Here is a 104335-nt window from a genome sequence, read left to right as displayed (position 1 = left end):
TCGTTTCGATCGATGCGCCCGTCATCCACGGCCTCCTTACCATGGAGACCCATTGATTCAGAGTTTCAATCAATATGCAACTGTAATGCTAGGGCCAGGCACTTGGGGAGACCGTTGAAAGCGGCACGATTCCGGCGATCCATGGGGTTGTGCGCTGGCGGCTGATCGATCTGGCGCGGTGGTTTCATGACGAGTTTGGCATGTCCCTGACGGAAACGACGGTGGGGCCGGGAGTTGAAGAGGCTGGGTTATGTTAAACTGACGGGGCGTCCACGTCATCATGCCCAGAACGAATATGCGATGGAGGACTTCAACAAGGGGACTTTGCAGCCGAGCTGGCGAAGGTCAAAGCGGCCCTCCCGCACGGCACGCCGATAGAGGTCTGGTTCCAGGACGAGGCCCGGATCGGCCAGATCGCGCGGAGCAGTCAATGATCCGGGGGATCATTGCCCCGCAAGACCAGATCACCCGGCGTTGGACCAGGCGCGGCACCTGACCGTCGGCACCCAAGGACCAAAGGACGAAATCGGCCTACATCTTCGGCACCATCCGCCCCGAACTCGGCAAGGGCGCTGGTCTGGTGCTCCCGTTCTGCAACACGCGGACCATGTCGCTGCACCTGGCGGAGATATCGCTCGCTATCGAACCAGATGTCCACGCTGTGCTGCTGATGGATCAAGCCGGGTGGCGCATGACCCGAAAGCTGGACGTGCCCGAGAACATCAGTATCGTTCCGCTGCCGCCCAAATGCCCAGAACTCAACCTGGTCGAAAATGTCTGGCAGTTCATGTGCGATAACTGGCTTTCCAACCGGATCTTCACGTCCCACGACAGCATCATCAACCTTTGCTGCGACGCCTGGAACAAGCTGGTCGATCAGCCCTGGCGCATCATGACGATCGGACGCAGCAAATGGGCGCGTGGGTCGTGATCAATGCAGGTTGGTATGACATGGCGCCGCTGCGAGGCACGGTGTCCGCAGGATGCGCGCAATATTAGAGGCAGGAACGGTGGCACGGCAAATTATTTGCCGCGCCACTATTGGTTCTGGTCAGCACAAAGGCTGCTAGCCCGGCGCAAATTTCATAAAAGGCGGCCGATGCTCTGCGCTAGGCAGCCATATGCTCGACGCCGGTCAGGACCTCAAGGATAGTCCCGTCAGGATCGTAGAAGGCGAACACGCCCGAGCGGGTGCCACCTGGGGGAGTCATGAACTCCAGAGGCCCAAGCATCTTCACGCCCATGTTCAGAAGTTCCTGATAGACCTCTTCGATATTTTCGACATGGAAGGCTAGGCGAACAAAGCCCGCGTGGTGAAGCGATTGAACCGGGGTGCCTTCAGTCGGCGGGTCGAGATGCTGGCACAGGTCGATGAGCATCGACTGAGGAGTATCGCCGAGCTTCAAGAATGCGGCCTTGATTGGATTGAAGGGCACGCCAAATGCGCTGGCGTTACGTTCGCCAAGTTCTCCCTCCATATCGAAAAGCGCTGTGACGTGGAAACCGAGCGATTCATAGAATGCGATCGATCGATCCAGATCCTTCACGTTGATGTTGATGTGGTACATTCGATTCAGGTTAACGGCCATCAATAGGTCCTTTCCTAGTTCCATATGCGGAGCTTCAGGAGCAAAGCCTTGGACTGTGACTGCGAAGGATCATGGTTTGCAGGGTGTGACGAAGCCATATCGAGGTAGCGGCTATTCACCGATCTGCCTCTGCGCCCTATAGATTCTGGCAGCCCACCTCGGATGATCACCTGCTCCCCTTGAAAGGGTTGCGACCTGGAGAAAAAATGAAGTGCCATCCCAGTTCGCGGTGTCAGCCAACGTGCTCGTTCCAGTGACATCACGATCAGCCATCCGTTTACCTCTCCTAACCGCGTCGCGCCGGGGATCCTCGCCGGGTCCAATGCTTGTCCGCACCCTGACGCTACACATACCGCACAATAACGCTCAGTCCTGCGTTTGTAGCAAAATGATCAGTCCGTTGCACAACTGCGCACGCAGGAGGGCGGGCGATCACAGTGCCGCATTTCTGAATATTTGTTCGATCTGGCCAACTCGATGCGCCTTTCATTTCGCCAGCGGGCCTGCCAGATTTACGCCAAAGTGAGAAATCGAACGGGCGAGAGCGGTGGATGCTGATGAATAAAGACGATGAGTTCGCCTTGCGGGAGCTCAAGGCACGAGCGGACATTCATCAGGTCCTTGCGCGGCTCGCCAGGGCGCTTGATCGCTGTGATCGTGCGCTCGCCCTTTCCGCCTATCACGAGGATGGGTGGGACGCGCACGGTAGCTTCAATGGTCCTGCGGCGGAGTTTGTCGACTGGGCGATCGATACTCAGAGCAGCCATTTTATCTGGACGTCCCATTATCTCACGAACATCTACATCGAGCTTGATGGAGACAAGGCGGCGGTTGAGACCTATGTCCAGGTCATCATGCGTTTCGAGCGGGATGGGCGTCTGTACGACCTGGCGGGATGTGGCCGCTATCTCGACCGCTTCGAATGCCGCGAAGGCCTATGGAAGATTGCGCATCGCCAGGTGATTGGCGATTGGAACCGCGTTGATCCTATTGTCGAGCAGATGGACGACGGGTTGATTAAGCAACTGGTTCAGGGAACGCGCACGCCCGCTGATCCATCCTACGCCTACTTCCCCGCGAAAAGTGATGTGCTGGCTCCCGCATCAGCATGATGTGAAGACATACAATGCGTAGCGGTGATCCGCTCTGGCATTTCGTCATCCGCGGACATCGGGCAGGCGCCCCGACGGCACTGAACAGGTTTGAGCAAATGTGCCGGACCGGCGAGCAGATGATCGTGCGGTCTGGCAGGAGCTGTGACTATGTGTCGGGCTTTCCGCGCATATGCCGGACAGACTGATGGAGGGCAGTTATATGACGCTGGTTGCCAATGGCGCGCGCTTCGCCATCGCCATTCCCAATTTCGCGCTGGTAGCGCCGACAGTAGCCAAATGAAGCGGACCCATTTGCCGCTCAACGCTCTGCGCGTGCTGGATGCGGCGGCGCGACACCTGTCCTTCACCCGCGCGGCGGACGAACTGGCGGTGACGCCGGCTGCCGTGGGGCAGCAGATCCGCGCGCTGGAGGATATGCTGGGTGTCATGCTGTTTCGCCGGACGCCCAAGCGGCTGGAACTGACGCCGGAGACGGAAGCCGGACTTGATGCGCTGCGGGCAGGCTTTCTGGCATTTGAGGAAGCGGTGCGGGCGATGCAGGCAAGTCTGACGATTGCCGCGACGCACTATATCATCGACAAATGGCTCCAGCCCCGTCTGGCAACGCGCACCGCCGGTGCCCTCGATTCGACTCTGGCGCTGGTAATGATGGGCGATGCACTCGACCTTACCAAGGCCAATCTGGATCCGGCCTTGCGCCTGAGCGCGAGCGCCATCGAGCATGAAGGCGACGCGCGCGGCGAGCTGTTGTTCGTGACGGTCGAGGCGCAGGCGGGCGGACCTGATGCGCGGATCGAATGGCCTGGCTGCCCGCACACGGATCAGCCGTCAGCGATCTGTGTGTCCGATGCCGGCCTGGCGATCGAGGCGGCGGCCAATGGCCTTGGTCGCGCGACCGTGCCGCATATGCTGGCGCATGCCAGCCTCGCGGCCGGGCGAGTGCGGCAGTTGGGCGAACCTGTCAGCGTCGGCGTCGCCTGCCGGCTGATCAAGCCTTTGCCGCAATGGCGGCAGACCAAACCCAACATACGTACAAATGAAGCAAAACTGGCTCGACATAGCCGTGCGGCCGGGGCACCGATAAGGAGCGTTCGCACTGATGCCTGATCGTGAGACTCGCCTTGTGAATCCGGCTGGCGTGGCAGCCGTCAGGGAGCGACGGGAAAGTCTCGCATTGCGCGCGATTATCTTCCTCTATGCCATTGTCCTCATGCTTGTGGGCGGCGCCTTGCTGCTCGGAGGGGCCAGGCTGATCTGGCTCGGTGGTTCCTTCTATTATGCGCTTGCGGGAGGTGCTACGCTGGCCGCAGGCGGCCTGATCGCCATGAGGCGAAAGGGGGGCGTCCGGCTATATGCCCTGATGTTGCTGGTAACTCTTGCCTGGGCGGTCGCTGAAGCAGGCAGCAACGGTTGGGCACTTGCGCCCCGTATCATCCCGCCTGTCGTGCTCGGTCTGCCTTTGATCTTTTGGGGGAAAGCGGGTCAGAATGTGGCGCGAGGGGCTGACGTGCGACATCGCACCAGGCGCGCACGCTTGACGGCAATTGCGGCCGCTGTGACCGCTGTCGCCTTCGGCGCTGTGGTACATGTTCTTTTCGTCCCGTCTCCCATCGACCCGGCCTTTCAGGCTGGCGTAGGAACGGCAGACGAGGCGCGTCCGGCCGGCGGTGGCATGGCCGATGCCGATTGGGCCTATTATGGCGGCGATGCCGGTGCTCATCGGTCGAGCGCGCTGAACCAGATCACGCCAGCCAATGTCGACAAGCTGAAGGTGGCGTGGACATATCGGGTCGGGCCGACCCCCGCTGGCCTCGGGAAGCCGTCCGCCCTTGAAATGACGCCGCTCAAGATCGGGAATATGCTGTACGCTTGCACGGGCTACAGCGACGTCATCGCGCTGGATGCCGAAAGCGGCAAGGAGCAATGGCGCTTCCGATCAGGTGCGGACATTCGGGAAGTCCCCGTCGCGGCCTGCCGCGGCCTGGCTTTTGCCAGGGTCAATGACCAGCACTGCCCGGAGCGCATTTTGACGAACACCGTCGATGCCAGGCTCATAGCTCTCGATGCCCGTACCGGTCGGAAATGCGCGAGCTTTGGTAAGGCCGGCGAGGTTTCCCTGCTTGAAGGCATGGGCGCGGTACGCCCCGGATATTATTATCAAACCTCGGCACCGACAGCCGTCGCCGGCAATGTCGTGCTTGGGGGATGGGTGTTCGACAACCAATTCTGGGGTGAACCATCCGGCGTCATTCGCGCCTATGACATCAAGACCGGAAAGCTATCCTGGGCATGGGACATGGGGCGCCCCGACCGTAAAGGGGCACCCGCAGGAGGCGAGTCCTACACGCCATCGACGCCCAACAGTTGGGCGCCCATGGCGGCGGATGAGGCGCTTGGGCTTGTCTACGTCCCGCTGGGTGGGGCGCCGCCAGATCATTTCGGGGGGCGACGACGCCCGTTTGACGAGAAGTACGGGAGCTCCATCGTCGCGTTGGATGCACGGACCGGCACTGTGCGCTGGTCGTTCCAGACGGTCCACCATGATCTATGGGACTATGATGTCCTCTCGCCCAGTCTCGTAGACATTCCAAGAGGCTCATCGAGCGTGCAAGCGCTCGTGCAGGCCACCAAGCGAGGTCAACTGTTTCTCCTCGATCGAAGAACCGGCAAGCCGCTTTCCACGGTGGTTGAACGCCAGGTTCCGCAGGGCGGGATTGTGGAGGGTGAGCGTCTGTCGCCCAGCCAGCCTTACTCCACGGACCTGCCTGTCTTCAGCGGGCCGCCACTCACCGAACGAGACATGTGGGGTGTCACCGCGCTCGATCAGCTCTGGTGCCGTATCCGCTTCAAGGAGGCCCGCTTCGAGGGCGAATTCACGCCGCCAGGCGTGTCCCCCTTCATCATCTACCCCGGCTATATGGGGGGAAGTAACTGGGGCGGAGTCTCGATCGACCCCAGGCGCAACGTTGCGATTGTCGGCTCGCTGCGCTTGGCAACTTATGCACGGCTGATACCCGATGCCGAGCGTCAACGTGCAGGAATACGGCCCACCATCTGGTCAAAGATCGGGACTTCGACTGGCGGGCATCCTTCGCTGGCGGCTCAACAGGGCACACCAGTCGGTGTCGAACTAAACCCCTTCCTGTCGCCGCTCGGTATTCCATGCCAACAGCCGCCTTATGGCGTATTGTCGGCCGTCAACCTGCGAACAGGCAAGCTGGTTTGGACCCAGCCCATCGGCAGCGCAGAGGAAAGCGGACCTATGGGCTTTCGGTCACATCTTTCTCTGCGTGTGGGCACGCCGCTTCAGGGCGGATCACTGACCACCGCAACGGGCCTTACCTTCATCGGGGCCAGCCAGGACGCCTATTTCCGCGCATTTGAAACTGCCAGTGGCAAGCTCCTTTGGGAGACGAAGCTGCCCGCCGGCGGTCACGCATCGCCCGCAACCTATCTGACGCGCTCGGGTCGCCAGATGGTCGTCATTGCAGCAGGAGGGTCTTTGCCCCTGCGGTCCAGAATGGGCGACTACATCGTCGCGTACAGTTTGGGTGATAAAGATCGCTAGAACCCGGAGAAGCATCGATGAAATTTACGACCTTTGTGGCCGCGCCCTCTGGAGAGGATGTACCTGCATTCCAGACTTGGTTCACCACTGATTATTTTCAGCGCTTTGTCGAGGCTGGCGTCGGCCTCGCCTCGGCCGTGGTTCGACTGTCGCAGCCAGCGCCGGGCCAGCTCCCGGAGCGGCGCGGCGATCCGAGCGACCCCGCACATGTTGCCTATCATGTGATGCTTGAAAGCTGGTTCGTGACAGCGGAGGATTTCCGGCGGACAGTTCGTCTGGTCGAACCGCTATTGCGCAGCAAGGACGCCACCTTCGTCAGCTATCGTGTGACACCGATGCTTGAGAAGGATCCAAGATTTGCGGAGGCGGGTAACGAAGGGGCGCGCCCTGCGCTCACCTATGTGACACCCGTCTCCTGGCGAGCCGGGCTGCCCGGAGCAGAAGCGCGTCGTCATTGGGATGAGCATGTCTCGACAGCGCTTCGCGTTCACGCGAGCCTCACCAAATATGAGCGCAATTGGGTCGATGAAGTCATGTCCTGGTCCGAGGGGGCAACCCCGGTTGATGGCTATGCCGACTTTTCGTTCCGGACGGTCGAGGACTGGGATCAATTTTTCCCGGATGAAGCGGCCAGGCTGGAGATCGCGCAGGATATTGCGAACTTCATCCAGTCAGGCTCCGGCGTTTTTCTGGGAGATGTCGTTGTAGCCCATGGCTAAATGGTGTGTGATCCTGACATCATCGACCTCTGCTGGAGACGATATGGGGCGCCTGCTACCAGCAAGCGCCCCATATCAAATCGCTTCGAGCCTCCGACAAGGTCAACCGGTGGGGAAATCGGTGCTCAGCGAAAGCGCGCGCCATGCATCCGCTTGTGCATGGAAAGTGTCGCCTCGACCATGCAGAGTAGCAAGAGCATCCGAGCCAACCGCAACGCGAACCGGCGTCTCCTTCGCATCGAGTATAGCCAGGATGATGTCCCCCATTTTGGATGGGTCTCCGATCTGCTGGTGATTGAAATCCGCCAACGCGGCCTTGTGTGCGTCATCGCTCGCCATGTAATCGTCGATTGACAGGCTCGCGAACCTGACCGAGCTTTGATCCAGGAAATCGGTCCGGAACTGTCCTGGTTCGAGCAGCGTCACCTTGATGCCGAACTCGGCCAGTTCCTGACCGATCGATTCCGACCACCCCTCCAAAGCGAATTTCGTTGCGCAGTAGAGAGAGGAATTTCCGAAGCCGACGAGGCCGACGAGGGACGATATCGTGAAGATATGTCCAGACCGCTGGGCGCGCATGACGGGGAGGGCGGCTCGGGTCACATGAAACGTGCCGAAGACGTTGGTATCGAACTGCCGTTGAACCTGCTCATGCGAATTCGCCTCGAACGGGCCAATCTGGGCGAAGCCGGCATTGTTGACGAGGACGTCGATACCACCAAATCTGGCTACAGCAGCTTTGACAGCCTCTTGCGCTTCATCCGCGTTCGTCACGTCCAGCGGCACGGCCAGGAGACGCTCGCCATGGTCGCCGAGGGCGGCCCTCACGTCGTCCGGCTTGCGTGACGCGGCGACGACTTGATCGCCGGCCGCAAGGGCCGTGCGCGCGATCTCCAGGCCCATGCCTCGATTGGCGCCCGTAATGAACCAGCTTCTCATGATCTTGCTCCTTGAATTGGCGGGGTCACCCGACGCACCCCGTTGATTGATCAGCGTGGGATTTCGAACACGCCGTCATGCCCCGCGTTGCGAAATTGCATCAGCGCTCAGCGCAGCAGCACGAGCTCCTCGGCCATTGATGGATGCAGCGCGACGGTCTGGTCGAAGTCCGCCTTGCGAAGGCCGGCCTTCACCGCAATGGCTGCCACCTGCAGCAATTCCGGCGCATCCGGACCTATCATATGAATGCCGAGGACATGGTCGGTTTCAGCATCCACGATCATCTTGTACAATGCCCGCTCGTCACGTCCGGCAAGCACATTCTTCATCGGTTTGAAGCTGGACCGATAGATTTTGATCGGCCGGCCGAGGGATTGGGCGCCCGCTTCGGTCAGGCCGACGCCAGCCATTGGCGGATGGCTGAACACCGCGCTGGGTATATGCTCATAATCGACTGCGGACGGCTGCCCGCCAAATTGGGCATCGGCAAAGCTTTGTCCCTCGCGGATCGCCACGGGAGTGAGTTGAACCCGATTGGTCACATCGCCAACCGCGAACACGCTGGGCAGGTTGGTTCGATATTGGGCGTCGATCCGGATAGCGCCGTGCCCATCCAAGGCGATGCCTGCTTCCTCCAGACCCAGATCGAAGCTTTTGGGCACGCGGCCTATGGCAAAAAGGATCGCGTCGGCCTCTATGGGGGCCTGCCCGACGATATGCGCGACCAATGAGCCGTCGGAACGCTTCTCTATCTCTTGGAAAGCTGCATGGAAGCGGAAGGATATTCCCTTTGCGATCGATATTTCCTGCAGGCGCTGGCACAGTTCCGCATCATAGCCGCGCAGGATCGCGTCACCGCGCGTCATCAACGTGACCTCAGAGCCGAACTCATGGAATATGCCTGCGAATTCATTGGCAATGTAGCCACCGCCGGCAATCAGAATCCGGCGAGGCAGAGCGTCAAGGTGGAAGACCTCATTTGAAGTGATCCCATATTCCGCGCCTGGACAATCGGGACGCGCTGGCCACGCACCTGTAGCTAGCAAGATGCGATCAGCCTCAAGCGATTGACCGTCATCGAGCACTACGCGATTGGCATCCGCCAGTCTTGCGCGGCCCTGGATCAGTTCGACGCCGGCAGACGTTAGCGACGATTTATAGAGGCCTTCCAGTCGGCTGACTTCCTGAAGGACCCGATCGCGCAGCACCGGCCAATCGAAACGGCATGGAGGCACATCCCAGCCGAACTGACGCGCATCACGGAGATCTTCCGCGAAATGCGCGCCATAGACGAGTAGCTTCTTGGGCACGCAGCCGCGTATCACGCACGTCCCCCCCACGCGATGTTCCTCGATGAGTGCAACGCGCGCGCCGTGGCTGGAAGCAACCCGCGCTGCCCGCACGCCGCCTGAGCCAGCGCCAACGACGATGAGATCATAGCGCGAGGTCGGTGTTTGTTGTGTATCAGGCATAAGGTCAGACTTCATTCCGGTTTATGAGGCTGGCGAGATGCTCCGCTTGGCGGAGCGCCAGCGCGACGATTGTAAGTGTCGGGTTTTCAGCGGCACTGGTCGTGAACTGGCTGCCGTCCGAGATGAACAGATTCCTCACTTCGTGAGACTGACCCCAGCGGTTGACGACGCCGTCTTCCGGACGAGCGCTCATCCGGTTGGTGCCAAGATTGTGGGTCGACGGATAAGGCGGCGTGATGATCGTGCGCGTTGCACCTGCGGCAGTATAGATGGCTTCCCCCTGTTTGTACGCGTGGGCGCGCATTGCCAGATCGTTGTCGTGATCGTCATAATTCACATTGGCCACAGGCATGCCGTGCTGATCCTTGACTTCGGTGTTGAGCGTTACCCGGTTGTTGGCCTGCGGCATGTCTTCGCCGACAATCCAGAGCCCAGCCATATGATCATAGTGATCGAGCGCCGAACTGACGTCGCGACCCCAAGCGCCAGGATTTATGAACGCGGCCATGAAGGGAAGGCCGAGGGAAATGGTTTCCATTTCGAAGCCGCCGACATAGCCCCGCGACGGATCGTGATGAGCCTCGTCTCGTACAACGCCAGCCATGGTGGTGCCGCGGTACATGTGGACGGGCTTGTCGAAAATGCCCCACACCGTGCCGGTCGTGTGGCGCATATAATGGCGCCCGACATGTCCGGCGCCATTACCAAGACCATGCGGGAACATAGAGCTTGCGGAATTGAGCAATAGTCTCGGGCTTTCGATCGAATTGCCAGCGATCGCTACCGCGCGGGCCTTCTGGCGCTGTATCTGGCCATCAGCGTCGACGTAGACAGCGGCTGCTGCCCGTCCGCGTGCATCATGTTCGATGCGCAGGACGTGCGCTTGCGAACGCACCTCAAGCTTGCCGGTCGCCTCGCCCTTGGGAATCTCGGTATAGAGCGTGGACCATTTCGCGCCGGACTTGCACCCCTGAAAGCAGAAGCCGATCTGCTGGCAGCTGCCACGGTCGTCTCGCGGCTGGCTGTTGATCGACATGTTGCCGGTGTGAACCTCCTTGTAGCCGATCTTGGTGGCGCCGGCGTGGAAGACCTTGAAATTGTTATTGCCAGGCAGTCGGGGTATCCCATGGGTGCCGGTTGTGCCCATTCTAAATTCTGCTGCCGCATACCAAGGTGCCATTTCGGCTGCATCCAGCGGCCAGTCGAGGAGGGCAGCGCCGGCGACGGCGCCATAGGTCGTGCGCGCCTTCCACTCATGATCCTGAAAGCGCAAGGATGCGCCAGCCCAGTGCGTGGTCGTGCCGCCAACGGCCTTGACGATCCATGCCGGAAGCTCGGGGAAATCGGTCGCGACCCGCCAGGATCCCGACGTCGTACGGCGGTCGGTCCAGGCAAGCTGCGCGAAACTTTCCCACTCATCATTGATGAAATCGGCGATCTCGTACCGCTGGCCCGCTTCAAGGCACACGACCTTGATGCCCTTCTGTGCCAATGCGTTGGCCAAGGTGCCGCCGCCCGCGCCCGAGCCGACGATGACGACCACATCGTCGTCATTCAGATCAAATTTCGCTGTCATGGAATATCCCTCTGCCCTGTTCAGGCCGGCAGCCAATCGATGTCATCGAAGCCTCGACGGATATAGCCGCCTTGCTCTGCGGACGATCCTTCGTAACCGAACCGGCTCCACAGCGGCTGCTGGTTGTACAATGCGGTCACGAGGCCGGATCGAAGGGTCTTGAAGAAATCGGTGCCTTCAATCGTCTTCAAGATGCCGACGCGATCCTGCTCTTGCCTGATGGCGAGATAGGGGCGGCCAAACGTCTTGCGTGACGCATCGTCGAGCAATGCGGTCCCCGATTGCAATAGGCCCTTCTTGTTCGCATCGGCCGCAACCTGTTCATCGATCGCTATGATAGCCGTTCGGTAATCATCATCGCCAAGACGGTCGTGCGGGAAGAGATCTCGAGCGATCAATATCAATGTCGGTGCGGATGCCACCGAAACGGTCTTCAGCGGTTCGGCAAGTGCCTTGACCGGGAGAAGGGCGGACGACGTCGCCAGGAGTGCGGCTAGCCCCGATCCTCCGATGAATGATCGCCGATCAACATTGTTGATCCTGTCAATTACGCGCATGGGCTGTCTCACAAATATAGGATTAAGTATTGCTTCTACAGGACACCCTATTGGTAACGGCCGCCTCTCTGCAGGACTTCGATCTTGTAACCGTCTGGATCGCTGATGAAGAAGAACCGCGCCGGCAGGCGCTCGTCCTTGAATTCCTTTATCGGCTGTGGTGACAGGCCGGCGCGCTCCATCCGTGCATGCTCGGCTTCCAGGTCGTCGCTCACGACGGCGATGTGGCCGTACCCTTCACCCAGGGCATAGGGTTCGGCGCGGCCATGATTGATGGTCAGTTCAAGCTCAAAATCATTATCCGGGCTGCGCAGATAGACGAGCGTGAAATCCTCGAACGGAAACCTGCCTGCAACGTCGAGATCCAGGGCTGCCTTGTAGAAATCAACGGACTCCCGTTCATTCGTCACGCGAACCATCGAGTGAATGATTTTAGCCATGTTTGCTTGTTCCCGAATATGAAGTCACTCGAACGGTCATTTGGCGCTCAGCTTTTTGAGATAGGCGATGATCGCCAGGCGCTTGGCCGGATCCGATTGGCGATAGTTCATGATGCTGCCTGGGATTTCAGCATTGCTGTCGGCGAGCCAGAGGTTGAGCGTTTTCTCGTTCCACCTGATCTGGGACGCACGGAGCGTCCGGGAGTAAGTGAACCCCGGCGACTTCCCTGCCGTTCGCCCCATAATACCGGCCAATGACGGACCTACACGCGCCTCTCCCGCTATAGTAGAATGGCAGGCGCCGCATTGCTGGCCGAACAGCTTCTCGCCGCTCGGCGGGACGCCTTTCGGGACAACCAATCCCTGGCCATGGGCGGCTGCACCATTCAGCCATGCGAGGCCGATCACCATGACTGGCGTCAGTGTCTTCAGAGCAATGTTGCAAAAACGAGAAAAGTTTGCGTCGTTGCCGCCTTCTAAAGTTTTCCCTGATCCGGATCGCACCTGTTTTTCTCCGCGATGGCGTCGCCAGACGCAGAATGCCATTCCAAGTAGCGCAATGGCGACCTTTCCGGATTGCTTATTGTGGCATTCCCTATGGCGGATTGATCATCGGGATATGCGAGGGCGCAAATCTACACCTTCTCTGGCACACCAAGTGCAGCCAGTCCTACAGGTCCCGCTACTTGATTGCAGGAGGTCTGCCATTGCGATCAGTGTGCCCTATACCCGGATTGAAAATGTTGAGGGGGTCGAGCGCTGCGTAATGTTGGGCGAGAGGCTTCTTGGCATGATAGACATGGCCAACATTATGTTCCGCTGGATATTCCGCGCCGCGCTGATCAAGTAGCGCCAACATCTTTTCTTCTATTTCGATCGGGTCGTCGCCTTTGGCTATGACATAATCATGATGAAATACGTGGCAGAAGAAGTGCCCGTAATAGAGGCGGTACAGGATGGATTGCGATATGGATTCGGGCAGTTGCTCGACCCAATCTAGGTCATTGCGGCGCAGTGCGAAATCGATCGCCACGATGTTTTCCACGCGATCGGAATGCATGGCGCGATACCGGACCGCCGCACCGGCCACCGCAAACCGATGACGAAAGGCGTCTGCAGCTTCCGATGGACTGCATTCGACGAAGTCGCCGGTGGCAGATGGAAAGAGGGATGCGAGATAAGCGCGCGCTTCCTCTATGCCGCCGTCCGCCATCTTCAGAATGAGGTGATGCTCATAATGATCGCGATAATGGAGCAGCCGTGAGGGAAGATGCTTGCCCCACAAATGGCTGCACCATTGAAGCAGGTGATCGCTGAAATTGCGCGGCAGCAGTGGAAGCCGATCAGCCCAATTGTCGAGCCGCGCTTTCATCGCAAACAAGGCCGGAAGCCTCTCCGTACCCAGATATTTTATCGCGAGAAACAGGTCCTTGCCATATTTCGCCGCGATGTCGAAGGCGTCCCGGTGCACATATTCCCCTGAGACCGGGAGATGGGAGAAGCCGCTCAAAATATGACGGCGCAGCTTGGTAAATATCGCAGGATCGTTCGTGCCGAGGTAGAAGGTCGCAGTTTGCTCGTCCGCTGGAAAGCTGTCTAGCCGAACGGCGAAGAGCACAAGCTTTCCAGCGCTACCGGCCGCCTCGAACAGGCGGAGGGGGGCCGCGTTGAAACGGGCGGGCGTCCCTTCGTTGATTTGCCGAACATGATCGGGATAGCCCCCGTCGGACGCCGAAAGTCCTTCGACCGTTGCAACGTCGGCGTCCGTGAAACTCCCCCGGTCCAAGCGGTCCAGAATCTCCTCCGGTCGTCGACCTAATTCTATGCCGAGATGATTGACCAAGCGCAAAGCGCCATCAGCACCAACTTGCGCATATAAGGCGAACTGCGTGTAGGCAGGGCCGCGGCGGACCAGCGCTCCGCCTGAATTGTTGCAGATGCCCCCAACGACCGTCGCGCCGAGGCAGGACGATCCGATCACGGAATGTGGCTCGCGCCCGAGAGGTTTGAGCCTCTGCTCCAGTTCGTGGAGCGTGGTGCCAGGAAGGCAAAGGACCTGATTGCCCCCGCGCAGAAGATGAACGCCGCGCAGGCGGCCGGTGTTAACGATGATGACGTCGCGATCATAGTTCCCGAAGGGTGTGGAGCCTCCGGTCAGGCCGGTATTTGCGGCCTGCGCTATAATGATGACGTTGGCCGCGACGCAAAGTTGAAGAATCCGCCACTGTTCGAGGAGGGTGCCCGGGCGTACCACGGCCAGCACAGGCCCTTCACCAAAGCGGTAGCCCTTGGAGAAGCGCTGCGTAGCCGCAGTTCCTGTCAGGACATGGCGCCGGCCGACGACGTCCCGCATCTCGGAAACGAGTGAGCGGTCAGCCGCGGGCGGCGCTACAGCCTGCTGACCCAGCAAACCGGGATCCTGCCAGAGCCATCTGCTTGGTATCACCATCACCGCGCTCAGTGATTTTGAGGAAACATCACCCGATGGGTTTCCGCGTCGAATCCGGTCTTCATCTGGAAACGATTCTGGATGAGGTTCGCGCGCTCAGCAGCCGGCCGCGCGCTGATCTCAGCGTGCAGCTTTGCTGCACGAGGATAAGCGGCAAGTCCTTCTTCGCCAAAAATGATGGGCGCCATATTGGCCCATCCCCAAAATGCCATATCGGCGATGCTGTACTCGCTGCCCGCCAGATATGGGTTCGTGGACAGATGATCCTCGATCACCTGATAGTGCCGCTGCGTCTCCTTCAGATAGCGGTTCTGCGCATAGGGCAGGGTCTCGGGTGCATGGCGCAGGAAATGGACGGCCTGGCCGGAAAAGGGCGACAGGCCGGTCGCCACGAAGAAGAGCCATGACAGCGCCGCGCCGCGCTCCTTTTCATCTGCCGGCAGAAAATGACCGTGTTTTTCCGCAAGATAAAGCAGGATCGCGTTGGAATCGAAAACCGTCACCGCGCCATCGACGATGACCGGAACCTTCCCGTTGGGATTCAAGGCGCGAAACGCGGGATCGTGCTGATCGCCTTTCAGAATATCGATAGCGATGGTCTCATATTCAAGGCCGAGCTCTTCAAGGAGTAGGCCTACCTTCATCGGGTTAGGCGTATGATGAAAGTAGAAGCGCAGCATATATCTATCTCCAGAAGCGTTCAAGGAAAGTGATGGTCCGACCGGATCTTGTGAGCCGGTCGGACCCTGTAAGACATTAGAACTTGATCTCTGCTGTCACGCCATAGGTGCGGGGCGCGCCCGGCAGATAGGGATATCCTGCCGGGCCAGCATAGCTGACGCCAAGCGAGACATATTTCTTGTCGAGCAGATTTTTCCCCCAGAAACGGATACTGGTGTTCTGCGTCGGCGAGTATTTCAACTGCGCGCTCAGCAGACCGTATCCATCCTGCTTCAGGAGATTGTCGGGTTCAAAATACAGCCGCGATGTACGGTAGTAGTCGACCGAGAATTGAGCATCGCCTCGCCCGGTATCCACGGTATAGCTCGCACCGACGTTGAAAACATATTTCGCCGAAAGCGGAAGCTGATTGCCGCTGGCATCGATCGAAATGGCGGGAATGGTGCCGCCAACATAGCCGAGCGCCGGATCGGTGTTGGGGTTTGGCGGCGCCGAGGGGGCGTTTTTGTATGATTTGTAGGTAGCATCAAGATAGGTGAAACCGCCATGCGCGCTGAAATGTGACGTCAGTGCAGCCTCGGCTTCCAGTTCAAAGCCCTTGATACGCGCGCTGTCGGCATTCGACAGAATGATGGAACCTGACCTGATCAACTGTACCTGTGGATCTGCAACCCTGTAGTAGAAGGCGGCCCCGTTCAGTCGCAGGTGGCGATCGAAAAGCGAGGTTTTGAAACCCGCTTCAAAGGCATCTACCGTCTCTGGCCGCTGTGCGGGCGCTGTAAAGGGGATAAGATTATATCCGCCTGACTTATAGCCGCGACTATAGGACGCATAGCCAAGAATGTCGGGTGTAAACTTGTAGTCTATTGCAGCGCGGTACGTCAGCTTGTTCAGCTTCGTCGTGTCCGGAGCGACCGGGAAGCTGGCGATCTCGGTTCCATCGTTGATCAGGGCCGTTCGTCCCTCGCCTGATGTGCTTTCATGGGTATAGCGCAGCCCACCCGTCAGGCTCAGTCCCGGCACGACCTCTAAAGTCGCTTGGCCGTAGCCAGCGTAAGATTTTGCTCGCTGTTTGGCAAAGATTTGCACCCCATTGTAACCGGGACCCGAAAAGAGCGGGCCACTGAAATCGGATGGATCATATTCGCTCAGAGCGTTATAATAGAACAGGCCGGCGACGTAGGTGATCGCCCCCTTCTTGCCAGCAAGCTGCAGTTCCTGCGTGAACTGTTTCACGCCGATGTAGAGTGTAAATCTGCCATCGCCTTGCGGCGTGAGATCCGAAACGCCAGGCTGCCTCTCGCGCTCGCTCGTGTAGGCCGTGGTGCTGGTGAGGGTTCCTATGCCAAGATCTTGCTCAATCCGCAAAGAGCCACCTTTGCCCTTGGTTATATTGCGACCATCGATACCGTCTCTCGTGTCATAGAAGCCGGGCAGGGGTGGGAGAACCACGTAGGGCGGCAGGCTCGTGCCGCCCGTATATCCCTTCATGATGTTGCCTTGCGTGCTGACCCTGGACAGCGAGTAATAGCCCGTAAGGACGATCTTGGTGCTGCTGCTCGGTTCCCACAGCAATTTGGAGCGCACGGTGAAATTGTTCTGGAAGCCGGTTTTGTTGCCGGTGGCGATGTTGGTGCCCCAGCCATCAGCCTGATTGGTGCCGCCGACCGTGAGGTCCATTGCGACGGTGTCCGACAGGCCGCCCGTCACGTAGAGATCGCCCTGGAAGGTCTGGTAGTTGCCATAGCCCAGGCTGGCATGGCCCGAAAAGTCGAACGAGGGGTCTGGTGTCACGATGTTGATGACGCCACCCGATGAGTTGCGTCCGAACAACGTGCCTTGCGGCCCTTTCAGAACTTCGACGCGCTCTATGTTGCTGAGCGAGAGAAAACCCAATGGCAGCCGCGTATAGTAAACGCCGTCGGCATAGACGGCGACACTGGACTCGTTGCCGGCAGCAGAGGCATTGCTGCCGATACCTCGCAAAAAGGGAAGGGCTACGCCTGTTCCCTGCGCCACTTGAAGGCCCGGCGTGACCCTGGTGAGTTCCCGAACATCCTTGATGCCGCGCTGCTCCAGCGCCGCATCGTTAAATGCGCTCACGGCGACTGGAACGTCCTGAAGATTTTGGGCACGCTTCTGCGCAGTGACGATAATGTCTTGCACACCGCCAGTCGCGGGTTCTGTTGCCTGATCCTCGGCTCTGGCTGACGTGGCCAGAAAAGCGATTGCGAATGTAGTGATTGTCAAAAACCCGGTCGTGCTAGTCAGGTGCTTTTCATGCCGCTTATACATCGAGTTCCCCTCCCAGGTGATATCATATTTTATTATGGACGGCGCTTCGACCTCGGTTGCGCGATGGGAATGCCACGCTTTCTCGATAACCTGACTTGTCATCTCATTCGCCCGCGTTGATGTTCTCGAAATAGGGTTTGCTTTAACAAATGGAGCATTGCGGAGAGGGCGCGCTCCGGCGGCGCTCATGGTAGGCGTGAAGGGATCGGCCCTGTCGGTTCTACGATCCAAAAAGCGATGAAATGCGCGTTTCTCAACACATCGTTGATCTGCGCTGGCTGGTCTGTGCCTGTTATCGTGACCTGTCAGGAGCACTCTTAGGCGGTGTAAGCCGCATGCGCACAGATGAAGGGAGAGGGCAGCTTGACCACGGCGATGACCAATTTGGTTGAAGCTGACTATCGCGAGATAGTGCAGCAAATCCCCATGCTTCAATTGTCAGGCGATGGGCTGCTTAGCGCGCGCAGCGCAATGGTCGACATGTTCCTCGATCTTCTCCCTCTTGCCGATGATCCTGCGATCCCGCCGCGCACCATCGATGAGGCGCCAGTGATCCTTTTCGAGCCGGCAGTCTCATCGGAAACCGCGCGCGCGGCCATTCTCTATATTCACAGTGGCGGTTTCGTCATGGGTAACGCCGCCATGATGAACGGCTATTGCGCGCGCCTCGCCAACGAGTTTGGTGTCGTCATTGCCAATGTCGACTACAGGCTGGCGCCCGAGGCGCCGTTCCCCGGGCCGCTGGAAGATTGCTATAGCGGTCTTTGCTGGCTGTTCGAGCAGGCTGCGATGCTGAATGTCGATCCTGGACGCATTGCCGTCATGGGAGATAGCGGTGGCGGCGGTTTGGCTGCGGCGCTGTGCCTGCTGGCACGTGATCGCGGTGGTCCCCAGCCCAGCGCTCAGCTTCTAATGTATCCCATGCTGGATTGCCGGACCGGAAGTCCGCAGGAGCCGTGTCCAAATCCCTTTACGGGCGCATTTTTGTGGACCCGCGCCATGAACCAGTTCGGCTGGGGCGCCATGCGTGGCCATCAAGAGGTGGAGGCGGAACAACTGGGTCATTTTTCGCCATCGCTTGCGCGTGATTTCTCTGCCCTGCCTCCTGCTTTCATCGGCGTCGGGACGCTGGATCTCTTCGTGGACGAATGCCTAGCCTATGCCCAGCATCTCCTCCGCGCTGGCGTTTCAGTCGAACTGCGGACGTATCCGGGATGTTTTCACGGTTTCGACAGACTGCCCGGGGACCCTTCCGTTCGTTTCGAGCGCGACCTTTTCGATGCCATCCGACGCATGCTCGCGCTGGACCCAAGCAGCGGGACGAGTCCGGGCCGGACGGCGTAGCTGCATCCTAATGACCAACCGGACGGAGAATAGCATTGGAGCTTGAAGGCAAGAGGGTCGTCATCACTGGCGCCGCCGGTGATATCGGCGGCGCCACCGCGCGTCGCTGCGTTGAAGAAGGGGCATCCGTCATGCTTCTCGACATCGACGAAAACGCGATTGCCGCTGCTGCTGCAGAGCACGCCAGCCTTTTGCACTACCGCCTGGACGTGACGTCGAGCGCCGATGTCGCGGCAGCCGCGGCGGCGGTGCAGGAACGGATGGGCATGATTGACCTGCTTTTCCTCAACGCGGGCATAGAGCAGCCCCATGCGCCCTTTATCGACCTTGACGAGGCACTTTTCGACCGGGTCATGGCCGTCAACGTCAAGGGCGTGTTCCTGATGGCGAAGCACTTTGTGCCGATCATGCGGGACGGCGGCAGTATCGTCATTACCGCGTCGATCGCTTCGCTGATGGGGCTTCCGGGCAATGCAGCCTATTCTGCCAGCAAGGCGGCCGTCGCGGGTATGATGCGCTCTATCGCCACCGACTGTGCGGTGCGTGGGATACGATGCAACACCGTCCACCCTGGCTCTGTGAACAGCCGCATGATGGCACGCTCTGCCGAAGCGGCGACCGGGGGTGGGGACACAACGCTGTTTTACGAGCAGGTATCGGCGATGGCTAAGCTTGGCCGGATGGTCGAGCCCGTGGAAATCGCTGAAATGGTGGTCTTCCTTGGCAGCGATCGGGCACGGATGGTGACCGGTCAGAGCCTTGTCGTGGATGGCGGGACGGTAGCGTGACGCCGATAGTGGGGAGCCGTAGTCAGAGCGGCCGGGAAAGCCGCCATTGCCCGCATAAGTCGCCCTGACCAAGCGACTGCAGCTCCACGAAGACAATCCTATCAAGCCAAAACGGATCGAAGCACATGATCGAACTCTATTACCATCCAACGCCCAACACCTGGAAAGTGGCGATCATGCTGGAGGAGTGCGGGCTCCCCTACGAACTCAAGCTCGTCAATATCCACCAGTCCGAACAGTTTTCGCCCGAATTCCAGAAAATCAATCCCAATGGCCGGGTTCCGGCTATTGTCGATGTCGAAGCGCCAGGAGGGCCTCTTCCGATCTTTGAATCGGGAGCGATCCTTCTCTACCTGGCCGAAAAGAGCGGGCGCTTTCTGGCATCAACTGGCTTCGATCGGGCGGTCGCGCTGGAATGGCTGTTCTGGCAGATGTCCGCCCTTGGCCCAATCGCCGGACAGGCTCATTATTTTCGCCGATATGCTCCGTCAGGCAACGAGCACGCCAGCGACCGATTCACAAAGGAGGCGGCTCGTCTCTATGGGGTCTTGGATCGCAGGCTTGGCGATGTCGAATGGCTCGCAGGGGAATACGGCATCGCGGACATGGCCTGCTGGGGATGGGTATTCTATCATCGCATGCATGGACAGTCGTTCGAGGACTTTCCGCATGTCGGCAATTGGTTCAGGAAGATGTCGGATCGTCCAGCGGTAGGGCGCGCAAAGCGGATCGGTCTCGACAACGTCTCATCCGACATGCTCGCAGTGTATGAGCAGCCCTATTACAATCTTGCCGATGATTACGGAGCTGCGGCCACTAAAGTCCGTTGACCGGTCGCAAGGCGCATCGCGACAGGCGCCAGGGGCGAGGTTGACGGTCGGTCGGCGCATGTCTTGCTCACTTTGATCAAACCTCAAAACTGCTCTGGCGCACTCATTCACGCTAAAAGCCATGCCCAGAATGCGATCTGTCGCAATGAGGGAGGGATCATGAGAGTTTTCATCATCGGCGCCACCGGATTCGTCGGGTCGGCCGTCGCACGTGTTTTCAAGGCAGCGGGCCACGATGTTTTCGGGCTCGCTCGCAATAGTTCCAATGAAACAGTACTACAAGCCGCTGGCGTTACGGCAGTACGGGGAGACGTTGCCGATCTCACCGGGCTTGCAGCACTCGTAAAGCCGTTTGACGTGATCGTCATGGCCGGCATGATCCCCTTTGATGATGAGGCGCCTCTCATGCAGGCACTGGTCGCGGCCTGTCGCGACGGTTCGGACAAGCATCTCATCTTCACGTCGGGCAGCGGGGTGCTTTCTATCGAATCGAAAGATGGTTCCTGGAACCAGGAAACCTTCGCCGAGGATGATGCTTTCCCATTCCCCGCACGTCCAAACCGTGCGGTTCGCATTCAGACCGAAGACCTGGTGCGTCAATCATCGGGGGAGGGACTGCGTACCTATGTCGTTCGGCCGCCGCTCATCTATGGGCATGGTGGAAGCATTCAGATTCCGCAGATTTTCGAGTCAGCGAGGAAGACGGGCAAGGCTTGCTATCTTGGATATGGATTGAACCTCTATTCGGCCGTGCATGTCGACGACCTGGCTGAATGCTATCGTCTTGCCGTCGAGCGAGGAACGCCTGGCGCGCTCTATCATACGGTCTCGGGAGAGGCGAATTTCCGCAGCATTGCCGAGGCGGTTGCGGATGTCGTTGGATGCGAGACGCAAAGCCTGGACTATGAAGCCGCATGCGAGCTCTGGGGCAGCTTCTGGGTAGATATCGCGCTCGCTGTCAACAGCCGGTCAATCGCGCGGCGAACAGTTGCGGAACTTGGCTGGAATCCTCGCCACCTCGACGTGATCGACGACATCCGCAACGGTTCCTATCGTGCCGCCTATCAAGCGGCACAGGCGCAGGGAGGGACGGCATATAGTTGGAAGAGTCACGGCTGACGCGGGATGATGCTCCCACCATAGCCGATGTCATTAAGAGCCCAGGACGGAAAGGTAGACATAGTGAGCAGCATGAACGCGCGATCTCATCTCATCGAGTTGATGAGTCAGGGCAGGCAGCCAGTCGGCATCTTCGTTTCGTCTCTTGATCCGGCTTCGACCGATATCATGGCGCTCGCGGGAGTCGATTTCGTTGTTATCGATGCAGAACATGGCCGTTTCGGGCGAGCCGATATTGAAAACCACGTTCGGGCGGCCAACCTCGGCGGCATACTCCCGTTCGTTCGCATTCTCGAAAATTCGCCGATCTTGATCCAGTCGACGCTCGATCTTGGCGCGCAAGGGGTGCTCGTCCCGCATGTCGACACCGCCGACGATGCCCGTTCTGCGGTCGCGGCTAGCCGATATGCGCCGCGAGGAAAGCGAGGCATGTGTCCGGCCTGTAATGCTGGCGGTTACGGTATGGGGGGATGGTCCGCGCATGTCGATGCGTCCGACGCGAATGTCCTGATCATTCCCATTCTGGAATCTCGCAAATCGATCGAAAATGTTGACGAAATCTTGGCCGTCGATGGCATTGACATCGTCATGTACGGGCCGGGCGACCTTTCGGCGGATATGGGTATCGACTTTGTCAAAGACGGTCATCTCCTGGTTGGGGCTTGGCAGACGATGCTTGCCGCGACGAAACAAGCCGGCAAAAGCGCGCTCGCGCCATGCGGTTTGGGGTTCGATGACGCAGACATGCTGATCATAGAGATGGAGCTCATGCTGCTGCGAAAAACGGTTGCTCGCATGGTAGATGAGACGCGGGCCCATCATGCCTCCCGTTCATGAGGATCAGTCGGCGCGAAATTCTGGTCACTGCGCTCGCGTCGGGTTGCTTCGTGGCTGAATATGGCGATCGAGCGATGGCCGCCGCGTTCGAAGATGCCTATGCAGGTGTCGACCCCGACCTGATTTCGCGGCTACGTCAGATCAGGGCGGGAGACGTCAGCGCGGAAACCTTGTCGCGCTGGCGAAACGCGCTTCCGACGGTCCCAGCCGAAACCCTTCCGCCGCCTGCGCCCCGGCTGGTGCCGAAAGTCATTCCGGGATCCCAGGGCAATCCGCCTGTCTCCATTTTCGTCGTCGACCCTTCGCCGGGGACACGTGGCCGCTCAGCCTATATTTATGTTCACGGTGGCGGATATGTCATGTTCAGTGCTGATCGAAACCCGAGACTCCTTCAGGAAATTGCGCTCGAAAATGACTGCTTGGTGGTGGCCGTTGATTACCGTCTGGCGCCGGAAGCACGCTTCCCGGCTGCGTTGGAGGATATATATGCGACGCTATGCTGGCTTCATGACAATGCGGATGCGCTGGGTATCGACGCCAGCCGCATAGCGGTCGGCGGAGAGAGCGCGGGGGCAGGGCATGTGGCATCGCTGACGATCGCTGCCCGCGACAGGGGTGGTCCCAGAACCGCCTTCCAGCTTCTTGTCTATCCTATGCTCGATGACAGAACCGGTAGTAGCAGGCCCGCCGCAGCCAATGCGGGACGGTTTATCTGGACGCCTGCTTCCAACCGCTTCGGGTGGTCATCACTGCTTGGGATGCCTGCCGGCAGCGATACCGTTCCAGCAGGTTGGGTCCCGGCGCGCGTGAGCGACCTGGTCGGTCTTCCGCCTACCTATATCGCAGCCGGCGCGATTGACCTTTTTGCGCGAGAGAATATCGAATTTGCCAGTCGGTTGATGGAAGCCGGAGTGCCAACTGAACTTCTTGTTGTGCCGGGGGCCTATCATGGGTTTGATCTCGCAGTACCGGACGCGCCGATCTCGCGGCGTTTCACTGCTTCCTGGAAGGCGGCGCTCAAGAAGGCGCTGAGCAAGTAAGGAGGCAGTTGGGTTGTCGAGCCTCAACGTTGGCCTGCTGCCGGTTTGGTGGACGCCGCGCTGGGCGCCATCAAACAACGCGAACTGCCCGCTGAAACGTTATGTTGGTGAGATAGGCTCGCTGGCGCGTAACTGCAGGTCGGGTATGGAAAAATACTATGGCCACTCTATCCCGGACGTTGCCGGGTCATGATCGATATTCTGATCTTTTGATCGACTTCGCTCCACTTTCTTTGCGATCCCGTCCGGCCGGAATGCTAGATAATGCGCTTACGGCTGCGAACGAAGAATGGCGGAAATTACGGCCCTTGTGAGGGAGAGATCATGCTCAAGGACATTGGCGCAAAGCTTGCCATTCAGGAATTGCACGGACTCTACACGGACGCCTTCTACCGTAAAAGCGAAGAAGATTACCGCGATTGCTGGGCATCGGATGGCGAGTGGATCGCATTTGGCCGCTCTACGAAAGGTCGTGAAACCATTGTGGAGTTCTGGCGCACTCTGATGAAAGATCGGCACAATATCCTCCACAGCCCCGTCGCATCGATCATAGAGGTCAGGGGGGAGAAAGCCTTGGGCCGTATCTATGTCACCGAGTCCGTGCGAGCGACTGACGGAAAGCCGCGGATCGTGATGGGTATCTACCATGACGAATATAAAGTGGAAGACGGCCGATGGCGGTTTGCTCGTCGATGGTGGAATCTGACCTATCTTGGACCGCCCGACTTTAGCGGACGGTATTGGGACGCGGTGCCTATGGGGCGGCCGCCTGTTTTTGAAGGGTGGGATACGCCGAACAAGCCGACACTCGAAGAAGTCGCGGCCTACGTACAGTCGTTTGGATGAACATTATTACCTCCCGGCAATGGCGGCGCGAGCTCCTTTCGCGAGAAGGGTGTTGGCAACTTGAGGCTCGACATTTTCGATATATTCCGGCGCTTCTCGATGCACTATCCGACTGGTGGCATTCAAAGATGGGGATGAATATTCAAATGGTTTGTGAGACTGAGTCGGGCGGCAGCCGGGCACCGACGTGGACGCCACATAGAAACGCTGAGAACTAGAAGATTTCAGCATAACCATCTCCAGCCGGTCGACTGCCTGCGCATAGCGCATCATACAGTCCCGGATTTTTCCCCGATCCAGCAATTCCGTCAGTGCATTGCGATCGTCCTCGGACATCATTTCACCATCTCCCGCTGCTTTGCCGGTGCTTTTGAGGAGGCGGCGCGAGAAAGCCTGAAAAGGCCGTCATCGCTCCTGCCAGCACCGGCCATGATTTCTCGGTGAAGTAGGTGAGGAACGACGGCCTGTCTTGATGCGGGATAGCGCAGACTGATCGTCTCGCGACATCGTTCGCCGAGCGAGGGGCGCCGGTCCTTCGAAAATGGAAGGTTGCGGCGTTCATCAGCCGGTGCGAAGGAGGGGGATGCAAAGGGGCGATGACATTAAAGGAAGCGAAGTCGGAGTAAAATCTCTGCGGATGCACGGCACGATCGCCCGTGATTTGGGGCGGGAAATCGTATCCGGGCGGATGCAGCCCGGAACTCTCCTCGACAGCGAGATCGTGGCAAGCAAGCTTAATGGCGTGTCGCGGGCGACCTATCGGGAGGCGGTCAGGATTTTGGCGGCCAAGGGGCTGGTCGAGGCAAAGCCCAAGGCGGGCACGCGCGTTTCGGAGCAGGTGGACTGGCAAGTCCTCGATCCGGATGTGCTGGCGTGGATTTTTTCATCCGAACCCCGACAGGATTTGATCGCACACCTGTTCGAACTACGCCGGGTCATCGAGCCCGCCGCAGCCAGCTTTGCCGCCGGCCGGCGCAGCTTCGCGCAACTCGGCCAGATGGAGGCGGCCTTGAAGGAGATGGAGCGCTTCACGCTTGCCGACGAAAGGGGGCGCGCGGCCGATAACCGGTTTCATTCCGTCCTGCTGGAGGCGTCTGCCAATCCGTTTCTGACGACGCTGAGCGACGGTATTTGTGCGGCGGTGAGCCTTGCCACCATGTTTCGCTTGAACAAGTCACCAGTGCAGCGCGACCCCGTGCCGGACCATTGGCAGGTGTTCGAAGCCATCGCCGCTGGTGACGCTGAACAGGCAGGCGCATGCATGACCGCCCTCATCGACAGAACCTATGTCGATACAAAGGGTGTGTAGCCTCTAGGCTGGATTGACCCGTATCCGCGTCACCCTTCGTTCAGGATCGAGATGAAAGACGAGGTCCGCGCGATTGGGCATTTCATCCAGGATATGGCGTGTCAGCCTTTCATAGTGGAGGATAAAGTGATCGATCTGATCCTGGCTCATCGTTCTGCGGGCAGCGGTCGGGTCTGACGCCAGATGCGCCTTGAGTTGCTCTTCCTGCTGGTTGCGCCAGCGGGCGACGACTTCAAAGTTCGGTGCGGCAAGCAGGATCAGCAAATCCAGACAGGAGAAAAGGCGCTGATACTCGTCGGCCAACCTGTCATTGACATATCGACGCCACAAGCCGTCGGCATCGCCGTAGCGTTCCAGGTCGTTCATGGGTGGGGCTAGCGCGGCCTCGCTCTGCGGGCGGGCACCTATGCACCAGCCTTCGAGCAGGATGATGTCGAGCGGCGGCTCGATGACCGGCCAGGCGGAGGCTGGCAGACGATCGTCCAGGGCCTTGTCGAACGCTGGAAAGACGACCTGGCCTTCAGTTTGGGCTGCCTGGATCAGCGACCGTCCCAGGTGCGCGTCATGTGTGCCCGGTACGCCACGAGTTGCCAGCAGGGGATGAACCTCGGCAGCCAATGCAAGCCGATCCCGCCTTGGCAGATAAAGATCGTCCAGCGCCAATATCTGCGTGCTGAAGCCCTTGGCCCGCAACTGCCCCGCCGCGGCCACCGCCACCGTCGATTTGCCAATGCCCTGCGCGCCGCACAGTCCCACGACGAAGGGGGCATGGCCGTCCGAACGGGGCAGGGGCTTTCTCGACGCGACGAAGGTCGCGATATGATCGGCCAGCGAAGGTTCTTTTCCATTGTCAGGCGACACGATCCGGCGGCTCCTTTCCAGCGACGAAGGCGTCGATATTGGCAAGCGTTTGGAACCCCATGGCGCAGCGTGTCTCGATCGTCGCGCTGCCCAGATGCGGCAGCAGGACGGCATTTTCCAGGCTGGCCAGGTCTGCCGACAGCAGGGGCTCCCGCTCATAGACGTCGAGGCCCGCTGCCGCTGGTCGTCCTGCCTGCAACGCCGCGACCAGCGCCACCTCGTCGATCACCGTGCCCCGCGCCGTGTTGATCAACAGCGCGCTAGGCTTCATGAGCGCCAACCTGTCGGCATCGAGCAGGTGATGGGTTTCCGGGCCACCGGGGCAATGTATCGAGACCACGTCGCAAGTGGCCAGAAGATCTGTCAGGTCCGGCACGAACAGCGCGGGAGGCGCATCTTCGGACATGACGGGGCGGCGGGCGTGATAGGCCACCTCCATGTCCCATAGGGACCGGGCCAGCCGCGCGGTCACCTGCGCGATGCGGCCGTAACCGATCAGGCCGAGCCGTTTGCCCTGCAGGCTTACCCCCATCAGATGGACGGGATGCCAGCCGGGCCAGTTCCCCGCGCGCAATTGCCGTTCGCCTTCGCCTGCGCGCCGTGCCGCCATCAGCATCAACATGATGGCAAGCTCAGCGGTCGAATGCGTCAGTACATCGGGCGTATTGGTAACCATGATCCCCGCCTGCCGCGCAGCGGCGAGGGCGATATGATCGCAGCCGGCACCGAAATTGGCGATGAGGCGTGCCGAAAGTCCACTCTGCCTGAGCATCTCCGCATCGATTCGATCGGTGATGGTGGGGCATAGAATGTCGAACCGCATGAGGGCCTCGGCCAAGTCGCTTCGGGTGAGCGGCTGATCGGTGGCATCGATCGTGACATCATACCGTTGCCGCATCGCATCCAACACAGGCTGTGGCCAGAGGCGCGTTACCAGGATTTTTTGAGGCTCCATCCCTGCTTATCCTCCAAGGCGAAACGCAACATGCGGCTCGCCCGGCCATTCTCTATTGCAAATATGTCTAGGTTATCAATATATAAGTCAGACCTAATGAAATTTATCTGCATGGGTGGCAGAGATGGTCGGGCGTCGGCCGACAGGGAAGCTGCTCGCCGCCGAATTGCATGGGGAGTTTGTCATGGCTTTGACCGATTATGTGACGCTCGGCCGATCGGGCCTGCGCGTCAGCCCGACCTGCCTGGGAACGATGACATTCGGGTCCGAAACCGGCTGGGGCATGGAAGAGGGTGAGGCCCGCGCGGTTTTCGACCTTTATTGCGACGAGGGCGGGAATTTCTTCGACTGCGCGAACAGCTATGCAGGCGGTACGAGTGAGCGCATGCTGGGCGCCTTCGTCAAGGCGCGTGGCGTGCGCGACCGGGCCGTGATCGCGACGAAGTTCACGCGCTGCGTCGAACCGGGCAACCCCAATGCGGTGGGCAATGGCCGCAAAGCGCTGATGCTTTCGCTCGACCAATCGCTTCAGCGGCTTCAGACAGACTATGTCGACCTCTACTGGATGCACAGCTGGGATGCGCTGACGCCCGCAGAGGAGGTGATGGACGCTCTGGATGGCCTCGTGAAGGCCGGGAAAATCCGCTATTATGGATTGTCCGACGTTCCGGCTTGGTATGCGGCGCGCTTATATACGCTGGCGGAGCAGGGCGGCCGCAACCGGCCCATCGCGCTTCAGATGGAATATTCGCTGATCGAGCGTGGCATCGAGCGGGAGCATCTGCCCGCGATGCAGGAGATGGGCATGGCCCTGTGCGCCTGGAGCCCGACGAGCAGTGGCTTTTTGGCCGGGAAATATCGCCGGGATGCTGGTGGCGTGCTGGGGGAGGGGCGCATGACGTCCAACCCGATGTTGCAGGATCGCCTGTCCGATCCGCGAAATTGGAAAATTCTGGACGTCGTGATGGCCGTTGCGCGGGAACTGGGGCAATCCCCGGTCAAGGTTGCGCTCAACTGGGCCAGCACGCAGCCGGGGAGCACGTCGCCGATCATTGGCGCGCGCTCGGTCGCGCAATTGGGCGAGAATTTGGATGCGGGCGGATTCGCGATTCCGCCCGAATTGCGCAGGCAACTGGACGATGTGAGCGCGCTGGCGCCGATCCATCCCTATCTCATGTTCCAGTCGCCGATCACCGAATTTCTCGCCGGTGGGAGCATGACCCGGCCCTGGATGCCCGAGCGTCTGGGCTGACGGGGCGGGCCGAATCCATTTTATCGAACAGAAGGGGCGTAATGGGAAAGTGGCCTATCTGCCAGTTTCGCTATTCCATCCAATTCTCGGCGCATTGGAAAGCTGATATTTCGACACCACTGATCCAGGCTCATAATTGGCCTGCAAGGAGCGATGTCTAGATCGCTCAGTTGCAGAGAACTGAAATGCATACAGTCAAGCCTTCAGCCACGAAGGCGTTCGTACTTCTTCATATCCCCATCCCGATAGCGAGCCGTACCATATTGCTCGAAACCCAGTTTCGAAGCGAGCCTGATTGATCCGCTATTCTCGACATCGATAATGCACACACATCTTTCATCCGGGCTTTCATTATCGAACCAATCGAGCAATGCGCGCATCGCTTCCAAAGCAAAGCCTTGCCCATGGGACGCGCCGCTAAAGATCCAGGCTGCTTCTGGCGTTCCGTCAAAATCGGCGCCCAATCCACGCTGGAAATTAGCCAGGCCTACTTCCCTGATAAAGGCTCCACTGGAGCGTTCGAACACGGCGAACATGCCGAACCCCAGCAGGCTCCAGTGTCCCGCATAGCGAAGGAGGCGATGCCACGCCTCCTCGCGCGACGTGGGTAGTCCACGAATGAACTGGAGCACTGCTGGATCGGTCGCGAGTTCGAACATGGCATCGAGATCTTCGATCCTGTGGGGACGCAAGGTCAGGCGGTCGGTGCTGATCATGGGACGGTGCATAGCCAAACTCGCGAGGTTTTCCAAAGGTCAGACAGCGACGCCAGAAACCTCGCGCGCCAGTGGTTCCAGGGCGCCAAGTGCCGCCGAATCCAATGCGATGGAGGCTGCAGCAACATTCTGTTCGAGGCGCGTACGGTTGCGGGTTCCCGGGATCGGCGCGATCGCCACGCCCAGGTCCTGCGCCTTGGCGTAGAGCCAGGCGATTGCGACTTGGGCCGGGGTCACGCCAAGACCGGCGGCGATGCCTTCGATGGTCGCGACGAGCCGCATGTTCGCATCCCTGTTCTCCGGCGAGAAGCGGGGGAAGTGGTTGCGCGCGTCGTTACTGCCGATGGCATTGGCGAACGCCTGCCCGGTGAGCATGCCCCGACCAAGCGGTGAATAGGGCACCACCGTCACGCCCAGTTCGACGGCCGTGGGTATGATCTCGGCCTCGATGGTCCGCGTGAAGATCGACCATTCAGACTGCAGCGCTGCGATCGGATGGATCGCATGTGCCTCTCGCAGTTCCTCCGCCGAAACGGCAGACAGCCCCAGCGCGCGCACTTTCCCGGCCTCCACCAGCTCAGCCATCGCGCCAATGGATTCGGCAAGCGGCACATCTGCGCTGCGCCGATGCATATAGTAGAGATCGATCACATCGACGCCGAGACGTTGGAGCGAGGCATCGGCTGCCTTGCGGATGAATTCAGGCCGATTGTCCAAACTCCAGTCGTCGGGCGTTTCGGGCGTGCGTGCATAGCCGAATTTCGTGGCGATTACCGCCCGATCACGGTTCGCCCTCACGAACGACGCTAGAAACCGCTCATTTTCTCCCATGCCGTACACATCGGCGGTGTCGAACATCGTCACGCCCAGTTCGAGCGCGCGGTCGAGGGTGGCATAGGCCTCAGTTTCGTTGGTTTCGCCGTAAAATTCGCTCATTCCCATGCAGCCAAGGCCCTGGATGCCGATCGCGGGGCCGCCGTCGCCAAGGACGATCTGGGGAAGCATATCTTTGCCTGTCATAAACTTACTCCAAAAGATGACCGGCATGGTCTATAAGTGTGGACTATGGTCCATGGTCAAGAGGCTTTCATGTTGATTTCCCAGTTCGCCCAAAGAACCGGCCTGTCGGTCGATACGGTGCGTTTCTACGTCAACAAGGGCCTGCTTAAGCCCGAACGAAGCGCAAAGGGCGGAGCCAACCCCTATCAATTGTTTACCCAGGACGATGTGACGGCGGCGCAGATGATAAGGCTGCAGCAATCGCTGGGCTACTCGCTCGCGGAAATTCGCGCCTTGGGCGAAGAATATCGACGTGGCGCAGGTTCGCCCGAACGCACGGCCGAGATCCTGCGCAGTCAGATCGCTCGCCTTCAGGAGCGGCGACGCGAACTCGATGCCGCGCTGACGTTCCTGGAGGCGAAGGTTGAATGGGTAGAGGCTGGTCGACCGGGTGCTTCACCACAGCCCGGCATCTATCACTGTTGATCTGCGGCTGCGCGGCGGGCCAGTTCGGCAAGGCCGTCCTCGACCGAGACTGTCGGCGCATAGCCCAGTTTGCGCCGGGCCTTCGAGATATCCAGCGTAACCTCGCCCGCCATCGTCGCCAGATCCTGCCGCGTAACCGGAGGCTTGATCCGCCCACCGGAGAGCCTGGCCACCCCTTCGGCGACACCGGCAACGGCGCGGACCAGCCATGACGGCACCTCCTTGGTTGGGGCGGCGATACCCTGAGTCTCAAGGATACGGGATACGAGATTTCGGAAGGTGAGGGGCTCACCGTCCGTGATAAAATATGTCTCGCCGCTGCTGCCTTTGCACAGGGCGAGATCGATCCCGTGGCACGCGTTCGCCACATGCGTCGCCGAAGTCAGATAATGTCCTCCGTCGATCCACGCCATCTGCCCGGAGCGCGCAGCCGCGACCAGGATCGGCAGCGCCGTCGTGTCGTCTCGGCCCCAAACGAATCGTGGTCGTACGACCATGACCTCAAGGCCGTCGCGTGCCGATGCAAGGGCAATGGTCTCGGCCTGGGCCTTGGTACGCGAATAGGCGCCGGGAAATCGCTTCGGAGACGGATGGCTTTCATCGACATTGACCAGTGCCCGCCCATTGAGAAGGACGGATTCGGTACTGACGTGAACCGCACGCTTCACGCCGGCCGTGAGGGCGGCGGCAAAGACAGCGCGCGTTCCCTCGACGTTGACCATCTTATGATCAGGCGTTTCCAGACCGTGGCTGGTATGGGCGGCAGCATGGATCAGGGCAGCGCACCCCTCCATAGCCTGAGCGAGGCGCGGATCGTCCAGGCCGCCTTCGACCGGCACTGCCCCCAGTTCGAGAACCATGTTGGCCGCCTCTTGCGAACGGACAAGCGCGGTCACCTCAACACCGGCCGAAACAAAATGACGGATGAGATTGCGGCCGAGATAGCCGCTGCCCCCGGTCAGGAAGACAGGCGCGTCCGGAAAGGGAGGAGAGACAACACGGCCTCCCTCCGCAATGCGGTCGGTCATGATATGATATCGCTTTCTTGTTTGGGGAAGTCAGGCGGCGTTTATCGAAGCCAGCCACCGAATGTCGCCGAGCAGAACGTCTCGCTCGGCTGAGGACCATTGATGATAATCGAGGGTTTCAAGGAGCTTGAGTCCTTCGAGCGCGAGATAGGCCAGCATCGGACCGCGCGCGCCATCCGCTTCCTCGCGAATGTGGTCGATGACGGCATTCTGGTTTTCCTGGATCGCCGAACGCAAATCCTGATCCTGCGCGAGGGCTGCGCAGATGTTCAGCGCGACCGCGCGGAATGCATCGGGGAACGGCTGTGCTGCCGCTGCGATACGTCCGTGGAGCGTGCGGTTCCGGGGGGCGTCGCAGGATGCGGCGGCAGCGTCGTTGAAGGCGTTGTCGCGCACCACCGCGCGCTGCACCATGGCTTCGAGCAACGCCTGCTTGGAGCCATAGTCGTACACGACGCTGCCTTTGCTGATGCCCGCTTCCCGGGCGACCCCTTCAAGCGTCAGCCGCGCAGCGCCGACTGTTGAGACGACCGCCTCGGCGGCATCAAGAATTCGGTCCTGATCGATTAATTTCTTGCGACCCATGCTGCCATCCATTTTTATCTGACCGGATGGATATAAATCATGCGAGATTTGATCGTCAAGCCAGATTAGGCATGCCCCATAGGGTTGGCGGACAATGAATGCGTCCATCACGATAAGAAACTGGATCAGGCATATCTGTGGCGATAAAGGCCGGGCCGTCCAGGTCCACAAAGTCGCAACGCTGCCCCAGCAGAAAGGCTGGCGCCGCGGCAAGACTCGACCCGGCCATGTTGCCGACCATAACGCCCAGCCCCACCTTGCGGGCCAACGCCTGCATGGCGAGCGCTTCGGTCAGGCCGCCACACTTGTCGAGCTTGATGTTGGCGACCTGAAACCGGCCGACCAGCCCTGCCATGTCCTCCAGCCCCAACAGGCTTTCGTCCGCCGCGATGGGAACAGGCGAGCGGATATATTCGAGCCCGGCTTCGCCGCCGCGCGGGACGGGTTGTTCGAGGAGCGAAACCTCGGCCTCGACCAAGGTAGGAAGAAGCGCATCGAGGCTCTCCACACGATAGCCCTGATTGGCGTCGACCATGAACCAGATGCCCGGACGATGCTGTCGCACCAATCTTATCCGCTCGCGATCGGCCTCGAAATCGCCGTCGAGTTTGAGCTTTATCGCCCGTGCGCCTGCATAGCTTTCCAACTGTCGCAACATCTGCGCCGGTGGGTCGGCGGATAGCGTGAACGTCGTGACCAGCGGGACGGGCGGCGAAAGGCCTGCCAGCTTCCAGACCGGTATGCCCTGTCCGAGCGATTCCCTTTCCCACAGCGCCGCGTCGATGGCATTGCGCGCGCCGCCGGCAGGCATGATATGGCGCAGAGACTCACGGTCGGGACCGTCTTCGATGAAGGCGCGATAGTCCTCGAGAACCGATAGCATGTGGTCGAGCGTATCGCCGGTATAGTAGACGCCGCTCGCCTCGCCGCGCCCGACGATGCCGCCGCCTTCCAGCCTGACCCGCACGGCCGGAATGCCGGTGAATATATGGCCAGCGATCCGAAGCGGCTGCTTGAAGGTCATTGGGTCGGTCTCGACGTGGAGCGTCAGTTTGCTCATGCGGCTGCTCCGTCGATCCCGCTACGGCGCGCACCGCGCATGGCCAGCAGGAAGAAGACTGCTGCCAGTAGCGAACTGGGAAAGCTGACCCCCGCGATCGCCTGCCCCAACATAGCCTCTCCGCCCAGCGCCTGGCTGAGCAGGGCGATGGCGGCAGGCGCGGTCGCAACGCCGAATATCGCGGACGTGAAGACGTTTGTGCCCAGCGCCAGACCGCGTATCTCGTTGGGGATGTTGAGCGTGATCGCGATGACCCCGATCGTCGCCGTCACCGCGCCCATCATCAGGTTGGCCGCCAGCATGCTGGCAAACAACGGAATGCCCGGCGCAAGCGCGAAGAAGGAGAGTGGCGCGGTCGCCAGTGCGGCGAGGAAAGCCGGGATCAAAACCCCGGACCTGCCGCCGCGACGCCGACCCAGTTCAGCCCCTTGTCCACCGGCGAGCGCGCCGAGGATGCCGCCCAGGAACGTGATGGCGCTCAGCCAGCCGGCGAACTGGCCGGGTGACAGATGATGGTCGCGGATCAGCACCGGCGTTGCCCATACCGCCGCGGCTTGCAAGGCGATCTGGCAGAACAGCATTGCAAGAAGGAGCGGGCCCAGAAAGGCGCGATAGGCCCATAGTTCGCGGAAGGCTGTCGATGTGGCGGTGGCCTTCTCCCTCTGCTCCTGCCTGGCAGGCTCGGCGATCAGTAGCAGGGGGACAAGCAGCACGACCGCAAGTGCCGCTGCCGCCAGATAGAGCGCACGCCAGGGCACGAGGCCGCCAAGCAGGTCGGGGTTGGAAGCTAGCATCCGTGTCAGCGCATCGAACATCAGGCCGCCTGCGAGAATGCCGAAGGCCTGCCCTGATGCCTGTCCCACCGCAAACAGGCTGGTTGCAACCGATCGGCGCTCGGGTGGAAAAAGGTCGGCGATGATCGACAAGCTCGCAGGTATGATGAGCGCGAAGACCATCCCAAGCGCGATCCGCCAGATCACCAGCAGCGTCACGCTTGAGGCAAAAGCCGTGCCGGCCATGGCTGCCATCCACACGGCCAAACCCAACACCAGCAACCTTATCCGGTTACGGTGGTCAATCATGCGGCCGAGCGGGATCGAGCTGAGGCCGAAGGCAAGACCGAAGGCCGTGCCTTGCAGTAGGCCGATCTCGATGTCGCTCAGCGCCATCTCCCGCTTCATCGGTTCGATGAGCAGGGTCGTAAGCGTGATGTCCATCGACAAAAAGAAGCCCATGAGCGCCAGGACCGCCATGGCAGTCCGCGCGCGGCGGGCGTCGGGATAAGCCGGGGCGGCGATGCTGTTCATGCCTGCACGCTCCGCTCGAACGCGAGCCGGACGGTACGGCCGCTGGTGAACAGGAAGCCGTTTTCGCTAAATTCAAGCGTTCCGCCGGGCGGCGACCAGGTAGGCGAGAGCGCGCGCCACAAATCTGGCCCTAGCGGCTGGAGCAGATAGTCGGTGCCGCCCAGCGGCCCGGACAGCATGATCCGCGCGGTTTCAGTTTCGTCGATCAGGATATCGGCGGCTAGTTTTGCCGCGCGGCTCTCGTAGCGGCCGACCAACGAAGCGGCAGTGGTTCCTGCGGGCACCGCCACCGGCGCGAGAAGGTCAGTCTCGCCAAACTCGGTGGTTTCGAGCGTCGTGACCCCGCCCGTTTCGATCGGCAGGATGCGCAGGTCGGTGGGCAGGATTGCTACGGTCATCCGCCCGTCCGCGTCTCTCGTCGTGGGCAGGGTCATGCCGCCCATGACGACGGCCTGCTGCCCGGCATGCCCGACGAGCGAAAGCACCTGCCCGGTACGTGCGGAATGGAATGTACCATCGACCAGCCGGCCCGCGACATCCTGCGGCGCTGGCGGCAGGCCCTCGATACAGCGGTCGATGATCGCATCGACGAGGCTGTAGAGGTCCAGCGCACTGCGGCCGTTGGTCATGAGGATGATGTCGAGTTCATGGCCCAGCACCTTGAGCATCTGGCTCGATCCGCCGACGACGCCGCCGGCGTGATGCACGGTGTCGAGCCCGCGATGCTTTGTCATGTTGAGCCCCAGGCCGTAGCCATGGGTCATGCGCGGGGTGCGCATCTGCGCCCAGGTTTCAGCGCTGCCAACGATGGGGTGGCTCATGTGCCGTAGCCACGCCAGCATGTCGTTGACGGTCGAGACGATGCCGCCTTCGCCGCCGATCCAGGCGCCGAAGATGCCCCGGCTCCAGCCACCGTCCGGGCGCGGCAGGTGCTGCGTGGCGCTGTTGGGCAGAAGGTCCGTATCAAGCGGACGCAAGAGCGTGTCCGCCATGCCGATGGGATCGAGGATGCGGGTACGGAGGAAGTCTGCGAACGGCATGCCGCTCACCCGCCCCACGATCTCCGTCAACAGGACGTAGCCGCCATTATTATAGTTCCACGTCGTCCCGGCGGGGGCATTCACGCTGTCCAGCCCGGTAAGCAGTTCCAATTGGAAGCCGGCATTGGCCGCCACGCCCGGTCCCGCAGACGAGAAGATCAGGTCGAGGCTGTCACGCATGCCGCTGGTATGCGCCATCAACTGCTCGATCGTGATCGGATCGGCCCAGGCGGGGAGCTCGGGAATATGGGCACGCGGCGATTCGGTGATCGCCAGCTTGCCTTCCTCGACCAGCAGCATGACCGCAAGGACGCAGAAATGCTTGGTGGTCGAACCGATCCGCATGCGGATCGAGGGGGATAGCGCCACCGGTAGCTCGACATTGGCCATGCCGAAGCCGCGGCGATAGCCGGGAACACCCTGGAGGGCGACGCCGACTGCAAAGCCGGGCGCATCGGTTCTGTCATAGGGCGCGAACAGCGCGTCGAGCGCCGCCACGTCGATCCTGGCTTGCTGGGAAATGGGAGGTCTCCTTGGGAGAGGATTTCGGGAGAGGGCGCGGGTGGCCAGGGATCAGAAGCGTGTGGTCGCGCTGATGCCCATGGTGCGCGGCTGCATCATGGAGACTTGAGCGGGACCGCCCAGGATAGACAGCACCGTAGAAGCGGAAAGCTGGCCGTGCGTATCGAACAGGTTGCGCACGAAGAGCTGCGCCTCGACCGGGCCGAACGTTGCCCCGGCTCGCAGATCGACCGCGACATAGTCTGGCAGTTCGTACTGCGGGAAACCTGTGCTGCCGTCGAACGAAGACGACCGATCGGATACGAAGCGCACCGTAGCGCCCGCACTCGGACGTAGCGTGGAGGTCGCAGGCGCCCGATAGTCGAGGTTCATTGTGACTGTGTATTTGGGCACATTGGGCAAGCGATCACCCTTGATGGCACCAAGGTCGATGCTGTCGTCCGCGATCCGCGCATGTTGCCAGGCGAAAGCGCCGGTAGCAGTGACGGTGGAACTTGGTCGCGCGGTCAGCGTCAGTTCCGCACCGGTGACATGTGCGCCCCCAGCGTTGGCGATCACCGAAACGCCGCCTGCGGCCGTGGCGATCTGGATATCCTTCCAGTCGATATAATAGCCTGCCAGATCGATGCCGAAGCTCCGGTCGGCTGTTTCCGCCTTGAAGCCTGCCTCGAAACTTTGCAGCGAATCCGACTTGAATGTAGCGGGAGCCAGCGGCTGGCCGGTCAGTGGGTCGTTGACGACATAATTCGGACCACCTGGCCGATAGCCAGTTGCATAGCGGACATAGAAGGTCGCCTTGTCGCTGAAGCGATAACGCGCGTTGGCGAGATAAGTGACCACATCATCGCTGGAGCGCGCCTGCGGCTGGGAGCCGATCAGAAGGCCCGATCCGATCTGCTCGAAGCGCTGGGTGTTGCGGGCATAGCGAAGTCCGCCCGAAACGTCGAAGCGATCGGTGATGTGCCAGGTCAGATTGCCGAAGGCGGCGAGTTCGCGATAGCGGCTGGGAATGGCGATCGTGGCAAGATTCACGGGCGGGATCGAACCGTCCGCTGCATAAGGCACAATAAGCTGGCCGTTCCTGCTATTCTCGTTGGTGTAGAAGCCTCCGATCAGCCAGTCGATTACGCCGGTATCGTTCGATGCGAGGCGCAGTTCCTGTGTGAATTTGCGCGTGCTGCGCATCTGATCCACCGCAACGGCGTTGAAGTTCAGCCCGAATTGGCCAAGCAGCGGCACGTAAACGGCTGACGCATCCTGGCGGAAGGCGATGCGGGTCGTCTGGTAGCTGCTTATGGAGGTAAGCGTGGCCGGGCCAAGATCATAGTCGATCGTACCGCTGGCCAATCGGAAGCGCTGCTCGAACCCCTCGGCTAACAGCCTGCGCTGGTCGAAGTGTCCGTCAACCGGGGCGCCTGCGAGCGTATAGTCGGCGGCCGCCGTGCCGTCGCGGTGGATATTCTGGATATACCCGCCGATGCGGATCGATAGCGCATCGGATGGCTTGAGCAGCAAGTCGGCACGCCCGCCGTAAACGCGCGAACGGTTCACATCCTTACGCCCCAGGGCAAGATTGTCGATGAAGCCGCCGTCGTGCGAATAGAAACCGTTGGCGCGCAGGGCGATCTTGTCCGTCACGATCGGCGCATTGACCGCGACGGCGCCATTATAGCTGATGCCGCCATGCCGCGTATCCGAGACGCCAGCCTGCGCCGAGCCACTCAGGACATCGAGTTCGGGAGCGGCGGTCACATATTTTATGAGGCCGCCCATGGTGCTGGCGCCGTACAGCGTGCCTTGAGGCCCGCGCAGCACCTCAATACGGTCCATGTCGAACAGTCCTGCGTCAAGCGACAATGACGAGGCATTGGTGAAAGCGGTGCTCGACCCATAAGGCACGTCGTTGACGTAGACTCCCACGGTCGGGCCGATGTCGTTGCCGGCGGTAACTCCGCGTAGCGTGAGCTGCGTTTGCCCCGGCCCGGCCGTGGTGAACGAGAGCGCCGGTACCGAATTGGCGAAGTCGCGGAATTGCACGGCATTGATGCGCGCCAGATCTTCGCCCGATATCGCCGTGACGGACTGTGGCGTTTCGAGCAGGCGCTCCGCCCTCTTCTGCGCCGTAACCACGATATCACTGCCGCCTTCAGCTAGGGCCGTTTGAGCGAACACGATTCCTGAAGACATTCCCGACGTCATGGCCAAGGCTGCCGCGCCCGTGGTCCACAATGCTTTGATCGATGCCATGCCATTCCCCCTTACCGAAATGCTCAACTCTAATACAAACCGAACGTTCATTCTTTTAAAGGGGCTGTCAAGAGGTTGTAACTTTCAGCAGGACAAAATAAAGAACGATTATACTTTTTGAGGATGCCATGCCCAAACGCGACCCCGAGCATATGAACGCCCAGCGTGAGCGGATACTGCGCGCTACGATTGAGTGCATTGCACGCAAAGGGGTGGAGGGCATGTCCATGGCCGACATCCGCCAACAGGCGGGCCTCAGCACTGGCGCGATTTACGTCCATTTCGCGAATAAGAACGACATCGTCGCCGAAGCCCTGCGCTACGGGATCGTCGATGCGCTCGATTTTCCCGAGGACTGGCCATCATTCAGGGCGTTGATCGCGAACCTCGACGATCAGTTCGGTTTCGACATCGAGACCATCGTGCGGACGAGGCTCCATCTGCGCGCGGAAGCGACCCGGCCGGGCAATCTTCACGACATATTCAAGCCGATACTGGAGGAGGCGCTAACGATAGTGAGCGGGCACCTTCAGGCCATGGCGGATCGCGGCGAAATCAGGCTGCGGATGAGCGCACGACAGACGGCGCAGGGTATGAGCGCTTTCGTGGACGGCTCGCTGTGGCTGGCGCTTGCGATCGATCGGCCACTGGAAGACCTCAAGTCTGAACTGGCGCTGGGCCTTGATCAATTCGTCGAGATGCCGAGCCACTGACTATGGCTCGGCCGGAGGAAGGCACGCATAATTTATCGCTCGGCGATTGCGCCTTTTTAAAACTTGGATAGCCCTCGTTGATCCAGATGAGTTGTCCTGGCTGCGCGGCCGCTTTCGAGAAGGCCGCCCTGATCGCTATACTTCTTGCGACCCATATAATCTGGCCAGTCGGCGATAAATAACGGGCGATGAGAGAGCGAGCATTTCTTGTCATATTCTAGCGTACTGTGGCAGTCGCCAGAAAAGCAGGGCGGCGATCGCTAGCAGCAATGTGCTGCCAGTAAGGCCCAAGGCATAGGATTGGGTCCGGTCATGGATCGTTCCAACGAGCATCGGGCTGATGCCGATCCCGATAATGAAGGCGGCGTAGGTCCAGCCGAACATGCGACCATAGATTTGTCGTGGATAATATCGAGACACGACATAACCCATGAGGTCAGCTTCTGCACCAAGCGAGAAGCCGACGGCCAGAGCCGCAAAGGTGGCGGCCGATGGTCCCATGATGGCCAGCGACAGGCAGCCAAGTGCAGCCGAGACAGCAACACCGGCGAGAATATAGGGTGCAAAGTACCGATCTGCGAGCACCCCGCCGACCAATCGTCCAGCAATACCGGCAACACCAAGGAGGGCGGCCATGCGGGCCGCGGTCGCCATCGAGATGCCGGCATCTGTCAGCATGGGCACGAAATGGACAATGAGCCCACCCACCCCGAGCGAAAAGACAGCAAAGGCGAGGATCAGTCGACCGAGAAGCAAAGCAGGAAGAGCGTGCGGGACCGGATTGGATTGAATATCCTGAGGGCGACTTTCTGCGGTAATCGTCTCTCGCAGAAGCAGGAGGCAGGGCAGCATTGCTGCTGTTAGTGCGGCTAGGAGCAGATAGCCTGCCTGCCAGCCGCCGGTTTCGATGACATTGGCTGCGACAGGCGGCGCGATGGCAGCAGCAATGCTCGGGCCAAGCAATGTCAGGCCCAGAGCCAATCCGCGCGCCGTGACAAAATGCGCGGCAATGATGCGCGTATAGGCGACTGGAGCGGCCGCTGCTCCAAACCCGGCGATGGCTACATGCGTGGCGTAATAGAACGGCAGGGTGGCAAGTGTCGTCGCCAGGATGAGATAGCATGCGGTAGCCGCGCAGATCGAAGCAAGAGCGGATTTGCGCACACCAACGCGGTCGACAATCCTTCCGACCAGTGGCGAGGCCACTGCCAGGGTCAATGTGAAGGCCAGGACCGATCCCGACATCGCGGTCCGGCTCCATCCAAATTGCCGCTCCAGTGCTGGCATGAAAATGCCAGCAGTATAGAGTGGCAGGGAGGAAACGCCCAGCCCACATCCCAGCATTGCGATCAGGATCAGGCCCCAACCGGAGCGAAATTCCTCGCCTGCCGTCTTGGCGGGCCGATCCCGGGCCGTCATGCTTCCCACTCGATATTGCCATCGACGCTCAGCAATTGCCCCGTCACGTGACGCGCTGCGTCAGAGGCGAGGAAGACCGCCATGTCGCCAATCTCCTCCGGCTCCACCTTGGTACGCATGGAGATGAAATCGAGAAAAGTCTTCTCCAGCGCTTCCAGCGTCGTGCCTTCCACCTCAGCCTTGGCCGTCAATATCCCCTTCATGCGCGCGCTGTTGACGAAGCCCGGCCGGATCGCGTTGACACGGATGCCCTCCGGGCCAAGCTCCTTGGCTGCTGCCCGCGTCAAACCTTCGATAGCCCATTTAGAGGCGACATAATCGGCACGACCGACCGGCAGGGTGAAAACCGAACCCGTCGAAATATTGATGATCGCACCGCCACCCTGCGCCTTCATCACCGGTACGAGTGCCCGCATGAAGTAGAAGGCGCCATGGACGTTCACGTCGAACGAGCGGACCCAATGTTCGGTCGGGATATCCTCGATATCGGCGCAGGCACCTGCGATGCCGGCATTGTTGACCAGCGTGTCGATGCCGCCAAAGGCGTCACGAACATTCCGGACGAAATGCTCGACTGCCTCTTCCGAGGAGATGTCGAACGCTTCGCCATAGAGTTCGGGATGCTGTTCCTGTGCCTGTCGAACAGCATCCGCATTGACGTCGCAGACTGCGACCTGCGCACCGCTGGCCAGAAAACGCCGGGCGGTGGCAAGGCCGATGCCGGATGCCCCGGCGGTGATGATGACGCGATGGCTCATGCGGCCCTCCGTGTACGCAGGGCGGCGGTTTCGGCTTCGATGACGGCGCCGTTGCTATCGAGAGCGACGCCATAGACCGTTCGGGCTCGGTCGATGCTGACCCAGCCTTCGCGAGCATCTTCGGCAACTGCCTGCGGATCACGTGCATAAGGATCGCCATAGCCGCCCCCGCCGGTCGAGGTCGCCAGGATGGCTTCACCCTGCGTCATGCGCACCTGTGCGCAGGCGGGCAGTCGCTCGACGCTGCCGTCCGCGCGGCGGATATGCTGGTCCGCCCGTCCGCCGCACCCGCCGCCGCGGACGCCCTTGGGCGGATTTACGTGACCATCGGCACCATAAGCGACGTCGATGCTGCCCGCGACCGCCCCGAATTCCACAATGGTGGAGGGTGCGCCGGTGTAACGCCCTGCGCCTTCCGTGTCCGTCAGGAAGCCGCGCCGTTCGACCAGAAGGGGCTGGTAGAGCTCGTCAAGCTCTACGCCGTCCAGGCCGCACATTCCGCCATTGCCGACGTCGATCATCGTCCACCAAGCATCCGAATGAGGGCTGGCTGCGCCGGCGGAGAATGCCAGGAAGATCTGATTGACGAAGGGCTTGCCGTTGCGGGCGTCGACCCCGGAGACGACACCAGCCGACGGGGCGATGACAGCGCCGACCTCTGCCATGCCGATGCCTTCGCCCAGATCCGCGAGCGCAAGCTGCACCGCATTGGCGACGCGATCGGAGATGTTGGTAGTCGCTGCCGAACAACTGTGGGGATGTTCGGTGATGCCAGCAATACAGTTGCGCCGCAGTGCAACGTCGATGCGCCGGAAGGCACCGGCATTTTTGGGCACATTATGGTCGATCGAGTTGAACACGCCGATCATCGCGGCCGTACGTGCGCAGGCCTCCGACAGGTTGAGACCCGATGGCAGGCAATCGACATTGTCCGTGAGATCTACTGCGACGCGGCCTTCTTCCGGTTTCACGGCGACATGGGCCGTAATCGTCACGCCGTCGTCCGGCAGGCCGGGGAAGGGGTCGTGGGTAGACTGGCCCGATGCGTTGCCGGCGGGAAGGGCGCGGATGGCATCGTCCATCAGCGCCTCGCTATAGTCGAACCATTGGGCGGCGAACTGGTCCAGTCGGTCCCAGCCCACATCGGCGCCGAGCGCCAGCAATTCGCGCTCGCCGATACGGACAGCACCGATTGTCGCCAGATAATCGCCGCGCCATTGCTCAGGCACGCGGATGCGCAACTCGCACATGCGGATGATATCGTCGATGTCGCGATAGTCGCGCTGCACCTGTACAGCCGGGAAGATCAGCGCCCCTTCATTATAGATGTCGCGCGCGGTCGCCATGTAGGTGGTGGGTTCGCTGTTGCCGATGTCGGCCTGATGTGCCTTGGCCAACACGGTGAAGCGGTGGCGTCCCTCGTGGTCGATGACCGGAACCAGGATGGTGAGGTCGGCCGCGTGGGAGCAGCCGTGATAGGGCGAATTGTGGAAATACGCATCGCCCCGTTTCAGCACGGGATGAAATTGGGCCATCGTGCGAGCCATGATGTCTGGTCCGGAAAGGACGTGGATTGGCAGGCTCTCAGCTGCCGCCAGCAATTCGCAGCCGGCGGTGACGATGCAGCAGGAAAAATCCTTCGCTCGGTTGAGAACGCCCGAGCGCCCTGTGCGCAGGAGGGTGTTCGCCATCTTGCGGACGATTCCCTCGAAACGACTGTTGAGAATGGCCAGTTCGGCCCCGTTCAGAAGATCAGTGGACATGGTGCCTCCGGCGATCAGGGATGAATGACGATGCTGCCCGCTGCCGAGCGGGTGAAGCGGGCGTCGGGATCGACCACGATGGTCGTGAAGGCGGATTCGATGATGGCCGGGCCTTGATGTTCGACGGCCGTGGCCATGGCCTCCAGACGCAGGATCGGGGTTTCCTGACGGCCATGGCCGTGGAAATAGACCGAACGGGGGCGTGGCGCTTCGCCTGCATCTGCCGGCGCATCCAGTCGGAAAGCGCGATCCTCACGAATGTCGCAGCGAATGGTCGCGCGCAGGCCAATGATCTCGACCTCCGACGCTTCATCGCGCACGGCGAAGATCTGTTCATGCAGGGCATCGAAATCGGCGCGGAACGCGGCCAGTCCTTCTGCTGACAGGATTGCGTGGCCATCGAAGGGCACGTCTATGTCCCAGACCTGCCCTTCATAGCGCGCCTCGGCGATGAAGCTGACTGTCGCGTCTGCGCCGCTGGCCGAAGGTTGCCGAGCGAAATCGTCGCATTTTTCGGTCAGCGCGGCGATCGCGGCGGCAACCCGGTCTGCGTCGAAAGCCGCTGTGGTGGTGAAGAGGCTCGCAGCATATTCGCTCACCAATTGCGACATCATTGCGCCAGCGGCCGAGAGCGCCGCGCCGGTTTCCGGGATCACCAATGCCTTGCAGCCCAGTCGACGGGCAATGAAGGTCGAATTGAGGCCGGCAGCCCCGCCGCCGCCGATCAGCGTGGCTCCGGCCGGATCAATCCCCTGCGCGACGGTGATGTCCGCAATCGCCTGCACCATATTCTCGGTCGCCAGTTCGATGATCCGCCAGCACGCTTCATCGAGTGGCATACCCAGTGGATCGGCGATCTGGGTCTGGATCGCCGTGATGGAAGCGGCGCGGTCCAGCTTGATCTTGCCGCCGAGGAAAAAGTCGGGATCGACATAGCCCAAAGCGACGGATGCGTCGGTCACGGTTGGCCGCGTACCACCCCGGCCGTAGCAGACCGGACCTGGCGTCGCGCCTGCGCTCTGCGGCCCGACGCGCAGCAGTCCGCCAGCGTCGACCTGGGCAATGGAGCCGCCGCCTGCGCCAACGCTTTTCACCTCGACCGACGGATAGCCGACCAGATGGCCGAGCAACGGCTGGCCGATCCACAATTCGCGGGTCATGGGCACGGTACCGCCCCGAACCAGGCTGATGTCGTAGGTGGTGCCGCCAGTGTCGGCGACGATGACATTGTCTGCTTCACCTTCCAGCGCGGCATAGTAGCGGCCGGAGATAGGTGCCATGGAGGGGCCGCTGTTGATGACCTTGATTGGTGCACGGGCGACATCGCCAGCCTCGACCATGCCGCCGCCGCTGGTCAGCACCATGATGTCACCGGCAAAACCGGCATCTCGCATCCGGTCCGTCAGTCCGCCAAGATATTTGCCCATGAGCGGCTTGAGTGAGGCGTCGATCGCAGCCGAGGAAGCCCGACGAAATTCGCGCAGTGTCGGATTGACCTCATGTGCGAGGGTGTAAGGAATGCCGGGCAGATGCTGAGCTATCAATTCGCCGACGCGCTTTTCGTGGGCCGGATTGATCGTCGCCCACAGCAGGCAGACGGCAATGGCCTCCACACCCTGCTTGCTCAGGCTCCGGAGCGTTTCGACCACTGCCTCTTCGTCCAGTGGGTCGCGGACCTCGCCATTATAGAGGATGCGCTCGGGCACCTCGAAGGTAAGCGCGCGCGGGATATAGGGCTTGGGGAAGGGGACGCTGTGATTGAACGGCTCCACCCGCCCGCCTTCGCGGAACACGAGCATGTCGCGATGGCCCTTGGTCACGAGCAGCGCCGTCCTGGCGACATTGCCCGTGATGATGGCGTTGATCGCGTGGGTCGTGCCGTGGATAAACATGTCGGCGCGACCGAGCATGGCCTCCAGCGACAGGTCGCGATCCGCAGCCGCAAGGGTCAGCGCGCCCAGCACGCCCTGAACGGGATCGCTGGGCACGGTAGGGGACTTGTACATGGTGATACGGCCATCATCATCCTCGACCACCAGATCGGTGAAGGTGCCGCCGGTGTCGCTGGCAAAGCGCATGATCTATCCTTCCGGTTTTCAGAAATCGACGCGGTCGCCGCCCTTGAGGGCAAGGCGCGCACGGGCTTCGTCGGGGGTGGCGATTTCCATGCCCAGTTCCTCGACGATGCGACGGATCTTGAGCACCTGCTGGGCATTGGACGTGGCGAGCTCGCCGCGGGCAATGTAGACGCTGTCTTCAAGACCTACGCGAACAGATCCACCCATGATCGCTGCGACAGTCAGAAAGTGCATCTGCTGCCGACCGACGGCAAAGGATGAGAAGACCAGGTCATCACCGAACAGGCGATCAGCGACGCCCTTGAAATGGACGAGATTTTCGATCGTGGCACCCATTCCACCCATGACACCGAAAATGCCCTGGATCAGGAAGGGCGGCTTGATCAGGCCCTTGTCGGCGAAGTAGCGGACGGCTTCGAGATGGCTGAGATCGAAGCATTCGAACTCGAACCGTGTGCCATAGGCCTGCCCGACCTCCACCATGATGCGTTCAAGCATTGCATAGGTGTTGGGGTAGATCAGGTCCTTCGTGCTTTCGAGATAGGGCTTTTCCCAGTCGAAGCGCCATTCCTTATACTTGTTGACCAGTTCGAAGGCGCAGAAGTTCATCGTGCCCATGTTGAGGCTGCAGACTTCCGGCTTGGCGCGATGCGCGGGTTTCAGCCTTTCGTCGAGCGCCATGCCAAGCCCGCCGCCAGTGGTGATGTTCACCACGGCGTCGGACGCCTGTTTGATACGGGGCAGGAACTGCATGAACAGGTCCGGGTCCTGAACAGGGCGGCCATTTTCCGGGTTGCGGGCGTGGAGATGGATGATGGCGGCGCCGGCTTCGGCGGCACCGATCGCGGCGTCTGCGATCTCGTCTGGCGTGATCGGCAGATAGGGCGTCATCGTGGGGGTGTGCAGCCCTCCGGTGACAGCGCAGGTTATGATGACCTTTTCTTGCATATTCTTACCCTGTCCATGCGTTCCGGGGCGGCCCTGACGGCCGCCCGTCGTTCTTAGAAATTTCGTGTAATGCTAAGGCGGAACCAGCGAGGCTGGCCGATGCCGACCTGCGAGCAGCCGCAGAAGGCGTTGAGGTCGAACCCAACGGTCTTGTATCGTTTGTCGGTGAGGTTGGAGACCTGCCCCAGGATCGACCAATCGCCCTTGTCCCAGCCCAGGCCGAGGCCCAGCAGGGCATATTTCTTGACCTCTGTCGCACTGTAGTTTGTCAGCGAGAACCAGAAGCGGCTGGTATAGTTGAGATCGCCCTGGAAGCTCAGACTACCACCGGCGAGGTCGGTTTCATATCGAGCAAGGGCGCCAGCCTTCCACTTGGAGGTGTTCGGCGCAACACGGGTGAGCAGTGTCGGCTGGCCGCTGATCGATACGTCGTAGACACGATCATGCGTGTAGCTTGCCCAGCCCCTCAGCGTCAGGCCGTCAATGGGCCGCAGCGTGGCATCAAGTTCGCCCCCGTAGATTTTGGAGCGATTGTTGGAAACCTGCGTCGAAAGGCCGATGACCTTGAATGCCTGATAGTCGTCATAGTCATAATAGAAGGTCGATGCGTTCAGCCGGAGAAGGCGATCGAACAGGTCCGACTTCACGCCGATTTCATAGGCGTTCAGCGTTTCCGGCGCATAGGGTATGTCGCTGTCGGGATAGGATGTTCCGCCCGCCAGAGGCGCGTTGAAGCTGCCTGCTTTCACGCCCCTGTTAAAGCCCGCATAGATGAGGACGTCCTGCGACGGCTTATATTCAATCTGCGCTTTTGCCGAATAGAGCGTATCCGACATGTTGCCGGAGTAGGGGGTGCGCGCTGGCCCGACCACGACCTCCGCAAGTGTCAGATTTGTCGATTGATAGTCGAATGCCTTGCGTTCCAATGTGACACGGCCACCGGCAATGAGGGTCAGCCTTGAAGAAAGGTCATACTCAACCTGCCCGAATGCTGAGTAAGAGTTGGTTCTAAGGTTATATTCGTCACGCGTGATGAGGTCGGCCGGCGCGACGATCAGGTCGGCGGGATTGGTGCCGCTCTTGATGTGCAGATAATAGGCACCGGTGAACCACCGCAATTGGGGCGCGGTGCCGCTGAGGCGAAGCTCTTGCGAGAGGCTTTTGGCAAAATCCTGCGAAATGCTGTTCAGAAAATAGGTGGGCGATACTTCGTCATCGATCGCCTGGCGGGATCGTGCCGTTTTGACATCGGTAATCGATGTAAGCGTAGGTCCGAAATCCCACGTGGTTTTGAGCGTCACGCCAGATGCGCTTTTCCGACCGCCTGAACTGCGCGCAGATTCGGAATCGATGGTCAGGTTCTTGATGTCGCTTGGCGGTCCGAAAAAGGTGTCGCCGCTGACGATCGTCGAGTCGACGACATCGCCAGCGTTGTTGAGGATAGGTGCGACAGCCTGGGAGAAATACGGCGCCCAGGAACTGGTCTGCCGCGCGATGAAGCCGGTGAGCAGCAGCGACAAATGGGCCGTCGGCTTATAAGCGAGGCGAAGTCGGAGAACGGCTTGCTCTTTGTTGCCTAGGTCATCGCCCTGAGCATTCTTGTTCTTCACCCATGCGCCGTTTCGATCGAACAGGCCCGCAACGCGAAAGCTGAGCGTGTCACTTATCGGGCCACCGGTCGCGGCTTCGAGTCGCATGCTGTCATGGGAACCATAGTCTGCTTTTACGAAGCCGTTGGCTGATGATGTGGGTTCTCGCGTAAAGATATTTACGACGCCGCCAGTTGCGTTGCGTCCGAAAAGCGTACCTTGCGGCCCTTTTAGGACTTCCACGCGCTCAACGTCGAAAAGGCCAATGCCGGCAACGCTTGCGCTCGCGACATAGCTGTCATCGACATAGGTGGCGACGGGCGACTCCGACTGGCCGCCGAAATCCTGCTGAACTACGCCGCGAATGCCGAATGCCAAAGTGTCGCCAGCGAACGCGCCCGATGTGCTCAGGCCCGGCGTGATGTTTACGAGCTGGGATGCGTTGCTGACCCCTCTTGAAGTCAGTTCTTCAGCGCCGAAGGCCTGCATCGAAATGCCGACCGACTGCGCAGTCTGCTGCCGTTTTTGTGCGGTGACGACAATATCGCCCTGATTGTTTTCCTGTGCGTTTGCAGCGCCGCAGACCGCTGTCGTCGCGAGCAGCGTCAGAAGGCGGTTTGCGATGCGATATCCCTTGTTGTGTCCCCTATGCATGACTAATTTCCCCTTTATCTGAGATCGCAGATAAAGGTTTGGATTGCCGGTCGTGTCAAGATGGTATGTGACATGCTGGTTACGTGTGATTTGCGATGACGAGCGCGAGAGAGGCTCTACGCGCATCCGGGCTGGCACTGGGACGTGGACTGTTGGAATGGAAACAGGATGACTGAAACAATCACCACACCGGGAGTACGCAATCGAAGCCGTGTTCCAGCGCCCGTTCTTTCTCCACTTGACGAGCATGACGGACCTCTTGACCGGCAGGTCTATCAATCGCTGCGAAAGGCGATCATGAGCGGCAGTCTGCTTTTGGGGGATCGTATTTCCAGTCGCTCGGTCGGTGAGGCGCTCGGGGTGAGCCAGATGCCTGTACGAGAAGCCCTCAAGCGACTTGAAGGGGATGGGGCCGTCCAAAGTGTCGCCAAAAGCGGATATGTCATTCCGCCAATGCAGCCTGACGACTATGAGGAATTGCTGCTTGTGCGTCTCGAACTGGAGGGGCTGGTCGTGCGGCACGCCGCTCGCCACATAAGAGCTGAGGAAATTCGGATTGCGCAGGAAGCGCATGATCGCCTGACGCGCGCCTGTTCCTGGCCTGAGACCCTGCGTCAGAATTTCAGCTTTCATTTCACCATATATCGGGCGGCTCGGATGCCGAGTGCGCTCGCGATGATCGAGAACCTCTGGCTGCGGGTAGGCCCTGCTCTGAATATGATCGAGAGTGTGCCGTCGAAGGCCGACACCTACATTCAGCATGTTCGCATACTTGAAGGACTTCGTCGGCAAGATCCGGTTTTGGTGGAGGCTGCTCTGCGCGAGGATATTGTTGAAAATGCAGAAATCGTTCTGAGGCAGCTTGCCTGCTCGGCTAGCTGAAGGGCCATGCGTGCCTTGAGGGTGAGAGAAAGCGCGCATGGCCATTGCCTCAGCCGATAGCGGCCGAGATGCCTTCGTCCGCCAGCAGGATGCTTCCGTGCATCGGGCGAGCTTCGGACGAGACGAGGAAGAGGGCTGCCGCGGCAATCTCCTCCGGCTTCGAGAAGGTATGGTTGCTGGGCGTCATCGCGTTCATGGCATCGAGGATTGCCGCTTGCGATGGGTCATTACGCATCGCCTCATTCATAGGCGTCTCTGTATTGCCTGGCGCGATGGCGTTGACGTTGATGTTGAAGGGCGCGAGTTCGGCCCCCAGTACCTTCGTCATCATCGCGATGGCAGCCTTGCTGGCGCTGTAGATCGCGAACCCCTTGAATGCGGTCAGGCCCGCAACGGAGGAGAAGTTCAGGATCTTGCCGCCTCCAGCCGCTTTCATGTGCGGCACGACGGCCTGAACGCCATTCCACGTTCCCTTAACGTTGGTGTCGATCATCTTGTCGAGGATGTCGCTCTCCGTGTCTCCCGCCGGGGAAGCAAGGAAGAGACCTGCTGCATTGACCCAGATATCGATGCGACCATGTTCGACGATGATGCCCGCGCACAGCGTCTTGAGCGCCTCGCTGTCCCGGACGTCCGCGACCACTCCTTCTGCTCGCCCGCCGCTCGCCACGATGGACGAGGCAACGGCTTGAGCCTTGGCCAGACTGCCGCTGGCCACCACATGGACGACCGCCCCTTCCTCGGCCAGCTTGCGAGCGATGGTTTCTCCGATGCCGGAGCTTCCGCCCGTGACAACGGCGATCTTGTCCTGGAAGCGGCTCATGCGACGTGCCCTCCCAGGATGCGGGCGGCCCAATCGTAGACATATTCGCCCTGCATCTTCATCACGTCGACGCCGCAATGCTCGGTCGAACCTTCCGCGACGGAGAAGACGCGCAACTGCGCATCGCTGCTGTTGACCGCGCCGGCCACAGTCTTGCGGGCGTGGGCAAGGGCAACCTGGCGATCATTCTCGCCATGGACGACGAGCAGCGGGCAGGTGACCTTATCTATCACCGGGGCCAGCGTGCGAGACTTCAGGACAGCCACGGCATCGTCGATCGTATCGGTCTTGGTCACATGCATGGCGTGAATGCCGCTTTCGGGGAGGCCGTCCGACAGCCCGGTCCCGGTATCGCCGCGCAGGATGGCTTCCCAATTGGCGTCGAGTTCATAGAAAGCGCCAAGGCTTGCGACACATTTGAACCGCTTGTCCATCGCGGCCGCCCGGGGCGCGCAATAGCCACCCATGCTGAGGCCGATCAGGCCGATCCGGTCGGCGTCGATGGCGGGGTGGGCGGCCAGTGCATCGTAAAATTTTCCGGCCGAAAGCTCGGTATTGTTCCGCTTGGCGATGTGGTGATAGCGAACGGCCTCGCCAGTGCCTTCCTGGTCGACGAAGAGGGTCGCGATGCCGCGCTTTGCCGACATGTCGGCATAGATGAGATAGTGCATCTCCTTGATGGAATCGAAGCCATTATAGAAGATCACAGCCGGCTGCTTGCCTTCGCTCTCGGCCAGGCGCAGCCAGCCTGAAAGGACACCGTCCTCATAAGGAATCTCGACGCGTTCCCACAGATCGCCCGAGCGCTCCAGGCCCTTGCGAAAGGCCGTCATGCCCAGATTGTAGGCATGCAGGCGGCGCGGGTCGGACCAGGATGCGATGCGTTCAGCAAAGAGATAATAGTTTGCTGCCCGCTTATATTTGGATGCGGCCGAAAAGAGATTGCCCGCCGCATCGTCGGCGTCTGCCAGCGCGGTCAGCTTGTGCCCGAGCTTCAGCCAGTTCTGGTACCAGCCTTCATGCGCTGCCGGTCCATCAAGCGATACGAGCGGCGAAAGCGCTTCCTCGAGCTCGGAAATCTCCGCGCCCATCGCGATGGAACAGGAGACAGCGAGACTCCATGAATAATTCTTGGGAAAATACTGAAACACTTGAGCTTCCTTGGTTTATGGGATGGTTTTCGACGATCTGCGCGATCAATATTTCCAGCGCAGCGTAACGCCGTATGTGGTCGGGCGATTGTAGGAGGTCGCAATGACGCGCTTGCCTGCGGCAAGATCATCGCCTGAAAGGAAGAAGACCGAATAGTCCTGCGCGGTCGAGGGGGTGCGGACGCCGGTGACATTCTTGCCGAACAGCGAGACTTCCCACTTGCCGCCACCGAACAGATAGGAAGCGCTCAGATTGACGACGCCATCATATTTTGCGGTCAGCAGATCATCGTTGGAAACGTCGAGATAGCTTTTGCTCTTGTAGAGAACATCACCGCGCAGTGTCAGCGAGCTATCCGCATCGAATTCCATGGTATAGCTGCCGCCAACCGTGAAGGAATTCTTCGGCGTCAGGATGAGGCGGTTGCCTGAATAGTCGGCATCTTCCAGGACCAGCGACTTATATTTTCCGTCGGTATAGGCGTAATTCCCGAAAATCTCGACGCCAGCGAAGGGGCGTGCCACGATTTCCAGTTCGACACCCTTGACCTGAGACTTGCCGGCGTTGCCGACAATGGTGAACGGACCATTGATTTGTCGGACCTGCAGGTCGGAATAGTCCACACGATATGCGGTGACGTTCGTCTGGAGGTGATTGTCGAACCAGCGCGCCTTGATGCCTGCTTCATAGCTCCAGGCAAATTCGGGGTCGAAGGACCCGCCCGCCCGTGCGCTTTCGGCATCTGGAAAGTCCGACGCGAAACCGCCGCCCTTGAACCCGCGCGCGACTGTGGCGTAGGCCATGATGCCATCGGCAACGTCGAAGTCGATAGTGGCCTTTGGCGTAAGGGCGCTCCAGTGATCGCTTACGTCGAGCAGATAGGCTGAGCAGAGGATGCCGTCCTGAAGGCAATAGGTTTGCCCGGACTTCTTCTCCCAGGAGTAGCGCGCGCCACCGGTCAGGCGGAGCCGATCGCTGACATGCCAGGTGAATTGACCAAAGCCGGCATAGCTTTCGGTATTGATATACTGACCTCGCCCCTCGGGGGCGACGGTGCCGCCCGGTGCGATTTCATCGAACAGCGATCCGGGATAGCCCTCGACCGTCAGAAATTCGTTCCGGCGCAGTTTCACGTTGAGGTAATAGACACCGAGCACATAGTCGAGATCGCCGGCCGTGCCGCCCAGGCGCAGTTCCTGGGAAAGCTGCTTCACCCGGTTCTGCTGGAGCTTGAACTCCGCGATTTCGAGAGGCGTGCCGTCGAGGTCGACGTTCGTCCGGTGAAGCCCATATCGATAGGCCGAGATCGAGGTAATGGTGCCAATTGGCAGTTTGTAGTCAAGGCGGAGGGTCGCGCCATATGCTTTGCGATCATATCCGCCGTCCATGTCCTGCTGGGTCACGTCGAGTTGATCGGGTGCATTGAGCGCGGCCGGCACGTCCCCGTAGAGCTTGCGCGCGATGCCCTTTGACTTGTCACGCATATAGTTGACGCTCAGATTTGCGTCGAAATCCTCGCTCGGATGAAAGCGCAGCTTGCCGCGGACGCTCTGGGTGTTGTCGCGTTCGAGGCGGTTGCCAGTCACTTCATTGCGGGCATAGCCATCGCTGTTCTTCGAACTGAAGGCGATCTGCCCCATTACCGTATCGCTGATCAGCGCGCCGCCGAGCATCCCGCGTACATCAATCTGGTTGAAGCGCCCGAAAGTCCCTTCCAGCGTCGCGGTCGTATCAGTTGTTGGTTTGCGGGTTATGATACTGACGGCGCCGCCCATGACGTTGCGCCCGAAGAGGGTGCCCTGTGGGCCACGGAGGACCTCGATACGTTCGACGTCGAAAAAGTCGAAGTCGAGGCCGGAATTTTCGCCGACATAGACCTCGTCGACGAAGAGCGCGACCGCCTGGTCGGAGCCGGGTGAGTCTTCAAGGGATCCTGCACCGCGCATGGCGATGGAGGTCTGGGTTCTGGAAACGCTGTCGGCGTAGAAGTTCGGGATGCGCAGAACAACGTCCCTGAAATTCTCGATCCGTGCCGCCCGGACGGCCGTTTCGTCAAAGGCCGAGATGGCGATCGGCACCTTCTGCAAGCTCTGCTCGCGCTTGTTTGCCGTGACGACAATGTCGCCAAATCCCTGGTTATTCTCTTGTGCGAATGCAGTGCCTCCGCTCGCTATGGCGAGCGCAACGGCGGATGCCATCAGAGGTGAAACTGCTAACCTGAACTCCTTGCCCATATCTGTTCTCCCCAGTCCGCCGATGATGTTTGTTCTTGCGGATATGCAAATTTAGATACCTTGCTTATACGCAAGTCAATAGGGCTTATAAGATTTCCTCATTGGGTGTGGCGGTGACGCCATATTGCCTTGAAACTGACGCAAATTGTCGATTGCGGCAATCCGAGCTGCCGGCTGATGTGTCGACTTGGTGGGGTGTTTGGGAAGCGAATCGCCTTTGCACGACCCATTCCTCAAGCGATAATCTTCTACCGTGGCGCGATCTTGTCGATCTGGGGATGTCGTGATTCGCTCGATTTATTGCATAGAGCAGCTATTTGTAACTTGCGTATCAGCAAATTTTGCGCATTCTTCACCCCGCATTGAGAGGCAAATATGTCCGATGCGGAATTTGAAAGGGGTGGGTATGACTTGCAATACGGCAAGGCGAAGCGTCTTGAAACGAATGATGCTGACCGGCTTTGTGCTGACGCCTGCATTGTCCACACTGGCAGGCTGCCTGACTCGGAAAACTTCCATATCGCCAGTCGATCGCGAGGCACATTTTGTCGCGATCAGCGATGTCGTCATTCCGCGGACGACTACGGCTGGCGCGGTTGAAGCGTCCGTGCCCGCCTATCTCTCGATGCTTTGGGATCAGGGCATTCTTTCGATCTATGTCGATGATCTGATTCATGCGCTGATGGAGCGTTCCGTGGGATGTTTTCCTGCTCTTGGCGTTCGGCAGCGTTCGGCCCTGATCGCAGACATTGATCGCCGATCTTATTCGACAGCGAACGGCATCGGTTCGTCGGTGGAAGTCGGATGGAGAGAGCTAAAGGGCGCTATTCTGGCGGGCTATTACACCTCCCAGGCCGGCGCGGAGAAGGAGCTTTTCTACGAGCTCATACCTGGTCGCTTCGATCCGGATATCACGATCGGACCGCTTGATCGGGCGTGGGCGAACGACTGGAGGGCGTTGCTCGTATCATGACGAACGGAAATTTTGATGCGATCGTGGTTGGCTCCGGCATCACGGGCGGCTGGGCAGCGAAGGAACTGACCGAACGAGGCTTGCGGGTTGTCATGATCGAGCGCGGCCCTATGGTAGAGCATGGGGTTGGCTATGAGACCGAGATGCTTGCGCCGTGGGACATGCCCTATCGAGGGTTCGGGAACCCGAAGGAATATGAGCAACTCTATAGGGTGCAAAGTCGGGGCGCAGCGTTCGATGAATGGTCCAAGCGGCACTTTGTCAATGATGCCCTCTATCCGTATGAGGCCGACGGTCCGAAGCCGTTCCAGTGGCGGCGAGGCTATCAACTGGGTGGGCGTTCGCTGACATGGGGGCGCCATTGCTATCGATGGAGCGATCTGGATTTTACGGCGAACGCGCTGGACGGGAATGGGAGCGACTGGCCGATCCGCTACGCCGATCTGGCGGACTGGTATGATCATGTCGAGACTTTTGTCGGTGTGTCTGGGTCGGAAGAAAATCTCGACCAATTGCCCGATGGCCGGTTCCAGCCACCGATGGCACTCAATGCGGTGGAGAAACATGCCAAGTCCGTCATCGAGGGGCGTTATCCCGACCGACGACTGATGGTTGGGCGGGTCGCCAATCTGACGGAGGAGAAGGAAGGGCGATCCAAGTGCCAATATCGGGGCATCTGCGCGCGAGGATGCTCCTACGGCGCCTATTTCAGCACGCAGAGCGCGACTCTGCCGGCCGGACAGGCGACAGGTAGGCTTACACTCATCACCGATGCTGCGGTGGAACGTGTGGAATATGATGCCCGGCTATCCCGGGCCACGGGTGTTACGATCATTCATGGCATGAGCCGAAAGCGGGAGACGATCAGCGCCAATATGGTCTTTGTCTGCGCCGGCGCGGTGAACAGCGTATCGCTACTGCTGCGATCGGTAAGCCAGCGCTTCCCGCGTGGCATCGGGAATGATCATGATGTGCTGGGGCGTTATTTCATGGATCATGCGACCGCAGTGTCCGCGGTAGCGATGGTGCCGGGTTTTACAAATCACAGCTATTTCGGGAACCGCCCCAACAACCTTATTATTCCCAGATTTCGCAATCTCGCAGGGAAAGGGAATGAATTCCTGCGAGGCTATTCCTTCCAGGGCGGCGCATCGCGCACGGCCTGGCGAAGGGGGGCGCGGGAAGCGGGCATTGGGGAGGAACTAAAACAGGATCTGCGTAAAGCAGGAGACTGGAAGATCATGCTTCGCGCCTATGCGGAATGCCTGCCAAGGCACGCTAATCGCATTTCGCTCAGCGATGCCACCGATCCTCAAGGCTTGGCGCGGACCCGGATCGAGTTCAGCCATGGAGCCAATGAACGAGCGCTGCTCGCCGACGCGGAGAGTGAGGCGCTCGAAATGCTGGCTCTGATCGACGCCGAAATCCTGTCGCACAGCGCTGAGCCGGATGCGGGCGGATCGGCCGTACATGAAATGGGCGGAGCAAGGATGGGGCGCGACCCGCGAACCTCGATCCTGAATGCCGCCAATCAGGTTCATGGCATCGCCAACCTGTTTGTGACCGACGGCGCGGCGATGGCGTCCAGCGCGTGCCAGAATCCGTCGCTCACCTACATGGCGCTGACGGCTCGTGCCGCTGCCTTCGCGGCCAAGATGATGAAAGAGGGAGGACTGTGATGTTCCGGGAAAATAACATGCTGGCCGCAGCGCCGGTCGGACGCCGACGCTTTCTGGCAGGTGCCGGCCTGACGCTTGCTGCTGGTCTGGGAGCAGGACCGCGCGCGATGGCGCAATTGGCGGCTTCCAGCATAGCGCCTTCGGTCGGGATCCAACTCTACACCGTCATGCCTTCGCTCTCCCGTGACTTTGAGGGCACGATCCGTGACATCGCGCAGATCGGCTACAAGGAAGTTGAAACCATAGGGAGTTTCGGCCGTGATCCGGTCGAGGTGAAAGCCCTGTTCGACAAATATGGTTTGGTGTCACCGTCGCAACACATCGTCTCGAACGAACTTTATCGTGTCTTTGATCTGTGGGTGAAAAGGCAGATCGCCATTGCCGACCGCGACAAGGCGTTCCTGCATGAATTTGATCTGTCGCGGATCGATGAAACCGTGCCCGCCGCCATTGCATCAGCCAAGGCGATGGGGCAGCGCTATGTCATCTGGCAGGCGATCTTCGCGTCACAAATTGCAACGCCGGAAGCGACCAGGAAGCTAATCGCTGCACTCAATCATGCCGGTGATCTTTGCGCCGACGCGGGTCTGACGTTCGGCTTCCACAATCACGACCGGGAACTGGAGAAGGTCAATGGCGTCTCCGCCTATGATCGGATCCTGGCAGAGACAAATCCGGCGCGCGTGAAGATGGAAATCGACTTCTATTGGATGAAGAAGGCCGGCGCCGATTATGGAGCGTATCTCAAACACAATCCGGGCCGGTTCAAGCTATGTCATCTCAAGGACATGGACCGGCGCGGCAATATCATTGCGCCTGGTTCCGGCGTGATGGTTTCGCGGGAACTGATCGATATGGCCCGGTCGGCCGGTATCGAACATTTCATTGTGGAGAATGATTCTTCTGCAATTCCCTTCAGCGCCGAACGCAATGCCTTTGGTTTCATGACTGAGATCATGCAGCCCTGATGCGCGTACCGACTGGATCCCCGGTCCGTTTCGATCGGGAATCCCTGGTCACACGGGAAGGCTATGGAAAGGGGCGTCGATGGTCGATGCTACGATCAGGAGCTTGGCCTGCGCCTCCCCTGCGCTGACATAAGCGTGGGGAATATGGCTATCGAACAATATGCTGTCTCCAGCGTTCAGCCGCTCAACTTCTCGATTTTCAAGGTGCAGTTCCACGGATCCGGTGAGCACGTAGAGGAATTCGTCACCTGCATGGGCTGTCAATCCGCCATATTCCTGCACTGATCGGGCAAACAGCGTCACGATGATCGGTCGGATGCCGCTTGCTTCGCTGTCGGGATGGAGCGGCGCATAGAGAATGTTGGGGAGCTCTGTATATTCTTCATGTCCTTTGCGGGTCACGCTGACCGAGCCGGCATTCGCCTTTGCCCTGTCGCGTCCCAATATGTCGTAAGGGTGCAAGTCCATTGCCCGTACGATCTTCTGGATCAGGTCCAGAGTAGGCGACATTTTGCGATTTTCGATACGTGACAGGGTACTCCCAGGAACGCCCACGGCGTCCGCCGCCCGCTCAAGTGACCATCCCCGAGCCTTACGGAACGCCCGAAGCCGTGTGCCGAAATGGAAGGCATCTTCATGATCGTCGCTGGCAACTTCCACGCTGTCACGTCCGGTTTTCTCGGCTTTCTTGAGCGGAGGGCGTTCCCGGGCTGTTGAGAGCTTGACGGTCATTATCTTTGTATTCCTTGCTTATATGCAAGAAGCTTTAGATTGAAATGACGATTGGCGCAATCTCTCGTCCGGCTGACGTGTCGTTGCCGCTGGTTTGCTCCGCTTTTCTTGAGCCTATCTCGCGTTCAATCGAGCGCGAAAAGTGTCTGGGCCTGTTTGCGGATAGATTCCTCAATGGGCGTCGACGAGCGGGCGGTAAGGTCGAAACGGACGGTTCTGGATAGCACGGTGGAGCATAATGCCTGATCCGATAGTCGGGTCATATAGGTCTTGTGGGTCACCGAACTCCTGCCGATAGCGGCGACGATTGAATGTAGCGCGATCAGGTCGCCTGCGCGCAACTCGGCCTGATAGTCGACTTCATGCCGCACGTCCGCCCAGCCCACCTTGCGGGTGCCATCATCCACATGGATGGGACCCAGCGCCGCGAGCAGATGGAAGAAGGCACTGTCGTAAAAGCCCATATAATGTTGGGTGGCCAGATGCCCCATGGAGTCACAAAGCCATGGGAACACGACGCCGCGTCCCGTCTCGATCACGTCGCTCGGCAGATGTGCAAAATCGGATGGCATAATGTCTCTCGTGAAGGTCAGGACAGGGAATAGACCCAGCGATGCCGATCCGGGGTTTCGCCGCGTTGCACGTTCATGAGCGCGTCTCGCAGCATGGTGGTCACGGAGCCGGTCGTGCCCTCGCCGATTGTGAATTGCCCGGTTGGAGAGGCTACCGTGCCGATTCCGGCAACGACGGCTGCTGTTCCACACGCAAATGCTTCGCGAAGGCGCCCGCTTGCGGCATCAGCTTCCCATTGGCTGAAGGAATAGGGCTGCTCGCTGATCGTCATGCCAAGGTCGGCTGCAATCGTCAGCAGGCTTGCGCGCGTGATTCCTGGCAAGATGGTGCCGCGCAGGGGCGGGGTAATGATCGAGTGATCATCAAACACGAAGAAGATGTTCATTCCGCCAAGCTCTTCGACCCAGCGGCCTTCGATCGCATCAAGGAACAGCACCTGGTCGCAATCTTGCGCAATGGCTTGTCGTTGGGCGACGAGACTTCCTGCATAATTGCCGCCGCATTTGGCAGCGCCGGTTCCGCCCGGAGCTGCCCGGATATAGTCGGGTGTAACCCAGAGGCGAATGGCGCTGTCGCCGCCCTTGAAATAGGCGCCTACCGGGCAGGCAATGATGCAGAAGATGTAACTTGATGCCGGACGGACACCGAGAAAGGCGTCATCAGCAAACATGAACGGGCGAAGGTAAAGGCTGCCAGATCCCGCCGGTATCCAATCCTCGTCTGCAGTCACCAGGCGCCCGACGGCATCAAGAAAAATATCCTCCGGAATTTCGGGCATGGCCATGCGCATTGCCGACTGATTGAAACGCCTGGCGTTTTCCTGCGGGCGAAACATGCGGATGCGTCCATCCGTGCCTCGATAGGCCTTCATCCCCTCGAAGATTTCCTGCGCGTAGTGTAGGACCGAAGCGGCCGGATCGATCTGGAACGGGCCGCGCGGCATCAGTTGTGCATCATGCCATCCTGCTTCGGCTGTCCAGCGGATCGTGATCATGTGATCAGTGAAATGCTTTCCGAAACCCGGATTGGACAGGATGCGGGCGCGCGTCTTCGTGTCGACAGGGCTTGGATGAGGGGTGAGTTCGAAGGCCAGGGACATGTCGTTTTCCGTTGAGCAGCAAATGATTGGAAATGGAGGTGGAGGTTCGTGCCGCGGGGTCTGAATGATCAGGCCGCCAACTCGATGGCAGTCGTATCGCTCTGCGCGAGCAATGCCTCCCTCTGTGCCTGATAAGCGGACATGGCTTCTTCCTTTACCGGACCATAGCCGCGGATCATGTCCGGCAGTACCGCCAGCGACAGCGCATGGTCGATGCTGCTTTCATCCAACGTCTCGCACAGAGCGTTGATCAGGGTGCGATATTCATTGGCCAGCCGCCGTTCGTCGCGACGTTCCGTTGTACGACCGAACGGATCGGCCCAGCTACCGCGCAGGTGCTTCATTGCGGCAAGCAGACGGAAGGCTGTAAAGATCCATGGCCCGAACTTGCGCTTTCTTGGGCGCCCGGTCGCAGGATCGATCCGTGAAAGCAGCGGCGGGGCCAGATAGACGCCAAGCTTTCCAGTATCGGAAAATTGCGCATCCAGCGCTTCACGGAAGGCGGAGGCGGAGTAGAGCCGGGCAACCTCATATTCGTCCTTATAGGCCATCAACCGATAGCCGTGCGTCGCGACCGCTCTTGCAAAGGCATCGCCTTTGCCGCCAAGCCCTCCGACAGCATGACGGACCCGTTCGATCATGGCGGTATAGTCGGCGGCATAGGCATCGTCCTGATAGGCGATGAGATCCGCAGTCCGACGTGCGATAAGGGCATCCAGAGATTCCGGGGCGACAGGCGCGCTTTTGGCTACGCCCGCTATTTGTTCGACGGCGTCCAGATCGACGGCGGCGAGCCGGCCCCAGGCGAAAGCACGCTTGTTCAGTTCGACGGCCGCACCATTTGCAGAGATAGCTGCTTCGAAGGCATTGCTTGCCAGCGGCAGCAGGCCCTTCTGCCAAGCATAGCCGACGATCATTGTGTTGGCTGCGACATTGTTGCCGAACAGGCCCTCGGCAATTCGGGTGGCGCTGATCAGAAAGCCCTTGTCGCCCGCACGCGCCAGCAATGTTTCCACGATCCGCGGGGTAGGCAGCGCAAAGTCGCGGTCGCTGACGATGTCGGCAGTCGGCGTCTCGTCGCCGTTGAGTATGATGGCGCCCCGGCCCCTGGCGAATTTCCGAAGCGAATCCGGGCTGGCGGCCACGAGTGCATCGGTACCCAGCAGCAGGTCGGTCTCTCCCGCACCGATGCGAACGGCGTGGATGTCCATGCCTTGGGGCGCGATGCGCACCTGGCTCACCACAGCGCCATTTTTCTGCGCCAGGCCGGTAAAATCGAGCACCGTCGCATTGAGGCCGGATAGATGAGCGGCCGTTCCCAGCAATGCGCCGGTGGTCAGCACGCCAAGGCCGCCAATGCCCGCGACATAGATGTTGAACACGCTGCTCAGTGTCGGAATGCTTGGCTCGGGCAGGCTGGGGAACCGCTCCGCTTCCATCGCGCGGATCCGATCGGGGGCTGGCTTGCGCAGTTTTGCGCCCTCAATTTCCACGAAGCTTGGGCAAAAGCCCTTGGCGCATGAAAAATCCTTGTTGCACGCAGACTGATTGATTTTGCGCTTGGTTCCGAAACGAGTCTCTATCGGTTCGATCGAAATGCAATTGGATTGCACCGAACAATCGCCACACCCTTCGCACACCCGATCGTTGATGAACATCCGCCGATCGGGATCAGGAAAGGCGCCGCGTTTGCGCCGGCGGCGCTTTTCAGCGGCGCAGGTCTGCTCGTAGAGGATCGCGGTGACGCCGCACACGTTGCGCAGTTTGCGTTGCAGCGCATCCATCGCATCCCGATGATGCAGCGTGACAGCCGCCGGCAAATTAGCGGATTTCCAGTTCTCCGGCATATCGCTCACCAGATGCACGGCACCCACGCCCTCTGCCAGCAATTGGGCCAGCACGCGCCTGGGCTCCAGTGCGCCCTCAGCGGGCTGGCCGCCTGTCATGGCGACCGCGTCATTGTAGAGGATTTTGAAAGTGATGTTGGTTCCCGCCGCGACGGCGGCGCGGATCGCGAGCAGACCGCTATGCTGATAGGTGCCGTCGCCCAGATTCTGGAAGATGTGATCCGTCTGTGAGAAGGGGGCTGCGCCCACCCATTGCAGGCCCTCGCCACCCATCTGGCTGAAGGTTGGTGTTTTCAGCCTGGGTTGCGATAACGCCATGACATGGCACCCGATGCCGCCGCCGGAGATCGATCCATCGGGTGTCTTCGTTGAGCTGTTATGCGGACAGCCTGAGCAGAAGAACGGTTTGCGGGCGGGGAAGGGGATGACTTCGCCGCGCTGGCCGGCTTTGTCGAGAGCTGCAAGCCGCGCGGGCAAATCGATTATGCCCTCATGGCGTATGCGCGAGACAAGCGCCCTTGCAACCAGCATCGGATTGAACTCGCCGACGACCGGCAGCAACTGCGCAACTGCGGTGTCGGTTTTTCCGGTGACATGGGTGCGCTCGCCGGGCAGATTGAACAGGGCCGACTTGATCTGACTTTCCACGGTCGGACCTTTTTCCTCGACCACGAAGATTTCCTCCGCTCCCTTGGCAAAGGCCAGCAACGGCCCCGTCGCCAGCGGCCAACTCATCGCGACCTTGTAGATGGACAGGCCCAGGGCATCCGCCTCCTCTTCGCCGAGGCCAAGATTGCTTAGTGCCTGCATCAAATCCTGATGGGCCTTGCCAACGGTGATGATAGCGATGCGCGTGCGCTTGGCCTGGAAAACCGGACGATCGATACGATTGGCGACGGCCCAGCCGATGGCGGCGGGAATACGCTCCTCGATCATGCGTCGCTCATATTCGGCGCGCTCGGCTGGCCAGTTGATGGAGGGATCCCAGTTCAGGCCATGCGTCGGGACAAGGTCGGCGGGCGAAACAAAGTTGGGAAAGGGATCGGGCAGGTCAAAGCTGGCCGCGCTTTCTACGACTTCGGCGATGGTCTTCATGCCGACCCACACGCCTGAAAAGCGAGACAGCGCGATGCCCGCCAGTCCCAGCGTCAGGATGTCCCCGACATTGGCTGGCTGCAATACGGGCATGTGGACCGACTGGAAAATACCGTCGGTCTGGTGGGGAAACATGGAGGATTGGGCGCTATGATCGTCGCCGCCGATGGCAAGAATGCCGCCTAGCGGAGACGTGCCCAGCATATTGGCGTTGCGGAAGGCGTCACCGGTACGGTCTACGCCATTGCCCTTGCCATACCAGATACCGAACACGCCATCGGCGCGCGAAGGCCCGAACGCCTTGTGCATCTGCGCGCCCCAGAGGGCCGTGGCGGCCAGATCCTCATTCAGACCTGGCTGAAAGACAATGTCATGGGCGTCGAGATATTTTTGCGCCTTCCAGAGCTGCTGGTCATAGGCGCCTACGGGTGAACCGCGATAGCCGGAGATCAGGCCGGCCGTGTTGAGGCCATTGTGCCGGTCGAGGCGGCGCTGCATGAGCGGCAATCGCACAAGCGCCTGTATCCCCGTCATGAATGTGGGGCCGGTCTCGGCGTTATAGATCGCCTCCAGGCTTACGACCCTCTCATGCTTCATCGCGTTTCTCCTTGGGGTAAAGCCTATAGGGAAAGCGGAAGTGATGCTTGCCAATGATTGCCGTCTTTGGTTGCTGAGGTGGAGATATTTGCCATTGTTCGGAAATAATGTAGTAAATATGCCTAATGTGGATCGCGTTAGTGCGGAGATGAAGTTGCTCGATTCCTACGATCGCAAGATAATGCAGCGGCTGAGCGACGAAGGTCGCGCCACCTGGAGCGACCTGGCCGAGCATATCGGGCTCAGTCTCACGCCCACGGTCCGTCGTGTCCGTGCGTTGGAAGAGCAGGGCTATATCACCGGCTATTCCGCCAGGCTTGATGAAAAGAAGCTGGCGGGCGCCATTTCGGTCTTCGTGTCCGTGACGCTCGACAAGCAAGTGCGTACTGCATTGGAGGCGTTTGAAGCGCGGGCGGCCGAACTGCCCGAGATCATGAGTGGCTTCTTGATGTCAGGCGGGGCAGACTATCTGTTGCGCGCTGTCGTGCGCGACCTCGATCACTATCGCGATTTTTTGGAAGTGCTGACGCAAATCCCGCATGTCGCCCATATTCAGAGCAGCTTCACGCTGAAATCCTTCATCAATCGTGCAGCGCCGGTGATCGTGCAGCAGTGACCTGAAGGGATGAGAACGATGACCGGGCAGGCCTTCACTGAGAACCGGGACACTGAAACTTTCCAACGTCGGCCTCACGGTAAACCCCTGTTCCATATTGCTGGAAGTCCAACCGGCCAGCAAGTTTCGTGGAGGCGGTGTTTGCAACGTCGATGATGCACACGGTGCGCGGCGAGCCGCACGGCTTCAATTTCAGCTCGCGGATTGCAGACTAGGACGCGTTGACAAAAGGGATTCCCAACCCGGTGAAGTTCTGATTCAAGCCTTCCTTTTGGAAGGGCAAGCATGGATCGCGGCGACCTGAGCGACGCAGAATGGGACTTGATCGGGCCGCTGCTCCCACCCGAGCGTGGCAGGCATGCTCGCCCGGCCGGAGATAACCGGCGCTATCTCAATGGAATGCTGCACGTCCTGCGAGTTGGATGCCCCTGGCGCGACATGCATGAGCGCTATGGGAAATGGAACTCGGTCTACGTCCGGTTCCGGCGCTGGGCCGAGCAAGGCGTCTGGGATACCATGCTGCAAACTCTGGTCGATCTCGGCCTGACCGACGACTGGCAGCACATGATCGACAGCACCACGGTTCGCGGCCATGTCTCGGCCGTGGGCGGAAAAGGGGGGCTTGTGCGCAGGCTTTTGGTCGATCACGCGGCGGCTTTACGTGCAAGGTCCACGCCCGCTGCGACAATCAAGGCCTCCCTCTCGGCTTCCACCTGACGGGCGGCGAGGCTTCCGATTACGGCGGTGTCGATAGCCTCATGGCCATGCCGGTGCCAAAGCCTGCGGCCTTGCTCGCCGACAAGGGCTACGACGGCGACCGTTTCCGAGAGAACCTGCTCCTGCACAACATCCTGCCCGTCATACCGCCGCGTTCGAACCGCAAGGCACCAGAGCACCCCGACTATCGCCGCTATCGCGATCGCAACCGCGTCGAGCGCATGTTCGGCTTCCTCAAACACCAGCGCCGCATCGCAACCCGCTTCGAGAAAACCGCGCTATCCTACCTCAGCTTCCTCAACCTCGCCGCAGCAAGGCTATGGTTGAAGTATTTTGTCAACGCGACCTAACTCCTCGCTGACGGCGAAAACCGCATACTTCGCTACACCCTCTAAAACCGAAACGGCCGAAATTGGCCATCTCTGCTTCTCAGAGGATCACGAAAATGAAGTAAAGGAGCAGTCTTGCTGACAACCGATATGAAATTGGTGACCCCGACAGGATTCGAACCTGTGACCATCCGCTTAGAAGGCGGATGCTCTATCCAACTGAGCTACGGGGCCGTGTGCATGCCGCGATAGCGGGCGTCGCGCCCGCTTGCAATCGCCTGACTGCTCGATAAGCATGATCGTCATGAGCGAAGGGGCAATTCACAAGATCGACGCGGCGGCGCTGGGTACTCGCCCCTTGCGTTATTATGACTTCTTCATGGCCGCCTTCGTCGCCATATTGCTGCTGTCCAACCTGATCGGCGCGGCGAAGCTGTCGACGCTGGGTGGCTACACCTTTGGTGCCGGCATTCTCTTCTTCCCGCTCGGCTATGTGCTGGGCGACGTGCTGACCGAAGTCTATGGCTATGCCCGCGCGCGGCGCTGCGTCTGGGTGGGCTTTGCGGCGATGCTGTTCATGGCCTTCATGAGCTGGGTCGTGGTCGCGCTGCCCCCGGCGGAGGGGTGGCCCGACCAGAAAGCCTATGAAGCGGTATTTGGCAGCACCTGGCGCATCGTCTTCGCGTCGCTCTGCGCCTTCTGGGCGGGCGAATTCGCCAACAGCTTCGTCCTCGCCAAGATGAAGCTGCTGACGCAAGGGCGGCATTTGTGGATGCGCACCATCGGCTCGACCATCGTGGGGCAGGGGGTCGACAGCCTGCTTTTCTATCCCCTCGCTTTCTACGGCGACTGGACCAATGCGCAGGTGTTGACCGTCATGGTCACCAACTGGGCGATGAAGGTTGGCTGGGAAGCGATCCTGACCCCGGTCACCTATGCCATGGTTGCCTTCGTCAAGCGGCGCGAGGGGCTGGATATCTATGATTCCGGTACGGATTTCACGCCGTTCAAGGCCGGCCTTTGAGAAATTTTACGGAAATGCAGCAACGGTAAAGCCTCTGTTTACGGGTTGCCCGCCAAGAGGGGGCATGAGCAGGCAGTCCCACCGGCATTTTTCGAATAATGACAATCATCGGCCGGTTTCAGACCTTTCGCCAATGGACAAGAGCATGGCGGCGGCGCTGGCGCTGGCCCAGCGCCGGTTCGAGGCGACCTTCCTTCATGCGCCCGTCGGCATCGCCCATGTCGGGCTGGATGGTCGCTTCCTGCTGGTCAATCCGCGCTTCTGCGCGATCAGCGGCTATGATGCCGACACGCTGATCCGTACCGGTTTCCAGCAGATCACCCATCCCGATGATCTGAACGCCGACGAAGCCCTGCTGGCCCGCCTCAACAGTGGAGAGATACCCCGCTACTCCATGGAAAAGCGCTATGTCCGGGCGGATGGGGCGATCATCTGGATCAACCTGACCGTCGCGATGGCGCGGGATGAGGCGGATCAGCCTGAATTTTATGTCGCCGTGATCGAGGATCTGTCCGACTTGCGTCAGGCCAGTTTCGAGGCGGTGCATGATGCGCTGACCGGATTGCTCAACCGCCGTGGCTTTGCCTGCCGGGCGCGGGACATGTTGGCCGATGCCGGGCGGCAGGGGCGCAGCGTCAGCCTCCTCTACGTCGATCTGGACGGCTTCAAGCAGTTGAACGATGCGTTTGGCCATGCCGCCGGTGATGCCTGTCTGGTCGATGTCGGCCAGTTGCTGAAGGATCAGGCCTGTCCCGGCGATATCGTCGCGCGCATCGGCGGGGACGAGTTCCTGCTGCTCGCCACCGAATGGGACCATCAGCCGGTGTCGGACAGTGCCGAAGCGATCCGGCTGGCGCTGGCCACCTATGGCATGGGGATCAGCGGCAGCTTCGGCATCGTCACGACGGATGTGCCCGATCCGGTCGATCTCGACCGGCTGATCGCCTGCGCCGACGATGCCATGCGCACCGCCAAGCGCGCCGGCAAGAACCGGCTATGCGCCGCCGCCTTCATCTGACGGGTAGGTCGCCCGCACGAAATAGAGCCCGTCCGGCGGGGCGTTGAGACCCAGCGCCGCCCGGTCCTTCGCCTCCAGCGCATCGCGCAGGTCGCCGGCCGACCACCGTCCCATGCCGACCATCGCCAGACAGCCGACCATCGACCGCACCTGATGATGCAGGAAAGACCGCGCCGCCGCATGGATGGCGATGCGGTCGCCATCACGTTCGACATCCAGCCGGTCGATCGACTTGACCGGGCTTTGCGCCTGACAATGGGCGGAGCGGAAGGTGGTAAAATCATGCCGCCCGACCAGTATCTGCGCCGCATCCTGCATCGCCCCGGCATCGAGCGGCTGGATCACCCGCCATGCCAGCCCGGTTTCGAAGGTCAGCGGTGCGCGGCGGTTGGCGATGCGATAGACATAGGATCGCCCGATGCAGGAGAAACGGGCGTGCCAATCATCGGCCACCTTTTCGCACGCCAGGATCGCGACCGGATTGGGCCGCATCTTCGCATTGATCGCCTCCATCAGGCGAAAGGGGTTGATCGCCTTGTCGATCTCCGCATGGGCGCGCATGGCGAGGCCGTGCACGCCTGCATCGGTACGCCCGGCGGCATGGATGATGGCGCGCTCACCCGTGACCGCGAAGATCGCATCCTCGATCGTCTGCTGCACGCTGGGGCCATGCGCCTGACGCTGCCATCCCATGAAAGGGCGGCCGTCAAATTCGACGGTGAAGGCGAAACGGGTCATGCCTTTTCACCCCTCCCTCTCAGGGAGGGGCTAAAAAAAGCGTCACCCATCCACCCGGCTCCCGGCGGGCATGGCAAAGCCGCGCAGCAATTCGCCGGGCGTCATCGCCCCCTTGCCCGCCCGCTGGATCAGCGTCGGGCGGATCGCGTCATGGCCGCAGCCGATCAGCAGGCTGTCGTCCAGCAATTCGCCCGGCGTTCCGGCATGATGTTCGATATGGCCGGCAAGGATGCGGAAACGCTCGCCCTGATATTCAAAGAAAGCGCCGGGGAAAGGATTGAAGGCCCGAACGAGCCGTTCGACCTGATGCGCGCCCTTGCTGAAATCGATGCGCGATTCCGCCTTGTCGATCTTGGCGGCATAAGTGACGCCCTCTTCGGGCTGCACCATGGGCGGGTGCAGCGCTATATCGTCCAGCACTTCCACCATCAGCGCCGCGCCGGCCTGCGCCAGTTCGGCGGTCAGCGCGCCGGCGGTCTTGCCCTCGACCGGGGTGACATGCTTGGCGCGCATAGGGCCGGTGTCCAGACCCGCTTCCATATCCATGATGGTGACGCCCGTCACATTGTCCCCCGACAGGATCGCCCGCTGGATCGGCGCCGCCCCGCGCCAGCGCGGCAGCAGGGAAGCATGGATGTTCATGCAGCCATGGCGCGGCGCGGCCAGCACGGCGCGCGGCAGGATCAGCCCATAGGCGGCGACCACCGCAACATCGGCGTTCAGCGCGGCGAAAGCCGCCTGCACCTCGGCATCCTTCAGCGAAACCGGGGTGCGCACCTCGATACCCAGTTCCTCCGCCCGCAAATGGACGGGGGAGGGGCGCAGCGCCTTGCCGCGACCGGCGGGGCGGGGCGGCTGGCTGTAAATCGCGACGACGTCATGGCCGGCCTGCGCCAGCGCGTCGAGCGCAGGAACGGCGAAATCGGGGGTGCCCATATAGATGATACGCATGATGCCGCCTCAAAGCTCTTGTCGGGATGACATGCAACCCCTTATCTCACGATATGGCCTCACCAGAAATCGAAGCATTGACTCAGGCGCTGTCCCGCCTGCCCGGACTCGGCCCCCGTTCGGCGCGCCGGGCGGTGCTGCACCTGCTCAAGAAGCGCGAAGGCGCGATGGAGCCGTTGCTGCGCGCGCTGGAGGCGGTGAACGAGCGGCTCGTTACCTGCCATGTCTGCGGCAATGTCGACACGGTCGATCCCTGCGGCATCTGCACCGACCATCGCCGCGATCCGCGCGCCTTGTGCGTGGTGGAGGATGTGTCGGACCTCTGGGCGCTCGACAAGTCGCGCCTCTTCCCCGGCCGCTTCCATGTGCTGGGCGGTCGCCTGTCCGCGCTGGAGGGGGTACGGCCCGAAGACCTGACCATCGACGCGCTGGTCGCCCGGCTGGAGCAGGGCGGGGTGGACGAAGTGGTGCTGGCGATGAACGCCACGCTGGAAGGGCAGACCACCGCCCATTATCTGGCCGAGCGGCTGGAGCGCTTCCCCATCCGCCTGACCCAACTGGCCCATGGCGTGCCGGTCGGCGGCGAACTCGACTATCTGGATGAAGGTACGCTGGCACAGGCGCTGCGGGCGAGGCGACCGGTGGGCTGATCCGCCGAATCTGTCCTATCCGCACGGGGAATGCGAAGAAGGACGGGTGTTGATGGCCTGTGGCTGGAGGATGTCAAGGAGCGGCGGGGCTGGAATATAATTTCCAACTTTTATGGCTTAATTTCAAGATTTGCGGGAAATGTGCGAAGTTAAGCGCGCTCTTTCCAACAGTGCCATGGATATCCGCTGCCAGCATGGGCGATGCCTGCCCTCGGCCCTCCGCTTGATATTCTCCGCCGTTCCGCCTATGTTCGGCCCATGGCAATCCGTCCCATTCTTGAAGCGCCCGATCCGCGCCTGCGCACCATCTCGACCCCTGTCGAGGCTATCGATGATGATCTGCAAACGCTGATCGATGATATGTTCGACACCATGTATGACGCACCGGGCATCGGTCTGGCCGCGATACAGGTGGGCGTGCCCAAGCGGGTGCTGGTGATCGACCTTCAGGAACCCGAATCGGATGCGGAGGATGCGCCTTCGGTCAAGAAGCCGATGGTGTTCATCAATCCGGAAATCCTCAAGGGATCGGAAGACCTGTCGGTCTATCAGGAAGGCTGCCTGTCTGTCCCCGATCAATATGCCGAAGTGGAGCGCCCGGCGGTAATCCGCGCAAGCTGGATGGACCGGGAAGGCCGCATCCATGAAGAGCAGCTTGAAGGTCTGCTCGCCACCTGTCTGCAACATGAACTGGATCATCTGGAAGGCATTCTCTTCATCGACCATCTGTCGCGCCTGAAGCGGGACATGCTGATGAAGAAGCTGACCAAGGCCCGCCGCGCGGCCTGATCCTTTCGCGGGCTAAACGGAAAAAGCGCCCCGGATGATGATCCGGGGCGCTTTTTCGTGGTGCAGGGCGAGCCGTGGAAACTGGGGCTGTCGCAACCTTTTCTGCCCGTAATTCTATGGTGCGATGATTTTACTTTTATCCACTCCGTCATTGCGAGCGCAGCGAAGCAATCCAATGGCGCGCTGTGGATTGCTTCGCTGCGCTCGCAATGACGACACAAACTGATAGCTGTCTGTTCTAAGCAAAAATATCCGCCAGATCGCGGGTCTGCGGGCCGTCTTTCCAGTTGCGCAGCGATGTGTAGAGGCTGGCCTGCGCCGTGCTCCAGAAGGCGATCATCAGCACGTTGCTGACGGCGGACAGGGCCAGATAGGTGGGAGAGAAGGCCAGGGTGCCATTGGCCAGCTGTGGCATCATTCCGCCCGCCACCATGATGACGCCCAGCACGGATGTCAGCAACGACAGCAGCACCAGCAGCAGCAGTTGCAGCCCGAAAATCTTCCACCGCGCGCCCTTGGTCAGGAAGCGACTGCGGGAAAAGGCGCCGAAGATGCCGCATTTTTCCGCCACCAGCGCGGGCACCGCGACCGACCACATCATGTAAAGGATGATGCCGGGTATCAGGAACAGCATGAAGCCCGCCATGATCCCCAGAACCAGCAGGATGGTCAGGCCGATCAGCGGCACCGCCACCGACAGGCCGGTGCCGATGCATTCGCCGATACTGGCCCGCTTCCCCTCACTATGGGCCAGCGTCGCGCGGACCAGAGCGCCCTGCACCAGCATGGACAGCAGCAGAAAGATGACGAAGGAGGCGATCGACACGGCGATCACCCCGAAAGTGCTCTGCCGGTCGGCCATGGTCAGCGTCGAGCCGATGAAATAGGTATAGAGTGCCTGCGGCAGCGCGCCGAACAGAAAGGCGATGCCGAATGTGGCAACCGGATTGCTGCCCAGCGTGCCGAAGGTGCGGCTCAATACCGTGCCGATGGAAAAGGATCGCTCCTCGCCTGGAAAGGCCTGTGTTGCCATGCTGATACCCCCTGTGATGAACCCGGCGGTGATGCTGTCCCATCTTACGGACTTTGTCATCCTTTGAATGGCTTGCGCCATCGCCCCCAGTCGTTAGGATCGTCGCCAACGGGGGTGTGGGCATGGCCGGAGCAGCAATGTCGGACGATCAACTGGCCGCTGCGCATCGTGCGTTGCGGGCGGGTGGCGACGTGCAGTTCGACATGGTCGCCGCGCCCGGTCGTCCGCCGCCGCCTGCCTGGCTGAAGGCATTGGGCGAATGGCTGGAGAAGGTGCTGGCGCCGGTCGGCCGGTTCCTGAACTGGATCGGCAGCTTCATGCCCGATGCGCCCTATGCCCGCATCTTCCTGTGGACCATGATCGGCGCGCTGGCGTTGCTGATCCTGTGGATCGTGGTGGACCGGGTGCGTCATGGCGTCTGGCGCCTGCCGCAATGGCGCCGTCGCCGCTCGGCGCAGGGCGTGGCTGCGGCGGAAGAGGAGGACTGGACGCCCGCCGCCGCGCCGGCCCGTGCCTGGCTGGAGGAAGCGGACGCACTGGCGGCGAAGGGTCGCTATGGCGAGGCGGTGCATCATCTTCTGCTGCGCAGTGTCGAGGATCTGGCGCGTCGCCGGCCACAGATCGTGCGCCCGGCGCTGACCAGTCGCGATCTGGCCGGGGCGCAGGGCATTCCGTCGGCGCCGCGCCGGCTCTTTTCCGAAATCGCCGCCGTGGTGGAGCGTAGCCTGTTTGGTGGCCGGTCGATCGATGCCGAAGAATGGGGGCGCTGCCGCCATGCCTATGCCGATTTCGCGGAGACGCGGAACTGGCCAAGGAACAGGGAAGCGTGAGCGATATCGCGATCAGCCCGAAGGCGGCCGATGGCCCGCTGTTCCGGGGGCGGACGGTGGCGCTGATGCTGGCAATCGGCATTGCCGGTTTTGCGGGCATGCTGGTGCTGGGCGCCTATGCGCCGGATTTGCGGTCGGGCCGCAATGGCGGCGCCCATGCGCTGTCCAACGCGGTCACGGGCTATGCCGGGCTGGTGCAACTGGCGCAGGCGACGGGGCGCAATCCGCGCATCGTCCGCAGCACCCATGGTTTCGACACCGAAGACCTGCTGATCGTCACGCCGGAGGAAGGGCGCACCAATATCAGCGAGGCGCTGATCCAGCGCGCGACCCGGCCGACGCTGTTCGTCCTGCCCAAATGGCAGATGGCGGCGGATGAGGATCATCCCGGCTGGGCGCGCTATCAGGGGCTGATCCCACTCTATGAGCCGATCGGCGTGCTGGCGCCGGGGGTGAATTTCACCATGCGCCAATATCGCAGCGGCGGCGGCGTGCTAGCGACGCATGGCGTGCCGGGCCGCTTCTGGGCGCCGCGCCCGATCCAGGTGATCACCGGCATCGATCAGAAGAACAAGCGGCAGCAGGATCGCTGGCGCAAGCTCACCCCGCTGATCGATGATGGCAAAGGCGGGATCGTGCTGGCGCAGATCGGGGAAGGGCCGCTTTATGTGCTGGCCGATCCGGACCTGCTCAATAATCGCGGGATGAAGGAATTGTCGCAGGCCCGTTCCGCGCTGGCGCTGCTCGACTGGATGAACAGCACCGATGCGGATGGCATCGCCTTCGACGTGTCGAGCAATGGTTTCGGCCATTCGCGCAGTCCGCTCAAATTGCTGTTCGAGCCGCCCTTCCTGGCGATGACGCTGGCGATCGTCGTTGCGCTGCTGCTGACGGGCATCCATGCCTTTGGCCGCTTCGGCCCGTCGCGGGCGCGGGCACGGGCGGTCGCCTTCGGCAAGGCGGCGCTGGTCGACAATAGCGCTTTATTGATCCGCAAGGCGGGGCGGGAGGCGCGGCTGGGCGGCCGCTATGCCGCCGCGATCCGCGAGCGGGCGGCCCGTTTCTTCGGCGCCCCGGCCCGGTTGCGGGACGGCGCGCTCGACCAGTATCTCGACAGTTTGAAGGGCAAGCAGCGTTTCACCGACCTGATGCAGGCGGCGGATGCGGCTTCTGACCGGCACAGCCTGCTCGATGCGGCGCAGGCGCTCCATGATTGGCAAGGGGACAAGAGCAGATGAATGTGGAAGAAGTTCAGGCCCTTGGCCAGGCCATCAAGCAACAGGTGGCGCGCGCCGTCGTGGGGCAGGAGGGCACGGTCGACCTGATGCTGGTCGCGCTCTTTTCCGGCGGGCATATTTTGCTGGAAGGACCGCCGGGCACCGCCAAGACGCTGGTCGCGCACAGCTTCGCGCGGGCGCTGGGGCTGGATTTCGGCCGTATCCAGTTCACGCCGGACCTGATGCCCGGTGACATTATCGGCGCCAATCTGTTCAATTTCCAGACCAGCCAGTTCACCCTGACACGCGGGCCGATCTTCACCGAAATGCTGCTGGCCGACGAAATCAATCGCACCCCGCCCAAAACGCAGGCGGCTCTACTGGAGGCGATGCAGGAACGCACCGTCACCATTGATGGCGAAAGTCTGGCGCTGAGCGATCGGTTCATGGTCGTCGCGACGCAGAACCCGATCGAGCAGCAGGGCGTCTATCCCTTGCCCGAAGCGCAACTCGATCGCTTCCTGTTCAAGCAGAGCGTCGATTATCCCAGCGCGGCGGAAGAGCGCAAGATCGTCGCCACCTATGGCGCGCGCACCCATGCGATGACGCCGCAGGAGTGGGGCGTCACCCCGGTCGCCGACGCCGCCGCTATTGCCGATGCGATCGCGACCGTGAATGACGTGCGTCTGGTGGACGAGGTGGTCGACTATATTCTGGCCCTTATTCGCGGCACGCGCGACGTCGCCGATCTGGAAAGCGGTGCATCGCCCCGCGCCGGCGCGATGCTGGCGGGCGCGGCGCGGGCGCGCGCGGCACTCGACGGTCGCGATTTCGTGATCCCCGACGATGTGAAGGCGCTGGCGCCAGCGCTGCTGCGGCATCGCCTGATCCTGTCCCCCGCCGCTGAAATCGACGGCCGCCGGATCGAAGATGTCGTGACCGGCATCATCGACACGATCGAGGCGCCGCGCTGAACCGATGATCTATCCCACCCGCACCGCAATCTGGACGGCGGCGGCCGGCGCGCCAGCGACATTGCTGGTCGCGCTGCTGCTGCCCGGCCGCTGGTATGCGGCGCTGGCCTGGCCGGTCGCCGTGCTGCTGGCCAGCCTGGCCGATGCGTTGCGGGGATCAAGGCCGTCGCAGGCGAAATTGTCGCTCGACCTGCCGAAGACCGCCAGCGTCGGCGCGGATATAGAGGGGCGGGCGAGCATCACTCTGTCCGGCACAGCCCCGTCCCGCGCGGAGATCATGCTGGATGCCGGGCCGCTGCTGGAGCAGGCGGACGACGGCCACTGGATCGACCTGACCAACGGCAAGGGCGCGGGCATCGTGCCGCTGCGCGCCGCCCGACGCGGGACGGCGCGTGTCGCGCGCGTCTGGCTGCGGTGGAAGGGGCCGTTGGGGCTGGTATGGAAGCAGCGGATCGTGCCGCTGGACGTCAGCATGGCGATCCTGCCCGATATCCGCCCGGTCCATGAACGCGGCGCGCAAATCTTCCAGCGTCACGCGCTTCAGGGCCTGATGGCGCAGGCCGATCGCGGCGATGGCGCCGATTTCGATGCGCTGGTGGAATTTCGATCCGGCATGGACCGGCGCGCGATCGACTGGAAGCAGTCGGCCCGCCACAGCAAGCTGCACGCCAAGGAATTTCGCACCGAGCGCAACAACCAGATCGTCTTCGCGATCGATGCCGGTCGCCAGATGAGCGAGCCGGTGGCGGGGCTGAGCCGGCTAGACCGGGTTGTGTCCGCGATGCTGCTGACCGCCTGGGTCGCGCTGAAGCTGGGTGATCGGGTCGCGCTCCACGCCTTCGATTCCCGTCCGCGCATCGCCGGTGGCCTTGTGTCGGGCGCGGCGGCCTTTGGCGAATTGCAGCGGCTGGCCGCGCAGATCGACTATAGTGGCGAGGAAGCCAACTATACCCACGCCCTGACCACGCTTGCCACGCGGCTGACGCGGCGGTCGATGATCGTGCTGTTCACCGAATTTACCGATCTGACCTCCGCCGAATTTCTGGTGCGCGCCGCCGCCCGGATGGTGGAGACGCATCTGTTGATGGTCGTGGTGCTGCGCGACGAGGAACTGGAAGCGATCCTCGATCGTCGCCCGGAAAGCGCCGACGACGTGACCCGCGCCGTGACGGCCGCTGCCCTGTTGCGCGACCGGATGATGGTGCTGACCCGGCTGCGCCATCTGGGCGCGCATGTGATCGAGGCGGAGCATGATCGCGTCGCCGACCGGCTGGTGCAGGGCTATGTCGACCTCAAGCGGAGGAACCTGTTGTGAGCGCCTTCGTCGACACCGTCGCCGCGCCGCTGGTCAATGCCAGCCGCTTTCGCGCCGCCCATGAGGCAGAGTGGGAAAGGCTGGATCAACTCATTACCCGGATGGAAAAGCGGTCGGTCCGCGCGCTGCCCGATGACGATATTCTGGCCCTGCCGCTGCTCTATCGTTCGGCTTTGTCGTCTTTGTCGGTGGCGCGCGAAACCTCGCTCGACCGGTCGCTGGTCGTCTATCTAGAGCAGCTTTGCACCCGCGCCTATTTCCAGCTTTACGGCGTGCCCGACACCGCGCTGCGCCAGATCGGGCGCTTTGTGGTGCGGGACTGGCCGCTGGCGGTGCAGGCGCTCTGGCGGGAAACATTGGTATCCTTCCTGCTGACACTGGCGGGGGTGCTGGCCGGCTGGTGGCTCGTGTCCACCGATCCAAGCTGGTATTACAGCATCATCCCCGATGCGATGGCGGGCGGCCGCGATCCGGCGGCCAGCGTCGAAACGCTGCGCGCGACCATCTATGGCAATCAGAATGGCGATAATGGCCTTGCCACTTTCGCCGCCTATCTCTTCACCCATAATAGCCAGGTCGCGATCTTCGCCTTTGCTCTGGGCTTCGCCTTCACCGTGCCGACCGTGCTGCTGCTGGTCTATAACGGCCTGTCGCTGGGCGCGATGCTGTGCCTGTTCGCGAAAAAAGGGCTGGGCCTCAATTTCCTGGGCTGGCTGACCATCCATGGATCGACCGAGATGTTCGCCATCATATTGGCGGGCGCGGCCGGTATGAAGATCGGCACCGCCGTCGCCTTTCCCGGCCGCGACGAACGCACCGAAGCGGCGGTGCGGGCCGGACGGGGCGCGTCGGTCGCCATGGTCGGGGTCGTGCTGATGCTGATGGTCGCCGGCCTGCTGGAAGGGATTGGGCGGCAGACGGTACAGGCAGATGCGATGCGCTATGGCATTGGCCTTGCCGCGCTGGCCGGCTGGCTGGCCTATTATTATCTGCCCCGGCGGCGGGAGGGCGATCATGCGCTGGCGGCGTAATCGCGGGCCAAGGTCGGTCGCGTCGCTGCGCCGTACCTTCGTCACGCCCGAAGGGGTGGACCTGCGGCTGGAACTGGGTAGCGCGGGCACGCGCGCTTCGGCCTATATTCTCGACATGGTCATCCTGCTGATCAGCATGATCCTGACCACCACGGCGATCGGCCTGCTGGGCGTGGCCGGGGCGGGCGGCGAGGCGTTCATGATCCTGTGGCTGATCGGCGCCTTCGTGCTGCGCAACGGCTGGTTCATCCTGTTCGAAATGGGCGGGCGAGGCGCGACGCCAGGCAAACGGTTGCTGGGCCTGCGCGTGGTGGCGCGCGATGGCGGCCGACTGACCGGCGGCGCGGTGATCGCCCGCAACGCGATGCGCGAGATCGAGATTTTCCTGCCGCTCTCCTTTCTGGGCGTGCAGGCGGCGGAAGGCGCGGCCGACGGCTTCCTGACCATCTTCGCGCTGCTGTGGACCGGCATCTTCCTCTTCTTTCCGCTCTTCAACCGGGATCGGTTGCGGGTAGGGGATTTGCTGGCGGGCACATGGGTCGTCAACACGATCCGCGCGAAGCTGGGCACCGATCTGGTCGCCGCCCGTGCCGAACAGCCACGCCGTGTCTTCAGCGATGCCGCGCTCGACCTGTACGGCATCTATGAATTGCAGACGCTGGAAAATGTCCTGCGCAATGGTCAGGAGGAGGCGATCGTCACCGTCGCCGCCACGATCCGGCGCAAGGCGGGCCTATCCGACGATGGCGACGACTACGCCTTTCTGTCGGATTATTATGCCGCTTTGTGCGCCCGGCTGGAACGCGGCATGATGGTCGGGCGCCGTCGCGAGGACAAGCATGTGGTCATGGGGCGCCGCTGAGGGAAGGCGCGGTACGCTTTGGTCGACCAAGTCAGGCTGATGCTATCAACCTGGAGTATCGGGATAACCTCTCAGTCCGTTCGCCCTGAGCTTGTCGAAGGGCCACTCTTCCTTTCAAGGTGGCAAAAGAAGAGGGGCTTCGACAGGTTCAGCCCGAACGGAGTTTAGGTGATCTCACTTTAACACATTCCGTTGCGAGGTGGGAACTCCGAGGCATGTTGCTCAAAGCCTCTGTCCGATAAGCCCACCTCACTCTCTCCAGCCAACAAAAAAGCCGCCCCTTGCAGGGCGGCTTCTTCGTTTGATCCTGTCAGAAGGCTCAGGCTTCTTCAGCCGTCTCTTCTTCCGCTTCCACGGCGATTTCGCCGGGTTCCGCGTTGGGATCATAATCTTCGGTGAAGCCGCTCTCGTCCTTTTCGAACATGTCGGCCATCACGTCTACGCCCTGCGACTGAAGCTCGGCTTCTTCCGGCGAACGGGCGACGTTGACGGTGATCGTCACGGCGACTTCGGGGTGCAGAGCAACCTTGACGTCGAACACGCCCAGGGTCTTGATCGGGCGTTCCAGCACGACCATCGCCTTGGTGACGATGGTCACGCCATCGGCGTGCAGCGCGTCGACGACGTCACGAACGGCAACCGAGCCGTACAGGTGACCAGCGTTCGACGACTGGCGGATCAGGACGATCTGCTTGCCGTTGACGCCTTCGGCAGCCGCCTGAGCGTCCGTACGACGGGCCGCGTTATCGGCTTCGATCTTCGCACGGTTGGCTTCGAAAACGCGCTTGTTGGCGTTGTTCGAACGGAGCGCCTTCTTGTTGGGCAGCAGGAAGTTACGGGCATAGCCGTCCTTCACGGTGACGATGTCGCCGATTGCGCCCAGCTTCTCGATGCGTTCGAGGAGAATGATTTCCATGGGTCTTTCCCCTTACTTCACGATGTAGGGCAGCAGGCCCAGGTGACGGGCGCGCTTGATGGCCGAAGCCAGTTCACGCTGCTTCTTGGCCGAAACGGCCGTGATGCGGCTGGGAACGATCTTGCCGCGTTCGGACACGAAGCCCTGAAGCAGACGAACGTCCTTATAATCGATCTTCGGCGCATCCTTGGCGGCGAAGGGGCAGCTCTTGCGGCGGCGGAAAAACGGGCGTGCCATTTGTCAGATCTCCTTATTCAGCAGCCGGGGCGGCTTCTTCGCGGTCGCGGCGCGGGCCACGATCTTCGCGATCACCACGGGGGCCACGATCGCCGCGGGGACCACGGTCACCACGCTCGGAGCGTTCCTGCTTGCGCATCATCACCGACGGGCCGGTTTCCAGCTCATCGACCTTGACGGTCATGTAGCGGATGATGTCTTCGTTGATCTGCGTCTGGCGCTCCAGTTCCGCAACGACGCCGGCGGGGGCATCGATGTTCAGCATCACATAGTGCGCCTTGCGGTTCTTGGCGATCTTGTACGCGAGCGAACGCAGGCCCCAGGTCTCGACCTTGGTTACCTTGCCTTCATTTTCCTCGACGATCTTGGTGGCGGTTTCCGCCAGAGCGTCCACCTGCGCCTGTGCCAGATCCTGGCGCGCAAGGAACACATGCTCGTAAAGAGCCATGGGTAAGCCTCATCATGTTGGCCGATCGCTGACGCCCACCCCATGTGGAACGCCCCTCCGGCTGTCGTCTCAAGCATTCGAAATCGTCCGACGTCCGAATCCGGGGCCGAGCGAAGGCGCGCCTATGACGGAAAAGCGGGGGAAAGGCAAGGCCGCATTGACGCACGGCATGGTCGCAAAGCTGCTGACCCGCGCATGCTTGTAGCAGGCCTGTTTTTCCTTTTAAATCCATCGGCAGAAAAGAGATCAGGAGAGTTTATGGCCGTCGCGATCGCCGCGCTGTCGCTGATATTGCTGATGATCGCGGCCTATCGCGGGATGAGCGTCATCCTGATGGCGCCTTTGCTTGCGATGCTGGCCGTGTTCCTGACCGATCCTGCCGCCGTGCCCGCGGCTTTTTCCGGCCTGTTCATGGAGAAGGTAGCGAGTTTCCTGAAGCTCTATTTTCCGGTATTCCTGCTGGGCGCGCTGTTCGGCAAGCTGGTGGAGATATCCGGCTTTTCCCGCGCAATCGTGACGGCAGTGATCGGCATGGTCGGCGCGGGGCGAGCCATCCCCGCGATCATGATCGTCACGGCTCTGCTCACCTATGGCGGGGTATCGGTGTTCGTCGCGGTGTTCGCCGTCTATCCCTTCGCGGCGGAGATGTTCCGCCGCGCCGACATTCCCAAGCGACTGGTGCCCGCCACGATCGGCCTGGGTGCCATCACCTTCACCATGGACGCCCTGCCCGGCACGCCGCAGATCCAGAATATCATTCCGACCAGCTTCTTTGGCACCACCACCTGGGCGGCGCCGGTGCTGGGGACGATCGGGTCGGCCTGTATCGCGGCGATAGGGCTGACCTATCTGGCCTGGCGGCGGCGACGCCTGATGGCGGCGGGCGAAGGCTATGGCGCGCCCGAAACGCTGGTGAACGAGCCGGAGCAGCATGGGGAGGAGGCGCGCATTCACCCGCTGATCGCGCTGCTCCCGTTGCTGGTGGTGGGCGTGGGCAATCTGCTGCTGACACTGGCGATCCCGCGCTGGGTGCCGGCGGAGGCGGTCACTTTGTCGCTGCCGGGCATGGCCGAACCGGTCAGCGTGAAGGTGGCACAAATGTCTGCGCTCTGGGCGGTGGAGGGCGCGCTCTTGCTGGGGATCGGCACGATCCTGCTCTTCGCCTTTCGCACCGTGGCGAGGCGTTTTGCCGAAGGATCGAAAGCGGCGGTCGGCGGCGCGCTGCTGGCGGGGATGAACACGGCGGTCGAATATGGGTTTGGCGCGGTCATCGCCGCGCTGCCCGGCTTCCTGATCGTCAAGGAGGCACTGCGCGCCATTCCCAACCCGCTGGTCAATGAAGCGATCACCGTCACCTCGCTCGCCGGCATCACCGGATCGGCATCGGGCGGGCTGTCGATCGCGCTGGCGGCGATGGCGGAACAGTTCATGGCGGCGGGCGATGCGGCCGGCATCCCGCGTGAAGTGCTGCACCGGGTCGCCTCCATGGCGTCGGGCGGCATGGACAGCCTGCCGCATAATGGCGCGGTCATCACCCTGCTGGCGGTGACCGGCCTGACCCATCGGCAGGCCTATAAGGATATATTCGCGCTGACCCTGATCAAGACGCTGACCGTCTTCATCGTGATCGCGCTCTATTATCTCACCGGCTTGGTCTGACAGGCGGACTTGGTGCCTGTCCAGCGGATCGCATTTTCCAGCATCCGCACATAAGGGGGCGTGCCATAGGTTTCGGGCCTGTGGCCGATCGCCGAATAGAACATCCGCCCCCGGCCGACGCAGCGGGACCAGGCAATCGGATGATCGCCCATCCGCAGTTGCATGCCGTCCATGCCCACCGGCGAGTAGGTCGATTCATCCAGGGTCGCGACGATATCGGCGCCGGTAGTCCGCGGATTGGCGGTGAAGGAATACCATTCGTCGTTCATCACCCATTCGCCCGGCAGACCGTCGGCCAGTGGCGATTTTGCGTCGCTCAGCGCGATGCGGGCGTCCTGAAATTGCGGGCTCATCGGATGACCGGCAAAGCGGGCGCCGATCAGGCTATCGAAATACCAGTTCCAGAAGCTTGCCGGGTCGCCGGCCGATCCGTGCACGCCAATGAAGCCACCGCCGCCCTCCAGATAGGCGCGAAACGCCTTGCGCTGGGACAATGTCAACACGTCGCCGCTGACATTGTTCCAGATGACGGCATCGAACCGGCGCAGGATGGACGGACTCATCGCGCCGCCCTTGTCCGTGACGACCAGCGCCCAGCCATTGCGCTTGGCCATCGTCTGAAAAGCTGCTCGTGCGGCATCGACCGATGGACCGTCGCGAAATCCGGTCATCTTTTCGAACAGCAACAGGCGCGGCCTGCCGGCGGGCAAGATAAAGTTGGGGCGATCATTGTCATACCGCGCGCAGCGCGCGATTCTGTCGGCTGGCGCTACCGGTATTTTGCGCAATGCGGCGTCCAGCGCCGACAGATCGGTTGCGCCGGAGCCCTTCATCGCCGCCAGCTTTTCCATTGTCAGGATCGCGGCGAAAGTCGGCGCCGTGGTCGAAAAGAAGCGCGGTGGGAGCATTTTGAGCAAGTCGCCCGCCTGCGCCTCGACCAACGTCTTCGCATCGGCATTCAGCAGGATATCGACGATTGGCGACTGGATGGAAAAGGGGGCGTCCCGCATGGGACAATCGATCACCGGCGCGGCCCATGCCGCAGGCGCGCCGACCAGCAGCGCAATGGCGACCAACGCCCGAATTCCCCGCATCACCCACTCCCATTTTATCCTCTTTCCGGCAGTCTTAGAACAACGCGATGGGATGGAGAAGAGATGAACGCAAAGACGCCCCGGAGGGAGAGAACTCCGGGGCGTCCTGCCGGTATGGTGGGCGGTCTTAGCGGATCGCGCTGCCGACGACCGCGCCGATGATGCCGCTGGTGATCGCGATCAGCACCGCGTCATTGCCCGAGCGGACCCACTGATAACCGCGCGGCGGGGCGGACAGACGATAATCGCGATAATTGTTCACCACGCGATAGTTGCTGGCCCGGTTCCGGTCGAAACGCTGGCCCTTGGCCCAGCGATGGTTCGTATCCTTGCGCACGACGGTCTGCTTCTTGACGACGGTCCGGCCATTGGCCTTGTGGTGGACGGTGGTGCGGCTGACTTCCTGACGCTGCTGCCCGCCATGATAGGGTGCGGCCTGCGCCTGTGCGGTGATGATGGGGCTGGCGACCAGGGTTGTGGTGGCCAGGGCCATGATGATCTTCTTGAACATGTCTTGCTCCTTACCTTGTATCCGGGCGCCATTCCGTGGCGTCGAAGACAGAGATAGGCGGCACTTGTCGCAAGCCTGTGCCGGGAAGCGGGCAAGTTTGTCGGAAATTGTATCAAAACGCGATTTAAGCTGAACAGAGGTTCAGAAAAGGCGGAATAACAAAGGTTTATGATTCGCTTGGAGGCGCAGAGGCGCGGAGAAGAACTGGCAGCGAGGCCATGAAAGCACGCAGCCTGCCATTCAGCGTGGTCTGAAGACCGCAAGCGGCAAAACCCCTCCGCGTCCCCGCGCGAACAGAAAAAGCCCCGCAGCGGACTGCGAGGCTTTGGGTGTGGCGGGGGTGGGCTGATCAGTTGGGCAGCGGCGTCGCCGTCACCACCATGCGCTGGAGCAGGATTGGTTTGCCCTTGCCCTCCACGATCGGCGCCTGCTGCCCGAGCGGCGGGGCGGCCAGTGCGGTCAGGCCAAGGCTGAGGACCAGCGCGCTGCTGGCGATGCTGAGGGCGATGGTCTTCATGAAGCTGCTCCTTCCACGCGCCGGGCTGGCGGTATGAAAGGGCTTTAGTGGAGGGATGTCGCAGGATTGTGCTGGGCGATGGCCGCAATTGTCGGAAAATGTAACGAGAGATTGGCGGGGAGGGGGGCTTTGAATGGGGAGCGGACTGTCAGATAAATCCTCCCCAAGCTTGCTTGGGGAGGGGGACCGCCGAAGGCGGTGGAGGGGTGAAGCGCGGACGTCGCGCCATTTCCCCTCCGTCAGCGCTTTGCGCTACCATCTGCCCAAGGCAAGCTTGGGGAGGAACTAGGGAGGTCCGCTTCTGGTCTTCACCAGCCTTCCCCCTCCCCGCCAGCCCTCATCACCTACTCATGCCGCAACGCATCAATCGGGTTGAGCGCCGCCGCCCTGCGGGCCGGGAAATAACCGAACACCACGCCGATCGCGGCCGAGAAGAGGAAGGCGATGGCGTTGACCTTCACGTCGAACAGGAAAGGGACCTGCATCAGCGGGGCGATGGCGACGGAGGCGATCAGCGCCAGAAATAGCCCGATGAGGCCGCCCAGACAGGATAGCACGATCGCCTCGACAAGGAATTGCATCAGCACCTCGCGCGCGACCGCGCCGATGGCGAGGCGGATGCCGATTTCGCGCGTCCGCTCCGTCACCGACACCAGCATGATGTTCATGATGCCGATCCCGCCGACCAGCAGCGATATCGCCGCCACCGCGCCGACGATCTGGGTCAGGATGGTGGTCGTGCCGGTCAGCGTGTCGCTGATCTGCTTGGTGTCGAAGACGTTGAAATTGTCCTGATCGCCCGCCTTGATCTTGCGCCGCTCGCGCATCAGTTCCTCAAGGCTGGTCTGCACCGTGCTGGTGTCATAGGCGTCGTCCACCGCCACCATGATCTGGCTGATGTCCCGATCGCCGGTGAAGCGGCGCTGCACGAACTTGATCGGCATCACGACGACATCGTCCTGATCGCCAAAGCCGCCCTGACCGCGCGTGGCCAGCACGCCCACGACCTGACAGGACACGCCCTTGATCCGCATCCGCTGGCCGACCGGCTCTGTCCCCTGGAACAGGTTGCTGCGCACCGTATTGCCGATGATGCAGACGGATTTGCCCGCTTCCTCTTCATCGGGCAGGAACAGGCGACCGTCCGCGACCTTCCACTGCTGCACCTCCGAATAAGCGGACGTGGTGCCATAGACGGTGGTCGACCAGTTATTGCCTTCATAGATGGCGGTGCCGCTCGACTGGACCACGGGCGCCACGGCGCGCACGCCGGTCAACTGGTTTTCGATGGCGGTGAGGTCGCGTTCCTTGAAGTCTGGCGGGCGGGGGCCGCCGCCGCCCCGGCCAAAGCCCTGACCCGGCCGCAATTGCAGCACATTGGCGCCCAGCGAACTGATTTGTTCGCGCACGGCCGCAGTCGCGCCATTGCCCAGCGTCACCATGGTCACGACCGCGGCCACGCCGATGATGATGCCCAGCGTGGTGAGGAAGCTGCGCAGCTTGTGCCGGTTGATCGCGCGAAAGGCGAGGATGACGGTGGTGCCTAGCATCTTATCTTCCTCGCCCCATGGGGGAGAGGATAGCGAAGCTTGCCAGCTTGCTGGCTAGCTTCGCGTGGAGAGGGGGGAGCGACCGTGCGCCGTGGCTCCCCCTCTTCCAACTGCGCCTAACCTCGCTGCGCTCGGCAAGGCTTCGTATCCTTCTCCCCCGAGGGGAGAAGGTCTGACAGATCATCCTCATGCCGCCACCCCCGCTTCGATGCTTTCGACCAGCCCGTCGCGGAAATGGACGATGGTGCGTGCGAAGGCGGCCATATCCGGCTCATGCGTCACCATCAGCACGGTGATGCCGCTATTCTTGTTGAGGTCGGTCAGCAATTCCATGATCTCGATCGAGCGCTGCGAATCGAGGTTGCCGGTCGGCTCGTCCGCGACCAGCACGTCGGGTTGGGTCACGATGGCGCGGGCGATGGCGACGCGCTGCTGCTGCCCGCCGGAGAGTTCTGCGGGGGTATGGTCCCACCAGTCCTTCAGCCCCACCTTGTCGAGCGCTGCCATCCCCATCTCGTAGCGCAGCTTCTTGTCCTCGCCGCGATAGAGCAGGGGCAGTTCGACATTCTCCAGCGCGGTCGTGCGCGACAGCAGGTTGAAGCCCTGAAACACAAAGCCCAGATAGCGGCGCCGCAACAGCGCCCGCTGGTCGCGGTCCAGCGTTTCAACATGATGGCCCTTGAACAGATAGGTACCGCCCGAAGGCACGTCGAGGCAGCCCAATATGTTCATCGTGGTGGACTTGCCCGATCCGGACGGCCCCATGACGGCGACGAAATCGCCCTGCTGGATATCGAGATCCACGCCCTTGAGCGCCTGAAAGGCTGTCGGGCCTTCGCCATAGACTTTGGTGACGCCCCTTAAGGAGATAATGGGCAGGGAAATGATGGGATCGGCAGCCATAGCGATCAGGTTCCGCTCGGGCGGCCGGTGCCGCGCGTTTCCGTTGGCGCGACCGGGGCGGTTTCGGGTGCCGAGTCGCCGGAATTGCCCAACTTGCCGACGCTGGCGGGCGTGCCGTCGGCGGCCGGATTGCTCTGGCGGCGGTCCGGCGCCTTGGTGTCGCTATTGCTGTCGGCCTTCTGGTCTTCGGCGGGGGCCTGCTGCCCGGCGGCAAGCTGGCCGGTGATGACCCGCGCCCCGGCCTTCAGGTCGCCGCCGGTGATGGCGGTGCGCGATCCGTCGCTGGCGCCAACGGTGACCTGCACCGCCTTGGGATTGCCGTCTTCGCCTACGATATAGACGGTCTGGCTGCTGCCAGCGCCAAACTTGACCTGGCGATTGGCGCCGCCGCGCCGCATCCGGCCGGGGCCGGGTAGGACGCTGGTGATGCCGCCGCCCGATGCGCCGGTGCTGGGCTTGAAGCGCAGCGCGCTGTTGGGCACCAGCAGCACGTCATGCAGCTCCTGCGTCACGATATCCGCCGTCGCGGTCATGCCGGGGCGCAGGGTTTCGTCGCTATTATCGACAGACAACACGGCCGTATAGGCGACCACGGTGCCGGTGCTGCTGGTCGTCGTCGTGCTGGACGAGGAGGAGGAACTGCTGCTCGACGCATTCGATCCGACATTGACCCGCGTGACCTTCGCCGGGAAGGTGCGGCCGGGGAAGGCGTCGACGGCGAAGCTGGCGGTCTGGCCTTCCTTCACCTGACCGACGTCCGCTTCGTCCACCGACACTTCGACTTCCATCTGCGTCAGGTCCTCGGCCAGGGTGAACAGCACCGGGGCGTTGAGCGATGCCGCGACCGTCTGGCCCGGCTCGATATCGCGGGACAGGACCACGCCGTTCACGGGGGAGACGATCTGCGCGATCGACAGGTTGGTCTGGGCGGTGGAAAGCCCGGCCTGCGACACGCGGACCTGCGCCTGCGCCGACCGCAGATTGGCGAGGGCGCTCTGATAGTCGGCGCGGGCCGAATCCATCTCGGTCTTCGCCGGTACGCGGCCGCTCGATAGTTTGAACACAGTCTCCTGCCGGTCCAGCGTCGCTTTCGCCAGGGCAACCTGCGCCTGCGCCTGTGCGACGCTGGCCTGGCTGGAGGCGACCTGCGCCTGATTCTGGTTGACTGTGTCGACCAGTCGGCGGGTGTCGAGTTCGGCCAGCTTCTGCCCCTTGGTCACGCGGTCGTTCACGTCGACATAGACGGCGGTGATCTTGCCCGACTGTTCGGACCCGACATCGACCTGATTGATCGGTTTCAGATTGCCGGTGGCGGACACGCTGACGGTCAGGTCGCCCTTGCGCACCTCGCGCGTCGCGTAATTGGGCTTGTCCTCGCCGGAGAAGCAGCGGGCGACGAGCAGGACGAGGATCAGCAGGACGACGCCCGCGCCACCCCGGATCGCCCATTTGCGCCACGGTTTCTGCGGCTTTTCGCCGAGGAAGTCGCTGAGATCCTTGTCCGGGGTCACATCATTGCTCATTTGGGCGGTTGTCCACGCTCTGCCAGCCGCCGCCCAGCGCATTATAGAGCTGGGCGATGGCCAGAACTTCGTCGGATTGCGCGGAAGCCAGGCTGTTGCGCGCGTTCAATAGGGTGGTTTCGCTGGTCGACAGCGTCTGGAAATCAGTCAGGCCCGCCTGATACTGGCTGCGCGCCATGATTGCGGCGTTGTTCGACGCTTCATAGGCGGTCGCAAACTCCGCCTTGCGCAGGCGCGCGCTGCTGAGCGAGGCCATCGCATTTTCGACATCCTCCAGCGCGCCCAGCACGCTCTGCTTATAGGCGGCGAAGGCGGCGTCGGTCGCGGCCTTTTGCGAGCGGACCTGCGAGCGCAGCCTTCCGCCGTCGAAGATGGTCTGCGCCACATTGCCGAAGACACCGCCGGTGATCAGGCTGAACAGATCGCTGAAGGCGTTGGACGTCGTGCCCAGATTGCCGCTGATGCTGAGCGAGGGATAAAGCTGTGCCTGCGCCACGCCGATCCGTGCGGTGGCGGCGGCCAGTGCCCGTTCGGCGCTGCGCACATCGGGGCGCTGGCGCAGCGTGTCGGCCGGGATGCCGGTCGCGATCTGTGTCGATGCGGTGGGGATGGCGGCGGGCGTTTCCAGCGCGCGGGTCGCTTCGCCCGGCGCCTGTCCCGTCAGTACGGCGATGCGGTTGAGGCTGCCGCGCAGGCTGGCTTCCAACTGCGGGATGGTGGCGTTGGTCTGCGCCAATTGTGCCTTGGCCTGCTGCTCGTCCAGCGAGGAGACGAGGCCGGCTTGCAACCGCCAGTCGGCGATCTTGTAATTATCCTGCTGGATCGCCTGCGTCTCGCGCGCGACCTTCAACTGCTCCTGCGCCAGCCGTGCGCCGACATAGTTGGTGACGAGTTCGGACAGGATTGTCATCCGGACATTGGCAAGGTCATAGCCCGACGCCGCCAGATCGGCACGCGCCGCCTCCGCCGATCGGGACAGTTCGCCAAACAGGTCGATCTGCCAGCTGGCCGATGCGCTCGCCGAATAGCTGCTGGACCAGTTGCTGGCGCCGGTGCTGATCACATTGCCGCTACTATCCACGCGAGTGCCGCCCGCCTGGCTGCGATAATTTTTGCCGCCGCTGCCCGATGCGCTGACCTGCGGCAGGAAGCTGGCATTGGCCTGGCGCAGGCTTTCGCGCGCCTGACGCAGCCGGGCCTGTGCCTGCACGATGTCCAGATTATTGGTGACCGCCTGATCGATCAGGCCGGTCAGCACGGGATCATTGAGGCGCGTCCACCATTGGGCCAGATCGGCCTCATTCAGCGCCGCGCCGTCACCCTGACTATAGGTGCCGGGAACGCCCAGCGCCCCCGTCTGCGGCGCATGATAATCGGGGCCGGCGGCGCAGGCGGACAGCATGAGCGCCGTGCCGCTGATCCAGGATATGCGATATCGCACCTTTTCCTTGCACTCCGTCATCGTTAAAGGGGCCGCCACGCTAATCCCCTGCAAAGGGGTTGGGTCATCCATCACTTGCCTGCCGCAAGCGTATGTACGGCTCAACGACATTTATGTCTCAAAGTGTAACGATTTTATATTTCAGCGCTTTTCGGCAGGCGCTTGGCTTGGGAGTTGACGATGCGGGCATTTCTTTTTCCGGGGCAGGGCAGCCAGTCGGTGGGCATGGGCAAGGCGCTGGCTGACGCCAGCCCAGCGGCGAAGCAATTGTTTCAGGAGGTCGATGACGCCCTGTCGCAGCATTTGTTCCGTATCATGGTGGAGGGGCCGGACAGCGATCTGACCCTGACCGAGAATGCCCAGCCCGCGATCATGGCCAATGCCATCGCCACTTTGCGCGTGATGCAGAAGGAAGGCGGCTTCAGCCTCGCCGACAAGGGCGATTATGTCGCGGGCCATTCGCTGGGCGAATATAGCGCGCTCTGCGCCGTCGAAGCGTTCGACATCGCCACCACGTCGCGCCTGCTCAAGCTGCGCGGTCAGGCGATGCAGGCCGCTGTGCCGGTGGGCGAAGGCGCGATGGCCGCGCTGCTGGGCGCCGATATCGAAAAGGCGCAGGCGCTGGCCGACGCCGCGGCCGAAGGCGAAGTCTGCACCGTCGCCAACGACAATGATCCCTCGCAGGTCGTCATCTCCGGCCATCGCGGCGCGATCGAGCGGGCGGTCGCTTTGGTAAAGGACCATGGCATCAAGCGTGGCGTGCTGCTGCCGGTGTCGGCGCCTTTCCATTGCCCGCTGATGCAGCCGGCGGCTGAAGCGATGGAAGCGGCACTGGCCGCCGCCACGCTCTCCGCGCCGCTGCTGCCGGTCTATGCCAATGTCCTCGCCGCACCGATCGCCGATCCCGAAGAAATCAAGGCGCGTCTGGTCGAACAAGTGACCGGCCGCGTCCGCTGGCGCGAATCCGTTGCCGCCATGTGGGACGCGGGCGTCACCGAATTTGTGGAAGTCGGCGGCAAGGTGCTAGGCCCCATGGTCAAGCGCATCGCCCCCGACGCGACCGTGCGCAGCATCGTGACGATGGACGATATCGAGGCGGCACTGGCCGCGTTCTGATTTTTTGTTCGCGCGGAGGCGCGAAGACGCGGAGGGCTATTGGTCGAAATCGATCGCATCAGCGGCGACGTTCTGAACCTGGCTCTGCGCGTTCATCGCGATCTGGGGCCGGGTCTGCTGGAAAGCGTCTATGAAATGATCCTGGCGGCCAAATTGGCCGCCATGGGTTATGATGTCGAACGGCAACGACCAGTTGATATAGAATATGAGGGTTTGCGTTTCGACGCTGCTTTTCGCATCGATCTGCTCGTCGGAGGCGCACTTGTAGTCGAAATCAAATCGACGGAGCGACTCAATCCGGCGCATGCCAAACAATTGCTCACCTATCTTCGTCTGACCAACCAGCCCGTAGGGCTTCTCATCAACTTCGGCGGCGCCACGCTTAAGGAAGGGGTGAAGCGCATAGTTAACGACTATGTCCCCTCCGCGTCTTCGCGCCTCCGCGTGAACCAAATAGAACAAGGAGACTGACATGTTCGACCTTACAGGCATGACCGCGCTGGTGACTGGCGCTTCGGGTGGCATCGGTTCGTCCATTGCCAAGGCATTGGCGGCGCGGGGCGCGACGCTCGCGCTGTCGGGCAGCAATGAGGAAAAGCTCAAAGCCTTCGCCGCCGAACTGGGCGGTGACCACAAGACGCTGGTGTGCAACCTGTCCGACCCGGCCTCGGTCGACGCGCTGGTGCCGCAGGCGGTGGAAGCGCTCGGCGGCAAGGTCGACATTCTCGTCAACAATGCCGGCATCACCCGCGACAATCTGATCCTGCGCATGAAGGATGAGGAATGGTCGCAGGTCATTTCCGTCAATCTGGAGGCCGCCTTCCGCCTCGTCCGCGCCGCCGCCAAGCCGATGATGAAGGCGCGCTTCGGCCGCATCATCTCGATCACCTCGGTCGTGGGCGTCACCGGCAACCCCGGTCAGGCAAACTATTGCGCGTCGAAGGCGGGCATCATCGGCATGTCCAAGTCGCTGGGTCAGGAACTGGCCAGCCGTGGCATCACCGTCAACTGCGTCGCTCCCGGCTTCATCCGTTCGGCCATGACCGACGCGCTGAACGACACGCAGAAGGGCGCGATCCTGACCAAGATTCCCGCAGGCGATCTGGGCAGCGGTGACGATATCGGCGCGGCCGTCGTCTATCTGGCGAGCAGGGAAGCGGGCTATGTCACCGGCCAGACGCTGCACGTCAATGGCGGCATGGCGATGATCTGATCGATCAGGCAGCCGGTGCCCATAGGGCGTCGGCTGCCTTTGCGGGGCGCAGCCGGACCGTCATGTGGATGGTCTTGTGCGCCACCGCCAGACTGATGGCGGCGATCAGTGCGCCCGCGATCACGTCGCTGAAATAATGCCCGCCGTCGACCGGCGTCGCGATCAGCGTGAGCAGGGCGATTGTCATGCCGGCATAGCGGACCGGCGCGATGCTGGCCCGCGAAAAGCCCCAGCAGAAGATCACCGCCAGCGCGCCATGATAGCTGGGGAAGGTAATGATCCCTTCCATCCGGTCCAGCGTCAGCAGGCGCAACGTCCCATCGCGCAACCCCGTCAGATCGGCCATGTGCAGGAAGGCGGCGGCCGGATGCAGATTGGGGAAATCCGCCGCATGGAGCGCATAATAGCTATAGGTTCCGGCGGAGGGCAGCAGCCCCGACAGCAGGATGATCGTCAGCCCCGCGATCATCGCCGCCTGCATCACGATGCGTAGTGCCGCGAGGCGACCGCACAGCCCCAATATCAGGATCAGCGCGATCATCTGCGGGATCAGCGTGCGATAGGCGAGGTTGATCGTCAGCGCGAACAGCGGATGCGCATTCACCCAATGCATCCAGGCCAGCCAGTCCAGTCCCACGGCATGGTCCCATAGCGTCAACTGCCGGTCCCATAGCGGGCCGCCCCGTGCCGCGATCATATAGGACAGGGAAGCGCCCGCCGCGCTGAACAGCATCATCACCTGCAACCCCGTCACCATCGCGCTGATCTTCGGGTCCGGGCGATAGCGGGTATAGAAGCGGCCGATTCCCCCCAGAATCAGGGCGAAGCCGCAGGGCTTGATCAGGCTGTGAATGGACCAGCCAAAGGGATCGAACAGCTGCAGCGGCAGCATCAACACCAATGTCAGGCCCAGCAGCAACCAGCCGCCATCATCCTGCCCGTCCGGGTGCCGGTTCCTGATCGCTTGCGCCTGCTCCATGGCCACGCCTCTATAGGCTCTGCGCTAAAACATGGTTAATCGGGCCTTCGCCAGACATGCTGTGTCGTGCTGCCGCCAGCCGCCGGACGATCAGCGCCATAAAGCCCAGCGTCGCGATCAGGTTGAACGGGATGGCGCTCCATTCGGTTAAGGCCCGGCCCACGCCCGGAACGATCCAGGCATAGGCCAGCCAGCATCGCTCGCCCGGCAACCAGCCACGTTTCAGCGCATCGGCCACGAAGAAGGCGCTGGCCATGCCCAGCAGAACATAATCATAGTCCAGCACATAGGGCGTGCAGAGCAGGGCGGCCGCCAGTGCGGCCGCGCCCCGCAACTCCATCGGACCGCGGCGCGCTGCCCATATTGCCACGGCCATGGCGATAATGGTGACGATTCCCTGCACACCATAAGCCAGCGGTATCGACCCGCCCCATTGGCGGATGGCGGCAAAGGGGCTTTGAATCTTGAACCAGCCGGGTCCGCCTGCCTCGATGATGACATGCTGCGTCGCAGGCAGGGAATCAAGAAAGGCCTGCCAGACCGGCCAGCCCCAGATCGCCAGCGTCAGCAGGCAGAGCGCGCTTACCGTGGCACTTGCCGCCACGAAGGCGCGCCAATTGCCCCGCGCCAGAATCAGCAGCGGGATCAGCACGGCAAATTGCGGTTTATAGACCAGTGCGCCGAGCAATATCCCCGCGACCCATGGTCGCCGGTCGATCAGCAACATGCCCGCGCCCAGCAGGCTGGCGGTCAGAAAGCCATTCTGGCCATGGCCCAGGCACACCAGCGTCACCGGCGCGCCCAGCGCCACCAATATCGCATCATGATTGCCCGGCAGGATGCGCCGGACGAGGCGCAGCGCCAGAACCAGCGTCAGCCCCTGCCAGATCAGCAGCGCGGCGACATAAGGAAGTTGCGCCAGCAATGTCGCGATGATCAGGAACGGTGGGGGGTAGGGCCAGGGATAGAAGGGAATGGCCGGGTCGTGATGCACCTGTTTCTGCACCGCATGCTGGGCGGGCCAGCTCCACGCCTCCGCCGCGCGGCCATGATCGGCCATCCATCCCGCCGTCCAGACGTTGGAAAAGTCGGTGCCCAGGGGTCGGCCGAGCGAATCCACCGTGCCATGGGCGCCCCAGAACAGGCTGAATATCCCGATAATCGTCGCCGCCAGCACCAGCGCGGCCGCCAGTTGGACCCGCGCACGGGTGACCAGAGAGTCGAGCAAGGGGAAGGCGGTCATGCCGCGTCTGTCGCACAAATCCGCTGAAATTTTGGTAAATGGGGCGTTATGACCGGCGGATGGCCGGTTTTTGTTGCCGGACCGTTGCACAGGTGAATGAAGGGGCTTGGCGGCCTTCCCTCTTGCCTCTATCGGGGCTTGGCACTAGGGCAATGCCTTAACGGTTATTCAGAACCACCAACGATACCTGTCAAGAAGGACCTCTCATGAGTGAGACCGCGGATCGCGTAAAGAAAATCGTCGTCGAGCATCTGGGCGTGGAAGCCGAGAAGGTGACCGAAGACGCCAGCTTCATCGACGATCTGGGCGCAGACAGCCTGGACATCGTTGAACTGGTGATGGCGTTCGAAGAAGAATTCGGCGTCGAAATCCCTGACGATGCGGCCGAGAAGATCGCCACCGTCAAGGACGCCATCGATTATATCGATAGCAAGCAGTAAGGCGCTTTCCGGCCTGATCCCACCGGGGAAGGGCCGCGCTTACGCATAAGAAATGGCTCCTCCTGTCCGGTGATCCCGGAGTGCGGGGAGCCTTTTCGTATCTGGCGCGTGGTTTGAAAACGCGCTTTCAATGGCTACATGGGCGGCGCAAAGCCCATCGGTAATTCGGAGCAAGCATATGCGTCGTGTCGTCGTAACCGGCCTTGGCATGGTGAGCCCGCTGGGCGGGAATGTCGAAACCAGCTGGAAGAATATCATCGCCTCCAAATCGGGCGCGGCCACGATCGCCCGCTTCGACGCCAGCGAATATAAATGCCGCATCGCCTGCGAAGTGAAGCCCAAGGACCATGAATATGGTTATGATGCTTCGCTCGACGTCGATCACAAGATTCAGCGTCAGGTCGATCCCTTCATCGTCTACGGCATTTCTGCCGCCAGCGAAGCGCTGCGCGACGCGGGCCTGGACAATATGTCGGAAGAAGAACGGCTGCGCGCCGGCTGCTCGATCGGTTCGGGCATCGGTGGTCTGCCCGGCATCGAAAGCGAATCGCTGGTGCTGGCCAATAAAGGCCCCAGCCGCGTGTCGCCGCACTTCGTCCACGGCCGCCTGATCAACCTGATCTCGGGTCAGGTGTCGATCAAATATGGCCTTATGGGTCCGAACCATGCGGTCGTCACCGCCTGTTCGACCGGCGCCCATTCGATCGGCGACGCTGCGCGCATGATCGCGATGGACGATGCCGACGTGATGCTGGCGGGTGGCGCGGAAAGCGCGATCTGCCCGATCGGTATCGCCGGCTTCGCGCAGGCGCGGGCGCTCAGCACCAATTTCAACGACACGCCGGAAAAGGCGAGCCGCCCCTATGACGTCAACCGCGACGGCTTCGTCATGGGCGAAGGCGCGGGCGTGGTCGTGCTGGAAGAATATGAGCATGCCAAGAAGCGTGGCGCGAAAATCTACGCCGAAGTGATCGGTTATGGCCTGTCGGGCGACGCCTATCATGTCACCGCCCCGCATCCGGAAGGTTCGGGCGGCTTCCGCTCGATGCAGATGGCGCTCAAGAAGTCGGGGCTTTCGCTGGAAGACATCGACTATGTGAACGCGCATGGCACCTCGACCCCGCTGGGCGACGAACTGGAACTGGGGGCGGTGAAGCGTCTGTTCGGCGACAATTTGTCGACCATGTCGATGTCGTCGACCAAGTCGGCGATCGGCCATCTGCTCGGCGGCGCGGGCGCGGTGGAGAGCATCTTCTGCATCCTTGCCATGCGCGATCAGATCGTACCGCCGACGCTGAACCTCGATGAACCCAGCGAAAGCTGCAAGGGCGTGGATCTGGTCCCGCACGTCGCCAAGGAACGCAAGGTGCGTGCGGTGCTGAACAACTCGTTCGGCTTTGGTGGCACCAACGCCTCGCTCATCATGAAGGCGATCTGACATTGAACCGTCATTGCGAGCGGAGCGAAGCAATCCATCGTCACCCACATGGATTGCTTCGCTTCGCTCGCAATGACGAGATTGGTTGACGGCTATGGCAAGACGATCGGGAAATCCCATGCGCCGCCTTGGCTGCATCATATTGCTGATCGGCCTGATCGTCGCGGCCTTCATTGCCTTCCGCTTCGTCCATGGCTGGAGCGAAAAGGGGCCGGCTACCAAGGATGTCAGCATCACCGTGCCGGAGGGATCGACCCTGTCCGACGCGGCGGTCCTGCTGAAACAGGCGGGCGCCGTGCGCTCGGCCGACGCTTTCCTGACCCGCGCCAAGGTGTTCGACGGCGGCAAATCGATCAAGGCGGGCGAATTCATCATCCCCGCTGGCGCCAGCAACAGCGATATCCTGTCCATCCTTCAGGGCGGCAAGACGCTCACCCGCCTCATCACCATCCCTGAAGGCATGCCGTCCATCCTCGTCTATGAGCGGTTGATGGCGAACGACCAGCTGACCGGCGACATCAAGGTGCCCGAAGAAGGCAGCGTGCTGCCCGACAGCTATGCCTTCGACAAGGGCGATGCGCGCGCCGTGGTGCTCAAGCGTATGCAGGACGCCATGGACAAGGCGCTGGCAAAGCTGTGGGCGGAACGCGACCCCGGCACCATCGCCAAGTCGCCGCGCGAAGCGATCATCCTGGCCAGCATCGTGGAAAAGGAAACCGGCGTCCCGGCGGAACGGCCGATGGTCGCGGGCGTCTACTCCAACCGCCTGCGCACCAACATGATGCTTCAGGCCGACCCGACGATCATCTACCCGATCACCAAGGGCAAGCCGCTGGGCCGCCGCATCCGCAAATCGGAAATCGCGGCGGTCAATGATTACAACACCTATGCCATGACCGGCCTGCCCAGAGGCCCGATCGCCAATCCGGGCCGCCTGTCCATTCTCGCGGTGCTGCACCCGGCCCAGACCAAGGCGCTCTATTTCGTCGCCGATGGCAAGGGCGGCCATATCTTCGCCGACACCTATCAGCAGCATAATGAAAATGTGCGCAAATGGTTCGAAATCCGCCGGTCGCGCGGGGAACTCTGAAGAATTCGTCATTGCGAGCGCAGCGAAGCAATCCATGGCCCGCCAGTGGATTGCTTCGCTGTGCTCGCAATGACGATATTTATCGAATGACCCTCTTCGCCACCTGCGCCGTGGCATAGCGCCATTGCAGGATCGCGATCACGAAGATCAGGATCGGGAAAGCCATGGCCACCACCACGCCCTTGATCGCGATGATGTCGGTGGCGATGAAGACATAGCCGAACTGCACCACCACGGCGATCAGCGACAGCAGGAACAGCGGCACGGCGACCCGCCGGCGCAGCAGCAATGTGATCGCGCCGCCCGTCCCGGCCAGCACCGCGACGGCATAGTCCAGCCATAGCCAGGCCGGCATCGCAGCGAAAATCTTCGCCCCGCCCGGATCACTCTTTTCCAGTGCGTTGAGGTCCATCAGATATTGCATGACGAAGGATGCGACGCCCATCAGGTTCCACAGCAGGAACGCGATGGCGATAAGGATGAAGGATCGTGGTGCCGACATGGTGACTCCCTCCCGGATAGGCGGCCTGCCGTTGCGGGACCGTCATGATCGCATCCTACGCCTTGTCGCGTCCGGGGGAAAGCCGGGGGTGGCATGCTGACGCCCCATGGCGGGACAGGCGGGGCGGGCGCCCCGATCATCGTCACGGCGCTGCTGGGCCGCGCGGATTTCGCCTGGGCCGATGGCCTGCGCCGGGCTCATTTCCCGCCGGAGCGCAATCTGATCCCCGCGCATCTGACCCTGTTCCACCATCTGCCACCCTCGGCGCTGGCGGAGGTGGCGGCCCGCCTCAAGCGTCTGTGCGCCGGGCCGTCCCCGGCCGCGCGCCTGACGGAGGTGATGCTGCTGGGGCGGGGCGTCGCCTTCCGCGTCGAGAGCCCGGACTTGATGGCGATGCGGGATGAACTGGCGGATGCCTTTGCGGGCCTGCTGACCCCGCAGGATCAGGCCCGGCCCCGACTGCATATCACGGTCCAGAACAAGGTGTCGCCGCAGGAGGCAAAAGCGCTGGTGGCGCAACTCCGCGCCGATTTCCGCTCCCGCCCGCTGACGATCGCAGGCCTTGCCGCCTGGCACTATCGCGGCGGGCCGTGGGAACCAGCGATGCAGGCGATGTTTCGGGGATAGGCTCACACTATTCCCCTCCCGTAAACGGGAGGGGCAGCGAGACTTAATGAGCGAAGCGAATTTAGTCGCAGCGGGGTGGGCAATTGCAACGTTGCGCTTGCCCACCCCCTAACCCCCTCCCGTAAACGGGAGGGGGAACAATTTTGCGCCGATTACGCCAGCCCCACTTCCTTCAGCGGTACGCTCGCATCGGCCAGTTGCGCCACATCCAGCGCCGCGCCGGCCAGCACATGCGCGCGGCCCTGCACATAATCCTTGACCATGTTGACGCAATCGAGCGCGATCACCTTGCCGCCCTTCAGATACACGACCGAGAAGCTGCGATTGGCGGTATCGCCGCGCAGCACCGCCTGATCGAAGCCGGTCGACAGGCCCACCGTCTGGAGCTTGAGATCATATTGGTTCGACCAGAACCAGGGCACGGCGTCATAGGCTTCTTCCTTGCCCAGGATATGCGCCACGGCGACCTTCGCCTGATCATTGGCATTCTGCACCGATTCCAGCCGCATCTGCGCGCCGCCGGCAAAGCGGTTGGCGTGCGATGCGCAATCGCCCACGGCATAGATGTCGGGCAGGCTGGTGCGGCAAAATTCATCCACGTCCACGCCATTGCCGCCCGCCGCGCCGGCTGCGATCAGCGCGCCAGTCTCCGGGATGATGCCGATGCCCACGATCACCATGTCGGTCTCGATCCGCTCGCCATCAGCCATCAGCACGGCGGTGGCCTTGCCATCCGTCACCTCGATGCAATCCATCCGCGCCCCGGTGCGCAGGTCGACGCCATGGGCGCGATGTTCGGCTTCATAGAAGCGCGACAAATCCTCGCCCGCCACGCGCGCCAGCACCCGGTCCAGCGCCTCCAGCAGCACCACCGTCTTGCCGAATTTGGACAGCACGGCCGCCGCCTCCAGCCCGATATAGCCGCCGCCGATGATGGTCACATGATTGATGTTGTCGATCTTCGCCATCATCGCGTCGACATCGTCGCGGCGGCGCACGGCATGCACGTTGACCGCGTCCGCGCCATTGCAGGTCAGCATGCGCGGGCTGCCGCCGGTGCACCAGATCAGCTTGTCATAGCCAATCTCTTCCTCACCCACGGTCACGAACTTGCCCACGGGATCGACGCTCTTCACACGCTTGCCCAGAAGCATGTCGATCTTGCGCTCGTCCCAGAAAGCGGCCGGGCGGATCAGGATACGGTCGAAGCTCTTGTCGCCCGCGAAATATTCCTTCGACAGCGGCGGGCGTTCATAGGGCGGATATTGCTCGTCCCCGATCATCGCCACCGTGCCCTCAAAGCCCAGCTGCCGCAGCGAAATCGCCGCCTGCGCGCCGGCATGGCCGGCCCCCACGATCAGAACGTCATAATAGCTCATCCGCGCACTATCCTCTTATGCCCTGTTTGGCAGGCTGATTGGCCCGCTTTTGGCCCCGACGCAAGGGTGATCTGCCTCTGCGGAGGCTTGCGCTGGATCGCAGTCGGCGCGCTGGCGCTGCTGAAGATATTGTCGGGTTGATATAGGCAATAATTCTAATTCTGCACGGCTATGGCAGAATCCTGATTGTACAAATCCATTGCGATTTCATCAGGAACAATCCGCTTCAGCACTGGAAGATCGAACAGCCAGTCACACTTGCCCGCCAGGAGCAGGCGATGTGCAACCAGTGAGGTTGCTATGATAGGCGGCACCAGCATGACCGGCACGATCATCCCGAACCAGAAATTGCCGAGAAGCGCCTGGGGCGCAAGCAACGCAATCGCGGCCGCAATAACCGGGAGAATGAGAAAGTGGATCAGATAAATCGGCAATGTGCGGTGCGCGAGCCAGGTTGATGACGGCACCAGCCGCGGCATGCGGGTTGCAACCATCTGGCTGAACTGTATGCCAAAGGCCGTGGCGATGATATCGACCGGCAGGAAGTAAGTGTCATTGGCAACGCTCATGATTGCCCCGACAGCAAATGCCAGCCCGAGAAGAGCCGTTCGCTTCGCCGTCGCTCTATGTGCGAATGCAAGTATTTGGCTTTTCAGGCGCACGCCGGCCATGAAGAATATCGCGCATCGCAAGATCTTGTGCTGCTGACCCGGCAAGGCGTCCTGGCAGATTGTGCCGACGATCGAAAGCAGGACGCAGCCGGCAAGGACAGCCATCACCGGCAGCTTCAAGGTCATCTTTGAGAGGACATAATAGATCGCCAGCGCGGCCAGATACCAGGATAGCGCTACCAGCATGCTCACCTCAGCTAGTACCCGCGCGAATATGGTGTCGAACGCCTGTGTGGAAACAACTGGCGTCGCAATTGCCGTAATCAAACCCCAAATGACATACAGGTATAGCGGCTTGTACAGCCGTTTGCGACGGGTCGTCGCCTTGGGACGCAAGATGGACTCTGACGCCAGCAGGCCGGACACCAGAAAGAACAGGGGCATTCGAACGGGGCGCAAGAACTCGTTCAATATGTACCACAGCGCTTCGTATGACTCCGTATGGGTCCAGGGAATCTCGGCAAAATGCGGTTGCCAGTGCATGATCACGACCAGGATGATGCATCCGGCCTTCGCCACATTGGGCCAGTCAAGTTGTCGATTTGCGTGAGAAATTTCCATGTCATTATGCCCCAGTAATGATGTGGGGCGTAACCAGTGGTGGTTCCCTAACGGTTAATCTGGCCAGCGGGAAGTCACACAAATAGTGTTAGTGTCTGTTTAGCCTGACCAATCAGGCGCCCGACCACAGTGTCTCTGCGCATGTAAAGATACGGAGATGCGCTGCGGCTGCCCCATGTGAATGACCAGCTTGGCAAGCTGAGGCTGCGCTATAAGTTAGCGATTTTATAAAATGGTAGCGGAGGAGGGACTTGAACCCCCGACACGCGGATTATGATTCCGCTGCTCTAACCAGCTGAGCTACTCCGCCCCAAAGGGCCTCGCCGGGGCAGAGCCCTGCGGTGAGGCGGGCCTATACGCATGGGCAGGGGGGCGGTCAACCGGGGTAAGGGTAAAAATTTGGATCATGGCGACGAGGCCGTGATGCCACCCGCGCGAACGATCCGGCGGGCGCTTTCCGCCATCATCCCTAACTTGCCGAGAACCTTTTTCTCGACTGCGATTTTTATCTTGCAATCGGTGCGGCGCGGCGCACTAATATTGCAATGCACAACCGGGCCTGCTGGCCGAGGGAGGATTGTCCACTTGCCCTTCCATGAAATGTTTGAGCCCGACGGTTCGATACGCCCCTGTTACGACGAAGTGCAGAAATGGGTGGAGCGAACCGGCATTGCCGGGCTCAATCGCCGCATGGACGAGGCTGAGGCGATCTTTCGTCGCATCGGCATCACCTTCGCCGTCTACGGCGAGGGCGGCGATCCGGAACGGCTGATCCCGTTCGACCTGCTGCCGCGTATCTTCACCGCGAATGAATGGCGCATCCTGGACAAGGGCATTCGCCAGCGGGCGCGGGCGCTCAACGCCTTCCTCCACGACGTCTATCATCGCGGCGAGATCGTGAAGGCCGGCATCATGCCCGCCGACATCATCTACAAGAACAGCGCCTATCTCGCCGAAATGGCCGACTTCACCCCGCCGGGGAAGGTTTACAGCCATATCGTCGGCATCGATATTGTCCGCACCGGGCCGGGCAGTTTCGAGGTGCTGGAGGATAATTGCCGCACCCCGTCGGGCGTGTCCTACATGCTCGAAAATCGCGAGATCATGACGCGCATGTTCCCTGAACTGTTCGCGCAGGGCGTGGTCGCACCGGTCGATGATTATCCCGCCGAATTGCTCAAGAGCCTGAAGGAAGTCGCGCCCCCGGCCTGCAAGGGCGATCCGGTCGTGGTGGTGCTTACCCCCGGTTCGCTCAATAGCGCCTATTATGAACATAGCTTCCTCGCCGACCTGATGGGCGTGGAACTGGTCGAGCCGGCCGACCTGTTCGTCGACAATGACCGGGTGTGGATGAAGACCACGCTGGGGCCGAAGGCTGTCGACGTCATCTATCGCCGCATCGACGACGAATATATCGATCCGCTGGTCTTCCGCCCCGACAGCCTGCTGGGCGTGCCGGGCATCTTCAACGTCTATCGCAATGGTGGCGTGACGCTCGCCTCGGCGCCGGGCGCGGGGATCGCGGACGACAAGGCGGTCTATATCTATGTGCCGGAGATGATCCGCTTCTATCTGGGCGAGAAGCCGATCCTGGACAATATCCAGACCTGGCAGTGCGGCAAGCCCGACGAACTCAAATATGTGCTGGAAAACCTGCACGAACTGGTCGCCAAGGAAGTGCATGGCTCGGGCGGCTACGGCATGCTGATCGGCCCCAAGTCCACCAAGGACGAAGTCGCCGCCTATGCCGAACGGATCAAGGCCAATCCGGGCGAATTCATCGCCCAGCCCACGCTGGACCTGTCTACCGTGCCGACCCTCGGCCCGGCGGCGGTGGTCGGCCGCCATGCCGACTTCCGCCCCTATTGCCTCGTCGGCAAGCAGATCCGCCTCGTCCCCGGCGGCCTGACTCGCGTTGCACTGACCGAAGGGTCGCTGGTGGTGAATTCCAGCCAGGGCGGCGGGGTCAAGGATACCTGGGTGTTGCAGGACTGATGCGCGCACCCTCTCACCCCTTTCATCGTCATTCCCGCGCAGGCGGGAACCCATCTCCCGCCATTGCATCAAGCGGAAGGGGGGGGAGATGGATTCCCGTCTCCGCGGGGATGACGGAAATTGAGGCAATCTCATGCTGAGCCGGACCGCCGAAAATCTCTACTGGATGGCGCGCTATATGGAGCGGGCCGAAGCTACTGCGCGCCTGCTCACCATGGGGCAGCGCATGGCGATTCTGCCGGGCGCGCATCATCGCGACGAATGGCGCTCCGTCGTCCGCGCGACCGGGGCGGGGCATCAATTCCCCGAAGGCACGATCGTCACTGAAAGCGACGCCGTCTCCTTCCTGATGCTGGACGCGGACAATCCCAGTTCGATCCGCTCCTGCCTGCTGAAAGCCCGCGCCAATGCCAAGTCGGCGCGCACCATGCTGACGCAGGACATGTGGGAATCGCTGAACGAGGGCTGGCGCAAGCTTGACAGCTATGATGTCAGCGAAGCGCGCCAGCAACTCCCGACGCTGATCGACTGGGTCAAGACTCGCGTCATGACCTTCCGCGGTGCCGCCCATTCGGGTCAGCTCCGCAACGAAGGGCATGATTTCCTGCGCACCGGCTCCGCGTTGGAACGGGCGCAGATGACGCTGCGCCTGCTCGACGTGAAATATTATGTCCTGCTGCCGGAAACCGAAGTGATCGGCGGCAATCGCGACCATTATCAATGGACGTCGGTCCTCTATGCCCTGTCGGGCGCGCGCGCCTATCACCATGTCTATGGCGGGACCTACACGCCCTGGCAGATCACCGACTTCCTGATGCTCAACCGGCTGTTCCCGCGCAGCGTCGCCTATTGCTATGACCAGCTCGCCTATCGGCTCAACCGCCTGGCGGGCTGGCATAATGCGAAGGGGCCATGCAACGACACGGTGCAGGAAATGGTCGCGGGCCTGGAACAGCAGGACAGCGGCGAAATCTTCCGTCGCGGCCTGCATGAAACGGTGCAGAACGGCCTGATGATGACCAACCGGCTGGGCGCCGAAATCGCTCAGACCTATCATTTCGGCTGAGGAGGGAAGGGGAGGCCGCCGTGAAACTGCTCGTCCGTCACCAGACCATCTACCGCTATGCCGCGACCGCCGGGCGGGTCGCGATGCGGCTGAAGCTGATGCCGGTGGATACGCCGGCGCAGCGCGTGCTGGAATGGCAGGTAAGCATCAATGACGAGCCGCTGACCGCCTTCCACCCCAACAGCTATGGCGAAAAGGAAGCGATCTGGATTCGCCATGATCGGCTCGACAACGCAACCATCGTCGCCGAAGGGCTGGTCGACACGCGCGAAAGCCATGGTGTCGTCGGCCATCTGCACAGCCATGTCGATCCACGCTATTTCCTGCGCGACACGCGTCTGACCCGATCGTCGCCCGGCATCGCGGCGATGGCGCGCGATCTGCCGGCAGGCGACGGTCCGCTCGCCACCCTCCACGCCCTGTCGGCCGCCGTCAGCGACGCGGTCCATTATCGCGCCGGCGTCACCACGTCGGAAACGAGCGCGGCCGATGCCTTCGCCCTGGGCGCGGGCGTGTGTCAGGACCATGCGCAGGTCTTCATCGCCGCTGCCCGGTCCATCGGCGTGCCTGCGCGTTATGTGTCGGGCTATCTGCTGGCGGGCGACGGCGATGCGCTGCACGAAACCCATGGCTGGGCCGAAGCCTGGCTGCCCTCGCTCGGCTGGATCGGTTTCGACCCGTCCAACCGGGTCTGCGTCACCGAACGCTATCTGCGTCTGGCCAGCGGTCTGGATGCCGATGATGCTGCGCCGATCCGTGGCTCCGTCACGGTCGCGGGCGACATATGGATTGACGCCGACGTCCGTATCGCGCAGGCGGAAGATGGAGTCGAGGAACGGCAGTTGCAGAAGCAGCAACAACAAAGCACCCCGCCGCCCGACTCGACGGGTTAACGCAAGCGATCGCAAGCCGGATGGCACGTCCGGCGCTTCGCCGATCGCGACAACAAATACAGGAGGCCGGGGGGCCGTGACTTATTGTGTGGCCGTGCGCGTTGACCAGGGACTGGTCATGCTGTCCGACACCCGCACCAATGCGGGCATGGACAATATCGCGCGCTTCCGGAAGAGCTTTACCTATCATGTCCCCGATGAACGGGCGATCACCTTGCTCTGTTCGGGCAATCTGTCGATCACCCAGGGGGTGAAGGCGGTCCTGAGCAAGGCGATCCGCGAATCGGAGCTCAACCCCGATGTCGAAACCATCCTCAATTGCGACACCATGCACCGCGTGGCGCAGATTGTGGGCGATGCGATGCGCTCCATGCAGAGCAAATATCGCGAAAGCATCGAGATGGGCGGCTCCGGCTCCAGCGCGTCGATCATGATCGCGGGCCAGCGCAAGGGCGGCAAGCCACGCCTTTACCTCATCTATTCGGCCGGCAATTTCATCGAAGCGACCGAAGACACGCCCTTCTTCCAGATTGGCGAGCATAAATATGGCAAGCCGATCCTGGACCGCATCATCGCCCGCGAAACCAGTCTGGAGGACGCGACCAAGGCGGTGCTGGTGTCGATGGATTCGACGCTGCGGTCGAACCTGTCCGTCGGCATGCCGCTCGACCTGACGGTAATCCCCACCGACGCCTTCGACTTCCGCGTCCGCACCCGCATAGAGGCGGACAATGAGGAGTTCGCGATGATCTCCCAAAGCTGGAGCGCGGCCCTGCGGAAGGGATTCGAGGATTTGCCTAACGTGCTGGATTGAGGGGGGCGGCCGATTTGCGCCCGTTTCGGTAATTCCGCCAACCGAGAGAATATCCCAGAAGCGGACATTCCTAAACATCTCCGCAGAAATCGCTCGCCTAGCCCCCATTTCATCCTCCAAGGCTCGCAAGCTCTATCGGCCGCAGCACTTTTTGTACTTTAGGCCAGAGCCACGTAACCATCCGGTGAAAGCCGCGAGGTAGCCTTTGATCAGGTGGCAATCGAGCACCTTGCTGGCAGCCATTTCCAGGGCAGCAGCTCGTCGAGTT

The 104335-nt window shown here is 61.4% G+C and carries 95 protein-coding genes, 2 tRNA genes and 3 pseudogenes; 45 read left to right on the top strand and 55 right to left on the bottom strand.

Annotated elements, in window-relative coordinates; all coding sequences use genetic code 11:
- Positions 1-228 precede the first annotated feature (228 nt).
- A pseudogene (locus tag BMY84_RS30875) lies at positions 229-378 on the top strand (winged helix-turn-helix domain-containing protein); the annotation flags it as partial.
- A 142-nt stretch (positions 379-520) separates the two neighbouring features.
- A pseudogene (locus BMY84_RS23760) lies at positions 521-931 on the top strand (transposase); the annotation flags it as partial.
- 178 nt (positions 932-1109) lie between these two features.
- On the opposite strand, the gene BMY84_RS23755 reads toward BMY84_RS23760, so the two are convergent.
- Entirely contained in the window at positions 1110-1589 is a 480-nt protein-coding gene (locus BMY84_RS23755; RefSeq protein ID WP_177204162.1) for a VOC family protein, read from the bottom strand.
- A gap of 557 nt (positions 1590-2146) precedes the next feature.
- On the opposite strand from BMY84_RS23755, the gene BMY84_RS23750 reads away from it, so the two are divergent.
- The 4 genes from BMY84_RS23750 to BMY84_RS23735 all read left to right on the top strand — a co-directional run bounded on the left by BMY84_RS23750 (position 2147) and on the right by BMY84_RS23735 (position 6991).
- A complete protein-coding gene (locus tag BMY84_RS23750) occupies positions 2147-2701 on the top strand; it encodes a nuclear transport factor 2 family protein (RefSeq protein ID WP_177204161.1) in 555 nt (184 codons plus the stop codon).
- A 279-nt stretch (positions 2702-2980) separates the two neighbouring features.
- Positions 2981-3811 carry a LysR family transcriptional regulator gene (locus BMY84_RS23745; protein WP_093087121.1) on the top strand — a complete coding sequence of 277 codons (831 nt, stop codon included), beginning with the start codon at positions 2981-2983 and terminating at the stop codon, positions 3809-3811.
- A complete protein-coding gene (locus BMY84_RS23740; RefSeq protein ID WP_093087119.1) occupies positions 3804-6272 on the top strand; it encodes a membrane-bound PQQ-dependent dehydrogenase, glucose/quinate/shikimate family in 2469 nt (822 codons plus the stop codon). The genes BMY84_RS23745 and BMY84_RS23740 overlap by 8 nt, the downstream gene beginning before the upstream one ends.
- 17 nt (positions 6273-6289) lie before the next feature.
- Positions 6290-6991 (top strand): EthD domain-containing protein, encoded by a 702-nt coding sequence (locus BMY84_RS23735; RefSeq protein ID WP_093087118.1) that lies wholly within the window; start codon positions 6290-6292, stop codon positions 6989-6991.
- A gap of 102 nt (positions 6992-7093) precedes the next feature.
- On the opposite strand, the gene BMY84_RS23730 is transcribed toward BMY84_RS23735, so the two are convergent.
- From BMY84_RS23730 to BMY84_RS23690, 9 genes are all read right to left on the bottom strand, one after another.
- On the bottom strand, positions 7094-7930 hold the full coding sequence (locus BMY84_RS23730; RefSeq protein ID WP_218147014.1) for an SDR family NAD(P)-dependent oxidoreductase: 837 nt from the start codon (positions 7928-7930) through the stop codon (positions 7094-7096).
- 107 nt (positions 7931-8037) lie between these two features.
- Positions 8038-9402 carry a glutathione-disulfide reductase gene (gene gorA / locus BMY84_RS23725; protein ID WP_093087115.1) on the bottom strand — a complete coding sequence of 455 codons (1365 nt, stop codon included), beginning with the start codon at positions 9400-9402 and terminating at the stop codon, positions 8038-8040.
- 4 nt (positions 9403-9406) lie between these two features.
- Positions 9407-11014: a GMC family oxidoreductase gene (locus BMY84_RS23720; protein WP_256215398.1), complete on the bottom strand. Its 1608-nt coding sequence runs from the start codon at positions 11012-11014 to the stop codon at positions 9407-9409.
- Positions 10999-11535 carry a hypothetical protein gene (locus BMY84_RS23715; protein WP_093087112.1) on the bottom strand — a complete coding sequence of 179 codons (537 nt, stop codon included), beginning with the start codon at positions 11533-11535 and terminating at the stop codon, positions 10999-11001. The genes BMY84_RS23720 and BMY84_RS23715 overlap by 16 nt, the downstream gene beginning before the upstream one ends.
- Positions 11536-11582: 47 nt before the next feature.
- Positions 11583-11975 carry a VOC family protein gene (locus BMY84_RS23710; RefSeq protein WP_093087110.1) on the bottom strand — a complete coding sequence of 131 codons (393 nt, stop codon included), beginning with the start codon at positions 11973-11975 and terminating at the stop codon, positions 11583-11585.
- A gap of 36 nt (positions 11976-12011) precedes the next feature.
- On the bottom strand, positions 12012-12521 hold the full coding sequence (locus tag BMY84_RS23705) for a c-type cytochrome (RefSeq protein WP_093087109.1): 510 nt from the start codon (positions 12519-12521) through the stop codon (positions 12012-12014).
- 136 nt (positions 12522-12657) lie between these two features.
- Entirely contained in the window at positions 12658-14424 is a 1767-nt protein-coding gene (gene dld, locus BMY84_RS23700) for a D-lactate dehydrogenase (protein WP_093087107.1), read from the bottom strand.
- A gap of 8 nt (positions 14425-14432) precedes the next feature.
- On the bottom strand, positions 14433-15104 hold the full coding sequence (locus tag BMY84_RS23695; RefSeq protein ID WP_218147013.1) for a glutathione S-transferase family protein: 672 nt from the start codon (positions 15102-15104) through the stop codon (positions 14433-14435).
- Between the two features lie 76 nt (positions 15105-15180).
- A complete protein-coding gene (locus tag BMY84_RS23690; RefSeq protein WP_177204160.1) occupies positions 15181-17400 on the bottom strand; it encodes a TonB-dependent receptor in 2220 nt (739 codons plus the stop codon).
- 363 nt (positions 17401-17763) lie between these two features.
- Between BMY84_RS23690 and BMY84_RS23685 the strand changes: the two genes are divergently transcribed.
- From BMY84_RS23685 to BMY84_RS23655, 7 genes are all read left to right on the top strand, one after another.
- The gene (locus BMY84_RS23685) at positions 17764-18744 is read left to right on the top strand and encodes an alpha/beta hydrolase (protein WP_218147012.1); all 981 of its coding nucleotides are present in this window, start codon (positions 17764-17766) and stop codon (positions 18742-18744) included.
- 35 nt (positions 18745-18779) lie between these two features.
- Entirely contained in the window at positions 18780-19532 is a 753-nt protein-coding gene (locus tag BMY84_RS23680) for an SDR family NAD(P)-dependent oxidoreductase (protein ID WP_177204158.1), read from the top strand.
- A gap of 125 nt (positions 19533-19657) precedes the next feature.
- Complete coding sequence (locus BMY84_RS23675; protein WP_093087101.1) at positions 19658-20362, top strand: glutathione S-transferase family protein; 705 nt, start codon at positions 19658-19660, stop codon at positions 20360-20362.
- A 159-nt stretch (positions 20363-20521) separates the two neighbouring features.
- A complete protein-coding gene (locus BMY84_RS23670; RefSeq protein ID WP_093087100.1) occupies positions 20522-21481 on the top strand; it encodes an NAD-dependent epimerase/dehydratase family protein in 960 nt (319 codons plus the stop codon).
- Between the two features lie 72 nt (positions 21482-21553).
- Positions 21554-22318, top strand: a complete 765-nt coding sequence (locus tag BMY84_RS23665; protein ID WP_256215401.1) for an HpcH/HpaI aldolase family protein — start codon at positions 21554-21556, stop codon at positions 22316-22318.
- Positions 22315-23358 carry an alpha/beta hydrolase gene (locus BMY84_RS23660; protein WP_256215396.1) on the top strand — a complete coding sequence of 348 codons (1044 nt, stop codon included), beginning with the start codon at positions 22315-22317 and terminating at the stop codon, positions 23356-23358. Before BMY84_RS23665 ends, BMY84_RS23660 begins: the two co-directional genes overlap by 4 nt.
- A 324-nt stretch (positions 23359-23682) precedes the next feature.
- Positions 23683-24204 (top strand): nuclear transport factor 2 family protein, encoded by a 522-nt coding sequence (locus tag BMY84_RS23655; protein WP_177204156.1) that lies wholly within the window; start codon positions 23683-23685, stop codon positions 24202-24204.
- Positions 24205-24210: 6 nt separating this feature from the next.
- On the opposite strand, the gene BMY84_RS23650 is transcribed toward BMY84_RS23655, so the two are convergent.
- Complete coding sequence (locus tag BMY84_RS23650; protein ID WP_093087095.1) at positions 24211-24543, bottom strand: hypothetical protein; 333 nt, start codon at positions 24541-24543, stop codon at positions 24211-24213.
- Positions 24544-24787: 244 nt separating this feature from the next.
- Here BMY84_RS23650 and BMY84_RS23645 point away from each other — a divergent pair, with 244 nt between their 5' ends.
- On the top strand, positions 24788-25513 hold the full coding sequence (locus tag BMY84_RS23645; protein WP_093087093.1) for a FadR/GntR family transcriptional regulator: 726 nt from the start codon (positions 24788-24790) through the stop codon (positions 25511-25513).
- A gap of 3 nt (positions 25514-25516) precedes the next feature.
- On the opposite strand, the gene BMY84_RS23640 is transcribed toward BMY84_RS23645, so the two are convergent.
- Together BMY84_RS23640 and BMY84_RS23635 are read right to left on the bottom strand one after the other, a co-directional pair.
- Complete coding sequence (locus BMY84_RS23640) at positions 25517-26374, bottom strand: kinase (RefSeq protein WP_256215395.1); 858 nt, start codon at positions 26372-26374, stop codon at positions 25517-25519.
- A complete protein-coding gene (locus BMY84_RS23635) occupies positions 26364-27329 on the bottom strand; it encodes a 2-hydroxyacid dehydrogenase (RefSeq protein WP_093087092.1) in 966 nt (321 codons plus the stop codon). The genes BMY84_RS23640 and BMY84_RS23635 overlap by 11 nt, the downstream gene beginning before the upstream one ends.
- A gap of 184 nt (positions 27330-27513) precedes the next feature.
- Between BMY84_RS23635 and BMY84_RS23630 the strand changes: the two genes are divergently transcribed.
- Entirely contained in the window at positions 27514-28581 is a 1068-nt protein-coding gene (locus BMY84_RS23630; RefSeq protein WP_177204155.1) for an aldo/keto reductase, read from the top strand.
- Between the two features lie 203 nt (positions 28582-28784).
- Here BMY84_RS23630 and BMY84_RS23625 read toward each other — a convergent pair whose 3' ends face one another.
- Both BMY84_RS23625 and BMY84_RS23620 read right to left on the bottom strand, forming a co-directional pair.
- The gene (locus BMY84_RS23625; RefSeq protein ID WP_177204154.1) at positions 28785-29297 is read right to left on the bottom strand and encodes a GNAT family N-acetyltransferase; all 513 of its coding nucleotides are present in this window, start codon (positions 29295-29297) and stop codon (positions 28785-28787) included.
- 39 nt (positions 29298-29336) lie between these two features.
- Positions 29337-30302, bottom strand: coding sequence for an aldo/keto reductase (locus BMY84_RS23620; RefSeq protein ID WP_256215393.1), 966 nt, complete (start codon positions 30300-30302; stop codon positions 29337-29339).
- Between the two features lie 84 nt (positions 30303-30386).
- Between BMY84_RS23620 and BMY84_RS23615 the strand changes: the two genes are divergently transcribed.
- A complete protein-coding gene (locus tag BMY84_RS23615) occupies positions 30387-30782 on the top strand; it encodes a MerR family transcriptional regulator (RefSeq protein WP_093087134.1) in 396 nt (131 codons plus the stop codon).
- Here BMY84_RS23615 and BMY84_RS23610 read toward each other — a convergent pair.
- From BMY84_RS23610 to BMY84_RS23585, 6 genes are all read right to left on the bottom strand, one after another.
- Positions 30773-31810, bottom strand: a complete 1038-nt coding sequence (locus tag BMY84_RS23610; protein WP_093087087.1) for an NAD-dependent epimerase/dehydratase family protein — start codon at positions 31808-31810, stop codon at positions 30773-30775. The two genes, BMY84_RS23615 and BMY84_RS23610, sit on opposite strands and share 10 nt — an antisense overlap.
- Before the next feature lie 30 nt (positions 31811-31840).
- Positions 31841-32395, bottom strand: coding sequence for a TetR/AcrR family transcriptional regulator (locus BMY84_RS23605; protein ID WP_093087133.1), 555 nt, complete (start codon positions 32393-32395; stop codon positions 31841-31843).
- A 55-nt stretch (positions 32396-32450) separates the two neighbouring features.
- A complete protein-coding gene (locus tag BMY84_RS23600) occupies positions 32451-33455 on the bottom strand; it encodes a dipeptide epimerase (protein WP_093087086.1) in 1005 nt (334 codons plus the stop codon).
- Entirely contained in the window at positions 33452-34762 is a 1311-nt protein-coding gene (locus tag BMY84_RS23595) for an MFS transporter (RefSeq protein ID WP_093087084.1), read from the bottom strand. Before BMY84_RS23595 ends, BMY84_RS23600 begins: the two co-directional genes overlap by 4 nt.
- Positions 34759-36300 (bottom strand): serine hydrolase domain-containing protein, encoded by a 1542-nt coding sequence (locus tag BMY84_RS23590; RefSeq protein ID WP_177204153.1) that lies wholly within the window; start codon positions 36298-36300, stop codon positions 34759-34761. The genes BMY84_RS23595 and BMY84_RS23590 overlap by 4 nt, the downstream gene beginning before the upstream one ends.
- Positions 36301-36375: 75 nt before the next feature.
- The gene (locus BMY84_RS23585; RefSeq protein WP_177204152.1) at positions 36376-38571 is read right to left on the bottom strand and encodes a TonB-dependent receptor; all 2196 of its coding nucleotides are present in this window, start codon (positions 38569-38571) and stop codon (positions 36376-36378) included.
- 128 nt (positions 38572-38699) lie between these two features.
- On the opposite strand from BMY84_RS23585, the gene BMY84_RS23580 reads away from it, so the two are divergent.
- A complete protein-coding gene (locus BMY84_RS23580) occupies positions 38700-39284 on the top strand; it encodes a TetR/AcrR family transcriptional regulator (protein ID WP_093087080.1) in 585 nt (194 codons plus the stop codon).
- A 210-nt stretch (positions 39285-39494) separates the two neighbouring features.
- Here the strand turns inward: BMY84_RS23580 and BMY84_RS23575 are convergent, their stop codons facing one another.
- The 6 genes from BMY84_RS23575 to BMY84_RS23550 form a co-directional block, all read right to left on the bottom strand.
- Complete coding sequence (locus BMY84_RS23575) at positions 39495-40628, bottom strand: MFS transporter (RefSeq protein WP_177204151.1); 1134 nt, start codon at positions 40626-40628, stop codon at positions 39495-39497.
- 71 nt (positions 40629-40699) lie between these two features.
- Complete coding sequence (locus BMY84_RS23570) at positions 40700-41461, bottom strand: SDR family oxidoreductase (RefSeq protein ID WP_093087077.1); 762 nt, start codon at positions 41459-41461, stop codon at positions 40700-40702.
- Positions 41458-43224 (bottom strand): hydantoinase B/oxoprolinase family protein, encoded by a 1767-nt coding sequence (locus BMY84_RS23565; protein ID WP_093087075.1) that lies wholly within the window; start codon positions 43222-43224, stop codon positions 41458-41460. The genes BMY84_RS23570 and BMY84_RS23565 overlap by 4 nt, the downstream gene beginning before the upstream one ends.
- 14 nt (positions 43225-43238) lie before the next feature.
- Complete coding sequence (locus BMY84_RS23560; protein ID WP_093087074.1) at positions 43239-45302, bottom strand: hydantoinase/oxoprolinase family protein; 2064 nt, start codon at positions 45300-45302, stop codon at positions 43239-43241.
- Between the two features lie 18 nt (positions 45303-45320).
- Positions 45321-46250 (bottom strand): BKACE family enzyme, encoded by a 930-nt coding sequence (locus tag BMY84_RS23555; protein WP_093087072.1) that lies wholly within the window; start codon positions 46248-46250, stop codon positions 45321-45323.
- Between the two features lie 53 nt (positions 46251-46303).
- Positions 46304-48742, bottom strand: coding sequence for a TonB-dependent receptor (locus BMY84_RS23550; protein WP_143075142.1), 2439 nt, complete (start codon positions 48740-48742; stop codon positions 46304-46306).
- Between BMY84_RS23550 and BMY84_RS23545 the strand changes: the two genes are divergently transcribed.
- Positions 48662-49375, top strand: coding sequence for a GntR family transcriptional regulator (locus tag BMY84_RS23545; protein ID WP_143075141.1), 714 nt, complete (start codon positions 48662-48664; stop codon positions 49373-49375). The genes BMY84_RS23550 and BMY84_RS23545 overlap by 81 nt on opposite strands.
- A 49-nt stretch (positions 49376-49424) precedes the next feature.
- Here the strand turns inward: BMY84_RS23545 and BMY84_RS23540 are convergent, their stop codons facing one another.
- From BMY84_RS23540 to BMY84_RS23530, 3 genes are read right to left on the bottom strand one after another with little or no spacing between them, the layout of a single operon-like run.
- Positions 49425-50198, bottom strand: coding sequence for an SDR family NAD(P)-dependent oxidoreductase (locus tag BMY84_RS23540; RefSeq protein ID WP_093087069.1), 774 nt, complete (start codon positions 50196-50198; stop codon positions 49425-49427).
- On the bottom strand, positions 50195-51349 hold the full coding sequence (locus BMY84_RS23535) for an alpha/beta hydrolase family protein (protein WP_143075140.1): 1155 nt from the start codon (positions 51347-51349) through the stop codon (positions 50195-50197). Before BMY84_RS23535 ends, BMY84_RS23540 begins: the two co-directional genes overlap by 4 nt.
- A gap of 45 nt (positions 51350-51394) precedes the next feature.
- Positions 51395-53548 (bottom strand): TonB-dependent receptor, encoded by a 2154-nt coding sequence (locus BMY84_RS23530; RefSeq protein WP_177204149.1) that lies wholly within the window; start codon positions 53546-53548, stop codon positions 51395-51397.
- Between the two features lie 481 nt (positions 53549-54029).
- Between BMY84_RS23530 and BMY84_RS23525 the strand changes: the two genes are divergently transcribed.
- From BMY84_RS23525 to BMY84_RS23515, 3 genes are read left to right on the top strand one after another with little or no spacing between them, the layout of a single operon-like run.
- Positions 54030-54557, top strand: coding sequence for a gluconate 2-dehydrogenase subunit 3 family protein (locus BMY84_RS23525; RefSeq protein WP_256215400.1), 528 nt, complete (start codon positions 54030-54032; stop codon positions 54555-54557).
- Complete coding sequence (locus BMY84_RS23520) at positions 54554-56236, top strand: FAD-dependent oxidoreductase (protein WP_093087063.1); 1683 nt, start codon at positions 54554-54556, stop codon at positions 56234-56236. Before BMY84_RS23525 ends, BMY84_RS23520 begins: the two co-directional genes overlap by 4 nt.
- Entirely contained in the window at positions 56149-57204 is a 1056-nt protein-coding gene (locus BMY84_RS23515; RefSeq protein WP_143075139.1) for a sugar phosphate isomerase/epimerase family protein, read from the top strand. The genes BMY84_RS23520 and BMY84_RS23515 overlap by 88 nt, the downstream gene beginning before the upstream one ends.
- Before the next feature lie 48 nt (positions 57205-57252).
- Here the strand turns inward: BMY84_RS23515 and BMY84_RS23510 are convergent, their stop codons facing one another.
- The 4 genes from BMY84_RS23510 to BMY84_RS23495 all read right to left on the bottom strand — a co-directional run bounded on the left by BMY84_RS23510 (position 57253) and on the right by BMY84_RS23495 (position 63147).
- Positions 57253-57936, bottom strand: coding sequence for a helix-turn-helix domain-containing protein (locus BMY84_RS23510; RefSeq protein ID WP_093087060.1), 684 nt, complete (start codon positions 57934-57936; stop codon positions 57253-57255).
- Between the two features lie 125 nt (positions 57937-58061).
- Complete coding sequence (locus BMY84_RS23505) at positions 58062-58508, bottom strand: acyl-CoA thioesterase (RefSeq protein ID WP_143075138.1); 447 nt, start codon at positions 58506-58508, stop codon at positions 58062-58064.
- A gap of 17 nt (positions 58509-58525) precedes the next feature.
- Positions 58526-59608 (bottom strand): branched-chain amino acid aminotransferase, encoded by a 1083-nt coding sequence (locus tag BMY84_RS23500; RefSeq protein ID WP_093087057.1) that lies wholly within the window; start codon positions 59606-59608, stop codon positions 58526-58528.
- A gap of 68 nt (positions 59609-59676) precedes the next feature.
- Positions 59677-63147 carry an indolepyruvate ferredoxin oxidoreductase family protein gene (locus BMY84_RS23495; protein WP_093087055.1) on the bottom strand — a complete coding sequence of 1157 codons (3471 nt, stop codon included), beginning with the start codon at positions 63145-63147 and terminating at the stop codon, positions 59677-59679.
- A gap of 43 nt (positions 63148-63190) precedes the next feature.
- Here BMY84_RS23495 and BMY84_RS23490 point away from each other — a divergent pair, with 43 nt between their 5' ends.
- Together BMY84_RS23490 and BMY84_RS23485 are read left to right on the top strand one after the other, a co-directional pair.
- Positions 63191-63763: an Lrp/AsnC family transcriptional regulator gene (locus BMY84_RS23490; protein ID WP_256215399.1), complete on the top strand. Its 573-nt coding sequence runs from the start codon at positions 63191-63193 to the stop codon at positions 63761-63763.
- 285 nt (positions 63764-64048) lie between these two features.
- Positions 64049-64830, top strand: a pseudogene (locus BMY84_RS23485) (IS5 family transposase).
- Positions 64831-64966: 136 nt separating this feature from the next.
- On the opposite strand, the gene BMY84_RS23480 reads toward BMY84_RS23485, so the two are convergent.
- Positions 64967-65043, bottom strand: a tRNA-Arg gene (locus BMY84_RS23480).
- A 70-nt stretch (positions 65044-65113) separates the two neighbouring features.
- Here BMY84_RS23480 and BMY84_RS23475 point away from each other — a divergent pair.
- Together BMY84_RS23475 and BMY84_RS23470 are read left to right on the top strand one after the other, a co-directional pair.
- Positions 65114-65833: a queuosine precursor transporter gene (locus BMY84_RS23475; RefSeq protein WP_093087052.1), complete on the top strand. Its 720-nt coding sequence runs from the start codon at positions 65114-65116 to the stop codon at positions 65831-65833.
- A 64-nt stretch (positions 65834-65897) separates the two neighbouring features.
- Positions 65898-66851 (top strand): GGDEF domain-containing protein, encoded by a 954-nt coding sequence (locus tag BMY84_RS23470; RefSeq protein WP_093087050.1) that lies wholly within the window; start codon positions 65898-65900, stop codon positions 66849-66851.
- On the opposite strand, the gene truA is transcribed toward BMY84_RS23470, so the two are convergent.
- Positions 66828-67589, bottom strand: a complete 762-nt coding sequence (gene truA / locus BMY84_RS23465) for a tRNA pseudouridine(38-40) synthase TruA (protein ID WP_093087049.1) — start codon at positions 67587-67589, stop codon at positions 66828-66830. The genes BMY84_RS23470 and truA overlap by 24 nt on opposite strands.
- Positions 67590-67631: 42 nt before the next feature.
- On the bottom strand, positions 67632-68540 hold the full coding sequence (fmt, locus tag BMY84_RS23460) for a methionyl-tRNA formyltransferase (RefSeq protein ID WP_093087047.1): 909 nt from the start codon (positions 68538-68540) through the stop codon (positions 67632-67634).
- Between the two features lie 53 nt (positions 68541-68593).
- On the opposite strand from fmt, the gene recR reads away from it, so the two are divergent.
- Positions 68594-69190, top strand: a complete 597-nt coding sequence (gene recR / locus BMY84_RS23455; protein ID WP_093087046.1) for a recombination mediator RecR — start codon at positions 68594-68596, stop codon at positions 69188-69190.
- 258 nt (positions 69191-69448) lie between these two features.
- On the top strand, positions 69449-69979 hold the full coding sequence (def, locus tag BMY84_RS23450) for a peptide deformylase (protein WP_093087130.1): 531 nt from the start codon (positions 69449-69451) through the stop codon (positions 69977-69979).
- Positions 69980-70217: 238 nt separating this feature from the next.
- On the opposite strand, the gene BMY84_RS23445 is transcribed toward def, so the two are convergent.
- Positions 70218-71012 carry a hypothetical protein gene (locus tag BMY84_RS23445; protein WP_093087044.1) on the bottom strand — a complete coding sequence of 265 codons (795 nt, stop codon included), beginning with the start codon at positions 71010-71012 and terminating at the stop codon, positions 70218-70220.
- Positions 71013-71134: 122 nt separating this feature from the next.
- Between BMY84_RS23445 and BMY84_RS23440 the strand changes: the two genes are divergently transcribed.
- The 6 genes from BMY84_RS23440 to BMY84_RS23415 are packed head-to-tail and all read left to right on the top strand — an operon-like array spanning position 71135 to position 77241.
- A complete protein-coding gene (locus BMY84_RS23440; RefSeq protein ID WP_093087042.1) occupies positions 71135-71842 on the top strand; it encodes a DUF4129 domain-containing protein in 708 nt (235 codons plus the stop codon).
- Positions 71839-73080, top strand: a complete 1242-nt coding sequence (locus tag BMY84_RS23435) for a hypothetical protein (protein ID WP_093087041.1) — start codon at positions 71839-71841, stop codon at positions 73078-73080. The genes BMY84_RS23440 and BMY84_RS23435 overlap by 4 nt, the downstream gene beginning before the upstream one ends.
- Positions 73077-74033: an AAA family ATPase gene (locus BMY84_RS23430; RefSeq protein WP_093087039.1), complete on the top strand. Its 957-nt coding sequence runs from the start codon at positions 73077-73079 to the stop codon at positions 74031-74033. Before BMY84_RS23435 ends, BMY84_RS23430 begins: the two co-directional genes overlap by 4 nt.
- Positions 74034-74037: 4 nt before the next feature.
- Positions 74038-75348: a DUF58 domain-containing protein gene (locus BMY84_RS23425; RefSeq protein ID WP_093087038.1), complete on the top strand. Its 1311-nt coding sequence runs from the start codon at positions 74038-74040 to the stop codon at positions 75346-75348.
- Positions 75345-76379 carry a stage II sporulation protein M gene (locus BMY84_RS23420; protein ID WP_093087036.1) on the top strand — a complete coding sequence of 345 codons (1035 nt, stop codon included), beginning with the start codon at positions 75345-75347 and terminating at the stop codon, positions 76377-76379. Before BMY84_RS23425 ends, BMY84_RS23420 begins: the two co-directional genes overlap by 4 nt.
- Positions 76363-77241 carry an RDD family protein gene (locus BMY84_RS23415; protein WP_093087035.1) on the top strand — a complete coding sequence of 293 codons (879 nt, stop codon included), beginning with the start codon at positions 76363-76365 and terminating at the stop codon, positions 77239-77241. Before BMY84_RS23420 ends, BMY84_RS23415 begins: the two co-directional genes overlap by 17 nt.
- Before the next feature lie 319 nt (positions 77242-77560).
- On the opposite strand, the gene rplI is transcribed toward BMY84_RS23415, so the two are convergent.
- The 3 genes from rplI to rpsF are packed head-to-tail and all read right to left on the bottom strand — an operon-like array spanning position 77561 to position 78842.
- Positions 77561-78157 (bottom strand): 50S ribosomal protein L9, encoded by a 597-nt coding sequence (rplI, locus tag BMY84_RS23410; protein ID WP_093087033.1) that lies wholly within the window; start codon positions 78155-78157, stop codon positions 77561-77563.
- A gap of 12 nt (positions 78158-78169) precedes the next feature.
- Positions 78170-78394, bottom strand: coding sequence for a 30S ribosomal protein S18 (gene rpsR, locus BMY84_RS23405; RefSeq protein WP_009821298.1), 225 nt, complete (start codon positions 78392-78394; stop codon positions 78170-78172).
- Between the two features lie 13 nt (positions 78395-78407).
- A complete protein-coding gene (rpsF, locus tag BMY84_RS23400) occupies positions 78408-78842 on the bottom strand; it encodes a 30S ribosomal protein S6 (RefSeq protein WP_093087032.1) in 435 nt (144 codons plus the stop codon).
- Positions 78843-79100: 258 nt separating this feature from the next.
- Between rpsF and BMY84_RS23395 the strand changes: the two genes are divergently transcribed.
- On the top strand, positions 79101-80501 hold the full coding sequence (locus BMY84_RS23395; RefSeq protein ID WP_093087030.1) for a GntP family permease: 1401 nt from the start codon (positions 79101-79103) through the stop codon (positions 80499-80501).
- On the opposite strand, the gene BMY84_RS23390 is transcribed toward BMY84_RS23395, so the two are convergent.
- From BMY84_RS23390 to BMY84_RS23365, 7 genes are all read right to left on the bottom strand, one after another.
- Complete coding sequence (locus BMY84_RS23390) at positions 80480-81595, bottom strand: ThuA domain-containing protein (RefSeq protein WP_093087028.1); 1116 nt, start codon at positions 81593-81595, stop codon at positions 80480-80482. The two genes, BMY84_RS23395 and BMY84_RS23390, sit on opposite strands and share 22 nt — an antisense overlap.
- A gap of 127 nt (positions 81596-81722) precedes the next feature.
- Positions 81723-82106, bottom strand: a complete 384-nt coding sequence (locus BMY84_RS23385; RefSeq protein ID WP_093087027.1) for an RcnB family protein — start codon at positions 82104-82106, stop codon at positions 81723-81725.
- 349 nt (positions 82107-82455) lie between these two features.
- The gene (locus BMY84_RS29950; protein ID WP_177204147.1) at positions 82456-82623 is read right to left on the bottom strand and encodes a hypothetical protein; all 168 of its coding nucleotides are present in this window, start codon (positions 82621-82623) and stop codon (positions 82456-82458) included.
- A gap of 344 nt (positions 82624-82967) precedes the next feature.
- The gene (locus BMY84_RS23380; protein ID WP_093087025.1) at positions 82968-84173 is read right to left on the bottom strand and encodes an ABC transporter permease; all 1206 of its coding nucleotides are present in this window, start codon (positions 84171-84173) and stop codon (positions 82968-82970) included.
- A gap of 186 nt (positions 84174-84359) precedes the next feature.
- Positions 84360-85076 carry an ABC transporter ATP-binding protein gene (locus tag BMY84_RS23375; RefSeq protein ID WP_093087024.1) on the bottom strand — a complete coding sequence of 239 codons (717 nt, stop codon included), beginning with the start codon at positions 85074-85076 and terminating at the stop codon, positions 84360-84362.
- A 5-nt stretch (positions 85077-85081) separates the two neighbouring features.
- Entirely contained in the window at positions 85082-86599 is a 1518-nt protein-coding gene (locus BMY84_RS23370; RefSeq protein ID WP_093087022.1) for an efflux RND transporter periplasmic adaptor subunit, read from the bottom strand.
- Positions 86589-88061: an efflux transporter outer membrane subunit gene (locus tag BMY84_RS23365; RefSeq protein ID WP_177204163.1), complete on the bottom strand. Its 1473-nt coding sequence runs from the start codon at positions 88059-88061 to the stop codon at positions 86589-86591. Before BMY84_RS23365 ends, BMY84_RS23370 begins: the two co-directional genes overlap by 11 nt.
- Before the next feature lie 159 nt (positions 88062-88220).
- Between BMY84_RS23365 and fabD the strand changes: the two genes are divergently transcribed.
- From fabD to fabG, 3 genes are read left to right on the top strand one after another with little or no spacing between them, the layout of a single operon-like run.
- On the top strand, positions 88221-89156 hold the full coding sequence (fabD, locus tag BMY84_RS23360) for an ACP S-malonyltransferase (protein ID WP_093087020.1): 936 nt from the start codon (positions 88221-88223) through the stop codon (positions 89154-89156).
- 39 nt (positions 89157-89195) lie between these two features.
- Complete coding sequence (locus BMY84_RS23355; RefSeq protein ID WP_093087019.1) at positions 89196-89627, top strand: GxxExxY protein; 432 nt, start codon at positions 89196-89198, stop codon at positions 89625-89627.
- Between the two features lies 1 nt (position 89628).
- On the top strand, positions 89629-90369 hold the full coding sequence (fabG, locus tag BMY84_RS23350; protein ID WP_093087017.1) for a 3-oxoacyl-[acyl-carrier-protein] reductase: 741 nt from the start codon (positions 89629-89631) through the stop codon (positions 90367-90369).
- Between the two features lie 4 nt (positions 90370-90373).
- Here fabG and BMY84_RS23345 read toward each other — a convergent pair whose 3' ends face one another.
- Complete coding sequence (locus tag BMY84_RS23345; RefSeq protein ID WP_093087016.1) at positions 90374-91348, bottom strand: phosphatase PAP2 family protein; 975 nt, start codon at positions 91346-91348, stop codon at positions 90374-90376.
- Positions 91349-91358: 10 nt separating this feature from the next.
- Positions 91359-92591, bottom strand: a complete 1233-nt coding sequence (locus BMY84_RS23340; RefSeq protein WP_093087014.1) for a glycosyltransferase family 87 protein — start codon at positions 92589-92591, stop codon at positions 91359-91361.
- 206 nt (positions 92592-92797) lie between these two features.
- Here BMY84_RS23340 and BMY84_RS23335 point away from each other — a divergent pair, with 206 nt between their 5' ends.
- From BMY84_RS23335 to mltG, 3 genes are all read left to right on the top strand, one after another.
- On the top strand, positions 92798-93031 hold the full coding sequence (locus BMY84_RS23335; RefSeq protein ID WP_007689016.1) for an acyl carrier protein: 234 nt from the start codon (positions 92798-92800) through the stop codon (positions 93029-93031).
- A gap of 178 nt (positions 93032-93209) precedes the next feature.
- Entirely contained in the window at positions 93210-94469 is a 1260-nt protein-coding gene (gene fabF, locus BMY84_RS23330) for a beta-ketoacyl-ACP synthase II (protein ID WP_093087012.1), read from the top strand.
- A 118-nt stretch (positions 94470-94587) separates the two neighbouring features.
- Positions 94588-95559 carry an endolytic transglycosylase MltG gene (mltG, locus tag BMY84_RS23325; protein ID WP_093087011.1) on the top strand — a complete coding sequence of 324 codons (972 nt, stop codon included), beginning with the start codon at positions 94588-94590 and terminating at the stop codon, positions 95557-95559.
- A gap of 79 nt (positions 95560-95638) precedes the next feature.
- Here mltG and BMY84_RS23320 read toward each other — a convergent pair whose 3' ends face one another.
- Positions 95639-96061 carry a sugar transporter gene (locus BMY84_RS23320; protein ID WP_093087009.1) on the bottom strand — a complete coding sequence of 141 codons (423 nt, stop codon included), beginning with the start codon at positions 96059-96061 and terminating at the stop codon, positions 95639-95641.
- Positions 96062-96154: 93 nt separating this feature from the next.
- Here BMY84_RS23320 and BMY84_RS23315 point away from each other — a divergent pair, with 93 nt between their 5' ends.
- Positions 96155-96688, top strand: a complete 534-nt coding sequence (locus BMY84_RS23315) for a 2'-5' RNA ligase family protein (RefSeq protein WP_093087008.1) — start codon at positions 96155-96157, stop codon at positions 96686-96688.
- A 152-nt stretch (positions 96689-96840) separates the two neighbouring features.
- Here BMY84_RS23315 and BMY84_RS23310 read toward each other — a convergent pair whose 3' ends face one another.
- From BMY84_RS23310 to BMY84_RS23300, 3 genes are all read right to left on the bottom strand, one after another.
- The gene (locus BMY84_RS23310; RefSeq protein WP_093087006.1) at positions 96841-98067 is read right to left on the bottom strand and encodes an NAD(P)/FAD-dependent oxidoreductase; all 1227 of its coding nucleotides are present in this window, start codon (positions 98065-98067) and stop codon (positions 96841-96843) included.
- 155 nt (positions 98068-98222) lie between these two features.
- The gene (locus tag BMY84_RS23305; RefSeq protein ID WP_093087005.1) at positions 98223-99299 is read right to left on the bottom strand and encodes an acyltransferase family protein; all 1077 of its coding nucleotides are present in this window, start codon (positions 99297-99299) and stop codon (positions 98223-98225) included.
- A gap of 233 nt (positions 99300-99532) precedes the next feature.
- Positions 99533-99609: transfer RNA gene (locus BMY84_RS23300), tRNA-Met, on the bottom strand.
- A gap of 275 nt (positions 99610-99884) precedes the next feature.
- Between BMY84_RS23300 and BMY84_RS23295 the strand changes: the two genes are divergently transcribed.
- The 4 genes from BMY84_RS23295 to BMY84_RS23280 all read left to right on the top strand — a co-directional run bounded on the left by BMY84_RS23295 (position 99885) and on the right by BMY84_RS23280 (position 104067).
- Positions 99885-101294 (top strand): circularly permuted type 2 ATP-grasp protein, encoded by a 1410-nt coding sequence (locus BMY84_RS23295; RefSeq protein ID WP_093087003.1) that lies wholly within the window; start codon positions 99885-99887, stop codon positions 101292-101294.
- Between the two features lie 133 nt (positions 101295-101427).
- Positions 101428-102360: an alpha-E domain-containing protein gene (locus tag BMY84_RS23290; RefSeq protein ID WP_093087002.1), complete on the top strand. Its 933-nt coding sequence runs from the start codon at positions 101428-101430 to the stop codon at positions 102358-102360.
- A gap of 20 nt (positions 102361-102380) precedes the next feature.
- Entirely contained in the window at positions 102381-103253 is an 873-nt protein-coding gene (locus tag BMY84_RS23285) for a transglutaminase family protein (RefSeq protein ID WP_093087000.1), read from the top strand.
- Positions 103254-103329: 76 nt separating this feature from the next.
- Positions 103330-104067 (top strand): peptidase, encoded by a 738-nt coding sequence (locus BMY84_RS23280; protein ID WP_093086999.1) that lies wholly within the window; start codon positions 103330-103332, stop codon positions 104065-104067.
- Between the two features lie 132 nt (positions 104068-104199).
- Here the strand turns inward: BMY84_RS23280 and BMY84_RS30870 are convergent, their stop codons facing one another.
- Complete coding sequence (locus BMY84_RS30870; RefSeq protein ID WP_143075137.1) at positions 104200-104310, bottom strand: SEC-C metal-binding domain-containing protein; 111 nt, start codon at positions 104308-104310, stop codon at positions 104200-104202.
- Positions 104311-104335: the final 25 nt, after the last annotated feature.

The organism is Sphingobium sp. AP50 (assembly GCF_900109095.1).
GTDB lineage: Bacteria > Pseudomonadota > Alphaproteobacteria > Sphingomonadales > Sphingomonadaceae > Sphingobium.
Note: the sequence above shows the minus strand (reverse complement) of the source record. Positions and strands in the feature narration are given on the sequence as shown.

Excerpts from the sequence above, each read along its gene's own strand:
- BMY84_RS23755 (WP_177204162.1), bottom strand. The coding sequence starts at position 1,589 with ATGGCCGTTAACCTGAATCGAATGTACCACATCAACATCAACGTGAAG.
- BMY84_RS23750 (WP_177204161.1), top strand. The coding sequence starts at position 2,147 with ATGAATAAAGACGATGAGTTCGCCTTGCGGGAGCTCAAGGCACGAGCG.
- BMY84_RS23745 (WP_093087121.1), top strand. The coding sequence starts at position 2,981 with ATGAAGCGGACCCATTTGCCGCTCAACGCTCTGCGCGTGCTGGATGCG.
- BMY84_RS23740 (WP_093087119.1), top strand. The coding sequence starts at position 3,804 with ATGCCTGATCGTGAGACTCGCCTTGTGAATCCGGCTGGCGTGGCAGCC.
- BMY84_RS23735 (WP_093087118.1), top strand. The coding sequence starts at position 6,290 with ATGAAATTTACGACCTTTGTGGCCGCGCCCTCTGGAGAGGATGTACCT.
- BMY84_RS23730 (WP_218147014.1), bottom strand. The coding sequence starts at position 7,930 with ATGAGAAGCTGGTTCATTACGGGCGCCAATCGAGGCATGGGCCTGGAG.
- gorA (WP_093087115.1), bottom strand. The coding sequence starts at position 9,402 with ATGCCTGATACACAACAAACACCGACCTCGCGCTATGATCTCATCGTC.
- BMY84_RS23715 (WP_093087112.1), bottom strand. The coding sequence starts at position 11,535 with ATGCGCGTAATTGACAGGATCAACAATGTTGATCGGCGATCATTCATC.
- BMY84_RS23710 (WP_093087110.1), bottom strand. The coding sequence starts at position 11,975 with ATGGCTAAAATCATTCACTCGATGGTTCGCGTGACGAATGAACGGGAG.
- BMY84_RS23705 (WP_093087109.1), bottom strand. The coding sequence starts at position 12,521 with ATGGCATTCTGCGTCTGGCGACGCCATCGCGGAGAAAAACAGGTGCGA.
- dld (WP_093087107.1), bottom strand. The coding sequence starts at position 14,424 with ATGGTGATACCAAGCAGATGGCTCTGGCAGGATCCCGGTTTGCTGGGT.
- BMY84_RS23695 (WP_218147013.1), bottom strand. The coding sequence starts at position 15,104 with ATGCTGCGCTTCTACTTTCATCATACGCCTAACCCGATGAAGGTAGGC.
- BMY84_RS23690 (WP_177204160.1), bottom strand. The coding sequence starts at position 17,400 with ATGTATAAGCGGCATGAAAAGCACCTGACTAGCACGACCGGGTTTTTG.
- BMY84_RS23675 (WP_093087101.1), top strand. The coding sequence starts at position 19,658 with ATGATCGAACTCTATTACCATCCAACGCCCAACACCTGGAAAGTGGCG.
- BMY84_RS23670 (WP_093087100.1), top strand. The coding sequence starts at position 20,522 with ATGAGAGTTTTCATCATCGGCGCCACCGGATTCGTCGGGTCGGCCGTC.
- BMY84_RS23665 (WP_256215401.1), top strand. The coding sequence starts at position 21,554 with ATGAACGCGCGATCTCATCTCATCGAGTTGATGAGTCAGGGCAGGCAG.
- BMY84_RS23660 (WP_256215396.1), top strand. The coding sequence starts at position 22,315 with ATGAGGATCAGTCGGCGCGAAATTCTGGTCACTGCGCTCGCGTCGGGT.
- BMY84_RS23655 (WP_177204156.1), top strand. The coding sequence starts at position 23,683 with ATGCTCAAGGACATTGGCGCAAAGCTTGCCATTCAGGAATTGCACGGA.
- BMY84_RS23650 (WP_093087095.1), bottom strand. The coding sequence starts at position 24,543 with ATGATGTCCGAGGACGATCGCAATGCACTGACGGAATTGCTGGATCGG.
- BMY84_RS23645 (WP_093087093.1), top strand. The coding sequence starts at position 24,788 with ATGCAAAGGGGCGATGACATTAAAGGAAGCGAAGTCGGAGTAAAATCT.
- BMY84_RS23635 (WP_093087092.1), bottom strand. The coding sequence starts at position 27,329 with ATGGAGCCTCAAAAAATCCTGGTAACGCGCCTCTGGCCACAGCCTGTG.
- BMY84_RS23630 (WP_177204155.1), top strand. The coding sequence starts at position 27,514 with ATGGCTTTGACCGATTATGTGACGCTCGGCCGATCGGGCCTGCGCGTC.
- BMY84_RS23625 (WP_177204154.1), bottom strand. The coding sequence starts at position 29,297 with ATGATCAGCACCGACCGCCTGACCTTGCGTCCCCACAGGATCGAAGAT.
- BMY84_RS23620 (WP_256215393.1), bottom strand. The coding sequence starts at position 30,302 with ATGCTTCCCCAGATCGTCCTTGGCGACGGCGGCCCCGCGATCGGCATC.
- BMY84_RS23615 (WP_093087134.1), top strand. The coding sequence starts at position 30,387 with ATGTTGATTTCCCAGTTCGCCCAAAGAACCGGCCTGTCGGTCGATACG.
- BMY84_RS23610 (WP_093087087.1), bottom strand. The coding sequence starts at position 31,810 with ATGACCGACCGCATTGCGGAGGGAGGCCGTGTTGTCTCTCCTCCCTTT.
- BMY84_RS23605 (WP_093087133.1), bottom strand. The coding sequence starts at position 32,395 with ATGGGTCGCAAGAAATTAATCGATCAGGACCGAATTCTTGATGCCGCC.
- BMY84_RS23600 (WP_093087086.1), bottom strand. The coding sequence starts at position 33,455 with ATGAGCAAACTGACGCTCCACGTCGAGACCGACCCAATGACCTTCAAG.
- BMY84_RS23595 (WP_093087084.1), bottom strand. The coding sequence starts at position 34,762 with ATGAACAGCATCGCCGCCCCGGCTTATCCCGACGCCCGCCGCGCGCGG.
- BMY84_RS23585 (WP_177204152.1), bottom strand. The coding sequence starts at position 38,571 with ATGGCATCGATCAAAGCATTGTGGACCACGGGCGCGGCAGCCTTGGCC.
- BMY84_RS23580 (WP_093087080.1), top strand. The coding sequence starts at position 38,700 with ATGCCCAAACGCGACCCCGAGCATATGAACGCCCAGCGTGAGCGGATA.
- BMY84_RS23575 (WP_177204151.1), bottom strand. The coding sequence starts at position 40,628 with ATGCTGGGATGTGGGCTGGGCGTTTCCTCCCTGCCACTCTATACTGCT.
- BMY84_RS23570 (WP_093087077.1), bottom strand. The coding sequence starts at position 41,461 with ATGAGCCATCGCGTCATCATCACCGCCGGGGCATCCGGCATCGGCCTT.
- BMY84_RS23565 (WP_093087075.1), bottom strand. The coding sequence starts at position 43,224 with ATGTCCACTGATCTTCTGAACGGGGCCGAACTGGCCATTCTCAACAGT.
- BMY84_RS23560 (WP_093087074.1), bottom strand. The coding sequence starts at position 45,302 with ATGCGCTTTGCCAGCGACACCGGCGGCACCTTCACCGATCTGGTGGTC.
- BMY84_RS23555 (WP_093087072.1), bottom strand. The coding sequence starts at position 46,250 with ATGCAAGAAAAGGTCATCATAACCTGCGCTGTCACCGGAGGGCTGCAC.
- BMY84_RS23545 (WP_143075141.1), top strand. The coding sequence starts at position 48,662 with ATGACTGAAACAATCACCACACCGGGAGTACGCAATCGAAGCCGTGTT.
- BMY84_RS23550 (WP_143075142.1), bottom strand. The coding sequence starts at position 48,742 with ATGCTCGTCAAGTGGAGAAAGAACGGGCGCTGGAACACGGCTTCGATT.
- BMY84_RS23540 (WP_093087069.1), bottom strand. The coding sequence starts at position 50,198 with ATGAGCCGCTTCCAGGACAAGATCGCCGTTGTCACGGGCGGAAGCTCC.
- BMY84_RS23530 (WP_177204149.1), bottom strand. The coding sequence starts at position 53,548 with ATGGCATCCGCCGTTGCGCTCGCCATAGCGAGCGGAGGCACTGCATTC.
- BMY84_RS23525 (WP_256215400.1), top strand. The coding sequence starts at position 54,030 with ATGATGCTGACCGGCTTTGTGCTGACGCCTGCATTGTCCACACTGGCA.
- BMY84_RS23520 (WP_093087063.1), top strand. The coding sequence starts at position 54,554 with ATGACGAACGGAAATTTTGATGCGATCGTGGTTGGCTCCGGCATCACG.
- BMY84_RS23510 (WP_093087060.1), bottom strand. The coding sequence starts at position 57,936 with ATGACCGTCAAGCTCTCAACAGCCCGGGAACGCCCTCCGCTCAAGAAA.
- BMY84_RS23505 (WP_143075138.1), bottom strand. The coding sequence starts at position 58,508 with ATGCCATCCGATTTTGCACATCTGCCGAGCGACGTGATCGAGACGGGA.
- BMY84_RS23500 (WP_093087057.1), bottom strand. The coding sequence starts at position 59,608 with ATGTCCCTGGCCTTCGAACTCACCCCTCATCCAAGCCCTGTCGACACG.
- BMY84_RS23495 (WP_093087055.1), bottom strand. The coding sequence starts at position 63,147 with ATGAAGCATGAGAGGGTCGTAAGCCTGGAGGCGATCTATAACGCCGAG.
- BMY84_RS23490 (WP_256215399.1), top strand. The coding sequence starts at position 63,191 with ATGCTTGCCAATGATTGCCGTCTTTGGTTGCTGAGGTGGAGATATTTG.
- BMY84_RS23475 (WP_093087052.1), top strand. The coding sequence starts at position 65,114 with ATGAGCGAAGGGGCAATTCACAAGATCGACGCGGCGGCGCTGGGTACT.
- BMY84_RS23470 (WP_093087050.1), top strand. The coding sequence starts at position 65,898 with ATGAGCAGGCAGTCCCACCGGCATTTTTCGAATAATGACAATCATCGG.
- truA (WP_093087049.1), bottom strand. The coding sequence starts at position 67,589 with ATGACCCGTTTCGCCTTCACCGTCGAATTTGACGGCCGCCCTTTCATG.
- fmt (WP_093087047.1), bottom strand. The coding sequence starts at position 68,540 with ATGCGTATCATCTATATGGGCACCCCCGATTTCGCCGTTCCTGCGCTC.
- recR (WP_093087046.1), top strand. The coding sequence starts at position 68,594 with ATGGCCTCACCAGAAATCGAAGCATTGACTCAGGCGCTGTCCCGCCTG.
- def (WP_093087130.1), top strand. The coding sequence starts at position 69,449 with ATGGCAATCCGTCCCATTCTTGAAGCGCCCGATCCGCGCCTGCGCACC.
- BMY84_RS23445 (WP_093087044.1), bottom strand. The coding sequence starts at position 71,012 with ATGGCAACACAGGCCTTTCCAGGCGAGGAGCGATCCTTTTCCATCGGC.
- BMY84_RS23440 (WP_093087042.1), top strand. The coding sequence starts at position 71,135 with ATGGCCGGAGCAGCAATGTCGGACGATCAACTGGCCGCTGCGCATCGT.
- BMY84_RS23430 (WP_093087039.1), top strand. The coding sequence starts at position 73,077 with ATGAATGTGGAAGAAGTTCAGGCCCTTGGCCAGGCCATCAAGCAACAG.
- BMY84_RS23425 (WP_093087038.1), top strand. The coding sequence starts at position 74,038 with ATGATCTATCCCACCCGCACCGCAATCTGGACGGCGGCGGCCGGCGCG.
- BMY84_RS23415 (WP_093087035.1), top strand. The coding sequence starts at position 76,363 with ATGCGCTGGCGGCGTAATCGCGGGCCAAGGTCGGTCGCGTCGCTGCGC.
- rplI (WP_093087033.1), bottom strand. The coding sequence starts at position 78,157 with ATGGAAATCATTCTCCTCGAACGCATCGAGAAGCTGGGCGCAATCGGC.
- rpsR (WP_009821298.1), bottom strand. The coding sequence starts at position 78,394 with ATGGCACGCCCGTTTTTCCGCCGCCGCAAGAGCTGCCCCTTCGCCGCC.
- rpsF (WP_093087032.1), bottom strand. The coding sequence starts at position 78,842 with ATGGCTCTTTACGAGCATGTGTTCCTTGCGCGCCAGGATCTGGCACAG.
- BMY84_RS23395 (WP_093087030.1), top strand. The coding sequence starts at position 79,101 with ATGGCCGTCGCGATCGCCGCGCTGTCGCTGATATTGCTGATGATCGCG.
- BMY84_RS23390 (WP_093087028.1), bottom strand. The coding sequence starts at position 81,595 with ATGCGGGGAATTCGGGCGTTGGTCGCCATTGCGCTGCTGGTCGGCGCG.
- BMY84_RS23385 (WP_093087027.1), bottom strand. The coding sequence starts at position 82,106 with ATGTTCAAGAAGATCATCATGGCCCTGGCCACCACAACCCTGGTCGCC.
- BMY84_RS29950 (WP_177204147.1), bottom strand. The coding sequence starts at position 82,623 with ATGAAGACCATCGCCCTCAGCATCGCCAGCAGCGCGCTGGTCCTCAGC.
- BMY84_RS23380 (WP_093087025.1), bottom strand. The coding sequence starts at position 84,173 with ATGCTAGGCACCACCGTCATCCTCGCCTTTCGCGCGATCAACCGGCAC.
- BMY84_RS23375 (WP_093087024.1), bottom strand. The coding sequence starts at position 85,076 with ATGGCTGCCGATCCCATCATTTCCCTGCCCATTATCTCCTTAAGGGGC.
- BMY84_RS23370 (WP_093087022.1), bottom strand. The coding sequence starts at position 86,599 with ATGAGCAATGATGTGACCCCGGACAAGGATCTCAGCGACTTCCTCGGC.
- BMY84_RS23365 (WP_177204163.1), bottom strand. The coding sequence starts at position 88,061 with ATGACGGAGTGCAAGGAAAAGGTGCGATATCGCATATCCTGGATCAGC.
- fabD (WP_093087020.1), top strand. The coding sequence starts at position 88,221 with ATGCGGGCATTTCTTTTTCCGGGGCAGGGCAGCCAGTCGGTGGGCATG.
- fabG (WP_093087017.1), top strand. The coding sequence starts at position 89,629 with ATGTTCGACCTTACAGGCATGACCGCGCTGGTGACTGGCGCTTCGGGT.
- BMY84_RS23345 (WP_093087016.1), bottom strand. The coding sequence starts at position 91,348 with ATGGAGCAGGCGCAAGCGATCAGGAACCGGCACCCGGACGGGCAGGAT.
- BMY84_RS23340 (WP_093087014.1), bottom strand. The coding sequence starts at position 92,591 with ATGACCGCCTTCCCCTTGCTCGACTCTCTGGTCACCCGTGCGCGGGTC.
- BMY84_RS23335 (WP_007689016.1), top strand. The coding sequence starts at position 92,798 with ATGAGTGAGACCGCGGATCGCGTAAAGAAAATCGTCGTCGAGCATCTG.
- fabF (WP_093087012.1), top strand. The coding sequence starts at position 93,210 with ATGCGTCGTGTCGTCGTAACCGGCCTTGGCATGGTGAGCCCGCTGGGC.
- mltG (WP_093087011.1), top strand. The coding sequence starts at position 94,588 with ATGCGCCGCCTTGGCTGCATCATATTGCTGATCGGCCTGATCGTCGCG.
- BMY84_RS23320 (WP_093087009.1), bottom strand. The coding sequence starts at position 96,061 with ATGTCGGCACCACGATCCTTCATCCTTATCGCCATCGCGTTCCTGCTG.
- BMY84_RS23315 (WP_093087008.1), top strand. The coding sequence starts at position 96,155 with ATGCTGACGCCCCATGGCGGGACAGGCGGGGCGGGCGCCCCGATCATC.
- BMY84_RS23310 (WP_093087006.1), bottom strand. The coding sequence starts at position 98,067 with ATGAGCTATTATGACGTTCTGATCGTGGGGGCCGGCCATGCCGGCGCG.
- BMY84_RS23305 (WP_093087005.1), bottom strand. The coding sequence starts at position 99,299 with ATGGAAATTTCTCACGCAAATCGACAACTTGACTGGCCCAATGTGGCG.
- BMY84_RS23290 (WP_093087002.1), top strand. The coding sequence starts at position 101,428 with ATGCTGAGCCGGACCGCCGAAAATCTCTACTGGATGGCGCGCTATATG.
- BMY84_RS30870 (WP_143075137.1), bottom strand. The coding sequence starts at position 104,310 with ATGGCTGCCAGCAAGGTGCTCGATTGCCACCTGATCAAAGGCTACCTC.